Below are 115,343 nucleotides of genomic sequence, written 5' to 3' on the forward strand. Positions count from 1 at the left end.
GCGTCCTCAAAGCGGACACCGGCAGCGCCTTGGAAGATCACGTTGCCACTGGCAACGTGCTGAGCAACGACGTCGATGTGGACAACGTGTTGAGCGTTGCGACCTTCAGCGTCAACGGCACCAGTTACAACGCCGGCCAGACCGCCGTGATCGCGGGTGTGGGCAGCATCACTATCGGCGCTGATGGCGCCTACGCCTTCACACCGGTCAAAGACTTCAACGGTGACGTGCCGCAAATCGGTTACACCACCAACACCGGTTCCAGCAGCACCCTGGATGTGAAGATCGACGCGGTTGATGACGCCAGCGTCCTCAAAGCGGACACCGGCAGCGCCCTGGAAGATAACGTTGCCACTGGTAATGTGTTGAGCAACGACGTCGATGTGGACAACACACTGACTGTTGCTACGTTCAATGTCGGTGGAACCACTTACAACGCCGGCCAGACCGCGACCATCGTAGGCGTTGGCTCAATCACCATCGGTGCCGACGGCGCCTATGCCTTCACCCCCGTCAAAGACTTCAACGGCGACGTACCGCAAATCGGCTACACCACCAATACGGGTTCCAGCAGCACGCTGGACGTGAAGATCGACGCTGTCGATGACGCGAGCGTCCTCAAAGCCGACACCGGCAGTGCGCTGGAAGATAACGTTGCTACTGGCAATGTGTTGAGCAATGACGTCGACGTCGACAACACTCTGACTGTTGCCACGTTCAATGTCGGCGGCACCACGTATACCGCAGGTCAAACTGCGATCATCGCGGGCGTTGGTTCTATTACCATCGGCGCCGACGGCGCGTACGCCTTCACGCCAGTCAAAGACTTCAATGGTGACGTGCCACAGATCGGTTACACCACTAACACCGGTTCTAGCAGCACCCTGGATGTGAAGATCGACGCGGTTGATGACGCGAGCGTCCTCAAGGCAGATACCGGCAGTGCCTTGGAAGATAACGTTGCCACCGGCAACGTGCTTTCGAATGACGTCGACGTCGACAACGTACTGACTGTCGCCACGTTCAACGTCGGTGGCACCAGTTACGCCGCCGGCCAGACGGCCGTTATTGCGGGCGTTGGCTCAATCACCATCGGCGCAGACGGTGCCTACGCCTTCACACCGGTCAAAGACTTCAACGGTGATGTACCGCAAATCGGCTACACCACCAACACCGGCTCCAGCAGCACGCTGAACGTGAATATCGTGGCGGTCAACGACGCACCCACCGCCACCAATGGCAACATCGCCAGCAACGAAGACACCCCGGTCGAACTGACCTGGGCGACCTTCGGCGTTAAGGATGTGGATTCGGCCAGCCCAGGGGTGGTGTTCACCAGCCTGCCTGCCGGTGCCATCGAGTACAAAGTCAACGGCGTGTGGACGCAATTGACCACCGCTGACCTGAAAACCGATACCTCGGCCGGCAAGGCGTTCAGCCAGGCCGACTTCGACAACCACAATGTGCGCTATACCCCGGCGGCCAACGAGTCAGGCGACAACAGCTTTGGCGGCAGCGGTGTGGGCAACAAGCAAAGCGATTACACCGAGCTGAAGTTCCAGGCCACCGACGGCAGCGCTTACAGCGACACTAAAACCATCACCGTGGATATCCACCCGGTGACGGACGTGCCGGTTGTGAGCCTTGGCCAATACAGCGCGGTGCCGACCGGTTTGACCCTGCAGACCTGGACCGGCGGCACGCTGGCCAAGGACCTGGGCAACAGCGGCAACGGCGTTGCGCTGTCCAGCGACCTGATCCGTGTGATCGACGCCAAGACGGCTGCCAGCGCAATCTCCACAGGTGTGGTCAGCAGCGTCAGCAACAGCAATGTGGCGGAGGGCACGGCAACCAAAGTCTCCGGCCTGATTTACCTGGAAGCCGGCAAGAGCTACAGCTTCACCGGCACTGCCGATGACAGCCTGGCGGTAACGGTGGGCGGTCAGGTCGTGTCGACCGAGACCTGGAGCAAGGGCAGCGCGATTACTGCGACGCCTTTCACGCCGACCGAGTCGGGTTACTACACGCTCGACGTCTATCACTACAACCAGAACGGCCCGGGCAATTACGACATCAATGTGTCGATCAACAACGGCCCGTCCATGGCGCTGGGCAGCAGCGGCGTGCAGACCTACACCAGCGTGGACGCCTTGAAAGCCTCCGGCGCAGTGCTGGGCGACAGCCATGTGGTCAATGGTGAAGGCTATTACACCGGCTATGTCTACAACCATGGCCTGGAAGACGGCAGCATCAAGGTCAGCCCGATCACTACCACGTTTGTCGATAACGATGGCTCGGAATCCCACAAGGTAGAAGTCAGCGGCCTGCCGGCAGGCACCGTGATCACCGACGGCACCAACGGCCACAGTTTCACCTCGACCGGCGCGAACACGCTTTACGACGTCAGCACCTGGAACCTGAAAACCCTGACGGTCACCCCGTTCAAGGACTCGACGGCCAGTTTCGACCTGACCGTGAAAGCCACGGCCACCGAGCTGAGTACAGGCGTTGCAGAAGTCACCACCGGCAAAGTGAGCATTGTGGTCACTGCGGTCAACGACGCGCCGGTTGCCATTGCAACCACTGCGACCGGTGCCGAAGACCCAACCAGCGGCATCGCGGTCAAGCTGAGCGCGACCGACGTAGACGGTCTAGCCAACGTGAAATCGTTCTCCGTTGGCACGCCGAGCAACGGCACCTTCTACACCGATGCCGCGATGACCACCAAAGTGACCGGCCCGATTACCGCCAGCAATGGCGAGGCCACCGTCTACTTCAAGCCGGCTACCGACTTCAACGGCACGGTGAACTTCACCTACACCGCCACCGACAGCGGCAACGCTGACGGCAGTAACGTGCTGACCTCGCCAGCCGTCAACGGCACCATCACCGTGACTCCGGTCAACGACGCGCCGGTCGCCATTGCAACCACCGCGACCGGTGCCGAAGACCCAACCAGCGGCATCGCGGTCAAGCTGAGCGCTACCGACGTAGACGGTCTAGCCAACGTGAAATCGTTCTCCGTTGGCACGCCAAGCAACGGCACCTTCTACACCGACGCAGCGATGACCACCAAGGTGACCGGCCCGATCACCGCCAGCAATGGCGAGGCCACCGTTTACTTCAAGCCGGCTACCGACTTCAACGGCACGGTGAACTTCACCTACACCGCGACCGACAGCGGCAACGCTGACGGCAGTAACGTGCTGACCTCGCCAGCCGTCAACGGCACCATCACCGTGACCCCGGTCAACGATGCGCCGGTCGCCATTGCTACAACCGCAACCGGTGCCGAAGACCCAACCAGCGGCATCGCCGTCAAGTTGAGTGCTACCGACGTAGACGGCCTGGCGAACGTGAAATCCTTTAGCGTGGGCACGCCAAGCAACGGCACCTTCTACACCGACGCAGCGATGACCACTAAAGTGACCGGCCCGATCACCGCCAGCAATGGCGAGGCCACCGTTTACTTCAAGCCGGCTACCGACTTCAACGGCACGGTGAACTTCACCTACACCGCCACCGACAGCGGCAACGCTGACGGCAGCAATGTGCTGACCTCGCCAGCCGTCAACGGCACCATCACCGTGACCCCGGTCAACGACGCGCCGGTTGCCATTGCAACCACTGCGACCGGTGCCGAAGACCCAACCAGCGGCATCGCCGTCAAGTTGAGTGCTACCGACGTAGACGGCCTGGCGAACGTGAAATCCTTTAGCGTGGGCACGCCAAGCAACGGCACCTTCTACACCGATGCCGCGATGACCACCAAAGTGACCGGCCCGATCACCGCCAGCAATGGCGAGGCCACCGTTTACTTCAAGCCGGCTACCGACTTCAACGGCACGGTGAACTTCACGTATACCGCGACCGACAGCGGTAACGCTGACGGCAGCAACGTGCTGACCTCGCCAGCCGTCAACGGCACCATCACCGTGACTCCGGTCAACGATGCGCCGGTGGCCATTGCAACCACCGCAACCGGTGCCGAAGACCCAACCAGCGGCATCGCGGTCAAGCTCAGCGCGACCGACGTAGACGGCCTGGCGAACGTGAAGTCCTTCAGCGTGGGCACGCCAAGCAGCGGCACCTTCTACACCGACGCCGCGATGACCACCAAGGTGACCGGCCCGATCACCGCCAGCAATGGCGAGGCCACCGTCTACTTCAAGCCGGCTACCGACTTCAACGGCACGGTGAACTTCACCTACACCGCCACCGACAGCGGCAACGCTGACGGCAGCAATGTGCTGACCTCGCCAGCCGTCAACGGCACCATCACCGTGACTCCGGTCAACGATGCGCCGGTCGCCATTGCAACCACCGCGACCGGTGCCGAAGACCCAACCAGCGGCATCGCCGTCAAGTTGAGTGCTACCGACGTAGACGGCCTGGCGAACGTGAAATCCTTTAGCGTGGGCACGCCAAGCAACGGCACGTTCTACACCGACGCGGCCATGACCACCAAGGTGACCGGCCCGATCACCGCCAGCAATGGCGAGGCCACCGTTTACTTCAAGCCGGCTACCGACTTCAACGGCACGGTGAACTTCACCTACACCGCGACCGACAGCGGCAACGCTGACGGCAGTAACGTGCTGACCTCGCCAGCCGTCAACGGCACCATCACCGTGACCCCGGTCAACGATGCGCCGGTCGCCATTGCTACAACCGCAACCGGTGCCGAAGACCCAACCAGCGGCATCGCCGTCAAGTTGAGTGCTACCGACGTAGACGGCCTGGCGAACGTGAAATCCTTTAGCGTGGGCACGCCAAGCAACGGCACCTTCTACACCGACGCAGCGATGACCACTAAAGTGACCGGCCCGATCACCGCCAGCAATGGCGAGGCCACCGTTTACTTCAAGCCGGCTACCGACTTCAACGGCACGGTGAACTTCACCTACACCGCCACCGACAGCGGCAACGCTGACGGCAGCAATGTGCTGACCTCGCCAGCCGTCAACGGCACCATCACCGTGACCCCGGTCAACGACGCGCCGGTTGCCATTGCAACCACTGCGACCGGTGCCGAAGACCCAACCAGCGGCATCGCCGTCAAGTTGAGTGCTACCGACGTAGACGGCCTGGCGAACGTGAAATCCTTTAGCGTGGGCACGCCAAGCAACGGCACCTTCTACACCGATGCCGCGATGACCACCAAAGTGACCGGCCCGATCACCGCCAGCAATGGCGAGGCCACCGTTTACTTCAAGCCGGCTACCGACTTCAACGGCACGGTGAACTTCACCTACACCGCGACCGACAGCGGCAACGCTGACGGCAGTAACGTGCTGACCTCGCCAGCCGTCAACGGCACCATCACCATTACGCCGGTCAACGACGCGCCCACGGCTACCAACGGCAACATCGCCAGCAACGAAGACACCTCGGTCGAACTGACCTGGGCCACCTTTGGCGTCAACGATGTGGACTCCGCCAACCCGAAAGTGGTGTTCACCAGCCTGCCTGCCGGCGCCATCGAGTACAAAGTCAACGGCGTGTGGACGCAACTGACCACCGCTGACCTGAAAACCGATACCTCGGCCGGCAAGGCGTTCAGCCAGGCTGACTTCGACAGCCACAACGTGCGCTACACCCCGGCGGCCAACGAGTCGGGCGATAACAGCTTCGGCGGCACCGGTGTGGGCAACAAGCAAAGCGACTACACCCAGCTGAAGTTCCAGGCCTACGACGGCAGCGCCTACAGCGACACCAAAATCATCACCGTGGATATTCACCCGGTGACGGACGTGCCGGTGGTAGGTGTCAGCCAATACGGCGCGGTGCCAACCGGTTTGACCCTGCAGACCTGGACCGGCGGCACGCTGGCCAAGGACCTGGGCAACAGCGGCAACGGCGTTGCGCTGTCCAGCGACCTGATCCGTGTGATCGACGCCAAGACGGCTGCCAGCGCAATCTCCACAGGTGTGGTCAGCAGCGTCAGCAACAGCAATGTGGCGGAGGGCACGGCAACCAAAGTCTCCGGCCTGATCTACCTGGAAGCCGGCAAGAGCTACAGCTTCACCGGCACTGCCGATGACAGCCTGGCAATCACCGTGGGCGGCAAGCTGGTGGCCAGCGAGACCTGGAGTAAACAGGGCGGCACGATTACCGGCACGGCGTACACGCCGACCGAGTCGGGTTACTACACCCTCGACATCTACCACTACAACCAGGCCGCCGCAGGCAACTACGACATCAATATGTCGATCAACAACGGCCCGTCGATGTCGCTGGGTAACAGCGGCGTGCAGACCTACACCGGCGTGGACGCCTTGAAGGCCGCAGGTGCGGTGCTGGGCGACAGCCATGTGGTCAATGGCGAAGGCTACTACACCGGCTACGTCTACAACCGTGGGCTGGAAGACACCACTATCAAGGTCGCGCCGATCACCACCACGTTCGTCGACAACGACGGCTCGGAATCCCACAAGGTGGAAATCAGCGGCTTGCCGGCCGGCACCGTGATCACCGACGGCACCAGCGGTCACAGCTTCACCTCGACTGGCGCTACCGCGTTCTACGATGTGAGCACCTGGAACCTGAAAACCCTGACGGTCAACCCATTCAAGGACTCGACGGCCAGCTTCGACCTGACCGTGAAAGCCACGGCCACCGAACTGAGTACCGGCGTTGCGCAAGTCACCACCGGCAAAGTGAGCATCGTGGTCACTGCGGTCAACGACGCCCCGACCCTGGACCTGAGCACGGCCGACGGCGCGGTCGCCACCGGCTTCGCCGCCACCTACAACGAACGCAGCACCAGCGGCGTGGCGATTACCGGCAGCGTGGCCATCGGCGACGTCGACAGCAGCCAGATGCAGAGCGCGAGCATCACCCTCAAAAACGCCAGTGCCGGGGATCAACTGACCTCCAGCCTGGTGACGGTGGGCGGCACCTACAAAGGCATCACCCTGACCAGCGTCGGCACTGACGTCAGCGGCAAGATCATGCTGAACCTGTCGGGCGCGGCGGATGCGGCGACCTACAAGGCGCTGCTGGAATCGTTCCAATATTCCAGCACCAGCAAGTACCCGGCTACCGGCGACCGCACCATCGAGGTCTCGGTGATGGACAACGAAGGCGGCAACAGCCTGAGTTCCAGCATCGCCACCAGCACCATCACGGTAACGCCGCAGGCCTACCTGGTGACTGAAGGCACTGGCGTGGCCGATGTCATCAACTTGAGCAGCTCGTCGGTCAACAACGTGGTGGTCGGCGACAAGGCCGGCGTGGTCACCCAGGGCAGCAACTACAACATTGCCTTCCTGGTCGACACCTCGGGCAGCATCGGCACCAGTGCGATGGACTCGATCAAGAGCCAGCTGAACAGCGTGTTCAATACATTGATTGCCAATGCCGGCAATAAAGACTCGGGCGTGGTGAAAGTGCTGCTGGTCGATTTCGACACGCGTATCGAATCTCAGGTCTCGGTCAATCTGGCCGACAAGGACGCTGCCAAGGCGGCCTTGCAGGCGGTCTTGACCCAGATGACTTCCAACTCCAGCGACATGACCAACTATCAGGATGCGTTCGACGCGGCCACCAACTGGTTCAAGAGCAGCGACGCCACCAGTAACAAGGGCGCGACCAACCTCACGTACTTCATTACCGACGGTTCGCCGAACGTATTTACCGAGGTGCACGGCAACCCTTACCTGGGCACGACCAGCACGTTCTGGGGCTCGAACGTTTACTTCGACAGCGTGGTCAACAGCTCCAACTACGTGTTGGGCCAGGGCAGCGCGGTCTACACCACCATCAACGGCTGGTCGCGGATGATTGTCGACGGCGATGGCAAGGTTTACTCCTACAACGGCTGGGGCCAGGCGATCTATGAAGGCACCGTGGTCGCCAACGCCAAGGGCGGCTTTGACGTGGCGGCGGTCTATCAGGACTCCGACACCGCCCTGGCCAGCGCCAAGGCGGCCTACGCCAACCTGGTCAACGCGGTGGACAGCAAGGTCACGGTCGAGGCCATCGGCCTGGGGTCGAGCATCGATACCACGGTGCTCAAGCAGTTCGACACCGACAAGGTGGTTGCCACCATCGACACGGCGAAGCTGGCCGATGCCATCACCGGCCACACCGCCGATGCGGGCGCCGACAACCTCACCGGCGGTTCGGCCAACGACATTCTGTTCGGCGACTTGATCACCTACAAAGGCCAGGAAGGCAGCGCTGCGCTCAAGTCCTTCGCCGCCGAGAAACTGGCCACCACCGTCGACCACATCGACGACCGCACCTTGCACCAGTACATCACCGAGCACGTGCAGGACATCGGCGCACTGGCCAACGCGTCGAACATCTACGGCACCAAGGATGGCAACGACACGCTGATCGGCAATGCCGGCAACGACATTCTGTTCGGCCAGGGCGGCAACGACAGCCTCTCCGGCGGCGCCGGCAACGACATCCTGGTGGGCGGCAAGGGCGATGATGTGCTCAGCGGCGGTGCGGGTGCCGATACCTTCGTGTGGCTCAAAGGCGACACCAACACCAGCGGCGGCTTCGATCGCATCACCGACTTCAAGCACGGCGAAGGCGACAAGCTGGACCTGTCCGACTTGCTGCAAGGCAATAACGACAACAACCTGTCCAACTACCTGAAGCTGACCACCGATGCGTCGGGCACCTCGACGCTGAGCGTCAGCAGCGCGGGCACGTTCACCGCCTCGGGCGGCGGCACGGCCGATGTCACGATCAAGGTCGACGGCGCCAGCTGGGGCAGTGGCAGCGCCGCGATCAATAACCTGATCGCCGGTGGCGACCTGACCGTCAAGCATCACGACTGATCACCCAGGCGGCACCCATCCATAAGGATTGGCGCCGCCGGGCATCAGCTTCGGGAAAATCTGTGTAATCTCTGTGGGCGCCGTGCGCGATGCCTGCAGGGATTTTTTATTGGGAGAACGCTGATGTTCTACGTGCAACGCGATCAATACAACGCGCTGGTTCGCGTCGAGGCGCAGGCTTTTAGCGAGGCCACCGAGACACTGCCGGCCGACCACCATGAGATCCAGGCGTGGTTTGCCGGTGATGCGGTGGACAACAGCCTCAAGCAGCTCAAGCAAAGTGACCTTGAGATGATTCGAGTGCTGGATGACTTGATTCAGGTGCTGATCACCAAGAACGTGATGAGCATCACCGATCTGCCGCCGGCGGCGCAGGTCAAGTTTCTTGAGCGCACCCAGGCGCGGGCCGCGCTGGGCGGCTTGAGTGAGCTGATCAACGACGATGAAACCGGCTTGATCTGACCCCGGCCACCTCCTTTACGGCGTGGCCGTCAAGGAGGTTCCAGGTGTCAGCGCTTCACTTCCAGGGCGCGGGTTCACCGACCAGTCGGCCTTGCACCCCTTCGATGCCCATCTCGCGGATCACCCGCAACTCACCTTCGGTTTCCACGCGCTCGGCAATCAACGGCAGGTCGATGCTGTGGGCGGCGCGCTGGATGGCTTCGATGAAAAAGCGCTTGTGGCTTTCGTGGTCAATGGCGCGGATGTAGCTGCCGTCGATTTTCAGGTAGGCCAGCCCCAGGTTCGCCAGGTTGCCGATCATGCTGAAGCGCCCGCCGAAACGCTGCAGGCCGAGGCTGAAGCCCAGGTTGCGCATGCGCCGGGTCAGGCGCTCCAGTTCGGTCTGTTCGGGCACTTGCTCCTCGCCGATCTCCAGCGTCAGCTGTGCGCCCAGCGTTGGGTGCTGGGCCAGGCGTTCGAATACCCGCTCCAGGGCTTGAGGGTCCTGCAGGGTCGCGGCCGACAGGTTCAAGGCCGCTGAGACGGGGTGCTGGCTCAGGTGTTTGATCACCAGGTCCAGCATCAGGTGGTCGAGCCGCGCGGTCCAGCCGAAGCGTTCCAGCCAGGGCAGGAAGTGGCCAGCCGCGATGGTCTGGTTCTGGTTGTCGAGCAGGCGCGACAGCACCTTGTAATGCAGCACCTGCCGGGTGTCGCCGCTGCTGACCACCGGCTGGAAAAACAACTGGAAGCGGCCTTGCTTCAGCGCGTCATCGAGCAAGGTGTGCCAGCTGTGCGGGTCATCGCTGACGGTGCCGGTGACCTGATGTTCCAGGCACACCCAGCTCTGGCCGCCGCTGGCTTCGGCCTGGGTCAGCGCCTGGTCGGCCAGCATCAGCAGGTCGGCGGAGGCGTCGCCCGGGTTGTACGGCGCCAGGCCGATGAAGGCCACGGTCGGCATGTCGGTGGCGCCGGTTTCGTGCAGGCTTTGCAGGGTCGCCTCCAGCGCCTGGGCCAACTGCAGGGCTTCGTCGCGCACCAGCCCCGGGGCCAGCACTGCGAATTCGCCGCCACGGCTGCGGGTGATGAGGTTGTGGGTTTCCGGGTACTTGGCGCAGGTGCGCACCAGTTGCTGGCTGACCGCCTGCAGCAACTGGTCGGTACGTTGCCCGCCCAGGCGCTGGTTGAGGCCGCTCAGGTCGTTGACGCGCAGCATCAGCAGGTAGCCGGAGCTGGATTCCTCCAGGTTGCTGACCCGCGATTGCAGCTGCATCTCGAAATAGCGACGGTTGGCAAGGCCAGTGAGGCTGTCCTGGTAGGACTCCACGCGCAGCTTCTCGCTGCGCTCGGTCTGCTCATGGAACAGGGCCTTGAGCTTCTCCACCATCTGGTTCATCGCCTGCACGACGCGGCGCAGCTCCGGGGTGCGCGGCAGGTCGGGCAGGCTCAGGAATTCACGACGGGCAATCGCATGGGACTGCTCGACCATGTAGTCCAGCGGCTTCAACTGCCGGCGCAGCAGCAGGGCGCCGAGCACCGCGCTCACCGCCCCGCACACCAGCAACCAACCGAGGCTGCCCAGGGCGCTCTGCCAGAGTTTGGCCAGGGCAAACATCGGGTGGCTGACCACCTCGACCCGTGCTGCCTGCTGCCAGCCGCGGCTGACGATGGCATCACCGCCGGCCGGTTCCAGGCCGATCATCTTCACGAACCACGCCGGTACGTTGCTGGCATCCGGCTCGGCGGCGCGCTCCACCAGTACCTGGTTATTGCTCAGGTCCACCACGCGGATGCTGGCGTAGTAGCCGCTGTCGAAGATCGAGCTGACCATCAGCTCGGTCATCGCCGGGTCATCGATGTTCGGGGTCAGCGACAGGGCCAGCGCGGTGGCCGCGTCCTGAGCGTGGGAGCGCAGCTGGTTGACGTACTGGGTACGCGAGCTCTCCAGGCTGACCATGAAGCTACCGCTGAACGCGACTATCAGGAACACGCAGATAGCGATCAGCAATTGTTTGAACAGTGACATCGTAGCTCCTGTTAATTGTCCGAACTGGCCGGAAACCCTTCAGCGGTCATTTTTTTCAACACATCCTGCCAGCGTGACAGGCGTTTGGTGTCACCGACTTTCTTGTTGCCCGCCGCGCCGGTCAGCCACAGGCCTTCGCCGTTGAAGGCATACACGGGGAGCAAATCCTGGCGTTGGCTGGCAGGCAGAATCGCGTCCATCAGGCTGTCGAGCACCAGGGGCATGGCCTCGGGGCTCGCATAATACGTCAGCACCATGTGCGCACGGTTCTGACGCAGCGCCTTGACGTAGGTAATGCGCAATTTCTCGGCCGGCACGCCGAGGTGGCGCAGGCTGAAGTACTTGGCGATGGCGTAGTCTTCACAGTCGCCCGCGCCTTTCCACAGCGACTGAATGGGGGTGGCCCAGTAATCGACCTCGTGCCACAGGTCGATGTCTTCCTCGTAGTGCAACTGCCGATTGAAGAAGAGGTTGACCACCTTGAGCTGCTCGGCCTCGCTTACCTGTTTCTGGGTGGACAGCAACTGTTGCCACGCATCGATGCGCTGGCGCCCGGCGCCAAGTGGACCGTACAGCGTTTCGGCGCGTCGGCTGATCTGGCTGAAATCCCAATCGGCCAGCAAATCGCCCAGCAGCCCGCCCGCCAACAGCAGCGTGACGGCGAAACCGTAGAGGACCCGAGGGAGTTTGAAGCGTAACGCCACTGCGATTACCCAGGCATGCAGCATGGAAGGTGCGGCAATGGTGAGGCGATACCCTGCAAAAGACAATGGCACAGTGGAATCACTTTTGATGAATTGCAGAAAGTGTTCGTCATTTAATTGGCTATTTTCCACTCGTCCGAAAGAATGCTGGCAATTTGATCAAAATAATGACACTTGCGCTTCGCTGTCGGAGAATGAGCCATCAAAATGCCTACAAGAAGACCTGCGGTGAAGCCAGTATCTTGCCGACCTTTCACGTCTTTACACGGCGCTGTTAAGGAGTTCCGGCCATGAGCCGCACCGATTATCTATTTGCCCTGTTCGGCAAGAGCGTTTCCCGCGACCCTGAGGGAAGAAACGCTCGGCTGCACTTCTTCGGCACCGTGCCGTTTGACGATGGCACGCGGGTGAACCAGAGAGACGGCTCGCATTACCGTAGTCATCCTCAGGAGCGATTCCAGCCGGGCGAGCAGCAGGTTGCCCGCCCAACGGTGGTGGCGGTGGTGTCGATCAACGGCGGCGTGGGGCGCAGCACCCTGGTCACGGCGTTGAGCAGCGGCCTGCAACGACTCGGCGAGTCGGTGATGGCCCTGGATCTGGACCCACAGAACGCGCTGCGCCACCACTTCGGCGTAGAGGCCGAGCAACCTGGCCTGGGCCGTGCCAGCCTGCTTAATGCACCGTGGACGAGCGTCGTGCAATCCGGGTTTGCCGGGTGCCAGGTCATCCCGTTTGGCGACACCGACAGCCATCAGAAGGAAAGCCTGCAGCGCTGGCTTACGCGTGAGCCCAAGTGGCTGGCGCAGCGCTTGTCGGCACTGGCGCTGGATGAGCGCGGCCTGGTGATCATCGATACCCCGGCAGGCAATAACGTCTATTTGCAGCAGGCATTGAGCGTGGCCGATATCGTGCTGGTGGTCACGCAGCCCAATGCCGCCTGCCTCGGCACACTGGATCAAGTGGATGAATTGCTGGCGCCGTGCCTTGAGCGTGCGCCGCGTTGCCACATTGTGATCAATCAAATGGATGATAAGTCGGCGTTCAGCCTGGAGATGTTCGAGGCTTTCAAGCAACGTCTGGGTGACAGATCCGTTCATGTGATCCACCACGATTCATCCATCAGCGAAGCCTTGGCGTTCGCCTCCGACCCGCTGGATAACATACGCGTGAGCCTGGCTGGCGACGATATCAACGGCCTGTGCCGGCTGTTGATTGCCCGTAAAAAACGTCCATAAGTCGCGGTTTATACGCGTAACGCCAGATGCTTATGCACAATCGTTCGGTGCCACCTGTCACAAAACAGCCATGGTGCGGCTTTGTTCGCGTTACGTTGCAACTGCCTGTTTTGCGTGCGTTTTATTATGTGAACAAAAAATGACCAGCACCGCTTGCGGGCTGTAGGGTAGGTGGCTACAGCCTCTGTAAAGATTTCATCAACAGAGTTATCCACAGGGCGTGCGGGTAAATGCTGCCCCTTAATCGCGCTCGGCCAGCAGCATCAGGTTACGCGGCGTCAGCGAGGGTTCGCAGAAGGTGCCCAGTTCAACGGCGTAGCCTTGTTCCTGCAAAAACAGCGCGCGATCCAGCACCAGCCATACTTCCAATGGCCGGCGAAACAGCCCACGCAGCAACTCGAGGTTTCTGACTTCGGCCAGACGACGCCAGCCGTACGCCTCCAGCGTTTCCCACGGTTGCTCTCCTGTGGATAAACCCTTGAGGCGTGCCAGCTCCTTGCAGTAGTCGGCGTAGGGTTTGTCCAGCCAACTGGCAGGCAACGAGGGAGTGGCGAGGTAGTCGTCGACGCCGCGCAGTTGCCGTTGCAGAGGGTCGAAGCCCAGGCGCCAGGCCATGGAGCGGTCGAGCCGCTGGCGCACGCGCTTGCCGGCGGTCACGGTTTCGGTGAGGGGCAAGCCGAGGTCATCCACCGAAAGGCGCAGTGCCGAGGCACGGCCTGCGCCCGAGAGTGGCTGATAGCGATCGGCATTGATGCGGTTATAGCAGCAGGGCGACAGCGCCAATTGCCTGCAGCCAGCGGCGCTGGCCACTTGCAGCAGACGCACATGCAGGTCACCGCAGGCGTGCAGGGCGACGGGCGTGTGCTCGGGGCCGATTGCCACGTCTGCCATCACGTCCTGCAGACGATGGGTGGCGGGCAGCCGATGGTGATCGCTCAGGGCTTGCCCGGCCGCGATCAGGTTCGGGTCGTATTCGAGGCACGTCAGCGTTTGCCCGGTGTGCAGCAGGCGGCGGCCAAGGTGACCTTTGCCCGCGCACCAGTCCAGCCAATGCCTGGGCGTGTCGGCAAAGTGCAGGGCTGCGCCGAAGGCTTCGATCTGTTGCCATTTGCGGCCCGGTACGTCGACGTTCAGACGAGGTCGGGCAGGTGCCAGGGTGTGGGCTGGTAATTTATCCACAGCGCTCAGTTGCAATGCTTGTCGCGCGAGCTGTGGAAACGGCGCCGGTGCGGGTAAATCGTGGGGTTGGTTGTGGCTGTCTTGCGCCTCGCCCAGGGTGCGTTGGCGCAGCCAGGCGGCGAGTTGCGGGTGCTCGGTTTCCCAAGGCAAATGGCGATGAACAAAGGGCCGTGGTCGCCACAGCCCCTGGTGCTCGATCAGGAACGCATCCAGCGCGTGGAAGCGCGCCTCAACGTCCCTGGCAGGCATCGACGCGTAGCCAGCGTTCCAGCAGTTTGAAGCCGCGTACCAGGATGTAGGCCATCAGCAGGTAGAACAGCCCGGCAGCGAAGAAGATCTCCACCGGCAAATAGGTGCGCGCGATGATGGTACGGGCCATGCCGGTCAGTTCCAGCAGGGTCACCGTGCTGGCCAGGGCGCTGGCCTTGAGCATCAGGATCACTTCGTTGCTGTACGCCGGCAGGCCGATGCGCGAGGCGCGCGGCAGGATGATATAGAACAGCGTCTTCGGCCTGGACATGCCCAGGGCACGCGCCGCTTCGATCTCGCCTGGCGGGATCGCCTGGATCGCGCCGCGCAGGATCTCGGCGATATAGGCAGCGGTGTGCAGGGTCATGGTGGCGGTGGCGCACCAGAACGGATCGCGCAGGTACGGCCACATGAAGCTGTGGCGCACCGAATCGAACTGCGCCAGGCCGTAGTACACCAGAAACAACTGCACCAGCAGCGGCGTGCCACGGAAGAAAAAGATGTAGCCGTAGGGCAGGGCGCGCACGTACCACAGGCGCGATGAGCGGGCGATCCCGAGCGGGATCGCCAGCAGCAGGCCGGCGATGACCGCAATGGCCACCAGCTCCAGGGTGAGGGTGGCGCCCTGTGCCAGTTTGGGCAGCCACTTGATGATCACCGCCCAGTTCAGGCCCAGGTCGAAATGCGCCAGCCAGCTGTAGTCGCCGCTCATTGGGTGCTCCTTGCAAAGCCGCGGGCGGCGCGTTTTTCCAGGAAGTACATGCCGCTCATGGCCAGCACCGTGAGGCCCAGGTACATGAGTGCCGCGACCATGAAGAAGGTGAACGGTTGCTTGGTGACGGTCACGCCGATCTGCGCGTGGCGCATGATTTCTTCAAGGCCGATCACCGATACCAGCGCAGTGTCCTTCATCAGGATCATGAACAGGTTGCCCAGGCCCGGCAGGGCGATGCGCCACATCTGCGGCATGATCAATCGGGTAAAAATCCGCAACCGGGACAGCCCCAACGCCACACCGGCTTCGCGGTGGCCCTTGGGAATGGCGAGTATCGCACCACGGAACACTTCCGTGGCGTAGGCGCCAAAGCACAGGCCCAGGGCGATGACGCCAGCGGCGAACGCGCTGAGTGACAGATCGGGGATACCGAAGGTCTCGCCCAGGCTACGCATCAGGTTGACCGTGCCGAAATAAATCAGCAGCACCCACAGCAGTTCGGGAATCCCGCGAACGAGGGTCGAGTAGGCCCCGCCCAGCCATTGCAACGGCTTGTAGGGGGACGTCTTGCCCAGGGCGCCGGCAAGGCCCAGCAGCAGCCCCAGACACAGGGCGGTGAGCGCCAGTTTGACGGTCATCAGCGCACCGGCGGCAAGCGCGGGGCCGAATCCGTAGAGATCGAAATTCATGGTGTTTTCATATCGTGGCAGGCAATGCAAAAGCCGGCGCGCTCACGGGAGCGCGCCGGGCAGGCCGTTCAGGTCATTCGATGCTGAACGGGAAGTACTTGTCGTTGATTTTCTTGTAGGTGCCGTCGGCCTTGATCTCTGCCAGGGCTTTGTTCAGGCGCTCGCGCAGCGGGTCGCCCTTGCGTACGGCAATACCGATCTTGTCGCTTTCCACCACCGGGTCGCCCTTGAACTCATAGGCCGAACCGTCTTTGCTCTTGAGCCATTCGTATTGCACGTACTTGTCGGCAAGAATGCCGTCCAGACGACCGGACGTCAGGTCGAGATAGGCGTTTTCCTGGGTGTCGTACAGCTTGGCTTCGGTGTCCGGCAGTTTGTCTTCAAGGTAGGTACCGGCCAGCGTTGCGCGCTGTGCACCGATGATCTTGCCCTTGAGGTAGTCGGCATCGGGCTTGAAGTCGGTAGTGGCTTTCGGCGCGATGAACTGCAGCTTGTTGGAGTAGTACGGGTCGGTGAAGTCGACGGCCTGCTTGCGCTCATCGGTGATCGACAGCGAAGACACCAGGAAGTCGAACTTCTTGGCGTTCAGGGCCGGGATGATGCCGTCCCAGTCGGACACATACACTTCGCACTTCTCGACTTTCATCTTGGCGCACAGGGCGTCGCCGATGTCCTTGTCAAAGCCCACCACGTTGCCGCTGGCGTCTTTATTGTTGAACGGCGGGTAGGCCGCTTCGATCCCCATTTTCAAGGTTTCCGCCATGGCCGTGGCGCTGAACGCCATCGAGACGGCCGCGGCCAGAAGGAATTTTTTATAGTTCTGCATGCAGGTTGCTCCGTTAGCGGTTGCTGGACATGAATTGTTTGCAGCGCGCCGAAAGCGGGTTTTCAAACACCTGCTGTGGCGATCCTTGCTCTTCGACCAGGCCCTGGTGCAGAAACACCACTTCGCTGGACACCTGACGGGCAAACCCCATTTCATGGGTGACCAGCAGCATGGTGCGGCCTTCTTCGGCCAGTGCGCGGATCACATTAAGTACTTCCTGGACCATTTCCGGGTCAAGCGCGGAAGTGGGCTCGTCAAACAGAATGACTTTGGGCTGCATCGCCAGGGTGCGCGCGATGGCCGCGCGTTGTTGCTGGCCACCGGACAATTGCGCAGGGTAGGCGTGGCGCTTGTCGGCGATGCCGACCTTGGCCAGCAGGGCTTCGGCCACTTCGATCGCTTCGGCCTTGCTCTGGCCGCGCACGCGGCGTGGCGCCTCAATGATGTTGTCGAGGATGCTCATGTGCGGCCACAGATTAAAGTTTTGAAACACAAAACCGATTTCGCTGCGCAGGCGGTTGATCTGCTTGCCGTCGGCAGCTTGCAACTCGCCGTTTTTTGCGGCCTTGAGCTTGAGCTCTTCGCCGGCCACCAGGATCTGGCCCTGGTGCGGGTTTTCCAGCAGGTTGATGCAGCGCAGGAGTGTGGATTTGCCGGAACCGGAAGAACCCAGGATCGAGATCACGTCGCCGTCGCGGGCGGTCAGCGAGATACCCTTGAGCACCTCCAGCTCGCCATAGCGTTTATGCAGGTTGCGGATTTCAAGCGCGGGCGTGGCCTCGGCCATGGGGGGTCCTCATTGTGTTCGTTGCATGCGGCGCTGCGGGGCCACCTTCTGGCGAGGCGCCAAGCTAGCATAGCGTCTGGATGACAGCCAACAGCGCTGCGGGCGGTTAAACGGTGGTCTGCGGCAGGGTGTCGCATCGGCACAGCGGCGTGTCGCGCCATCAACAACCGAACAACCGTTTGCCCCGGAATATGCGCAGGCTTTGCGTAAAAAGGGCGCGATGGTGCCAGCTTTGGCCAAGTGTTGGAAGGGTAAAACCGGCAAACGGTGCATATCAGCCCTTTAATAGGGCGTCACGCACTTTTTGTGTGTGTTTTTGGTGCGCTCAAACGTCTTGAATATGGGGTGCACGGTAACGCTATAGCGAAATGCCATTGTTCTCAATGACTTGCGATTTATGCGGAAGCGTCCTACAGGCCGCGCCGGCTGTGGATTCGTAACATTTTGGCGCAAATCTTGCGTAAAAAATAAAGAACGCCCCTGTTGGTTTCTTTTCACGAGAAAGCATCCAGGCCGGGCGGACCGTTTTCGCAATTCCTCGCAAAGGTGTGTCAATGAGTAGTACGCAAAGCTCCAATGACCTCGAACAGGGGCTCAAACCGCGTCACGTCACCATGCTGTCAATTGCCGGCGTCATCGGTGCCGGGTTGTTCGTCGGCTCCGGCCACGCGATTGCTGCCGCTGGCCCTGCCGTACTGCTGGCGTATGCCGCGGCGGGCACGCTGGTGGTATTGGTGATGCGCATGCTCGCCGAAATGGCCGTGGCGTCGCCGGACACCGGTTCGTTCTCCACTTACGCCGACCGCGCGATCGGGCACTGGGCCGGCTTTACCATCGGCTGGTTGTACTGGTGGTTCTGGGTGCTGGTGATTCCACTGGAGGCCAACGCGGCGGCGACCATCCTGCATGCGTGGTTCCCCGACGTGGCCATCTGGGCCTTTACCCTGATCATCACCTTGCTGCTGACGGCGACCAACCTGTTCAGCGTGAAGAACTACGGCGAGTTCGAGTTCTGGTTTGCGTTGATCAAGGTTGTGGCGATCGTGGCCTTCGTCATCCTCGGCCTGGCGGCGATTTTCGGCGTGTTGCCCACCAGCCAGGTCAGCGGCGTGTCGCACCTGTTCGATACCCAAGGTTTCATGCCCAACGGCATGGGCGCGGTGCTGGCGGCCATCCTCACCACCATGTTCTCGTTCATGGGAACCGAGATCGTCACCATTGCGGCGGCTGAATCGAAGAATCCCGGCCAGCAAATCACCAAGGCCACCAACTCGGTGATCTGGCGGATCGGTTTGTTCTACCTGTTGTCGATTTTCATCGTGGTGTCGCTGGTGCCGTGGAACGATCCGACCCTGGCGGCGGTAGGTTCCTACCAGACTGTGCTGGAGCGCATGGGCATCCCGAATGCCAAGCTGATCGTCGACCTGGTGGTGCTGGTGGCGGTGACCAGTTGCCTGAATTCGGCGCTGTACACCGCGTCGCGCATGCTGTTCTCCCTGGGCCGTCGCGGTGATGCTCCGGCTGTGGCCAAGCGCACCAACAAGAGCGGCACGCCTTATTGGGCGGTGCTGCTGTCGACCGGGGCTGCGTTCCTGGCGGTATTCGCCAACTACGTGGCACCGGCGGCGGTGTTTGAATTCCTGCTGGCCAGCTCCGGCGCCATTGCGTTGCTGGTGTATCTGGTGATCGCGGTGTCGCAACTGCGCATGCGTCAGAAGCGTGTGGCGGCGGGTGAGAAGCTCGAATTCAAGATGTGGCTGTTCCCTGGCCTCACTTATGCGGTGATGGTGTTTATCGTGGGTACCTTGACCATCATGCTGTTCCAGGAAGCGCACCGGGTCGAGATTATCGCGACTGGCGTGTTGAGCTTGCTGGTGGTGGCTGCGGGGCTCGTTGTTGCGAGCCGGCGCAAGGCTCAGCGGGCGAGTGCTGCCGTGCTTAACTGATGGTTGAGTGGATGTAGTTCAGGTGTGGGAGGGGGCTTGCTCCCGATAGCGGTGTGTCAGCATCAGGTGTGCTGACTGACAGGCTGCTATCGGGAGCGAGCCCCCTCCCACATTTGTTTTGCGTCAGTCCTGGGAATTCACCAGTGACTGTGACGCCGCCACGTAATCGGCCTGGAACTCTGCAGATTCAATCCACGCCAGCGCCGCCGCTTCATCGTCACTGTCCGTGGTCCATTGCCGATACTCGATCAGCGCGGCCAGGATAAAGTCGGTGGCTTCTTCTTCGCCTTCCTGCTCCAGCACCAGCGCCAGCAACGGGTGCGCCAGGAACGCTGCACACATTGCTTGTTGGCTGACTTCGCTGGCAACGCGCATCTCCAGGAACAGTTCGGTCAAATCCACCGACTCAAGGTCGATACGGTCGTCGTCACCGGCAAACGCATCCGGCTTGGCCGCCACGGCGCGCTGGGTGCGGTTTTGCTTGGCTTTGGCCTTGGCCCGATGGGCACGTTTCTGTTGCTTGTTCGGCGAGGCCATCGGTCGGCTTCCTTGGGTTTGGGGGGGGTATTGAAGCGCAGGTTGGGGTAAATCCCAAGGGGTTGTGTGGAAGGGGCGATTCGCGGTGCTGCTATTGCTCCTTGTTTGTGCTGCTAATACGCTCGCGTCTTTGCATCGGCCTAGAGCGTCTTCATGACCCGCGAAACCCTCGAACACAAGCAGATCCCCCTCTACTTCGTCGCGGTCCTTCTTGCTGCCACGCTGGGCCTGTTCGCGCCTTCGCTGGGGCATGGCCTCGTCGCTCTGGTCACGCCCGCTATCGCCGTGCTGATGTATGCGATGTTCCTGCAGATCCCGTTTCTGGAGCTGCGTCAGGGGGTGGGCAGCAAGCGCTTCATGGCGGCGCTGCTGCTGGCCAATTTCATTCTTGTGCCGTTGCTGGTCTGGGCACTGACCCGAGGCCTTGTGGAGCGCCCGGCACTGCTGGTGGGGGCGTTGCTGGTGTTGCTGACGCCGTGCATCGATTATGTGGTGGTGTTCACCCACATCGGCAAGGGCGATTCGCGGTTGATGCTGGCGGCGACGCCGGTGTTGCTGCTGTTGCAGTTGGCGCTGTTGCCGGTGTACCTGGGGTTGATGTTGGGCACGCAGTCTGAGGTGGTGGTTGAGGTCGGGCCGTTTGTCGCGGCGTTTGTGTGGTTGATTGTGGTGCCGCTGCTGCTGGCGGTACTGACGACGTCCCTGGCGCGACGATCTGCTGTCATCAGTGCGTGGAACAGCGCCTGGGCCTGGTTGCCGGTGCCGGCGATGGCGCTGGTGCTGTTTGTGGTGATCGGTTCGCAGATCACCTCGGTGGTGCGCGATCTCAACCTGCTGCTGCCGGTGATTCCGGTTTACCTGGGTTTTGTGTTGCTGGCGCCATTGCTGGGGATGCTGGCCGCGCGATTGTTCGCGTTGCCGGCGGGGGCGGCGCGTGCGGTGACCTTCAGTGCCGCCACGCGTAACTCGCTGGTGGTGCTGCCGTTGGCACTGGCGCTGCCGGAAGACGTGCGCGGGTTGGCGGCAACGGCGGTGATCCTGCAGACCCTGGTCGAGTTGGTTGCCCAGTTGTTCTACGTGCGCCTGATTCCCGCAGTGGTGTGGCGCAACAATCGGTAAACGCATGAAGTTTCAGGTCTGTTCAGGCGCTATTCAGGGGTGCGTTGTGCACCATGAGCGGCGCCTTACACCTGACAGGTCAACCGATGGATCACCGCAACCGTTTTCGCCTGGAATCCCTGGGCCTGTTTCTGATCGCCCTGTTGTTGTTCATCTTGGGTATCTGGGACCAGCAGCCCCAGGGCTTTGACGGTCGCTGGGCGCTGTTCCTGCAGGAAATGTTTCGCCATGGCGCGAGTCTTTTCCCTACTACCTACGGCCAGCCCTACGCGGACTACCCCGGCACGGCGACGTTCTTCAGCTTTGTGTTTGCCCGAGTCTTCGGTGCGCCCAATCACCTGGCGAATATCTTGCCCACCGCGCTGGCATCCGCCGGGGTGATTGCCGTGATCTACCGGCTGTTGGCCCCTCGCAGCCGGCAATGGGCGCTGCTCACTGTGCTGTTGACCTTGCTCACCACACAACTGCTGGAAAAGTCCCGCTCGGTCTGCCTCGATCAGATGGTCGCGCTGCTCTGCGTGGGCAGCTTCTATCTGCTGCACAGTGGTGAGCGCCTGGGTTCGCGCTGGCGGCAACTGGCGGTGTTTCCGTTGTTCATCCTGGCGTTTGCGATTCGCGGCCCGTTGGGGCTGATCGAGGTCTGCGGCGTGGCATGCGTTTACTGGGCGCTCGGCCGTCCCGGCGAACGGGTCAGGCAGGTGCTGATTCACGGTGTGGTCGGCCTGGTGCTGTTGGCGGCCTGCTGGTGGCTGCTGATGAAGCTGGCGCGGATCAGCGGAGGCGATGCGTTTGCCGACGAGGTATTCAAGATGCAGGTGGGTGGGCGCCTCGATGAAAACGGTGAGCCGTTCTATTTCTACTTCCAGTTGAGTTTGTACCGTTACTTTCCCGTGGTGCCGCTGGCCCTGGCGACCCTGTTTGCGCTGCGCCATCGCTGGGCGCTACGACGGACCGATGAAGACGTGCAAATGGTGGTGCGTCTCGGTGCGTGCGGCTTGATGATTCTGCTCGGCCTGTCGGTGCCGCATTTCAAGCGCGCCTATTACATCCTGCCGATGGTGCCGATGTTTGCCGCTGTCGCCGCCTATGGGCTACTGCATGCGCAGGGCTGGCTCGCTGGCGTGCGCCGATGCTACGAAGGCCTTGTCGCGGCGCTGCCAACGCTGTGCCTGATTGCCGTCCTGGTGTGTCGGCACGCGTGGCAGAAACATGGCTACTGGCCGGACGTATCGTTGCCGCTATTGTTCAGCGTATTGGTGTTGCTGCAGGTGGCGGTGCTGTTCGCCTGGCATCGGGCGGCGCGCCTGGTGTGGCTCAGTCTGATCGCACTGGCGGCGCAATGGCTGCTGCTGGTGGCGGTGGTAGAGCCGTCCAAGGACCTGCAATTCGACACCCGCACGTTTGTCGGTCAGGTCGAATCGCTACGCGCCGTCACCCCTGGACCGTTGGTGTTCGTCGATCTTGGCCAGGACACCTGGGGCGTGCGCTACATGATGAACCTGGATCACGACGAGCGACCGTTGTTCGTAGGGCGCCATGAACTGGAGAAATTGAACGCGCTGCCAAGGCCGTCCTGGGTGATTGTGGAACGCACGCAAACGGTCTTGCTGAAGGGCTCGCCGGTGGAGCATCTGGCTCCGGCGTTCAACGGGCGATTGAATGACAATCCGTTGATGGTGTTTTTGTTGAAGTGAGTGCGACCTTGTCTGGACAAGTCTTCATGCATAAGGCCTGTCCAGCTGCTCAGGGATGAATCCTTCCTCGCGTAGTGACTTGATAACGCCTCTGATCAGGTAGTTGTTGGAGAACCCGATGGTGTAATGCCGTGCACCTGGGTTAACGGGAAGAAGCATGCCCTGATCGACCAGTTTTTTTATCTGGTAGGTTCTTTGTGCGGCGGACAGGCTTGGCAGTACATCGGCAATGTCGCTTGATTTGACGACCTTCAGTTGAACCGCCGTGGTCAGAATTTTTTCCTCAATTGGCGTGATCCATTCTCGCTCTTTTGCCATGGCTATGGTGGGCGCCAGGACGTGCCTGATCAGATAGCCATAATCAGTCAGTCTGCTTACTTTCTCCAGTTCGTCTTTGATCCCCGCGAGAACGTAGATGCACCATGCTTCGAGTCCCTCCTTGGTGCCTGTATCGGCACTGGAGAGCATTGAATAGTACTTTTCCCGATCAATGCAGAACACAGCCGTAGGGTTCAGGACTCGACCGCCCGCGCTGACGTTGAAGCCGTACTTGATTAACAGTGCGTAGGTGAGAAGACGTACGACACGGCCATTGCCGTTCCCGAAGGGATGAATCCAGCCGAATCGGTGGTGGGCCAGGGCGACCTTCATCAGGTCATATTTGGGCGCATCCGGCTTATTCACGAAGGCAATCAGTTCTTGCATATATCCCTGTACCAGCACGGCATCGGGAGGCAAGTGGTCTGATTGGGCTATACGTACTCCAGCTTCACGGTATGCGCCTGGCGTGCGATCACCTTCGCGCGTCAGTCCTTGAACCGTGATCGAATGAAGTTCCCGGATTGCAAACTCGGAGAGGTCTACGCCAGGCTTCACGATGCTTTCAACGTAGTCCATGGCTTTTTCGATATTTGCGATCTCTCGCAATTGATCTGAGTCTTCTGCTTTTCCATCGACTTTACTTTCGATGTAGTCCGCGAGGGTCGTATGGTTGCCCTCAATACGAGCGGAACCGAGGCTCTCCAGCGTGTGAAACAGGTCCTTAAGCTGGAAAAAAACGGCAGGTGGCGTATCGCCCCCCAGTTCCAGGCGGCGCAGATGTTCCAGTTCACTCAGAACGTCAACCAGACCTGAGTCGAATGAAGGGTTCAGAAGCTCAAGATCGTGGTGAAAAAACTCTGCCATGTCGAAAAATATCTCTAATCGATTTTTTATTATCTCAAAAAATGAGCGCTCTGATGCCCGTAAAACGCGGTTTCAGGGCCTCAATAGGGACTACGTTATCTCAAAAACACAATTCAGATAAGTGAAAAGCTTGAGGGGCGCAAGTGGGTTTGGCCAGGTGATCCTTCGTCAGCGGGCCTGTGCCTGAGGGGTGGTATAGGGCCTGCTCAAATCGCAGGCAACAAAAAACCCGCACAAGGCGGGTTTTTTTGTGTTTCGGATGATAGTTGCACCACCTGAAACTAATTAGTGGTGCCCAGAGACGGAATCGAACCGCCGACACGGGGATTTTCAATCCCCTGCTCTACCGACTGAGCTATCTGGGCAACGGGGCGCATTAAACGGGTTTTTCAGGGGGTCGTCAAGCAAGTTTTAGAAAAATATTTAATTATTACCGTCGCTTACGTGCTGACCCCGATTTTTGCTCAATTATTGAGCAGGTGGTACGTAGCCCTCGGCCTGGGCGTATTCCTCGCCGGAAAAGAACTTGTCCATTTCGCCCGCCAGGTATTTGCGGTCTTCGGCGTTCATCATGTTCAGGCGTTTTTCGTTGATCAGCAGGGTCTGGTGTTTAAGCCAGTCGCCCCAGGCTTTGGCGGAGACATTGTCGTAAATGTCCTGGCCCTTGGCGCCCGGGTACGGAGGGCGGTCCAGAGCTGGCAATTCTTCTTTGTACTTGCGGCACATTACGGTGCGGGTCATGACGACACTCCTGCATTCAATACGTCGGCCGCGCGCTTCAGCAGTTTCTTGACCGGGGCGGCAAGGCCCAGGCGCGGCGGGGTGGCGAGGTTATACCAGAGCCAGTCGGCCTCGGCCACGTGATGGGCCGATTCCTCGACCTGTACCAGCCAGGGTTCGATGGCCAGCTGGAAGTGGCTGAAGGTGTGGATCAGCCCCGGCAGTTCCTGATGCTTGCCCAGTTCGAGCGCGTGTTGCTCGGCCAGGTGTTCGAGGTCGGCAAGGTCATCCAGCTCCGGCAGGCTCCACAACCCGCCCCACAGTCCGGTGGAGGGGCGGCGATAAAGCAGAATGGCGCCTTCGGTGTTGGCCAGCATTGGCATCAGTGTGCGTTTCTGCGGGATGGTCTTGCGCGGCTTGGGGATCGGGTAGCGCGTTTCCAGGCCGAGCATGTGGGCCTCGCAGCCTTTTTCCAGCGGGCACAGCAGGCAACTAGGTTTGCTGCGGGTGCAAAGGGTCGCGCCCATGTCCATCATCGCCTGGGTATAGGCGTTGACGCGTTCATGGGGCGTGAAGCGCTCTGCGGTGGCCCATAGCTGCTTGGCCACCTTGGGCTCGCCCGGGTAGCCCTCCTGCGCGGTAAAGCGCGCCAGCACGCGTTTGACGTTGCCATCAAGGATCGGCGCACGCAGGCCCATGCTCAGGCTGGCGATGGCGCCGGCGGTGGACAGGCCGATGCCGGGCAGTTCGGTGAGTTTTTCGACATCCCTGGGAAACTCGCCACCGTACTCGGCCACCACGATCTTCGCGGTCTTTTGCAGGTTGCGCGCCCGGGTGTAGTAGCCCAGGCCGGTCCACAGGTGCAGCACTTCGTCTTCCGGCGCGGCGGCCAGGGCTTCGACCGTCGGCAGCGAGGCCATGAACCGGTCGAAGTAATTGAGCACGGTGCTCACCTGGGTCTGTTGCAGCATGATCTCCGAGACCCACACCCGGTAAGGCGTGATGCCCTGTTGCCAGGGCAGGTCGTGGCGACCATGGCGGTCGTACCAGTCGAGTACGGCCTCTGAAAACTGCTCGTTTCTCATCGTTTGAACAGGCCTTTCAAAGCATCTTTGAGCTGCGGGTTGACCTTGTCGAGCTTCTCTTCCAGTTTCTCGTTGAGGCGATTGCCGGCGGCCTTGATGGCGACCTGGCCGAGGCCGTCCTTGTCCAGGCGGCAGGCCTTGGCACCCAGCTCCAGCGGGCCGCGGCAGCGCAGCGGCACTTCGATGTTCTGGAAGTTGGCACCGACCTGGCACGCCGGGTCCGGCACTTCGCGCTGATCGCCTTCGACAATGATGCCGACGCGGTAGTCCATGCCCAGCACGCGCAGGTCGACGTCACCGTTGCCGTTGACGGTCAGGCCCGGGATGCGCACTTTCAGGTCGGGGTTGCTGGCTACGCCATTGCGGAACGTGAGGTTGCCGCGCAGTTCCTCGAACGGCGTGTCCTTGCCCGGAGGCGTGTTGCTCAGGGTCTTGCGGTTGAGCAGGGCGATGCCGGTGCACACTTGTTGCTCAATATTGGCATTGAGCAGCACGCCGTTGTTGATCACGAAGCTGGCGGTGCCGTTGAGACTGTCGATCAGCGCTTTCTGGCTGTTGCCGCGGCCGCTGAGGTTGCTGTCGAGGGTGACCTGGCCTTTCACCGGCGGGGTTTGCCCCTGGGCTTGCAGGATGCGTTCGACCGGCACTTGCCTGATATGGCTTTGCAACGCGAGCAGCGGAATATCCTGGCGCACGTCGAGCGTGCCGTTGGCCTGGAAGGTGCCGTTGTAGAGACCGCCGCTGAGGGCGTCGAGCTTGAGCTGGCCGTCGATGCCGGAGGCTTTCAGCACGGCGTTCTGGATCGGCAGTTTGCTCAAGGTCAACTGACCAAAGGCAAGGTCGGCATTCACGTCGAGGGTACGCAGGCGGGTGAGCGGCAGCAGCTTGTCGGTGCTCCAGGCGCTTTTGGTCGGCGCGTCGGGCAGCGGCGTGGTGCCACCGGCAGCCATGGCCCCGGCTTCGCTGTTTTGCACTTCGGCCTGGCGGGCGGCGGTGGCGCCCTTGGCGGACTCGGACTTGGCCGGCAAATAGTTGTCGGCGTTGAAGGTGTCGCCCTTGAGCTGCATGCGCAGCGACTGTTTGGCGAAATCTTCCACGGCGATGCGGCCGGTGAAGGTGCTGCCGTCGAGCTTCAGGTTCAGGTCTTCGAGCGCCACGCTGGTGGGCGTGCCCTTCAGACGGCTGACCAGCTCGACCTTGCTCAGGCTGCCGTCGGCCATCGGCGGCAGCGGGTGGCCGACGCTGTCGAGGAATTTGGCGAGGTCGAATTGGGCGATGGACAGGGCGCCGCTGAGCTGCGGGGTCTTGTCCAGGTCGTTGACCTTCAGTTCGCCCAGCGCGCGCAGTTGGTTGGCCGACAGTTTCAGGTTGGTCCATTCGGCGATGTTCGCCGCCTGGTCCACCAGCAACTGGCCCTGGGTGGAGAAGGTCACGGTCTTGCCCTGCAGCGGCTCGCCGGTGGCTTCACCGGAGATCTTCATGTCTTCGAACTGGTAACGCTTGAGGGCGCGCTGGATGCGCAGGTTGCCGTTGAGCTCGGTCTTGATGCGCATCACCGGCTGGTTGCTGCCGAAGAACGCGGTGAGCTTCACCGGAATGCTTGCGCCTTCATGCACGGCGCCGGCGCTCAGCTGGATACTCTCGGCGCTGAACTGCTTGCCGGTCTGCTCATCGTTGTATTCGACGCGCGCGTTGTTGACGGTCAGGCTGTCGATGTCCAGGCGAATCGGCTTGGCCGGTTTCTCCGGCTCGGCCTCGGCCGGTTGTTCCGCCGGAGCAGGGGTGCCGGTGGTGGTCGCCACCGTCACGTTCTTGCCGATATCTTCCCAGTTGCCATGGCCCTGCTTGTCGCGGTTCAGGCGCAGGTTCAGGCCTTCGACCCGCACATCGCTCATCTGCACTTCGCGGCGCAGCAGGGGCAGCACGCGCACCGACAGGCCGAGCATCTGCAGATCGGCGAATGGCTGGGTCGGGGTGGTCAGGGTTGCCACGCTGGCGTCATGCAGTTCAAGACCGAGCCAGGGGAACAGGCTCCAGCCGATATCGCCATTGAGCGTCAGCTCGATGTGGGCCTTGTCGCGGGCAATCTGGCGAATCTCTTCCTTGTAGTCGTTGGGATCGAAGAGGTGGGTCAGGGCAAAGCCGAGAGCCACAATGATCAGCAACAGCCCGAGGAGTACCAGACCCAGGATTTTGCCGAACGCTTTCATGGGCGAGTCCTTGTATGTCGATTTCAAAATTTAGCCGCAGAGTATAACGCCCGACGGCCTGAGTCAGTTCAGCGATCGTTACATTGTATCCAGATCGAGAAGAACAGGAATTTGGCGTCAGAAAAAACGAATTTCCTGAAAAAGTGATATCAGTTTGGTTTTTCTTGTCTCTACAGGTGCTAATCTCTGCGCGTTCGTCCGCCTTCTGCGACCTATCGTCGCGCCAAAATGGAGCTTTACTCGACCACCACGGCCACGCTTTGCGTGCAATGCCGAGGGGGAGAGCGCCTGACGGACACACACTAACAACTGGGGGAAACACCAATGAGCACAAAGCCTGCGTTCCTGTCCAAGGAGCGCATTATCGCCAAACCGGGGTTCAACCGCTGGCTGGTTCCACCGGCCGCCCTGGCCATCCACCTGTGCATCGGCATGGCCTACGGCTTCTCGGTGTTCTGGCTGCCGCTGTCCAAAGCGCTGGGTATTACCGCGCCGGTTGCGTGTGCACCGGACATGAGCTTTATCACGCAGGTCTTTTCGTCCCAGTGTGACTGGCCCATCTCCATGCTGGGCTGGATCTACACCCTGTTTTTCATTTTCCTGGGCTGCTCGGCAGCGATCTGGGGCGGCTGGCTGGAACACGCCGGGCCGCGCAAGGCTGGCGTTGTATCGGCCCTGTGCTGGTGCGGTGGCCTGTTGATTTCGGCGCTGGGTATCTATACCCACCAGATCTGGCTGATGTGGATCGGTTCCGGCGTGATTGGCGGTATCGGTCTGGGCCTGGGCTATATCTCGCCCGTTTCGACCCTGATCAAGTGGTTCCCGGACAAGCGCGGCATGGCCACCGGCATGGCGATCATGGGCTTCGGCGGCGGCGCGATGGTCGGTGCACCTCTGGCCGCAGCGCTGATGGGTCACTTCGCTTCGCCAACCAGCGTGGGCGTGTGGCAGAGCTTCCTGGTGATGGCTGCGATCTACTTCGTGTTCATGATCGGCGGCGCACTGTCCTACCGCGTACCGCCGACCGGCTGGAAGCCTGAGGGCTGGACGGCGCCGGCGAAAAAAGCCAGCAATGCGATGATCACCCACCGTCACGTGCACGTGAACGTGGCCTGGAAAACCCCGCAATTCCGTCTGGTGTGGCTGGTGCTGTGCCTGAACGTTTCCGCCGGTATCGGCATCCTGGGCATGGCTTCGCCGCTGCTGCAGGAAGTGTTCGGCGGCAAGTTGCTGGGCGTGAATGTGCCGTTTGGCCAACTGGATGCCGGGCAACTGGCGTCGATTGCTGCGATTGCGGCGGGCTTTACCGGTCTGTTGAGCCTGTTCAACATCGGCGGCCGGTTCTTCTGGGCGTCGTTCTCTGACTACCTGGGCCGCAAAAACACCTACTTCGTGTTCTTCGCCCTGGGCTTTGCCCTGTACGCGCTGATCCCGAACCTGGGGCACCTGGGCAACGTGGCGCTGTTCGTGGCGGCGTTCTGCGTGATCCTGTCGATGTACGGCGGCGGCTTCGCCACCGTGCCGGCTTACCTGGCCGACCTGTTCGGTACGCAAATGGTCGGTGCGATCCACGGTCGCCTGCTGACCGCCTGGGCTGCGGCCGGCGTGCTGGGCCCGGTGCTGGTGAACTACCTGCGTGAATATCAATTGAGCATTGGCGTTGAACGCGCTGCGGCCTATGACATCACCTTGTACATCCTCGCCGGTCTGTTGGTGCTGGGCTTCATCTGCAACCTGCTGGTGCGCCCGGTGGCCGACAAGTACTTCATGAGCGACGCCGAACTGGCTGCCGAACAGGCGCTGGGCCATGACAAGGGCGCTGATGCGTCCACCGTGCTGGAGTGGAAAGCCTCCCCTGGCAGCAAGCCGCTGGCGATTGCCGCCTGGCTGGTGGTGGGTATTCCGTTGGCGTGGGGTGTGTGGGTAACCCTGCAGAAGACGGCGGTACTGTTCCACTGATAACGCCGCAATAACTTGTGGGAGGGGGCTTGCTCCCGATGGCGATGGGTCAGTTGCCTATGTGCAGGCTGATCCGCCGCTATCGGGAGCAAGCCCCCTGCCACATTGGGGGTGCCGAGTTCGCATCAGCGGGTTCCAGTTGTATGCACATGTCTATCCCCGACACTCCATCAGTCTTATCCCCTCCGATGTTTCTGTTTGCCGCCCGCACCCCTATAATGGCCACCTTTTTCGCCCAATGATTTGCGGAGCTGGTGATGGTCGAACGTATGGCGTCCGTCGAGCGCGACACTCTGGAAACCCAGATCAAAGCCTCGATCAACCTGGATGGCACCGGAAAGGCCCGATTTGATATCGGTGTCCCCTTCCTTGAGCACATGCTGGACCAGATCGCCCGTCACGGGCTGATCGACCTGGATATCGTCAGCAAGGGCGACCTGCACATCGACGACCACCACACGGTGGAAGACGTGGGCATCACCCTCGGCCAGGCCTTTGCCAAGGCCATCGGCGACAAAAAAGGCATCCGTCGCTACGGCCATGCCTATGTGCCGCTGGATGAAGCGCTGTCGCGCGTGGTCATCGACTTCTCCGGTCGCCCGGGCCTGCAGATGCACGTGCCCTACACCCGCGCCACCGTAGGCGGCTTCGACGTCGACCTGTTCCAGGAATTCTTCCAGGGGTTCGTCAACCACGCACTCGTCAGCCTGCACATCGACAACCTGCGCGGCACCAACACCCACCACCAGATCGAAACCGTGTTCAAGGCCTTCGGCCGCGCGCTGCGCATGGCGGTGGAGCTGGACGACCGCATGGCCGGGCAAATGCCGTCGACCAAGGGCGTCCTGTAATGCAGACGGTCGCGGTTATCGACTACGGCATGGGCAACCTGCATTCGGTGGCCAAGGCCCTCGAACACGTGGGTGCCGGCAAGGTGCTGATCACCAGCGATGCCGATGTGATTCGCGAAGCCGACCGCGTGGTGTTCCCCGGTGTGGGCGCGATTCGCGACTGCATGGCCGAGATTCGTCGCCTGGGCTTTGACAGCCTGGTGCGTGAAGTCAGCCAGGACCGTCCTTTCCTCGGTATCTGCGTGGGCATGCAAGCCCTGCTGGATCGCAGTGAAGAGAACAATGGCGTCGACTGCATCGGCCTGTTCCCCGGCGATGTGAAGTTCTTCGGCAAAGACCTGCACGAAGACGGCGCCCACTTGAAAGTCCCGCACATGGGCTGGAACGAAGTGCGCCAGACGCTGGATCACCCGTTGTGGCATGAGGTGCCGGACATGGCGCGCTTTTACTTCGTGCACAGCTACTACATCGCCGCCGGTAAAGCCGGCCAGGTGGCAGGCGGCGGGCATTACGGCGTCGACTTCGCCGCCGCGCTGGCCGAAGGCTCGCGTTTTGCCGTGCAGTTCCACCCGGAAAAAAGCCATACCCATGGCCTGCAATTGCTGCAGAACTTCGCCGCGTGGGATGGCCGCTGGTAATGGCCAGGAAGGCCAAAGCACCGATCTTGACCCTCACGCCCGAGCAGGAGCGTGAGGCCACCGACAAGATCAAGCGCTTCATGCAGGACCGTTTCGAGCTCACGCTGGGCTCGTTCGAAGTGGCCGAGATTCTTGAGCTGTTCACCCTTGAGGTGGCGCCGCACTATTACAACAGGGCGATTTTCGACACGCAGACGCTCCTTAAAGAAAGGTTCGAAAGCCTCGAAAGCGACTTGTGGTCGCTTGAGAAACCCTGATTTCCCAAGCATTGCTGAATATCGAATAAGGTTTGCCAGATGCTGATTATCCCCGCTATCGATCTCAAGGACGGCGCTTGCGTACGTCTGCGCCAGGGCCGCATGGAAGACTCCACCGTGTTCTCCGATGACCCGGTGAGCATGGCCGCCAAGTGGGTGGAAGGGGGCTGCCGTCGCCTGCATCTGGTGGACCTGAACGGCGCCTTCGAAGGCCAGCCGGTCAATGGTGAGGTGGTCACTGCCATCGCCAAACGCTACCCCAACCTGCCGATCCAGATCGGTGGCGGTATCCGTTCGCTGGAAACCATCGAGCACTACGTCAAGGCGGGCGTGAGCTACGTGATCATCGGCACCAAGGCCGTGAAAGACCCGGCCTTCGTCGCCGAGGCCTGCCGCGCGTTCCCCGGTAAGGTGATCGTGGGCCTGGATGCCAAGGACGGTTTCGTCGCCACCGACGGCTGGGCTGAAATCAGCACCGTGCAGGTGATCGATCTGGCCAAGCAGTTCGAAGCCGACGGCGTCTCCGCCATCGTTTATACCGATATCGCCAAGGACGGCATGATGCAGGGCTGCAACGTGCCGTTTACCGCTGCGCTGGCCGCCGCGACGAAAATCCCGGTGATCGCCTCTGGCGGTATCCACAACCTGGGCGACATCAAGTCGCTGCTGGACGCCAAGGCGCCTGGCATCATCGGCGCCATCACCGGCCGTGCGATTTATGAGGGCACCCTGGATGTGTCCGAAGCTCAGGCCCTGTGTGATGGCTATGAGGCCAGCTTCAAGTTGTAAGCTGCAAGCTGCAAGTAAAAGCAGACCCGCTTCTACTTGCAGCTTGCAGCTCAAAGCTTGCAACTCTTATCGGAGATAAGCCCATGGCGCTGGCCAAACGCATCATCCCTTGCCTGGACGTCGACAACGGTCGCGTGGTCAAGGGCGTCAAGTTCGAGAACATCCGGGATGCCGGCGACCCGGTGGAAATCGCCCGTCGCTACGATGAGCAGGGTGCCGACGAGATTACCTTTCTCGACATCACCGCCAGCGTCGACGGCCGCGACACCACGCTGCATACCGTCGAGCGCATGGCCAGCCAGGTGTTCATCCCGCTGACCGTGGGCGGTGGCGTACGCACCGTGCAGGATATTCGCAACCTGCTCAACGCCGGTGCCGACAAGGTCTCGATCAACACCGCCGCAGTGTTCAATCCGGAGTTCGTCGGCGAGGCTGCGCAGCACTTCGGCTCGCAGTGCATTGTGGTCGCCATCGACGCCAAGAAAGTCTCGGGCCCCGGCGAAACCCCGCGCTGGGAGATCTTCACCCACGGCGGGCGCAAGCCGACCGGCCTGGACGCGGTGGAGTGGGCGATGAAGATGGAAGGCCTGGGTGCGGGCGAAATCCTGCTGACCAGCATGGATCAGGACGGCATGAAAAACGGCTTCGACCTGGGCGTGACCCGCGCCATCAGCGACGCGCTCGGCATCCCGGTGATTGCCTCCGGCGGCGTCGGCAACCTGCAGCACCTGGCCGATGGCGTGATCGAAGGCCACGCCAGCGCAGTGCTGGCGGCGAGCATTTTCCACTTCGGCGAATACACCGTTCCCGAGGCCAAGGCCTACATGGCCGCGCGCGGTATCGTGGTGCGCTAAACGCTGCTGGACAGCATGGCAGGCGCGCGGCACTCTCTGCGCTTGCCATGGATTCCGGTAGCCTACATGTTCAAACAACTCCTGCTTGCCACGTCCCTGCTGTTGGCTGGTGCGGCCCACGCCGACGAACCCTCTGACGCCGCGCTGGTGTTGCTGACGGAAAATTTTCCGCCCTACAACATGGCGAAAAACGGCAAGAACTTCGCCAGGGACGAGAACATCGAAGGCATCGCCGCAGATATCGTGCGCGAGACCTTCAAGCGTGCCGGCATTGCCTACAACCTCACCCTGCGGTTCCCCTGGGAGCGCATCTATAAACTCACCCTGGAAAAACCCGGCTACGGCGTTTTCGTGATGGCGCGCCTGCCCGAGCGTGAAGCGTTGTTCAAATGGGTAGGCCCCATCGGCCCGGATGATTGGGTGCTGCTGGCCAAGGCCGACAGCAGGATTGAGCTCAGCAGCCTCGAGCAGGCGCGCCGCTATAAAATCGGTGCCTACAAGGGTGATGCCATTGCCCAGACCCTGGACAGGCAAGGCCTAAAGCCGCTGGTTGTGCTGCGCGATCAGGACAATGCGCAACGACTCATGGACGGCCAGATCGACCTCTGGGCCACCGGCGATCCCGCCGGGCGTTATCTGGCGCGTCAGGTGGGCGTGACGGGGCTCAAGACGGTGCTGCGCTTCAATAGCGCTCAACTCTACCTCGCGTTGAACAAGAACGTGTCGGATGAACTGGTGGCGAAGCTTCAGGCCACGCTGGATCAATTGCGTAAAGACGGCGTGGTCGACGAGATCATGGCGCGCTACCTTTAACCTGCAGTCACCAGCTCCCACGACTGCAGCACGGCAATCAGCGGGACAAACACAGTCAAAAATGTGGGAGGCTCCGCCAAGTCTTCGACTTAGCGCTGTCGCGCAGCAAACTGGGGCCTCTGTGGCGAGCGGGCTTGCCCCGCGTTGGGGTGCGAAGCGCCCCCAATCAAGCAAAACGCGGTGTACCTGATACGGCTCAGCGCCTGGTTTTGGGGCTGCTGCGCAGCCCAACGCAGGACAAGCCTGCTCGCCACAGGAATGTGGCTGACTGAAACTTCAGGTTTTAAAATCAATACGTTATTTTGTGTTTGATAAGAGCTGGCTTGCCTGCGAAGGCGTCGGCCCGGTAAACATGGATGCTGACTGACGCACCGCTTTCGCAGGCCAGGCACACCGCCGCTCACATAGGGGTCTGCTCTTAACTGAATAGCATTAGGGCAATCCTGCTCCCACAGTGGTATGTCGCCATCTTGGCTAACGGTACTGGCCGTTCTTGCCATGGCGGCCCATGGCCTGATTGCTGCGCAGGCTGATCATCGATTTGATATCGATCCATTCGACGCCTTGTGCCTTGAGCCGGGGCAGTTCGCGCTCCAGCACCGCCAGGGTTTGCGGATAAGGGTGGCCGATCATCACCACCGATCCCTGCTTGTGCGCCAGCTTGATCGCGGTTTGCAGTTGGGTGGTGATGGCCGCTTCGGTGCGTTCGTCATCCAGAAACACATCCCGCGAGACACTGGCCAGGCCAATCTTTTGCGCCTCGGCGGCGGCAACGGTCTGCGCGCTGGTGCGGCTGTCGACAAAGAACTTGTGACGACGCTGCAGCTCGCCCATCAGCCAGGCCATCGCCTGCGGCTGGGCGGTCATGCGGCTGCCCATGTGATTGTTGATGCCAGCGGTGAAAGGCACGGCTTCGAAGGCGGCGTCGAGGCGCTTGCCGAGTTCCTCGATGGGCAATTCAGGGTGCCAGGCGAACGGGCCGGTGGCCGGGTCCATGGGCATGTGCAGGATCACGATCTTGCCGGCCTTGTGGGCTTCGCGGGCGAATTCGGCGGCGTGGGGCGTGTCGGGCATGATCGCGGTGGTGACCGGCCCAGGCAGGGCCAGCACACGCCGATCCCGTGGCAGGTTTTGCCCCAGGTCGTCGATGATCAGGGTCAGGTAGGCCTTTTGAGATTCGCCGGCAGGCGTCGCGTGGGCGACACCTGCCAGGCTGCACAGCACGGCGATAATCAGGGCAAGGCGCATATCAACGGTTGCGCGTGATGCTCAGGCCCTTGAGCAGGCTCAACGCCTGGGCCAACTGGTAGTCGTCGTCCTGTGGCATCGGCTTGGCTTTGGCGCCGCTGCCGGTAGGCTGGTCGGCGCCGCCGTTGCCATTGCCCAGGTGACCTTGCAGGTCGGCCTCCTTGTAATACTCGCTGTCGATCTCGTTGGTGATCTTGGCCTTGCGCACCTCAATGTCCGGCACGATGCCCTGGGCCTGGATCGAGCGCCCGTTCGGCGTGTAGTACAGCGCAGTGGTGATTTTCAGGGCGCGCTCGTTGTTCAGCGGCAACACGGTTTGCACCGAGCCCTTGCCGAAGCTGGTGGTGCCCATCAGCACGCCGCGCTTCTGGTCCTGCAGGGCACCGGCGACGATTTCCGAGGCCGAGGCGCTGCCGCCGTTGATCAGCACGGCCAGTGGCACGTTTTCGCTGAGGTCGTTACCGGTGGCCGAGAAACGCAGCTCGGAATTGGCGATGCGGCCCTTGGTGTAGACGATCAGGCCCTTGGTGATGAAGTGGTCGACCACTTCCACCGCCGATTGCAGCACGCCGCCCGGGTTGTTACGCAGGTCGAGCACGATGCCGTTGAGTTTCTTGCCGTTGTCCTTGCGCAGCTTGGCCAGGGCCTTGGCCACTTCGTCGCCGGTCTTGACCTGGAACTGAGTGATGCGGATGTAGCCGTAACCCGACTCCAGCAATTGGCTCTTCACGCTCTTGACCGTGATGGTCGCGCGGGCCAGGGTCACGTCAAACGGGTTGCCGCCGTCGCGCACCAGGGTCAGGGTGATTTTCTGGCCGAGCTTGCCGCGCATCTTGTCGACGGCTTCGGTCATGGTCTGGCCGCGGGTGGGCTGGCCGTTGATCTTGACGATCAAGTCGCCGGCCTGGATGCCGGCCTTGGACGCCGGGGTGTCGTCGATTGGCGAGACCACTTTGATCTGGCCGTCTTCAGCGCCCACCTCAATGCCCAGGCCACCGAACTCACCGCTGGTGCTTTCCTGCAGCTCGGCGAAATCTTCCGGGCCAAGGTACGCAGAGTGCGGGTCGAGGTTGCTGAGCATGCCCTTGATGGCATTTTCCAGCAGGGTCTTGTCGTCTACCGGTTCGACATAGGCTGCCTTGATGCGGTCCATGACCTCGGCAAAGGTGCGCAGCTCGTCCAGCGGCAACGGCGCCTTGGTGGTCGCGGCAGAGGTCGCGGCTGTGGCGGCGGGTGCGGCCGCAGCGGCCTGATCGGCGAAAGCCAGCGGCGCGCCGGTCACCAGGGCGATCGTCAGGGCCAGCGAAGTGAGGCGGGACAAATGCAGCATGTCGAACGAACTCCTAATGTAGGTACGGCCCTATCCTTGGGAACGGCACCATTGTGCAGGGTCGCTCGGGCGGCCCTGCTGACGAATAGCGAAGTACAGCGCCGGGGTGTCCTGGCCACCACTGTTACCCACAGTGGAGATGGATTCACCGGCTTTTACAACATCACCTGCCGACTTGAGTAATGTCTGATTGTGGCCGTAAAGGCTCAAATAGCCATTGCCGTGGTCAAGAATCACCAGCAGGCCAGCGCCGCGCAGCCAATCGGCGAACACCACGCGCCCACCGTGAACGGCGTGGACCTGGCTGCCGGCAGCGGCGCTGATCATCACGCCATCCCACTTGGCGCGGGTGTCATCGCCACGGGTTTCACCAAAGCGTGCCAGTAATCGACCATCAACCGGCCATGGAAGTTTGCCGCGTGCTGAAGCAAAAGGGCCGCCGAACGACTCGCCGGTGCTGGAAACCAGCGGGCCGGGCGCTGCACGCGCCGGTTTACGCGGCGCTGGCGCGTCGGTGGTGGCCGCCTGTTCGGCCTCACGCTGGCGCTTTTTTTCGGCTTCCTGCTGGGCGATCAGCGCTTTTTGCCGCGCCTCTTCAGCCTCGCGAGCCTGGCGGGCCAGGGTTTCCTCGATGGTTTTGAGCACCTTGGCCAGGTCGGCCTGGTCCTGCACGCGGGCCTGCAACTTGGCGTCGCGGGCCTTGACGTCGTCGTTGAGCTTGGCAAGGGCCAGCTGGCGTTCCTTGCGTACCTTGTCGAGCTGGTCACGCTGGGTATCGAGGACGGTTTTCTGGTCGAGCAGCTGCGATTGCTGGTCGGCGATTTCCTGTTCGACATTGGCCAACTGGCGCAGGGTTTCGTTGAACCCTTTCAATTGCTCCAGCCGCGCTTTGCTCAGGTAATCGTAATAGGTCAGGGTGCGTGCGAATTTCTCGGGGTTCTGCTGATTGAGCAGCAGCTTGAGGTATTCCTGGCGGCCGCTCTGGTAAGCGGCGCGGGCCTGGATCGCAATCAGGCGTTGCTGTTCAACGCGTGCACTCTGGAGTTTTTTTTTCTCAGCGTCGAGTCGCTCCAGTTCCGACTCGCTCTTCTTTAGTTCTTTTTGCAGCTCCTGGACTTGCTTCTCCAGCTTGCCCATCTCGGTTTCCGTACCGCGCAGGTCTTTCTGCACCCCGGATTTTTCTTCCTGGAGTTTGCCGAGCAGTTTTTTCAGCTCGGTAATGTCCTGACGCGTAGCGTCCAACTGTTGTTGGGTTTGTGCGCGCTCATCGGCAAACGCCGGTTGGAGCAGGCAGACAAGAGCAAGGGTAATCAAGGCGCGAAGCATAGAGGCGGGCGACACCAGGGAAATGGACGGCCTAGTATGCCCGCCAAGCGCGGCAAAAAAAACGCCCAATTGGGACTCGCGAGCAAGTTATGCGCCGAGTGGCGCGAGTGTGGCGAAAAGATATCGACTAAACACTGGAAGTACAGGTGGGAGGGAGCAAGCCCCCTCCCACACTGTCCTTTGGTGTTTTATAGACTTAAACCAGGATCGAGGTCCCGGTCATCTCTTTGGGCTTCTCCATCCCCATCAGCATCAGCATGGTCGGCGCCACATCTGCCAGTACGCCGCCGTGACGCACCTTGAAATCGCGCTTGCCCACATAGATGAACGGTACCGGCTCGGTGGTGTGGGCGGTGTGGGCTTGACCGGTGGATTCGTCGGACATCTGCTCGCAATTGCCGTGGTCGGCGGTGATCAGGGCTTCGCCGCCGACCTTTTCCAGCGCATCCACAATGCGACCCACGCACAGGTCCAGGCATTCCACGGCCTTGGTCGCCGCTTGCAGGTTGCCGCTGTGGCCGACCATGTCGCCGTTGGCGTAGTTGACCACGATCACGTCATAACGCTGGTGCTCGATGGCATCGACGATTTTGTCGGTCACCTCAGGCGCGCTCATTTCCGGCTGCAGGTCGTAGGTGGCCACTTTTGGCGATGGGATCAGGATGCGTTCTTCGCCCGGGAATGGTTCTTCACGCCCACCGGAGAAAAAGAAAGTTACGTGGGCGTACTTCTCGGTCTCGGCGATGCGCAGCTGGGTCTTGCCATTTTTGGCCAGGTAATCGCCCAGCACGTTGTCCAGGCTGCTCGCGGCAAAGGCGGCGGGGGCCGGGATGCTGGCGGCGTATTGGGTCAGGCCCACGTACTGGACTTTGGGCTGGCGCGCGCGCTCGAACTCCTTGAAGCCATCTTCGACGAACACGCGGCTCAGCTCGCGGGCGCGGTCGGCGCGGAAGTTCATGAATACCACAGCGTCGCCGTCTTCGACCTTCACCGGCTCGCCGATGGTGGTGGCCTTGACGAACTCGTCGCTCTCGCCACGCGCATAGGCCGCTTCAAGACCTTGCTGGGCGGTGGCGGCATTGAATTCGGCCTGGCCGTCGACGATCAGGTTGTAGGCCTGGGCGACGCGGTCCCAGCGGTTGTCGCGGTCCATGGCGAAGTAGCGCCCGACCAGGCTGGCAATGCGGCCCTTGCCCAGGGCGGCGAAGGTGGCGTCCAGCAGTTCGATGGACGATTGCGCGCTTTTTGGCGGAGTGTCGCGGCCATCGAGGAAGGCGTGCAGGTAGATCTTCTCGGCGCCGCGCTTGAAGGCAAGCTCGGCCATGGCGACCAGGTGGTCCTGATGGCTGTGTACGCCGCCGTCGGACAGCAGGCCCATGAAGTGCACGGCCTTGCCGGCGGCCACTGCTTTATCGACCGCTGCGCAGATGGTCGGGTTCTCGAAGAACTCGCCGTCGCGGATCGCTTTGGTGACGCGCGTGAAGTCCTGGTATACCACTCGTCCGGCGCCGAGGTTCATGTGGCCCACTTCCGAGTTGCCCATCTGGCCGTCCGGCAGGCCCACGTCCATGCCCGATCCGGAGATCAGGCCGTTGGGCACGGTGGCGGTCAGGCGGTCCAGCACCGGCTTGCGCGCCGCGTATACCGCGTTGTCGTGGTGGCTTTCACTGTGTCCGAAGCCATCGAGAATTATCAGGACCAAAGGTTTAGGCGTGGTAGTCATAGATCCTCTCGCGGCGGTAATAAAGGAAGGCGTTTGAAAAGTGAGTGGCAGTTTAAAGCGAAGTTCAGACTGAGTCACCGCTTTACAGGGGTTGGCCCCCCCTGACGGCTGTGTATACTTACCGCCATTTTAACGCCCTGGAACCTCCTTGATGGTTGATCACCTGATTGCATTTGCCACTGCCCACTATCTGCTCGTGGGTGCTTTCGTCATCCTGCTGGCGCTGCTGATCGCTCACGAGATGAGCCGTGGTGGCCGCAGCCTGAGCACGTCGGAGCTGACCTCGCTGGTCAACAAGGACGAGGCCGTCGTGGTGGACATTCGCCCGGCCAAGGATTTCGCCGCCGGCCACATCGTCGGTGCCCTGAACATTCCTCAGGACAAGCTGATCGCGCGCCTGCCCGAGCTGGAAAAGCACAAGGCCAAGACCATCATTCTGGTCGATGCCCAGGGCCAGCACGCCGGCACCCACGCTCGCGAAATGCTCAAGCTTGGTTTCACCGCCGCCAAGCTGTCTGGCGGTATCGGCAGCTGGAAGGCCGATAACCTGCCGCTGGTGAAGTGATATGAGCCAGGTTGTCGTGTATTCCAGCGATTGGTGCCCTTACTGCATACGGGCCAAGGCCTTGCTGGAGAAGAAGGGCGTTGCCTTCGAAGAGATCAAGGTCGACGGCAAACCCCAGGTGCGCGCCGAAATGGCCCAGAAGGCGGGGCGCACGTCCGTGCCGCAGATATGGATCGGCGCCAAGCACATCGGTGGTTGCGACGACCTGTTTGCCCTTGAGCGCGGCGGCAAGCTCGATGCGCTGCTCGCCTGACTCCCAACCCTAACAGCCCCCAAGATCAAGGACCTGCGATGACTGACCAACAGAACACCGAAGCAGCAGAAGCCCAAGGCCCACAATTTTCGCTGCAGCGCATCTACGTGCGTGACCTGTCGTTCGAAGCGCCGAAAAGCCCGGCCATCTTCCGTCAGGAATGGACCCCAAGCGTTGCGCTGGACCTGAACACCCGTCAAAAGGCGCTGGAAGGTGACTTCCATGAAGTCGTGCTGACTCTGTCGGTTACCGTCAAGAACGGTGAAGAAGTGGCCTTCATCGCCGAAGTGCAACAGGCCGGTATCTTCCTGATCCAGGGCCTGGACGAAGCGTCCATGAGCCACACCCTGGGCGCGTTCTGCCCGAACATCCTGTTCCCGTATGCCCGTGAGACCCTGGACAGCCTGGTTACCCGTGGCTCGTTCCCGGCGCTGATGCTGGCTCCGGTGAACTTCGATGCGCTGTACGCGCAAGAGCTGCAGCGCATGCAACAGGAAGGCACGTCGACCGTTCAATAAGTCGATGCCGTAAAAATGTGGGAGGGGGCTTGCCTCCGATTGCAGTGGGTCAGCTACAGATAAGCTGGCTGATCCACCGCTATCGGGGGCAAGCCCCCTCCCACATTTGTTATGTGTGTTATTTGAAACCGAGTTGGCGCCAGCCTTCGTACACGGCGACGGCTACGGTGTTGGACAGGTTCAGGCTGCGGCAGCCCTCGCGCATCGGCAGGCGCAGGCGATGACCCTCGGGCAGCGCGTCGAGCACCTCGGCCGGCAGGCCACGGCTTTCCGGGCCGAACAGGAACGCGTCGCCGTCGGCAAAACTGGCATCATGGAAGGGCCGCGAACCCTTGGTGGTGAACGCGAACAGCCGGGGGTGGCCCAGGCTTTCCAGGCAACTGGCAAGGTCGGCATGGCGCTTGAGCGTGGCGTACTCGTGGTAGTCCAGCCCGGCGCGGCGCAGGCGCTTGTCGTCCATGTCGAAGCCCAGAGGCTCGATCAAATGCAGGTGGCAGCCACTGTTGGCGCACAGCCTGATAACGTTGCCGGTATTCGGCGGAATTTCTGGTTGAAAAAGGATGACGTGAAACATGCACGGCTCCGAAGGCAAAGATGCGCTGCATTCTACCCCTGAAGACGATCCGAGGCCGAAGCTATTGCCGCGTGTGATGGGCTCTTTGGCCATTGTCGGCTTGATGGTGGGGTTGATGATTGGTCGCCTGACCATTCCGGACCCGGTGGAGCTGCTGCGGGTGGAGACTGTCGCTGACGGCGTCGTGGTGTGGTTCAACCGCGAACCCAAGCTGCATGGCGAACACATCGACGGCACTGTGGCACTGCTGTTCGGCGCGCAGGGCAAGTCTGCCGGAGGGCAATTGCAGGTCAATGAAAGTCTGGTGAACTGGCGCGTGCGCAAGACCGATGGTGGCCTGCTGCTGAACCTGGTGTCAGCTCGGCCGCTGCGCGGGGAGTGGAAGGGCGAGTCGTTCGACGACCGCTGGCGGTTGGAGGTCCATCTCCAGGAGCAATAAAAGAGGGAGTTCCCGGCCTGCCTGTACCAGGGCTCCCAAAACGGGGTGAAGCCAGAGGCTTCGGTGTTAAAGAGGGGATTCTCGGCCTGCCTGTACCAAGGTCCCCGAAACTGGGTTGTACAAGGGTTATTGCAGGGCGCGTGCCAGAGTTTGCATGGTTTGCTAAAAACGTTTGCCATAAAGCGCAAAGCCCCGGAATACGGGGCTTTGGTGTTTTCAGCTTTAAACTTTTTTTCAATGGGTCTGGTTTTTGGGCGCGGTGTTCATGCCCGATGCCGGTTCATGGTGCATTGAAGCGGTGCACGTTCCGAATGTGTATGCAGATCCAAATGTGGGAGGGAGCAAGCCCCTCCCACATTTGAACGGTGATGGATGCTGACAAGTATCAGGCGTCATCGCCCTCGTCGTCGTCCCCGCCATCCACCTTCATCCCCAGCTCCTTGATCTTGCGCGTCAGGGTATTGCGTCCCCAACCCAGCAACACCGCCGCGTCGCGACGACGCCCGGCCGTATGCTTGAGCGCGGTTTCGATCATGATCCGCTCGAACGCCGGCACCGCACTGTCCAACAGGTTCGACTGGCCGCGTGCCAGCGCCTGGTCGGCCCATTGGCGCAGGGCCTGTTCCCAGTTGGTCACCGGGGCTGAATCCTGCGGCAGGCTCAGCAATTCCGGCGGCAGGTCGCTGATATGCACTTCGCGCCCGGACGCCATCACCGTGATCCAGCGGCAGGTGTTTTCCAGCTGGCGCACGTTGCCCGGCCACGGCAGGTTCTTGAGGTATTCCTCGGTCTCGGTTTTCAGCAACTTCGGCTCAACCGCCAGCTCAAGGGCAGCGCGGCTGAGGAAGTGGCGCGCGAGGGTGGGGATGTCTTCGCGACGGTCCGACATGCGCGGAATATGGATGCGGATCACATTGAGGCGGTGGAACAAGTCCTCACGGAATTTGCCCGCATGCACCAGGGTTTCCAGGTTCTGGTGGGTCGCAGCGATGATGCGCACATCTACCTTGACCGGCGTGTGTCCGCCAACCCGGTAGAACTCGCCGTCCGCCAGTACGCGCAGCAGGCGGGTCTGGGTATCGGCCGGCATGTCGCCGATTTCATCGAGGAACAGCGTACCGCCGTCAGCCTGTTCGAAGCGTCCGCGACGCAAGTTGGCCGCGCCGGTGAACGCGCCCTTCTCGTGGCCGAACAGTTCGGATTCCATCAGGTCCTTGGGGATGGCGGCCATGTTCAATGCAATGAACGGCGACGCTGCCCGAGGGCTGTGACGGTGCAGGGCGTGGGCCACCAGTTCCTTGCCGGTGCCCGACTCGCCGTTGATCAGCACGGTGATGTTGGAATGGCTCAAGCGGCCGATGGCGCGAAACACTTCCTGCATCGCTGGCGCTTCGCCGATGATTTCCGGGGTGCGGGTCAGGGCCGGTGGCGCTTCCTGATTCTGCTGTTCCTGGGCGTGCTGGTTGGCGCGTTTGACCAGCGCCACCGCCTCGTCCACGTCGAACGGCTTGGGCAGGTATTCAAAAGCCCCGCCCTGATAGGAGGCGACAGCGCTGTCCAGGTCCGAATGCGCGGTCATGATGATCACCGGCAGGCGCGGGTGCTGCTCACGAATCCGCGCCAGCAGGTCCAGGCCACTGGCGCCGGGCATGCGGATGTCGGAGATGATCACGTCGGGCTGCTGACGCGCCAGGCGGCTCATGACGCCGTCGGCGCTGTCGAAGCTCTGGGTGGTCATGCCTTCCTGTTGCAGGGCTTTCTCCAGGACCCAGCGGATAGAACGGTCGTCATCGACGATCCAGACAGTTTCACTACGGCTCATGTCGATGGGGCTCCTTGTTCCAGTGGCAGAAAGATCGAGAACGTGGTGTGGCCGGGATGGCTCTCACATTCGATCAGGCCCTGATGCTGGCTGATGATGTTCTGGGTAATGGCCAGGCCCAGTCCGGTACCGTCCGGACGGCCGCTGACCATGGGAAAGAAAATGGTGTCCTGCAGGTCCGCAGGAATGCCCGGGCCGTTGTCGATGATCTCGACCTTGGTGACCAGGCGATGGCGTATGTGGCCAATGGTGAACTGGCGCAACGCGCGGGTGCGCAGGCTGATGCGGCCCAGGCGCAACTCGTTCTGGCTGCTGATGGCCTGCATGGCATTGCGCACGATATTGAGTACCGCCTGGATCATCTGTTCGCGGTCGATCAATACGTCGGGAATGCTCGGGTCGTAGTCGCGCACCAGCGTGATGCAGCCCTGGCTTTCGGCCTCGACCAGTTGGCAGACGCGTTCGAGCACTTCGTGCACGTTGGTCATCGCCAGGGACGGCAGCTTGTTGGAACCGAGCATGCGGTCCACCAGATTGCGCAGGCGGTCGGCCTCTTCAATGATGACGTTGGTGTAGTCCTTGAGATGCTCCTCGGGCAGCTCGCGCGCGAGCAACTGCGCTGCGCCGCGAATACCGCCGAGGGGGTTCTTGATCTCATGGGCCAGGCCGCGCACCAGCATCTTGCTGGTTTCCTGCTTGGACAGCTGGGCTTCTTCCTTGGTGATGCGCAGCAAGCGATCACGCGGGTGCACTTCCAGCAGCAGCAGAGTGGCGCCGTTGCTCAGGATGGGGGTTACGGCGTAGTCGACGGTCAGCGTCTGGCCGGTGAGGGCGGTGAGCATCGCTTCGCGCTTGGTAAACGGGTGTGCCTGCTCGACCGCCTGGCGCAACGAGCTCAGGGCTTCGGCGGACTCGGTGAACAATTCGCTGATGAACTGCCCATGGCTGCGCTGGCCGCTGATGGCCAGGAGCATCTCCGCCGCGGGGTTCATGTACTCAAGGCGCAAGTCGGCATTGAGCAGGATGGTCGCGGTGGTCAGGTTGTCGAGTAACAAACGGTGCAGTGCATCGCTGATGGTCATCAGGACCTCTTTTGGAGCAAGGCGCAGGCTTGAGGCACACGCTGATACAAGGAAAATGCAAAAACCAAACCAAGGCTCCGAAAAGAAGCGCGCAGGCCCTGAAATAGGGGGTTCAGGCGCGAAACTGTGGCGTTCTGCCAGCTTGAGCGGGAAGTTTCGAACCAAAATGGGATCGGCGAATGGGTAGGGTGCAGACTGTCGCACTAATATAGTGCGATTTTGTGAAGGTTGTTCAGGAAGGTGTCAGAGAGGGTCCTGAATGCATACAGGCCAATGTGGGAGGGGCAAGCCCCCTCCCACATTTTTAATCGGGTTACAGGCCTAGCCTTTGTAGATGCACAACTCGGCCGTGGCGCGGATCATCGCCAACTGGCGCAGCGGGTCGTTGAGCGGTTCATGCACGGCTTCGGCCAGCCATTGCGGGCACTGCGGATCCGTGCGCTGAGGGGTGAAATCAGCCAGTTGCTTGAGCAGGCTCTTTTGCAGCTCATCCAATTGCGGGCGGATTTGCTTGACCAGGTCAGGGCGCGGATCGTCGGGCGCCTTGCCCTGGAACTGCCAGTCGGACAAGTGGGTGTACTGCACCAGTTTGTTCGCTTCGATCTGTGCCGAGAAGAACTGCTCGGCGGCGGCAGGGTCGAGCTTGTAGCTCGGTGCCTGGGCGACAACGCTGGCGATCACTTCCTGCTCGCGCTTCCTGTCTTCCACAGGCTTGTGGCTGTCCCACTTGCTCAGGGCCACCTGGTCGGCGATCTCCAGACGCTCGGCGATGCTGTTGAGCAGCGGCTCAAGGGTGGGCGGCGCGGCACTGGCGGTGGCGCTGGCAAACATCAAGGCAAACAAAAAACGTACTTTCAAAGGTGATCTCCTTGTGGGAGGGGGCCTGCTCCCGATGGCGGTGGGTCAGGTTATACAGGTATTGCCTGACACTCTGCCATCGGGGTATGCCCCGTCCCGCATTCTTCATGCTCAGGCAAAAAAAAGACCTCCGAAGGAGGTCTTTTTTCATCACGCCGCCTTAGGCGGCGCTACCGGATCAGCAGCTGTAGTACAGCTCGTATTCCAGTGGGTGTACGAAGGTGCGCACCTTGATTTCTTCAGCGCTCTTGAGCTCGATGTAGGCATCGATGAAGTCGTCGCTGAACACGCCGCCTTTGGTCAGGAACGAACGGCCCTTGTCCAGCTCTTCCAGGGCCTCTTTCAGGCTGCCGCACACTTGCGGGATTTCCTTGGCCTCTTCAGGCGGCAGGTCGTACAGGTTTTTGTCGGCGGCGTCGCCAGGGTGGATCTTGTTCTGGATGCCGTCCAGGCCAGCCATGACCAGCGCAGCGAAGGCCAGGTACGGGTTGGCTGCCGGATCCGGGAAACGTGCTTCGATACGGCGAGCGCGCGGGCTGGACACGTAAGGAATACGGATCGAGGCCGAACGGTTACGGGCCGAGTAGGCCAGCATCACCGGCGCTTCGAAACCTGGGACCAGACGCTTGTAGGAGTTGGTCGACGGGTTGGTGAAGCCGTTCAGGGCCTTGCCGTGCTTGATGATGCCGCCGATGAAGTACAGGGCGGTGTCGGACAGGCCGGCATAGCCTTCGCCAGCGAAGGTGTTCTTGCCATCTTTGGCGATGGACAGGTGAACGTGCATGCCCGAACCGTTATCGCCGTACAGAGGCTTTGGCATGAAGGTCGCGGTACGGCCGTAGGCAACGGCGGTGTTGTGTACGCAGTATTTCAGGGTCTGAACTTCGTCAGCCTTGGCTACCAGGGTGTTGAACTTCACACCGATTTCGTTCTGGCCGGCAGTGGCCACTTCGTGGTGATGCACTTCGATGACCAGGCCCATGTCTTCCATGGCGTTGCACATGGAGGTACGGATTTCGTGGTCGTGGTCGAACGGTGGCACCGGGAAGTAGCCGCCTTTGATGCCTGGACGGTGGCCATGGTTGCCGCCTTCCACGTCCTGGTCGGACATCCAGGAGCCTTGCTCGGAGTAGATTTTGAACATGGAGCCGGAGATGTCGGACTTGAACTTCACTTGGTCGAAGATGAAGAACTCTGGCTCCGGGCCCACGAATACGGTGTCACCGATACCGGTCGACTTCAGGTATTCCTCGGCACGCTTGGCGATCGCACGCGGGTCGCGGTCGTAGCCTTGCATGGTCGAAGGCTCGATCACGTCGCATACCAGGATCAGGGTAGGCTCTTCGGTGAACGGGTCGAGTACGGCAGTGCTGTCGTCCGGCATCAGGATCATGTCGGAAGCTTCGATGCCTTTCCAGCCAGCAATGGAGGAACCGTCGAACATTTTGCCTTCTTCGAAGAAAGCATCATCCAGCGCGTCGCGAGCCGGCATGGTCACGTGGTGCTGAGTGCCTTTTGTGTCCGTGAAGCGCAGATCAATCCATTTAACGTCATGATCTTTGATGAGTTGAACCGACTTCGACATGGTGTCCTCCGGGTGGCTTCGGGCTGGGGTAGTGGAGTTAGCCCTTAGAATGTGGGTGATGCCGGCGCGGATAGTCCGCCATGGCAACCTGCCTCACAAGAGAGCAAATTGCATGCCAGTGCGCCAACATGGGTTTTGTGCTCCAAATGCGACCCTATAAAGGTGCATAACGACAAATGGCAAAAAGATGCGCACTGCAATGTAGCGTTGCCCGATGAAAATGCACGCATTTAGTGCGCGTCAAGTGCAGTGCATATTAACTGGTTAAACCTTGAGCGATTTCCGCTATAATCCGCGCCCCCCTTTTTCAGCAGGCCCGGCACGCGCTGTTTCCATGAAATTAATCGTAAAAGTCTTCCCTGAAATCACCATCAAGAGCCGACCGGTACGGATGCGTTTCATCCGTCAGTTGGCCAAGAACATCCGTGCCGTGCTCCGCGATCTGGACCCGGCTGTGGTGGTCAACGGTGTGTGGGACAACCTCGAGCTGGAAACCCGCCTGACCGACGCCAAAGCCCTGAAGGACATGACCGAGCGCCTGAGCTGCATGCCGGGCATCGCGCATTTCCTGCAGGTGGACGAGTACCCGCTGGGCGACTTCGATGACATCACCGAGAAGTGCAAACTGCACTTTGGCGATGAGCTGGAAGGCAGGATTTTTTCGGTACGCTGCAAGCGCGCCGGCAAGCATCCGTTCAGCTCCATGGATGTGGAGAAATACGTCGGCAGCAAGCTGCGTCGCGAGTGCGGCGCGGCCGGAATCTCCCTCAAAGCGCCGCAAATTGAAGTGCGCATGGAGATTCGCGACCAACGGTTGTTTGTGATCCACAGCCAGCACAACAGCATCGGCGGCTACCCGCTGGGCGCCCTGGAACAGACCCTGGTGCTCATGTCCGGTGGTTTCGACTCCACGGTGGCGGCCTACCAGATCATGCGCCGCGGCCTGATGAGCCACTTCTGCTTCTTTAACCTGGGCGGGCGTGCACACGAATTGGGCGTGATGGAAGTCGCGCACTTTATCTGGAAGAAGTACGGCAGCTCCCAGCGCGTGCTGTTTGTGAGCGTGCCGTTTGAGGAAGTGCTGGGCGAAATTCTCGCTAAAGTCGATAACAGTCATATGGGCGTGGTTTTGAAGCGTATGATGTTGCGCGCTGCGTCCCGCATTGCCGATCAGTTGCAGATCGACGCGCTGGTGACCGGCGAAGCGATCTCCCAGGTGGCCAGCCAGACGCTGCCCAACCTGTCGCTGATCGACTGCGTGACCGAGAAGCTGGTGTTGCGCCCGCTGATCGCCAGCCACAAGCAGGACATCATCGACCTGGCCGAAGAAATCGGCACCGCCGATTTCGCCAAGCATATGCCGGAATACTGCGGGGTCATCTCGGTGAACCCCAAGACCCACGCCAAGCGCAACCGCGTGGAGTATGAAGAACAACAGTTTGATATGGCGGTTCTGGAGCGTGCGCTCGAGAACGCCAAACTGGTCCCGATCGATCGCGTGATCGACGAGTTGGGCCAGGATGTGCAGATCGAAGAAGTCAGCGAAGCCCTGGCCGGTCAGATCGTCGTCGATATCCGTCACCCGGATGCCGCCGAGGATGAGCCGCTGGAAATCGCCGGCATCGACGTACAAACGCTGCCGTTCTATGCATTGAACGCGCGTTTCAAGGAACTGGATAACAGCCGTCAGTACCTGCTGTATTGCGACAAAGGCGTGATGAGTCGCCTGCATGCCCACCATTTGCTCAGTGAGGGGCATGCCAATGTGCGCGTTTATCGACCGAGCTAAGAGCCCGGGGCTGTTTGCCTGTGGCCTGCGTCACCGGCCCCCCGACTCTGCCGTCAAGCTGTAACGGCAAGGCCTGACTCTACTGTTAATCGCTGCCACGACCTGTCAGCACACCGAATCCTCTGATCGAGATACACAAGTGATCGAAAATCTACGTAACATCGCCATCATTGCTCACGTTGACCACGGTAAAACCACCCTGGTAGACAAACTCCTGCGTCAATCCGGCACCCTGGAGCGCAACGAGCTCAACGACGAGCGCGTGATGGACTCCAACGACCAGGAAAAAGAGCGCGGTATTACCATCCTGGCGAAAAACACCGCAATCAACTGGAACGGCTACCACATCAACATCGTGGACACCCCGGGCCACGCCGACTTCGGCGGCGAAGTAGAACGCGTAATGTCGATGGTCGACTCCGTGCTGCTGCTGGTTGACGCTCAAGACGGCCCTATGCCGCAAACCCGTTTCGTGACCAAGAAGGCGTTCGAAGCCGGCCTGCGTCCGATCGTGTGCATCAACAAGGTTGACCGTCCAGGCGCGCGTCCGGACTGGGTTCTGGACCAGATCTTCGACCTGTTCGACAACCTGGGCGCCACCGAAGAACAGCTCGATTTCCAGGTGATCTACGCCTCGGCCCTGAACGGTATTGCTGGTCTTGACCACACCGACATGGCTGAAGACATGACCCCGCTGTACCAGTCGATCGTCGACAACGTACCGCCGCCGAAAGTTGACCGTGAAGGTCCGTTCCAGATGCAAATCTCGGCACTGGACTACAACAGCTTCCTGGGTGTTATCGGCGTTGGCCGTATTGCCCGTGGCAGCGTCAAGCCGAACACCCCGGTTGTGGCTATCGGCGCCGACGGCAAGAAGCGTAATGGTCGTATCCTGAAGCTGATGGGCCACCACGGTCTGCACCGCATCGACGTTGAAGAAGCATTTGCCGGCGACATCGTGTGCGTCAGCGGCATGGACTCGCTGTTCATCTCCGACACCCTGTGCCAGCCGGACACTGTCGAGGCGATGAAGCCTCTGACCGTTGACGAGCCAACCGTTTCGATGACCTTCCAGGTGAACGACTCGCCGTTCTGCGGCAAGGAAGGCAAGTTCGTGACCTCCCGTAACATCAAGGAGCGTCTGGACAAAGAGCTGCTGTACAACGTTGCACTGCGCGTTGAAGAAGGCGACTCGGCTGACAAGTTCAAAGTCTCCGGCCGTGGTGAGCTGCACCTCTCGGTACTGATCGAAACCATGCGTCGCGAAGGCTTCGAAATGGGTGTTGGTCGTCCGGAAGTGATCATCCGTCAGGTTGACGGCGTGAAGCAGGAACCGTTCGAAAACGTCACCATCGACACCCCTGAAGAATCCCAGGGCAAGGTCATGGAAGAGATGGGCCTGCGTAAGGGCGACCTGACCAACATGGTGCCGGATGGCAAGGGCCGTGTACGTCTGGAATACAACATCCCTGCTCGTGGTCTGATCGGTTTCCGTAACCAGTTCCTGACCCTGACCAACGGCGCTGGCATCCTGACCTCGATCTTCGATCGCTACGACACCATGAAGTCCGGCGACATGTCCGGTCGTCAGAACGGTGTTCTGGTATCGGTAGAAACCGGCAAGGCGCTGACCTACTCCCTGGAAACCCTCCAGGCGCGTGGCAAGCTGTTCGTTGAACACGGTCAAGAGATCTACAACGGTCAGATCGTTGGTCTGAACAGCCGTGACAACGACATGGGCGTCAACCCAACCAAAGGCAAGAAGCTCGACAACATGCGTGCTTCGGGCAAAGACGAAACCATCGCTCTGGTCCCACCTGTTCGCTTCACCCTGGAACAGGCCCTGGAATTCATCCAGGACGACGAGCTGTGCGAAGTGACGCCTAAGTCGATCCGCCTGCGTAAAAAGATCCTGGACGAAGGCGAGCGTACCCGCGCTGCCAAGAAATCCAAGAACTGAGTTAACTCAGGCTGAATAAAAACGCCCCCGGTCGAAAGGCCGGGGGCGTTTTTTTATGCCTGCAGTTTTGGTGGTGGCCGTACTGGCCTCATCGGGGGCAAGCCTCTTCCCGCCTTTGAATGTGTTCACAGATCAAAATGTGGGAGGGGCTTGCCCCCGATAGGGCCCTCAACAGCCCCACAAAACCCGAATCAGAACTTATCGAGGGTCTTGAACTTGGTCTCGCGCACCACTTCCTTCGGCTTGTACGCGCAGTACCCCGGCCGCGGGCCGATTTTCGGGTGGTTGCGGCAGGTATCCGGGCGCTTGTCATAAATAGTGCAGAAGCGCGTCTTACGATCCAGGTACAGGCAATCGTTGTTGCTCATGCGCTGCAGGGTAAAGATCTCGGATTTGTTGTTGTAGCGCTCCACGATGCCTTCCTTCTGCAACCGCTTGGCGATGTTCTTCGGCGGGTCACCGCGCTCGAATTCGTCGACGATGCCAATGCGGATCAGGTCCTTGATCTTCACCTCTACCGGCAGCGTGCAGCAGCTGGACACGCAGCCGCCGCACATGTGGGCGGAATATTTCTGCCAGGTTTCCAGACGGTCGAGTTCCGCGGCGGCGATCAGTTGAGGCTTCATCAAGGTTCCAGGGTGGGGCGGTAGCAGGGCGCGCGATCATACCGGGATTGGTGGTTTTTTGAACAATATTTTGCGGGTTTCAGCCAAAAGGCACGCCTGAGCCAAAAGCGGGCACGGCGCCTGCATCAAATTCACCAAACCGTTAATGAGTTAAAAAACTGACGAACCGCAGCCGCTACCGTCTGTCAGACGGTCTAGGCTCTAGCAACTCCTTCTATCTCGCCCGAGGTCGCAATTGATGTCTCAGGAACCACTTGCACGAGAAGCAGAGGTAGCCGCATTTCGCGATGCCGTCTTGACCAAACTCACTTACGCGGTGGGCAAGGACCCGGATCACGCCTTCGACCACGACTGGTTCGAAGCCATTGCCCTGGCCGCCCGCGACCAGATGGTCGACCACTGGATGGACCACACGCGGCGTATCTACCGCAAAGGCCAGAAGCGGGTGTATTACCTCTCGCTGGAATTTCTTATTGGCCGCTTGCTCTACGACAGCTTGAGCAATCTGGGCGTACTGGAGATCGCGCGCGACGCACTGGCTGAGCTGGGCGTCGACCTTGAGCGCATTCGTCTGCTGGAGCCCGATGCGGCGCTCGGCAACGGTGGTCTGGGGCGTCTGGCCGCGTGCTTCATGGAAAGCATGTCCACCCTCGGCATCGCCGGGCATGGTTACGGCATCCGCTACGAGCACGGCTTGTTCCGCCAGGCGATTGTCGATGGCTGGCAACAGGAGCAGACCGAACGCTGGCTGGATTTCGGCAACCCATGGGAATTCGAACGCGCCGAAGTGATTTACCCGATTGGTTTTGGCGGCAGCGTCGAAACCCTGCCGGATGCGTCCGGCAAGATGATCCAGGTGTGGACGCCCGGCGAAACCGTGCGCGCGGTTGCCTACGACACGCCGGTGGTCGGCTGGCGCGGTGCCAGCGTCAATACCCTGCGCCTGTGGCGTGCGCGCGCCGTTGAGGACTTGCACCTGGAGCGCTTCAACGCCGGTGACCACTTGGGCGCCGTCGCCGAAGTGGCCCGCGCCGAAAGTATTTCCCGCGTGCTTTACCCGGCCGACAGCACCGAAGCCGGGCAGGAACTGCGCCTGCGCCAGGAGTACTTCTTCGTCTCCGCTTCGTTGCAGGATCTGCTGCGCCGCCACAAGAACATGCACGGCTCGGTCCTGAGCCTGGGCGAACACGCCGCGATCCAGCTCAACGACACTCACCCGTCCATCGCCGTGGCCGAACTGATGCGTCAACTGGTGGACCTGCACGACATTCCCTGGGAAGCCGCGTGGGACGTGACCGTCGAAACGCTGTCCTACACCAACCACACCCTGCTGCCTGAAGCCCTGGAAACCTGGCCGGTCGGCTTGATGGAGCGCATGTTGCCCCGGCACATGCAGATCATCTACCTGATCAATGCCCAGCACATCGACTCGCTGCGCGCCAAAGGCATCCACGATTTCGACGTGCTGCGCGCCGTTTCGCTGATCGAAGAAGACAACGGCCGCCGCGTGCGCATGGGCAACCTGGCGTTCCTCGGTTCCCACAGCGTCAACGGCGTATCCGGCCTGCACACCCAGTTGATGCGCAGCACCGTGTTCTCCGAACTGCACAAGCTCTACCCGGAACGCATCAACAACAAAACCAACGGCATTACCTTCCGCCGCTGGCTGTACCAGGCCAACCCCAAGCTCACGCAGATGCTGGTGGAAGCGCTGGGGCCGGACATTCTCGACACCATGGAAACCCGCCTGACGGAGCTTGAAACCTTCGCCGAGAAACAGGCCTTCCGCAAAGCCTTCGCCGACCAGCGCCTGCACAGCAAGCGTGCGCTGGCCGAGATCATCCATGAGCGCCTGGGCATTTCGGTCAACCCGGCGGCGATGTTCGACGTACAGGTCAAGCGTATCCACGAGTACAAGCGCCAACTGCTGAACCTGCTGCACACCGTGGCGCTGTACCAGGCGATCCGTGCCGAGCCGGGCACCGACTGGGTGCCGCGGGTGAAGATCTTCGCGGGCAAGGCGGCGGCGAGCTATCACCAGGCCAAGCTGATCATCAAGCTGACCAACGACATCGCGCGCACCGTGAACAACGACCCGACCGTACGTGGTCTGCTCAAGGTGGTGTTCCTGCCCAACTACAACGTGAGCCTGGCAGAAAGCATCATCCCGGCGGCGGACTTGTCGGAGCAGATTTCCACCGCCGGCTTCGAGGCCTCGGGCACCAGCAACATGAAGTTCGGCCTCAACGGTGCGCTCACCATCGGCACCATGGATGGCGCGAATGTGGAGATGCACGAGCAGGTCGGCGCCGAGCACATGTTCATCTTCGGCCTCAGCGCGCAGCAGGTGGAAGCCCGCAAGCACGCCGGTGAATTCAGCGCCGGGCCGGACATTGCTGCATCCCATCGTCTCAACGACGTGCTGCAGGCGATTCGCGGCGGGGTGTTCTCGCCGGATGATCCGGGCCGCTACGTGGGCCTGATCGACGGGCTGATCGACTACGACCGCTTCCTGGTGTGCGCCGACTTCGATTCCTACTGGGACGCCCAGGCACGGGTCGAAGCGCACTGGCACGACTCCAAGGCGTGGTGGCGTTCGGCGGTGCTCAACACCGCGCGCATGGGCTGGTTCAGCTCGGACCGCACCATCCGCGAGTACGCCACCGAAATCTGGAAAGCGCTCGACTAAACGCTGCAATGCACAGTGCGGGAGGGGGCTTGCTCCCTCCCGCATTGGATCTGTTGCCAGACCATGAACTCTATTGCGCTTAAATCCTCTGATGAGAGGATTTAAGCCCCGACTCGCGCTAAACTGCGCGGGTTTTCAGCCCCCCATTGTCCGGAGCCTTACATGTCCCGCGTTACCTTGAGTCGCTATTTGATCGAGCAGACCCGCAGCAATAACACGCCTGCCGATCTGCGCTTCCTTATCGAAGTGGTGGCGCGTGCCTGCAAGGAAATCAGCCACGCCGTGTCCAAAGGCGCATTGGGGGGTGTCCTGGGCAGCATGGGCACTGAAAACGTGCAGGGCGAAGTGCAGAAGAAGCTCGACGTGATCTCCAACGAGATCCTGCTCGAAGCCAACGAATGGGGCGGTCACCTGGCTGGCATGGCGTCCGAGGAAATGGACAATGCCTACCAGATCCCGGGCAAATACCCGAAGGGCGCCTATCTGCTGGTATTCGACCCATTGGACGGCTCGTCCAACATCGACATCAACGCACCGGTCGGCACCATCTTCTCGGTACTGCGTTGCCCCAACGAATACCTGAGCCAGAACGAAGCGCTGAACGAAAAGGCCTTTCTGCAGCCAGGCACCGAGCAGGTGGCTGCCGGCTACGCGATCTACGGCCCGCAGACCATGCTGGTGCTGACCCTGGGCGACGGCGTAAAAGGCTTCACCCTGGACCGCGAAATGGGCAGCTTCGTACTCACCCACGAAGACATCACCATTCCTGCGTCCACCCAGGAGTTTGCGATCAACATGTCCAACCAGCGTCACTGGGAAGAGCCGGTGACCCGCTATGTTGGCGAGCTGATGGCTGGCGAAGAAGGCCCGCTGAAGAAAAACTTCAACATGCGCTGGGTGGCTGCAATGGTGGCCGACGTGCACCGTATCCTCACCCGTGGTGGCTTGTTCATGTACCCACGCGACAGCCGCGAGCCGTCCAAACCGGGCAAGTTGCGCCTGATGTACGAAGCCAACCCGATGTCGTTCCTGGTTGAGCAGGCTGGCGGCGCGTCCACCGACGGTCACCAGCGCATCCTCGACATCCAGCCTGAAGGCCTGCACCAGCGTGTGGCGGTGTTCCTGGGTTCGAAGGAAGAAGTTGAGCGCGTGACGTCGTATCACAAGAAGTAAGCGCGTGCGATAAACAATCCGCCGTGTTGTGAGGCGGATCACCGTTGAAGAAGCCCCGAAACGTTTCAGCGTTTTCGGGGCTTTTTTTGTTTTTGCGCGTCGGGAACCAGACCCCCCTTTTCCCTTCTAAGGTTCTGGCAGATACCCACGCTGCTTCGCCCTTCCAGGAGTTTATCCATGTCGTTACGTCGTCTCGCCTTGCTGACTTTTTGCGTGCTGCTGGCCGCTTGCAGCAAGGTCAATCAAGAGAATTACGCAAAGTTGTCGGCCGGGATGCCCAAGGCTGAGGTGGAGTCGTTGCTGGGCACGCCGACTGACTGTTCCGGCGCACTGGGCATGTCCAGCTGCACCTGGGGCGATAAAAACAGTTTTATCAGCGTTCAATATGCCGGTGACAAGGTTGTGTTGTTTTCCGGGCAAGGCCTGAAGTAAACCGGGGCGCAAGCCTGCGGGAGAAGAAGAATGATGCGTTTTGTTTTGTTCCTTTGCGCCAGCCTGTTTTTGGCAGGCTGCGCCAGCCATTCTGGCGATGATCTGCAACCCAAGACCGCGAGCAACGTCAACCTCAAACGTTACCAGGGCACCTGGTACGAGTTGGCTCGATTGCCGATGTACTTCCAGCGCAACTGCGCGCAGTCGGAAGCCCGCTACAACCTGCTGCCGGATGGCGACATGTCGGTGTTCAATCGCTGCCTGACCACCGAGTGGAAGTGGGAAGAAGCCAAGGGCACCGCCACACCGCAAGTGCCGGGCAAGACCGACAAGCTTTGGGTGGAATTCAATAACTGGTTTACTGCGCTGCTGCCGGGCGTTGCCAAGGGCGACTACTGGGTGTTGTACGTCAGCGATGACTACAAGACCGCCATCGTGGGCAGCCCGAGCCGTCGCTACATGTGGATCCTGTCGCGTACACCAACGGTGAGCGCTGAAACTCGTGAAGACCTGCTCAGCAGGGCGCGGCAACAGGGCTATGACACCACACGCCTGATCTTCCGCACCTCGGACAAGCAGATGGCCAAGACCTCGCAATAACCTCGACAACACCCTGAACCGAATGTGGGAGGAAACTTGCTTCCGATAGCCGTGCATCAGTCGCTATATTCATGACTGACATGCCGCAATCGGGAGCAAGCCCCCTCCCACATTTTTTATCCGAGTAGAGTCCTCAACACCTGCGTGAAGGCCCTCGCGCTTTCCTCTTCGTCGGCATGATGCCCCTCGCGCACCACCCATTTGCCGTTCACCAGCACATCACGCACCTGCCGATCTCCTCCGGCGAACAGCCAGCGATTGAGAATCCCATCTCCGCTCGCCGTGGCCAGGTACGGATCATTACCGTCAAGCACGATCCAGTCCGCCCGCTTGCCCACTTCCAATCGACCCACCGGTTGCCCCAGCGCCTGGGCCCCACCGTCCAGCGCGGCATCAAACAGCGTGCGGCCGACCATCGGCTGATCGGAGCGATACAGACGATTGCGCCGCTGATCCCGCAACCGCTGGCCATATTCCAGCCAGCGCAATTCCTCCACCACGCTCAGCGACACATGGCTGTCGGAGCCGATGCCCATGCGCCCACCCTGGGCGAGAAAATCCACCGCCGGGAAAATCCCGTCACCCAGATTCGCCTCAGTGGTCAGACACAACCCTGCAATCGCACGGCTTCTGGCCATGCGCGCGACTTCGTCCGCATCGGCATGGGTGGCGTGCACCAGGCACCAGCGCTCATCGACCTGAACGTTGTCATACAGCCATTGCAGCGGACGCTTGCCGCTCCAGGCCAGGCAATCGTCAACTTCTTTCTGCTGCTCGGCGATGTGGATATGCACGGGGCACGCCTTGTCGCCGGCTGCCAGCACGTCGTGGATCTGCTGCGGGGTGACCGCGCGCAGCGAGTGGAAACACAGCCCCAGCTGCTGCGCCGGTTGTGCCGCCAGCATCGGTCGCAAGCGGGTCTGCAGGTCCAGGTAACTGTCGGTGCTGTTGATAAACCGCCGCTGGCCCTCGTTCGGCGCCTGGCCACCAAACCCCGAGTGGGTGTAGAGCACCGGCACCAGCGTCAGGCCGATACCGCTGTGGGCGGCCGCCTGGCTGATCTGCCGCGACAGCTCGGCGCGGTCGGCGTAAGGCTGGCCGCTGACATCGTGATGCACGTAATGGAACTCGGCCACCGAGGTGTAGCCGGCCTTGAGCATTTCGATGTACAGCTGGCGCGCGATCACCTGCAACTGGTCCGGGCTGATCTTGCCGACCATGCGGTACATCAGCTCGCGCCAGGTCCAGAAACTGTCATTCGGGTTGCCCGCCACTTCCGCCAGGCCGGCCATGGCGCGCTGGAAGGCATGGGAATGCAGGTTCGGCATGCCGGCCAACAGCGGGCCTCTGAGCCGCTCGGCGCCGTCTGCGTCGGCATTGGCCTCGACCCGAGTCAGCAGTCCGTCGACGCCCACCTCAAGGCGTACATCGTTGGCCCATCCATCAGGCAGCAGCGCGCGTTCGGCAAAGAATGCGGACATGATCAGAAGACTCCGGTCGTGTGTTTATTTGTATATACATATACAGACGTTTGCCTGCTCGGTAAACTCCGGCAATCTATGCTTCTTTTTTCCCTGCAAGGATTCCCTGTGCCGACTCCGCCTGCCAAGTCTTCGCTGGCTGCCCACATGGACGAAAGTCCGGCGCCCTTGTATGCCCGCGTCAAACAGATGATCAGCCAGCAGATTCTCAACGGTAACTGGCCGCCCCATTACCGCGTGCCGTCGGAAAGCGAACTGGTCAGCCAGTTGGGCTTCAGCCGCATGACCATCAACCGCGCCCTGCGCGAACTCACCGCCGAAGGGTTGCTGGTGCGCATGCAGGGCGTGGGCACATTCGTCGCTGAACCCAAGAGCCAGTCGGCACTGTTCGAAGTGCACAACATTGCCGATGAGATTGCCTCGCGCGGCCATCGTCATACCTGCCAGGTCATCCACCTGTGCGAAGAGGCTGCCGGTTCCGAGCGCGCCGTTGCGCTGGAAATGCGTGAAGGCGGGCGGGTGTTCCACTCGCTGATCGTGCACTACGAAAACGATATCCCCGTGCAGATCGAAGACCGCTTCGTCAACGCCGCAGTCGCGCCCGACTACCTGCAGCAGGACTTCACCCAGCAAACCCCCTACGCGTACCTCAACCAGGTGGCGCCGCTCACCGAAGGCGAGCACGTGGTCGAAGCGATTCTCGCTGACGCCGCCGAATGCAAACTGCTGCAGATCGAGCCGAGCGAACCCTGCCTGTTGATTCGCCGGCGCACCTGGTCGGGCCGTCAGCCGGTAACCGCCGCACGCTTGATCCACCCCGGTTCCCGGCACAGCCTCGAAGGGCGTTTCAGCAAATGAGTGAAGTCAGCGTGTGGCGCGCCACCGACTATGTGCGCATGCCCTGGAAAAATGGCGGCGGCAGCACCGAAGAAATCACCCGTGATGCAGGCGAAGGCCTGGAGGGGTTTGGCTGGCGTCTGTCGATTGCCGATATTGCCGAATCGGGCGGTTTCTCCACCTTCGCCGGCTACCAGCGCGTGATCACCGTGATCAAGGGCGCAGGCATGGTGCTGACCGTGGACGGCGAGGAGCAGCGCGGCCTCTTGCCGCTGCAACCTTTCGCCTTCAGTGGCGACAGTCAGGTGTCCTGCCGCCTGATCACCGGGCCGATTCGCGATTTCAACCTGATCTATTCGCCCCAGCGTTACCACGCGCGTTTGCAATGGGTGGACGGCGTGCAGCGCTTTTTCAGCACCGCGCAGACGGTGCTGGTGTTCAGCGTGGCGGATGAAGTGAAGGTGCTGGACCAGAAGTTGGGCCATCACGATTGCCTGCAAGTGGAGGGTAATACCGGCTTGCTGGATATTTCCGTGGCAGGCCGTAGCTGCATTATCGAACTGACCGCGCGCGGTTAAAAAATGTGGGAGGGGGCTCGCTCCCTCCCACATTTCTCGGCGGTGTTTACAAAACGGTGCACCAATTTGTTACCGAATGCCCCAGCGTGATGCAACTCCAGTGTTTCGCCCTCGTTGAAAACACCCACCCAGGAAATTTCACAAAGCCCCCAAAGCCTTAATGCTCAAGGCTCCCGTGTATTCGATAAAAAATTCTCCCTGACCGCCTCATCAAGTTGGCCGCTCGATTGCATATGCTTGTACATACAAGTAAAGGTGTGTGCGTAAGACTCTTCTTCCCCACGCACCTGTTCGCGCATCGATCGCCCAGGAGTCAGCGTTGTGACCAAGCCTACCCAGTTCCGTGATGTCGAAATCCGTGCCGCCCGCGGTAACAAGCTCACCGCTAAAAGCTGGCTGACCGAAGCGCCGCTGCGCATGTTGATGAACAACCTCGACCCGCAAGTGGCCGAGAACCCGAAAGAACTGGTGGTGTACGGCGGCATCGGCCGTGCGGCGCGCAATTGGGAGTGCTACGACCAGATCGTCGAGAGCCTCACCCATCTGAACGACGACGAAACCCTGCTGGTGCAGTCGGGCAAGCCGGTCGGCGTGTTCAAAACCCACAGCAACGCGCCGCGCGTGCTCATCGCCAACTCCAACCTGGTGCCGCACTGGGCCAGTTGGGAACACTTCAACGAACTGGATGCCAAGGGCCTGGCCATGTACGGCCAGATGACCGCTGGCAGCTGGATCTACATCGGCAGCCAGGGCATCGTCCAGGGCACTTACGAAACCTTCGTCGAAGCCGGTCGCCAACATTACGACAGCAACCTCAAGGGCCGCTGGGTGCTCACCGCCGGCCTCGGCGGCATGGGTGGCGCGCAGCCACTCGCGGCCACGCTGGCCGGTGCCTGCTCGCTGAACATCGAATGCCAGCAGGTCAGCATCGATTTCCGTCTGGCCAGCCGCTATGTCGACGAGCAGGCCACCGACCTCGACGACGCCCTGGCCCGTATCGCCAAATACACCCAGGAAGGCAAGGCCATTTCCATCGCCCTGCTGGGTAACGCTGCCGAAATCCTGCCGGAGCTGGTCAAGCGCGGCGTGCGCCCGGACATGGTCACCGACCAGACCAGCGCCCACGACCCGCTCAACGGCTACCTGCCGGCCGGCTGGACCTGGGACGAATACCGCGCCCGCGCCAAAACCGAGCCGGCCGTCGTGATCCAGGCCGCCAAGCAGTCGATGGCCGTGCATGTAAAAGCCATGCTCGAATTCCAGAAACAGGGCATCCCGACGTTCGACTACGGCAACAACATCCGCCAGATGGCCCAGGAAGTCGGCGTGGAAAACGCCTTTGATTTTCCGGGCTTCGTGCCGGCCTATATCCGCCCGCTGTTCTGCCGTGGCATCGGCCCGTTCCGCTGGGCTGCGCTGTCGGGCGACCCGCAGGACATCTACAAGACCGATGCCAAAGTCAAAGCGCTGATCCCGGACGACGCCCACCTGCACAACTGGCTGGACATGGCGCGTGAACGCATCAGCTTCCAGGGCCTGCCGGCGCGTATCTGCTGGGTCGGCCTGGGCCAGCGCGCCAAGCTGGGCCTGGCGTTCAACGAAATGGTACGCAGCGGCGAGCTGTCGGCGCCGGTGGTGATTGGCCGGGACCACCTCGACTCCGGCTCGGTCGCCAGCCCCAACCGCGAAACCGAATCCATGCAGGATGGCTCCGACGCCGTGTCCGACTGGCCGCTGCTCAACGCCTTGCTCAACACCGCGAGCGGCGCGACCTGGGTCTCGCTGCACCACGGCGGTGGCGTGGGCATGGGCTTCTCCCAGCATTCGGGCATGGTCATCGTCTGCGACGGCACCGATGAAGCGGCCGAACGCATCGCGCGGGTATTGCACAACGACCCGGCCACCGGGGTGATGCGGCATGCGGACGCCGGCTACCAGATCGCGATCGACTGTGCCAAAGAGCAGGGCCTGAACCTGCCGATGATCAAATAAAGACCGGCTCGGTTGTTGTGGGAGCCGGGCTTGCCCGCGATGCAGGCGACTCGGTTTGTCAGTAAGACCGAGGTGATGCCATCGCAGGCAAGCCAGCTCCCACAGAAGAGCAATGCGCATGCAGAACAATCCATCAGAGGTTGAACAACAATGGCTGTAAATGACGCTCGTGCAAGCAGCACCCCGCTGATCGAAAAACGTTCGATCGACTACATCCCGGAAGCGGAAAGACACGGTCGTCTCTTGAGCCAGTTCACCCTGTGGCTCGGCGCCAACCTGCAGATCACCGCCATCGTCACTGGGGCCCTGGCCGTGGTGCTGGGCGGTGATGTGTTCTGGTCGTTGATCGGTCTGTTGATCGGCCAACTGATCGGCGGCGGCGTCATGGCCCTGCATGCGGCGCAAGGGCCCAAGCTCGGCCTGCCGCAGATGATCTCCAGCCGTGTGCAGTTCGGGGTGTACGGCGCGGCCATCCCGATTGTGCTGGTGTGCCTGATGTACCTGGGCTTCACCGCCACCGGCACCGTGCTGTCCGGCCAGGCGCTGGGCCAGCTGTTCGGCGTCAGTGACAGCACCGGTATCCTGATGTTCGCCAGTGTCATCGTGCTGGTCACGGTGCTTGGCTATCGGGTGATCCATTTCATCGGCCGCGTCGCCAGCGTCATTGGGGGGGTGGCGTTTGTCTATCTGTTCAGCCGCCTGATGAGCCAGGCCGACGTTGGCGCGCTCCTGCAAATCCGTCACTTCAGCTGGAGCAGTTTCCTGCTGGCGGTGTCGCTCGCGGCCTCCTGGCAGATCGCGTTCGGCCCGTATGTGGCGGACTATTCACGCTACCTGCCGAGCCGTACGTCCTCACTGAAAACCTTCCTCGCCGCCGGTGCCGGTTCGGTGATCGGCGCGCAGGTGGCGATGATCCTCGGTGTGTTCGCCGCCGCGTTGTCCAACGGGCAATTCGCCGGTCACGAAGTGGCCTACATCGTCGGCCTGGGCGGCACGGGGGCTACCGCTGCGTTGCTGTATTTCAGCATCGCGTTCGGCAAGGTCACGATTTCCACCCTGAACTCCTACGGCAGCTTCATGTGCATCGCGACCATCATCAGCGGCTTTCGCGGTCGCCTCGAAGTCACGCGCTGGCAGCGTCTGGGGTTCGTGCTGGTCATCGTCGGCGCGGCAACCCTGATCGCGCTGCTCGGCCAGCACTCGTTCCTCGGTGCGTTCAAGTCGTTCATCCTGTTTCTGCTGGCGTTCTTCACGCCGTGGAGCGCGATCAACCTGGTCGACTATTACTGCATCACCCGCGAGCGCTATGACGTGCCGGCCCTGGCCGATCCGAACGGACGCTACGGACGTTGGAACCTGCTGGGCATCAGCGTCTATGTGTTTGGCGTGCTGGTGCAGTTGCCGTTCATTTCCACCCAGTTCTACACCGGCCCGCTGGTGGCCGCCCTCGGTAACGTGGATATCTCCTGGATCATCGGCCTGGTGCTGCCCGCCGGCCTGTATTACCTGTGCGCAAAAAAATGGCACAGCGCGGTACCTGACCACCTGATCCTGCCGCCAGAGCAGGGCGCTGCGCCAATAAAAACCAGGCCGGTTGCACAGGCCTGATGGGACGTGGACAGGGCAGGACGCCTACTGACTGCCGTAATCCATTTCAAGATTGGGAGCGTCACCACAATGAAAATACATAAGACCCTGCTGGCCACTCTGTTTCTGGCAAGCGCCGGCGCCCAGGCGGCCGGTTGGTGCGAATCCGGCAAGCCGGTGAAGTTCGCAGGCCTCAACTGGGAAAGCGGCATGCTGCTGACCGATATCCTGCAAACCGTGTTGGAAAAAGGCTACGACTGCAAAACCGACAGCCTGCCGGGCAACTCCATCACCATGGAAAACGCCCTGGGCAGTAATGACATTCAGGTGTTCGCCGAAGAGTGGGTGGGCCGCAGCGAAGTCTGGAACAAGGCCGAGAAGGCCGGCAAGGTCGTGGGCGTCGGCGCGCCTATCGTCGGTGCGATCGAGGGCTGGTACGTGCCGCGTTACGTGATCGAAGGCGACGCCAAGCGCAAGCTTGCCGCCAAGGCGCCGGACCTGAAGAACATCGCAGATCTGGCCAAGTACGCCCAGGTGTTCAAGGACCCGGAAGAACCGTCCAAGGGCCGCTTCTACAACTGCCCGGCCGGCTGGACCTGCGAACTGGACAACAGCGAAATGCTGAAAAGCTACGGCCTGGAGAACACCTACACCAACTTCCGCCCGGGCACCGGCCCGGCGCTGGATGCGGCGGTGCTGTCGAGCTACAAGCGTGGCGAGCCGATCCTGTTCTACTACTGGTCGCCGACGCCGCTGATGGGTCAGGTCGACCTGGTCAAGCTGCAGGAAAAACCCGGCGTGGATAAAAGCGTGAGCATCAAGGTCGGCCTGTCCAAGGCATTCCATGAACAGGCGCCGGAACTGGTGGCCGTGCTGGAAAAGGTCAACCTGCCCATCGACCTGCTCAACCAGAACCTGGGCCGTATGGCCAAGGAGCGCATCGAATCGCCGAAACTGGCGAAAATATTCCTCAAGGAACATCCTGAGGTCTGGCACGCCTGGGTCAGCGACGAGGCCGCCAAAAAAATCGACGCGGCCTTGTAGGTCAAGCGCGTCCGGCTACCCTGAAAGGCTGGCCGGGCGCCTGGCCACACCCCATTGGATCGAGAGCACGCTATGTTTCCTGAGAGTTTTACGTTTTCCATCGCCGACTGGGTCAACGAGTGGGTGGACGCATTGGTCACCAACTACGGCGATGTGTTCCGGCACATCTCCGACACCCTGCTGTGGGCCATCGTCAACCTGGAAGGCCTGCTGCGCGCCGCGCCCTGGTGGCTGATGCTGGCGATTGTCGGCGCCATTGCCTGGCACGCCACGCGCAAGGTGGTGACCACCGCCGTGATCGTCGGTTTGCTGTTTCTGGTGGGCGCCGTGGGCCTGTGGGACAAGCTGATGCAAACCCTGGCGCTGATGATGGTCGCCACGGTGATCTCGGTGCTGATCGGCATTCCGCTGGGCATCCTGTCGGCGCGCAGCAATCGCCTGCGGTCGGTGCTGATGCCGCTGCTCGACATCATGCAGACCATGCCCAGCTTCGTGTACCTGATCCCGGTGCTGATGCTGTTCGGCCTGGGCAAGGTGCCGGCGATCTTCGCCACGGTGATCTACGCCGCGCCACCGCTGATTCGCCTCACTGACCTGGGTATTCGCCAGGTTGACGGCGAAGTCATGGAAGCCATCAACGCCTTCGGCGCCAACCGCTGGCAGCAACTGTTCGGCGTGCAATTGCCGCTGGCCCTGCCGAGCATCATGGCCGGCATCAACCAGACCACCATGATGGCGCTGTCGATGGTGGTGATCGCCTCGATGATCGGTGCCCGTGGCCTGGGTGAAGACGTACTGGTCGGCATCCAGACCCTCAACGTTGGCCGTGGCCTTGAAGCCGGCCTTGCGATTGTGATTCTCGCGGTGGTCATCGACCGCATTACCCAGGCCTATGGTCGTCCACGGCATGAGGCGAGCAAATGACGAGCGTCAGCAAAATCGAAGTGCGCAACGTATTCAAGATTTTCGGCAACCGCTCCAGGGAGGCCTTGGCGCTGATCGGCCAGGGCAAGACCAAGGACCAGGTGCTGGCCGAGACCGGCTGCGTGGTCGGGGTCAATGACCTGTCCCTGAGCATCGCCACCGGCGAGATCTTCGTGATCATGGGCCTGTCGGGTTCCGGTAAATCGACCCTGGTGCGCCATTTCAACCGTCTGATCGACCCCACCAGCGGCGCGATCCTGGTGGACGGCGAAGACATTCTGCAGCTGGACATGGAAGCGCTGCGCCAATTGCGTCGCCACAAGATCAGCATGGTGTTCCAGAGCTTCGGCCTGCTGCCGCACAAGAGTGTGCTCGACAACGTCGCCTATGGCCTCAAGGTGCGCGGCGAAAGCAGGCAGGTGTGCGCCGAACGTGCAGCGCACTGGGTCGACACCGTAGGCCTCAAGGGCTACGAAAACAAATACCCGCACCAGCTTTCCGGCGGCATGCGCCAGCGCGTCGGCCTGGCCCGCGCGTTGGCCGCCGACACTGACATCATCCTGATGGACGAAGCCTTCAGCGCCCTCGACCCGCTGATCCGCGCCGAGATGCAGGACCAATTGCTCGAGCTGCAAAAGACCCTGCACAAGACCATCGTGTTCATCACCCACGATCTGGATGAGGCCGTGCGCATCGGCAACCGGATTGCGATCCTCAAGGACGGCAAGCTGATCCAGGTCGGCACGCCGCGCGAGATTCTGCACTCGCCGGCCGATGAGTATGTGGACCGGTTTGTTCAGCGGCGGGCGGCGGTGGTCTGATCAGGGTTTTGTGGTGAGGCGACTGGCCTCATCGGGAGCAAGCCCCCTCTCACATTTGAAATGCGCTTCCCTGTGGGAGGGGGCTTGCTCCCGATAGGGCCGGCAACGCTGCACAAACATTGAAGAAGGTACAAAGATGCCCCAGCCAGCAACAATCCTCATCGCCGACGCTCCCCTGCGCTGGCAGGACGTGGTCGCCGTCGCCCGCCACGGCGCCGTGCTCGAACTGTCGGGCCAGGCCTGGGCGCGCATCGACAATGCCCAGGCCATCGTGCAGCGCATCGTCACCAGCGGCGAGCGCGCCTATGGCGTCAACACCGGGCTGGGGGCGCTGTGCAATGTCTCGCTTGAGGGCGAACAGCTCAGCCAGCTGTCGCGCAACACCCTGCTGAGCCACGCCTGCGGCGTCGGCCCGGCGCTGAGTGACGAGCAGACCCGCGCGATCATCTGCGCCGCCATCATCAACTACAGCCACGGCCATTCCGGCCTGCATCGGCAGGTGGTGCAAGCGCTGCTGGCGTTGCTCAACCACGGCATCACCCCGCAAGTGCCGTCCCAGGGATCGGTGGGTTACCTGACCCATATGGCCCATGTCGGCGTGGCGTTGCTGGGAATTGGCGACGTCAGCTATCGCGGCCGGATCGTCCCGGCGCAGGACGCACTGAAAGCAGAAGATTTGCAGCCCGTGATGCTCGGCGCCAAGGATGGTTTGTGCCTGGTCAACGGCACGCCGTGCATGACCGGCCTGAGCTGCCTGGCCCTGGCCGACGCGCATCACCTGCTGCAATGGGCCGACGTGATCGGCGCCATGAGCTTCGAGGCCCAGCGCGGCCAGCTCGATGCGTTTGACGAAGAGATCCTCGCCCTCAAGCGCCACCCCGGTATGCAGCGCGTCGGCAGCAACCTGCGCGCGCTGCTCGCCGGCAGTGAAGTGATCGCCGGCAGCAGGGGCATCCGCACCCAGGACGCCCTGAGCCTGCGCTCGATCCCGCAGATCCACGGCGCCTCGCGCGATCAGGTGGAGCACGCGACCCGCCAGATCGAAACCGAGCTCAACGGCGCCACCGACAACCCGCTGCTGCTTGGCACGCCGGACCATTACCGCGTGGTGTCCCAGGCCAACCCCCACGGTCAGTCCGTGGCCATGGCCGCCGACCTGCTCGCCATCGCCATGGCCGAAATCGGCGCGGTGGCCGAGCGGCGCCTGGACCGCCTGATCAACCCGCACGTCAGCGGCCTGCCGGCCTTTCTGGTGAGCAATCCCGGGGTGAACTCCGGAATGATGATCGTGCAATACGTCGCCGCGTCGCTGTGCGGCCAGAACCGCCAGCTGGCGCAACCGGCGGTGCTCGACAACTTCGTCACCTCGGGCCTGCAGGAAGACCACCTGAGCATGGGCACCAACGCCGCGCTCAAGCTGCACCAGCTGCTGGCCAACGTGACGCGGATTCTGGCCATCGAATACCTGCTGGCAGCCCAGGCGTTCGAGTTTCTCAAGGACCAGCGCTTCGGCGCAGGCACCGATCGCGCCTGGCGTCTGCTGCGCGAGGTGGTCCCCGCGTATGAGCAGGACCGCTGGCTGGCGCCGGACATTGAAGCCGCCGCCAGGGTGCTCACCGACACTGCATTACCGAATTTGCATTGAAATCAAAAAATAATTCACAAGGAGCATGAACGTGACTGCACTCAACCTGATTCCAGGCCAACTGAGCCTTGCCCAACTGCGCACCGTCTACCAGCAGTCGGTCACCCTCAGCCTGGATGACAGTGCATCGAACCAGATCGAAGCCAGCGTCGCCTGCGTGGAACAGATTCTCGCCGAGAACCGCACCGCCTACGGCATCAACACCGGATTCGGCCTGCTGGCCTCGACCCGCATCGCCAGCGAAGACCTGGAAAACCTGCAGCGCTCGCTGGTGCTGTCCCACGCCGCCGGCGTCGGCGAACCCATCAGCGACGCGCTGGTGCGGCTGGTCATGGTGCTCAAGGTCAACAGCCTGAGCCGCGGGTTTTCCGGGATCCGTCGCCAGGTGATCGACGCGCTGATCGCGCTGATCAACGCCGAGGTCTACCCGCACATTCCGCTCAAGGGTTCGGTGGGTGCCTCCGGCGACCTCGCGCCCCTGGCGCACATGTCCCTGGTGCTGCTGGGCGAGGGCAAGGCGCGCTACAAAGGCGAATGGCTGACGGCCGTGGACGCGCTGAAAATCGCCGGCCTCACGCCGCTGACCCTCGCCGCCAAGGAAGGCCTGGCGCTGCTCAACGGCACCCAGGTGTCCACCGCCTACGCCTTGCGCGGGCTGTTCGAAGGCGAAGACCTGTTTGCCGGCGCGCTTGTCTGCGGTGGCCTCACGGTTGAAGCGGTACTGGGCTCGCGCTCACCGTTCGACGCGCGAATCCACGCTGCGCGCGGCCAGCGTGGGCAGATCGATGCGGCGGCGGCTTACCGATCGCTGCTCGGCGACAGCAGCCAGGTGTCGCAGTCGCACCAGAACTGCGACAAGGTGCAGGACCCTTATTCCCTGCGCTGCCAGCCGCAAGTGATGGGCGCCTGCCTGACCCAGTTGCGCCAGGCGGCCGAGGTGCTGGCGGTCGAAGCCAACGCGGTGTCGGACAACCCGCTGGTGTTCGCCGCCGAAGGTGATGTGATCTCCGGCGGCAACTTCCACGCCGAGCCGGTGGCGATGGCCGCCGACAACATGGCGCTGGCGCTGGCTGAGATCGGCGCGCTGAGCGAGCGGCGCATCTCGCTGATGATGGACAAGCACATGTCGCAATTGCCGCCGTTTCTGGTGGGCAATGGCGGGGTCAACTCAGGCTTTATGATCGCTCAGGTCACAGCCGCCGCGCTGGCCAGCGAGAACAAAGCCCTCGCTCATCCCCACAGTGTCGACAGCCTGCCCACCTCCGCCAACCAGGAAGATCACGTATCGATGGCCCCGGCCGCCGGCAAGCGTCTGTGGGAAATGGCCGAGAACACCCGAGGCATCCTTGCCGTGGAATGGCTGGCAGCCTGCCAGGGCCTGGACCTGCGCGAAGGCCTCAACACCTCGCCGGTACTTGAACAGGCCCGAGGCTTGCTGCGCGATAAAGTGGCGTTCTACGACAAGGACCGCTTCTTCGCTCCGGACATCATCGCCGCCAGCGAACTGCTTGCCGGTCGCTGCCTGAACGAGCTGGTGCCGGCGCAGTTGCTGCCGAGCCTGTAACGAGGAGGTTGGATGAAAACCCTTTGGCAACACTGTCACGTCGCAACCATGGCTGACGGCACCTACTCGATCATCGAGGATGCCGCCCTGGTCACCGCCGATTCGCTGATCGAATGGATCGGCCCGCGCAGCCAGTTGCCGGCGGCGGACTACGCTCAGGTGCATGACCTGCGAGGCGCCTGGGTCACCCCCGGGCTGATTGACTGCCATACCCACACCGTGTTCGGCGGCAACCGCAGCGGCGAATTCGAGCAGCGCCTTCAGGGCGTGAGCTATGCCGAGATCGCCGCTCAGGGCGGCGGCATTGCCAGCACCGTGCGCGCCACGCGTGCCGCCAGCGAAGACGAGCTGTTCGCCAGCGCCCACAAGCGCCTGCGCAGCCTGTTGAGAGACGGCGTGACCACGGTGGAGATCAAGTCCGGCTACGGCCTGGACCTGGCCAACGAACGCAAGATGCTGCGCGTGGCCCGTCGCCTCGGTGACGCGCTGCCGGTGAGCGTGCGCGCCACGTGCCTGGCCGCACACGCACTGCCGCCGGAGTACAAGGACCGTGCCGACGATTACATCGAGCATATCTGCAACGAGATGCTGCCGGCCCTGGCAGCAGAGGGGCTGGTGGATGCGGTCGACGCGTTCTGCGAGTACCTGGCGTTTTCCACCGAGCAGGTGGAGCGCGTGTTCAAGGTTGCCCGGCAGCTTGGCTTACCGGTGAAGCTGCACGCCGAGCAATTGTCGTCGCTGCACGGCTCCAGCCTGGCGGCACGCTACCACGCGCTGTCGGCCGATCATCTGGAGTTCATGACCGAGGAAGACGCCATCGCCATGGCCGCCTCTGGCACTGTCGCGGTATTGCTGCCGGGCGCGTTCTACTTCCTGCGCGAAACCCAGCTGCCGCCGATGGACGCCCTGCGCAAACACGGCGTGAAAATCGCCATCGCCAGCGACCTCAACCCCGGGACCTCGCCGGCACTGTCGGTGCGCCTGATGCTGAATATGGCGTGCACCCTGTTCCGCATGACGCCGGAAGAAGCCCTGGCCGGCGCCACCCGGCATGCGGCCACCGCGCTGGGCATGGGCGACACCCATGGTTCGCTGGAGGTGGGCAAGGTCGCCGATTTTGTCGCCTGGCAGATTGATCGCCCCGCCGACCTGGCCTACTGGCTGGGCGGCGACCTGGACAAACGCGTGGTGCGCCACGGCGTCGACGTCACTGTGTAAGGAGCATTGCTGTGGATAAGGTTCTGAACTTCAAACAAGGCCGCACGCCGCTGCTGATCAGCATGCCCCACGCCGGCCTGCGTCTCACGCCTGCGGTCGAGGCCGGGTTGATCCCCGAGGCACAAAGCCTGCCGGACACCGACTGGCACATCCCCACGCTGTACGACTTTGCCGAGGCGTTGGGAGCCAGCACCCTCTCGGCGGAGTACTCGCGGTTTGTCATCGATCTGAACCGGCCGTCGGACGACAAGCCGCTCTACGCCGGCGCTACCACCGGGCTGTATCCGGCGACATTGTTCGATGGTGTGCCGTTGTTCCTGGAAGGGCAGGTGCCGTCCGACGAGGAGCGCGTGACCTACCTGCAAAAGATCTGGGGCCCTTACCACCGTCAACTGCAGGAAGAGCTCGCGCGGCTGAAGGCCGAGTTCGGCTATGCGTTGCTGTTCGACGCACATTCGATCCGCTCGGTGATCCCGCACCTGTTCGACGGCAAGTTGCCCGACTTCAACCTCGGCACCTTCAACGGCGCCGCCTGCGACCCGGCGTTGGCCGGCCGGCTGGAAGCCGTTTGCGCCGGTCACCCGCAGTACACCCATGTGCTCAACGGACGCTTCAAGGGTGGCCATATCACTCGGCATTACGGTAACCCGGCGCAGGATATCCACGCGGTGCAACTGGAGCTGTGCCAGAGCACCTACATGGAAGAGGTTGAACCGTTCCGCTATCGCCCTGACCTGGCGGAACCGACGCGGGTGGTGCTCAGGCAGTTGCTTGAGCAGATGCTGGCCTGGGGTCAGGCGCGCTATGCATAGACACAACACAGAACGCCTGTGGAAGGGAGAAAGCCCGCTAACGTTGACTTTCAGGTAACCACATCCCTGTGGCGAGCGGGCTTGTCCCGCGTTGGGCTGCGCAGCAGCCCTGAAACCATGCTCTGCGAAGGGTCAGGTACACCGCGTTTTCCTTGATAGGGGGCGCTTCGCACCCCAACGCGGGGCAAGCCCGCTCGCCACAGAGGCTCCAGTTTGCGCCGTGGCAGCGCTAAGTGCCCCACATTGCAGGGTATTCACAGCGTTGCCTGCTCAAGGACATGCTCATTGCACAATTCGGGTTTATAGTGCCAGACGGCAAAATAAAAGACGTCCCCCCAGGGATGAACCCGACCCCCTACGGAGCGCGCAATGCAGACTTGGTACCCGCAGATCAAACCCTACGCCCGGCACGATCTGGCCGTCGATGACACCCATACCTTGTATGTCGATGAAAGTGGCTCCCCCGAAGGCTTGCCTGTGGTGTTCATTCACGGCGGCCCGGGCTCCGGTTGCGATGCGCAGAGCCGCTGCTATTTCGATCCGAACCTGTACCGCATCGTCACCTTCGACCAGCGCGGCTGCGGGCGCTCCACCCCCCGCGCGAGCCTGGAAAACAATACCACCTGGGACCTGGTCGCCGACCTTGAGCGCATCCGCGAGCACCTGGGCATCGACAAATGGGTGCTGTTCGGCGGTTCCTGGGGCTCGACGTTGTCCCTGGCCTACGCCCAGACCCACCCCGAGCGCGTGCATGGGCTGATCGTTCGCGGCATTTTCCTGGCGCGCCCGCAGGACATTCACTGGTTTTACCAGGAAGGCGCCAGCCGCCTGTTCCCCGACTACTGGCAGGACTACCTCGCGCCGATCCCGGCGGACGAGCGCCACGACATGATTGCGGCCTACCACAAGCGCCTCACCGGCAACGACCAGATCGCCCAGATGCACGCGGCCAAGGCCTGGTCCGGCTGGGAAGGGCGCATGCTCGGCCTGTGCCCGAGCCCACAACATGTGGAGCGGTTCTCCGAGCCGCAGCGGGCGCTGTCCATCGCGCGTATCGAATGTCACTACTTCACCAACAATTCCTTCCTGGAACCCAACCAGCTGATTCGCGACATGCACAAGATCGCCCATCTGCCTGGCGTCATCATTCACGGTCGCTACGACATGATCTGCCCGCTGGATAACGCCTGGGAGCTGCATCAGGCCTGGCCCAACAGCGAGCTGCAAGTGATCCGCGAAGCCGGGCATGCGGCCTCCGAGCCCGGCATCACCGATGCTCTGGTGCGCGCGACCGGCGAGATGGCACGGCGCCTGCTTGATCTGCCGCCAGAAGAAGCATGAAAGGGCTGCTGCAACGGGTGCGTGGCGCCCGGGTCGAAGTGGCCGGTGAAGTCGTAGGGGCCATTGACCAGGGTTTGCTGGTGCTGGTGGCGGTCGAGCCTTCAGATACGCCGCAAAGCGCCGACAAATTGCTGCACAAGCTGCTTAACTACAGGGTGTTCAGCGACGACGAGGGCAAGATGAACCTGTCGTTGAAGGACGTTGACGGCGGCTTGCTGCTGGTGTCGCAGTTCACCCTGGCGGCGGATACCAAAAGCGGGTTGCGGCCAAGCTTCACCACCGCGGCACCGCCGGCCCTGGGCGCGGCGCTTTTTGATCACTTGTTGTTACAAGCGCAACAATTGCATGGCAGGGTGGCTTCAGGGCGTTTCGGCGCCGATATGCAGGTGCATTTGGTCAATGATGGCCCTGTGACCTTCCTGTTACAGACGTGAATGTACTAAAAACGACTTCAAGGCCAAAAATCGTGGGGTTTCGCTATAAATACTTTGTTGTCCCTGATGCGTTGTCTCGCGGGCTACTAGATAATCGCGCGCTACGGGGATCAGCGTGGTTTGGTCCAATTTTGACTTAGGTAGAGACTTGTCTGACCACCAGCGGGGAATCATTTTCCCCCATGGGAGTCGGAACAATGCTCGCCAACCTGGCATTTAGATAGCTGGCCGTTGGTTTTTTGATCTGTTTTCGGCGAGGGTTGCTCGTGATTGTTAGTCCCTGTAATGCACCAAAATTGTCTGCCAAACGGTTACGAAACGCACTGGTAACGGGCTCTGCCCTGTTTTGCCTGTTCGGCGCGGGTCAACTGTGGGCATTCAGTCTGGACGATGTGTCGGCCAAGGCTAAAGAGCTGGCTGGGCAGAAATACGAAGCTCCGCGCAGCAATCTGCCGAACGAATTCCGTGAAATGAAATTTGCGGACTACCAGAAAATTCGTTTCCGCAACGAGAAAGCCGAATGGGCCGATCAGAACACCCCGTTCAAGCTGTCCTTCTATCACCAGGGTATGCACTTCGATACACCGGTGAAAATCAACGAAGTGACCGCCGACAGCGTTCAGGAAATCAAATACGACCCGACGCGCTTCGATTTCGGCGACGTCAAGTTTGATCCCAAGGCCACCGAACAACTGGGTTACGCCGGTTTCCGTGTGCTGTACCCGATCAACCAGAACGACAAGCAAGACGAAATCATGACCATGCTCGGCGCGAGCTATTTCCGCGTCGTCGGCAAGGGCCAGACCTACGGCCTGTCCGCGCGTGGCATGGCGATCGATACTGCCCTGCCGTCCGGCGAAGAGTTCCCGCGCTTCACCGAATTCTGGGTCGAACGCCCCAAGCCCGGTGAAAAACAACTGGTCATCTATGCGCTGCTCGACTCGCCACGCGCCACCGGCGCTTACCGCCTGACTCTGCGCCCTGGCAGCGACACCATTGTCGACGTCAAATCGCAGATGTTCCTGCGTGACAAGGTCAGCAAGCTCGGCGTTGCGCCGTTGACCAGCATGTTCCTGTTCGGCGCCAATCAGCCGTCCAAGGTGCTCAACTACCGCCGCGAGCTGCATGATTCCAGCGGCCTGTCGATCCATGCCGGCAACGGCGAGTGGATCTGGCGCCCGCTGAACAATCCAAAACACTTGTCGGTCAGCAACTTCGGCGTCGAGAACCCGCGTGGTTTCGGCCTGCTGCAACGTGGCCGCGACTTCAGCCACTATGAAGACCTCGACGACAACTATGACAAGCGCCCAAGCGCCTGGATCGAGCCTGAAGGCGACTGGGGCAAAGGCACCGTCGACCTGGTAGAGATCCCGACCGCTGACGAGACCAACGACAACATCGTTGCGTTCTGGAGCCCGGCCGAGCTGCCGAAAGTCGGCGAGCCGCTGGACGTTTCCTATCGCCTGCACTGGACCATGGACGAAAAAGCCCTGCACCCGACCGACAGCGCCTGGGTCAAGCAGACCTTGCGTTCGACCGGCGACGTCAAGCAGTCCAACCTGATCCGTCAGCCGGATGGCACCGTGGCCTACCTGGTGGACTTCGAGGGTCCGTCCCTGAAGAACCTGCCGCCCGATGCTCCGGTGCGCAGCCAGGTGAGCGTTGGCGACAACGCCGAACTGGTTGAAAACAGCGTGCGCTACAACGAGCACACCAAAGGCTGGCGTTTGACCCTGCGCATGAAGATCAAGGACGCAGGCAAACCGACCGAAATGCGTGCCGCACTGGTGCAGGATGTTGCCCCGCCTGCCCCCGAGCAGGACACCAGTCACGTGCTCAAGGCTGACAAAGTGCTGGCCAAGCAACACGAAAAACAGGCTAAAAAGGACGCCAAGGAAGCGAAAGACAAGGAAGCCAAGCAGCCGGACGCCGCCCCAGTCACACCAGAGCCGATCAAGACCGAACAAGTCCTGAGCGAGACCTGGAGCTACCAGTTGCCAGCCGATGAGTAATTCTCAAGCCAAGCCAGAGACGTTGTCCGAGTACCTGGCGCACCTGCCGATGACCGCTGAGCAACGGGCCGAACTGGCCGGTTGCTCATCCTTCAGCGAGCTGCACGAACGCCTGTCGTCCGCCACCTTCGACGCACCGGTCGACGCCGCCCAGGCGTCGGTTGGCCGGCGCCTGACGCTCAACAGCGCCGAAGAGCTGCAGGACGCGGAAATGCTCGCGCTCGATGCCAGCGGTCGCGTGTGCCTCAAGGCCACGCCGCCGATCCGGCGCACCAAGGTCGTGCCGGAGCCATGGCGCACCAATATCCTGGTGCGCGGCTGGCGCCGTATCACCGGGCGCTCCAACCCGCCCGCGCCACCCAAGGACGAGCGCGTATTGCCGGCCGCGCGCTGGCGTACCGTGGGTTCGATCCGCCGCTATATCCTGCTGGTACTGATGCTCGGCCAGACCATCGTGGCCGGCTGGTACATGAAAGGCATCATGCCGTACCAGGGCTGGTCGCTGGTCGACTTCGACGAGATCCGCAACCAGACCCTGCTGCAAACCGCCACCCAGGTCCTGCCTTACGCCCTGCAAACCAGCATCCTGATCATGTTCGGGATTCTGTTCTGCTGGGTGTCGGCGGGTTTCTGGACCGCGTTGATGGGCTTCCTCGAATTGCTGACCGGCCACGACAAATACCGGATCTCCGGTAAAAGCGCCGGCGACGAGCCTATTCCGAAAGACGCGCGCACTGCGCTGGTGATGCCGATCTGCAACGAAGACGTGCCGCGTGTATTCGCGGGTTTGCGCGCCACGTTCGAATCGGTGGCCGCCACCGGTGACCTGGATCGCTTCGACTTCTTCGTGCTCAGCGACAGTAACGAAGCCGACATCTGCATCGCCGAACAGCAAGCCTGGCTCGACGTGTGCCGCGAAGCCGGCGGTTTCGGCAAGATTTTCTATCGCCGTCGTCGTCGTCGCGTCAAGCGCAAGAGCGGCAACCTCGACGACTTCTGCCGTCGCTGGGGCGGTGAATACAAGTACATGGTGGTGCTCGACGCCGACAGCGTGATGAGCGGCGAATGCCTGACCAGCCTGGTGCGCCTGATGGAAGCCACGCCGGATGCCGGGATTATCCAGACCGCGCCGCGTGCGTCGGGCATGGACACCCTGTATGCGCGCATGCAGCAGTTCGCTACCCGTGTTTATGGCCCGCTGTTCACCGCCGGCCTGCACTTCTGGCAGTTGGGTGAATCCCACTACTGGGGTCACAACGCGATCATCCGCATGAAGCCGTTTATCGAGCATTGCGCCCTGGCGCCATTGCCGGGCAAAGGCGCGTTCGCCGGTTCCATTCTGTCTCACGACTTCGTTGAAGCCGCGCTGATGCGCCGTGCCGGTTGGGGCGTGTGGATTGCCTACGACCTGCCGGGCAGCTACGAAGAACTGCCGCCTAACCTGCTCGACGAACTCAAGCGTGACCGTCGCTGGTGCCACGGCAACCTGATGAACTTCCGCCTGTTTCTGGTCAAGGGCATGCACCCGGTGCACCGTGCGGTATTCCTCACCGGCGTGATGTCTTACCTGTCGGCGCCGCTGTGGTTCCTGTTCCTGGTGCTGTCCACCGCGTTGCTGGCGGTAAACACGCTGATGGAGCCGCAATACTTCATGGCGCCGCGCCAGTTGTATCCGCTGTGGCCGCAATGGCATCCGGACAAGGCGGTGGCGCTGTTCTCCACCACCATCGTGCTGCTGTTCCTGCCTAAACTGCTGAGCATCATCCTGATCTGGGCCAAGGGCGCGAAAGAGTTCGGTGGCAAGTTCAAGGTGACCCTGTCGATGCTGCTGGAGATGCTGTTCTCCATGCTGCTGGCGCCGGTGCGCATGATCTTCCACACCCGCTTCGTGCTCGCCGCGTTCCTCGGCTGGGCTGCGACCTGGAATTCGCCGCAGCGTGACGACGACTCCACACCCTGGAGCGAAGCGGTCAAGCGCCACGGTCCGCAAACCGTGCTCGGCTTCCTGTGGGCACTGCTGGTGGTGTGGTTGAACCCAAGCTTCCTGTGGTGGCTGGTGCCGATTGTCGGGTCGCTGATGCTGTCGATTCCGGTGTCGGTGATATCCAGCCGGGTCAACCTGGGTCTCAAATCCCGCGACGAGAGCCTGTTCCTCATCCCAGAGGAATACAACCCGCCGCAGGCGCTGCTGTCGACCGAGAAGTACACCCACGAAAACCGCTGGCACGCCCTCAATGACGGGTTCGTGCGTTCGGTGGTCGACCCGCAGCAGAACGCCCTCGCCTGTGCCCTGGCGACCTCGCGGCACCGTGAAGCGGAGCCGATCGAGTACCTGCGCGTCGAGCGTGTGCGCCATGCGTTGAAAGTCGGCCCTGCCGGCCTGACCAACGCCGAGCGTGTGGCCTTGCTCAGCGACCCGGTCGCCCTGGCTCGCCTGCATGAACAGGTATGGAGCGAAGGTCATGCCGAGTGGCTTGACGCCTGGCGTGCCTCGATCAAGGCTGATCCGCACGCGCCTTTGCTGCCACTGCAGCCACAAGTGTCGCGGGCCCAACCGGCCTGATTCAGACGCCCCGAGGGTTCTTCTCGGGGGCGTTTCCAGCGCGGATCCTACAGCGTTTCCGGCTTCTTCCTTTAAGCATTAACCCCTTGTTATTTCGAAACAAAAGACCTTTGTTCGAGACGTATTGCGGCGCCTGTGGCTGGGGTAGCATCGCCCCCCACATTCAATGCGCCACGGGGCACTCATGATCAAAAGGTTTTGTTCGGCACTGCTGATCGGCGCTGTCGCATTGACGCACGCCGGCGTGTCGGCGGCTGGTGCGCTGGACGACGCGGTGCGCCGTGGCGTGCTCAAAGTAGGCACCACGCCCACTTACACCCCTTTCGAAATGAAGGACAGGCAGGGACGCATTGTCGGTTTCGAGATCGACCTGCTGCGCACCATGAGCCGAGCCCTGGGTGTCGAGCTGGAGCTGGTCGTGGTGCCGTATACAGAGTTGGTGCCGGGGCTGATGGCGAAGAAATTCGACCTCATCGGCAGCGGCATGACCGTCACCCAGGAGCGCAACCTCGCGCTCAACTTCAGCGACTCCTTTATCGTGGTGGGCCAGACCGTGTTGCTGCATCCGCGCCTGGCCGGCAAGGTGTCCAGCATCGAAGACCTCGACGAGGCGGGTTATCACATCGCTGTCAATCAGGGCACCACCGGCGAGGCTGCCGCGCGACGTTTTTTGCGCACGCCCCGGTTCAGCAGTTTCGTCACCCCCGAGGAAGGTGTGCGGCAGGTGGTGGAGGGCAAGGCCGATGCGTTCATTCACGATGCGCCCTACAACCTGATTGCCATGGCGCGTCCGGAAAACGCCACGTTGCTGGCCCTGGAGCAGCCCTTCACCTTTGAGCCGCTGGCGTTCGGCCTCAAAAAGGGCGATTACGACAGCGTCAACTGGATCAACCACTTTCTCAATCAGGTGGCCCAGGACGGCACCTACGATCACCTGCACGACAAGTGGTTCAAGGACACTGACTGGATGGCGGACGTCGAGTGAAGGTCATGACGCCGACAAGATTTACCCGTGAAACCTTTGTGACAGGCAGCGAGTGAGTTAGGATCGCACCCCGAAATGGTGCAGCCCTTTTTGCACGCCGACCTTACAAGAATGGTTCAGGGGACTTGATGATGAAAAAGTATCTGTCGATGCTGATGCTCGGCGTCACTGCGCTGGTAACCGCCACGGCGGCCCAGGCCGGCGCCATCGATGATGCGGTCAAGCGCGGCACGCTCAAGGTCGGCATGGACCCGACCTACATGCCGTTCGAGATGACCGACAAGCGCGGTGAAATCATCGGTTTCGAAGTCGATATCCTCAAGGCCATGGCCAAGTCCATGGGCGTCAAGCTGGAGCTGGTGTCCACCGGCTACGACGGTATCATCCCGGCCTTCCTCACCGGCAAGTTCGACATGATCGGCAGCGGCATGACCCTGACCCAGGAGCGCAACCTGCGCCTGAACTTCAGCGAACCCTTCATCGTGGTCGGCCAGACGCTGCTGATTCGCAAGGAGCTGGAAGGCACCATCAAGTCCTACAAAGACCTCAACGACGAGAAGTACCGCCTGACCTCCAAGCTCGGCACCACCGGTGAGATGGTCGCCAAAAAGCTGATCGCCAAAGCCAAGTACCACGGCTACGACAACGAACAGGAAGGCGTGCTGGACGTGGTCAATGGCAAGGCCGACGCGTTCGTCTACGACGCACCGTACAACGTGGTCGCCGAGAAAAAGGTCGGCAACGGCAAGCTGGTGTTCCTTGACGAACCCTTCACCTTTGAACCCCTGGCGTTCGGCCTGAAGAAGGGCGACTACGACAGTCTCAACTACATCAACAATTTTCTGCACCAGATCCGCAACGACGGCACCTACGATCGCATCCATGACAAGTGGTTCAAGAGCGCCGAGTGGCTCAAGGACATGGAATAAGCCTGGCTGAGCACCGCGTCGCGGCCTTCGCGAGCAAGCCCGCTGCCACACTTGGAACGCACTCCAACGGTGGGAGCGGGCTTGCTCGCGAAGACGGCATCACAGGCGAAAAATCTTTCGGAAAGTGAAATGAAACAGAAAAAAGCCCAATGGCCCTGGCACCTGTTGACCGTGGTCGTGCTGGTCGGCCTGGCTGGCGCGTTGTATTACGCCACCTCGCTGATGGCCTACGAGTGGCGCTGGAACCGCGTGCCGCAGTACTTCGCCTATCAGGCCGAAGAAGCCCAGCGCGCTGCCGACATCTCCACCGTTATCGACCTGGTGCGCAAGGGCGACATCGCTGAAGTGACCCTGCGCAATGACGCCGGCGCCGAGCAACGCGTGAGCGTGGCAGACAACAGCCTGCAAGTGGCGCGCGGCGATGATGTGGCCGAAGGCGATGTGATTGGGGTGAACCGCCATTGGGCACTTGGCCCGCTGATGTGGGGCTTGTGGACAACCTTGTGGCTGTCGGTGGTCTCCGGGGTCCTCGGGTTGGCGATTGGCCTGGCGACCGGACTGTGCCGACTGTCCAGCAACCCCACCTTGCGCGACCTGTCGACGCTCTACGTCGAACTGGTGCGTGGCACGCCGCTGCTGGTGCAGATCTTCATCTTCTATTTCTTCATCGGCACGGTGCTCAACCTGTCCCGGGAGTTCGCCGGGATCGCCGCACTGTCGTTGTTCACCGGCGCCTATGTGGCGGAAATCGTGCGGGCCGGCGTGCAGTCCATCACCCGTGGCCAGGACGAGGCCGCGCGTTCCCTCGGCCTGAGTGCCAGCCAGTCGATGCGTCACGTGGTACTGCCGCAGGCCTTCAAGCGCGTACTGCCGCCTCTGGCCGGGCAATTTATCAGCCTGGTGAAAGACACGTCGCTGGTCTCGGTCATCGCCATCACCGAACTGCTCAAAAGCGGCCGTGAGGTGATCACCACCTCGTTTTCGCCGTTTGAAATCCTGTTCTGCGTCGCAGGCCTGTACCTGCTGATCAACCTGCCGCTGTCGAAAATGGCCAGCCGGCTTGAGCGGAGGCTCGCGCAAAGTGATTGAAGTCCGCGATCTGGTAAAAGTCTTTGATACCCGTGGGCAGGTGGTGCGTGCGGTCGATCACGTCACCACCCAGGTGGCCAGGGGCGAGGTGCTGGTAGTGATCGGTCCGTCCGGTTCCGGCAAGTCCACCTTCCTGCGCTGCCTTAACGGCCTGGAAGCCTTCGACTCGGGCTCGGTGAGCATCGACGGCCTGCAACTGGCCGACCCCAAGACCGATGTGAACGCCTACCGCCGCGAGGTCGGTATGGTGTTCCAGCACTTCAACCTGTTCCCCCACATGACCGTGCTGGAAAACCTCTGCCTGGCGCAAAAAGTGGTGCGCAAGCGCGGTAAAAAGGAGCGCGAAGCCAAGGCCCTGGCGCTGTTGGAAAAGGTCGGCATTGCGCAGAAAGCCAATGAGTTTCCCTCACGCCTCTCCGGCGGGCAGCAACAGCGGGTGGCGATTGCCCGCGCCCTGGCCATGGAGCCCAAGGTGATGCTGTTCGACGAGCCCACCTCGGCGCTGGACCCGGAAATGGTCGGCGAAGTGCTGGACGTGATGAAGACCCTGGCCCTGGAAGGCATGACCATGGTCTGCGTCACCCACGAAATGGGTTTTGCCCGTGAAGTGGCGGACCGGGTGCTGTTCTTCGACCACGGCAAGTTGCTCGAAGACGCGGCCCCGGCCGAATTCTTCGCCGCGCCCAGGGACCCGCGTGCCCAGGCGTTTCTGCGTCAGGTCCTGTAGCGGTCAGACCTTGAACTGCTCGACGCACTGCTGCAGGCTCACGCCCAGCCGTGCCAGTTCAACACTCGCCGCTGCCGTCTGTTCGCTGGCGGTGGCGGTCTGCTCCGAGGCGTCGCGCACTTTCAACACGCTGCGATTGATCTCTTCGGCCACCGCGCTCTGCTGTTCGGCCGCTGCCGCAATCTGCGGATTCATGTCCTGGATAACCGCGACGGTGCGGGCAATCTCCGTCAGCGCATCGCCAGCGTTGCGCGCCAGGCCGACGCTGCTGTCGGTGAGGGTGCGGCTGTGGTCCATGATGTCGGCCACTTGTTGCGTGCCACTGTGCAGGCCGCTGATCAGCCCTTCGATTTCCTCGGCGGACTGCTGGGTGCGCTGGGCCAGTGTGCGGACTTCGTCGGCCACCACCGCAAACCCCTGACCGGCTTGGCCGGCGCGTGCCGCTTCAATGGCGGCGTTGAGCGCCAGCAGGTTGGTCTGCTGCGAGACGGACTTGATCACGTCCAGCACGCTGCCGATTTTCTGGCTTTCCCGTTGCAGCGCCAGCATGGCCTGGCTTGAGCGCGCCATTTCATGGGCCAGGTGTTCGATTTGCGCCACGACATCGGTCACCACCTGATCGCCGATTTCGGTCTGTTGATTGGCTGCACTGGCAGCAATTGAAGCCTGTTCGGCATGCCGCGCGACCTCCTGGGCGGTCGCCAGCATCTGGTTCATGGCGGTCGCCACCTGCTCGGTTTCCGCGCGCTGATGGTTCACCCCGGCGCGTGTTTGTTCGGTGACCGTGGACAGCTCCTCGGCCGCGCTGGCGACTTGTCGTGCGTTGTCGCTGATGTTGCCAATCAGCCCGCGTAAATTCGCCGTCATCTGGTTCATGCTGCGTTGCAACTGCCCCAGCTCATCCTTGCGTCGGGTTTGCAGGTCGTCGCTGAGGTCGCCCTGGGCAATGCGGTTGGCCATCGACAGTGCCTTGCGCAACGGCTTGACGATTTGCCCGGCAATCAGCCACGCCGCCAGCGCGCCGAACAGCAAGGCGGCAGCGGTGATGAGCAAGGTATGGGTGCGCGCCTGCTCGGCCTCGCCGTCGCGGCGCTGGGTCTGGTCCTGGCTTAGCAGATCACTTTGCGCGAGCAATTGGTCCAGCAGTTGCTCCAACTGGTTTTGCCGGGCTTCGGTGCTCAGTTGCGTGTCCTTGAGCCGTGTGAGATGGGTGCGGATGCCCAGCACGGTGGTGTTCAACAGGTTTCTGTTGACCGGCAACTTCGCCACGGCGGCCTGAGCCTGTTCCAGGTCGCGTTCGGCATCGCTGACCGATTGCGCGTAGGTCTCCAGTGAGCTGGCGGCCCAGGCCGGGCTTTGCGCACGGTCGTCGGCCTGTTCGATGGCCTGACGCAGGTCTTCCACGGCATCCAGGGCTTTTTGATCGTCCTGATCGGGCAGGTCGCTGGCCAGTTGCGTCAGCACGTCGCCGGTCTGCGCGGAATTTTCCTTGAGCTTCGCGCGGGCGGTCTCGCGCTGCTCAACCAGTGCCGGCACCTCCTTGAGGCGGGTTTTGAAGGTGCCGGAAATACGGGTAATCTCCTGCTGGTACTCGGCCGCCTTGGGCGCCTTGAGTCGGCTGGGAAGCTGCCTCAGCAGGTCATCGACTTTCTGCATGCCGGTGCCCAACTTGTTGAGGCTGTCGGCATCGTTCAGGGTTCGGTAAACAATGCGGTCCGCGCGCAATTCTTCACCGGCCACCGCCAGTTGCGACAGCAGCGTTAGCGTCTGCGAGCGGTAGAGAGACGCCTCCAGGGCTTGCCAGCCCGTCGTGGCAATCACGAGGCTCAGGGCGAGTACCAGGGAAAACCCCAGGATCAGTTTGAAGGTGACACTCAGGTCACCCAGCAGATGAGTCATTCGACGAAGCATGATCGACCTCCAACGGGAACGTAACCGGCGTGGTTAAACGCTAGTCCCATTGATGGTCAGGCGGGCCTGATAAACGCGTAGGAAATTTCAGAGGTGGCCGGCGGCGACCGAGATCCGGTCGCCGCACAGGCAAGTGCGTCAGACCCGGAAGCGGCTGACCAATGCTTGCAGATGGGTGCCCAGGCGTGCCAGTTCGGTGCTCGAAGCGGCGGTTTCTTCGCTGGCCGCAGCGGTCTGCTCCGAGATGTCGCGCACGTTCAGCACGCTGCGGTTGATCTCTTCAGCCACGGCGCTTTGCTGCTCGGCGGCGGTGGCGATCTGCGAGTTCATCGCCTGGATGGTCGACACCGTCAGCGTGATGCTCGACAGCGCAGTGCCGGCGCGACGGGTCAGCTCGACGCTGCTGTCGGTCAGACCACGGCTGTTGTCCATGATGGTTGCCACCTGCTGGGTGCCGCTCTGCAGGCCGACGATCAGCTCGGCGATCTCCTCGGTGGACTTCTGGGTACGCTGCGCCAGGCTGCGCACTTCGTCGGCGACCACGGCAAAACCGCGTCCGGCCTCGCCCGCCCGCGCGGCCTCGATGGCGGCGTTGAGCGCGAGCAGGTTGGTCTGCTGGGCCACGGATTTGATCACGTCGAGCACGCTGCCGATCTTGTCGCTTTCGCGCTGCAGATGGCCCATGGCCTCGGTGGAACTGCCCACCTCGGCGGCCAGGCGTTCGATCTGGGCGATGGCTTGCGCTACCACCTTGTCGCCTTCACGGGCCTGCTGGTCGGCGGCCACAGCGGCTTCCGAAGCCTCTTCGGCGTTGCGCGCCACTTCCTGCACGGTGGCGGCCATTTCGTTCATGGCGGTGGCCACCTGGTCGGTCTCGACCTTCTGGCTGTTGACCCCTGCACTGGTCTGTTCGGTAACCGCCGACAACTGCTCGGCCGCGCTGGCGATCTGGGTCACGCCGTCGCTGATGCCGCCGATCAACTCACGCAGGCCCAGGGTCATGCTTTGCATGGCCCGTTGCAGTTGGCCCAGTTCGTCCTTGCGGCCGGACTCGAGGTTGTGGCTCAAATCGCCCGAGGCCACGCGCTCGGCGACCTGCAGGGTCTGGTTGAGCGGGATGATGATCTGGCGCGTGATCGCCCAGGCGGCGAACAGGCCCACGATCAATGCCAGCGCGGCGGCCAGTAGCAGCAGGTATTTGGCTTGCGCGGCATCGCGGTCGCGCACGGCGGTCTGTGAAACCGTGAGTTTTTCGCTGTGCCCCATCAGGATCTCGCCCTGGGCGTTGATGGTCTTCAGCGCAGCGGCGGCGGCCGTCTGGGAGTCACGGTACTGGCTGACGGCGGCACGGTAGGCCTGCAGCGACACGCCGGCCTGTTGCAGGTTGGTCAGGTACTGCGCCGGCAGTTGGTCTTCGAGTTCGCTGGCTTTCTTGAGCGCGTTGTCGATGGCGTCCAGCGCGGGCTGTTCGGCCTCGACCTTGCCGCTGTAGGTGTAGCCGCGTACCTGAAAGCGTGCCTGCTGAATCAGTTTGCTCAGGCTCACCACGCTGTTGAACTGGCTGACGCTGTCGCCTTGCAGCAGCGCGGCTTCGATCTCGTTGATTTTGGCCACGGCGTTGTCGGCAGTATCGCCCAGCTTGCTGCGCGCGCCTTCACGCTTGAGCCCGGCCTGGACTATGGCGGCGAAGGCCTTTTTGTACTGGCTCAAGGCTTCCTGCTGCTGTTCGACCAGGGCCTTGTCGTCGGGTTGCTCGATCAACTGCGCGGCTTTTTTCAGGCCGTCGTCCAATTGTGCAATCAGGCTGTCGACCGCGCCGGTGCCTTGCTCGCCGCGGCGCATTTCGAAGTCCAGGCGCGCCAGACGCAGGTCTTTGGTCACGCCGTTGAGGCTGGAGATGTAACCCAGCTTGTCACCCCGACCAATCACATCGCCCAAGCTGGTCCAGCCGGTGAAGGTGATCATTAATGTCAGCACCAATACCAGGCCAAAACCCACGGCCAGCTTGGTTTTGACGCTGACATTACCCAGCTTTTCGGCTAACTGACGATACATGTTGCAAACTCCCCTGGAACAAGGCTTGGACTTATTCAGGGGCTATCGGCAGGGGCTCGGGATTCTGTAGCCGTGCATACCCGCTGTCGCAGGGTTTTTTCAGAAAAGGCGGGCGAGCAGGGCGGTGACGGCGGTTTCGACGCGCAGGATGCGCGCGCCCAGTTGCACCGGTTGCAGGCCAGCCTTGGTCAGCAGGTCCACCTCGTAGGGGATCCAACCGCCTTCGGGGCCGATGGCCAGTGTGACGGGCTCGTCGAGGCCGCGTGGGCAGGGCGGGTAGTCGCCGGGGTGGCCGATCAGGCCGAGGGTGCCTTCGGTCATGGCCGGCAGGCGATCCTCGACGAACGGCTTGAAGCGCTTCTCGATGATGATCTGCGGCAGTACCGTGTCGCGGGACTGTTCCAGGCCGAGAATCAGCTGCTCACGTACCGCCTCTGGCTCCAGGAAAGGCGTCTGCCAAAAGCTTTTTTCCACCCGATAGCTGTTGAGCAGCACCACCCTCGGCACACCCATGGCCGCCACGGTTTGCAGCACGCGGCGCAGCATCTTCGGGCGGGGCAGGGCCAGCAGCAGGGTCAGCGGCAGTTTGGCCGGCGGCGGCTGGTCGAAGCTGACGTGCAGCTCTGCCTCGGCGGCTTCCAGGCGCAGCAGTTGCGCGTTGCCCATCAGCCCGCCGATGCGGCCAACGCGCAGGTTGTCGCCAACGGCGGCGCGGTGGACGTCTTGCATGTGCACCAGGCGCCGGTCGCGCAGCACCACGCGGTCGGCCGCGATGAAGTCGGCCTCCTCAAGCAGCAGCAGGTTCACGGCTGGGTCGCTGGCGGCTGGTCGTCGTCAGGCTGGTCTTCGGGGTGTTCGCCCCGCTTGCTGATCAAACCGCTGAACAGGATGCCGATCTCGAACAGCATCCACATTGGTACGGCCAGCAGGGTCTGGGAGAAAATGTCCGGCGGCGTGAGGATCATGCCCACCACAAAGCAACCGATGATCACGTACGGGCGGATCTTCTTCAGGTACTTCACGTCGACCACGCCGATCCACACCAGCAGCACCACGGCCACCGGGATCTCGAAAGCCACGCCGAAGGCGAAGAACAGCGTCATTACAAAGTCGAGGTAGCTGGTGATGTCAGTCATCATTTCCACCCCGGCCGGAGTGGCGGCGGCGAAGAACTTGAAGATCAGCGGGAACACCAGAAAGTACGCAAACGCCATGCCGGTGTAGAACAGCAGGATGCTCGACACCAGCAACGGCACCGCAATGCGCTTCTCGTGCTTGTACAGGCCCGGCGCGATAAAGCCCCAGATCTGATGCAGGATGACCGGGATCGCGAGGAACAGCGAGACCATCATGGTCAGCTTCAACGGCGTGAGGAACGGCGACGACACATCGGTGGCGATCATTGTCGCGCCCACCGGCAGGTACTGGCGCAGAGGCGTGGAGACGAAGGTGTAGATCTGCTGGGTGAAGGCGAACAGCCCGGCAAAGATGATGAAGATCGCCGCCACGCAACGCAGCAGGCGGGTACGCAGCTCGGTGAGGTGCGAGACCAGCGGCATGTGCTGGTCGGTTTCCGGTTTATCAGCGCTCATGGGGCTCGCGGCGGCAATGTAGGGTCATGGGGAGCGGGCGCTGCAACAGGCGCCGGCGCGGGTTCTGTGGGAACGGTCGGCGGCGCGGGCGGGGTTTCAACCACCGGTGCGATGCTGTTGGCCGCAGGCTCCGCCGGTTTGGCGGGCTCCTGCACCGGCGTCAGAATCTTGCGCGCCTCCTGCTCCAGCGACAGGATGTGTTCGTTGTGCAACTGGCGGCGGATTTCATCAGCGCCGATTTCCCGCTCAACTTCCTGTTTGATCGCATTGAAACTGCGTTTCAGGCGACCGATCCACAGGCCCGCCGTGCGTGCTGCACCGGGCAACCGTTCCGGCCCCAGCACCAGCAGGGCAACCAGGCCGACGAGGAGCAGTTCAGAGAAGCTGATACCAAACATTAGTCAGTACTCACAGATCTTTGCGGGTCGGCTCTTCGACTTTCTCAGCCTGCACGTCGAAGGTGCGACGCTCGGTGATCGGCTGGGTGGCCTGCGGGTGCACGGGTTGGGCCGGCGGCACAGGATTGACCACAGGGTCGGCGGGCTTTTCATCGTCGTTCATGGCCTTGCGAAAGCCCTTGATCGACTCGCCGACATCGGTGCCGAGGTTTTTGAGTTTTTTGGTACCGAATACCAACACCACCACCACAAGAATGACGATCCAGTGTTTCCAGTCAAAAATGCCCATGCTGCAAATCCTCCAGTCTTAGTTATTCAAGCGGACGGGCGCGAGGCCTTTTCGGCGTGCCCGGACAAGCCGAAGCGGCGGTCCAGTTCATCCAGCACGGCCTGTGGATGCTGCCCCAATTGGGCGAGCATGACCAGGCTATGGAACCACAGGTCTGCGGTTTCATAGATGACATCGCTGCAATCACCGCTGATCTGCGCATCCTTGGCGGCAATGATCGTCTCGACGGACTCTTCGCCGAGCTTCTCCAGAATCTTGTTCAGGCCTTTGTGGTAGAGGCTGGCAACATAGGAACTGTCGGCGTCCGCGCCTTTGCGCGCTTCCAGCACCTGGGCCACACGGTTGAGGGTATCGCTCATGTTCAGTGTCCTGCCGAGTAGATGGCGTGCGGGTCTTTGAGCACCGGCTCCACCACTTTCCACTCGCCGTTCTCGAACACGCGGTAGAAGCAGCTGTGACGCCCGGTGTGGCAGGCGATGCCGCCGATCTGCTCGACCTTGAGGATCACCACATCGCCGTCGCAGTCCAGGCGCAGCTCGTGCAGGGTTTGCACATGCCCGGACTCTTCGCCCTTGCGCCACAGTTTGCCACGCGAGCGTGACCAGTAAATGGCGCGCTGCTCGGTGGCAGTCAGGCTCAGGGCCTCGCGGTTCATCCAGGCCATCATCAATACGCGCCCGGTCTTGTAGTCCTGGGCAATGGCCGGCACCAGGCCGTCACTGTCCCACTTGATCTCGTCCAGCCAGTCTTTCATGTTCGGCTCCGGCAATTTGCGACAGTGTATAACCGGATTGGCTATCGACGCACGATCAGATAAATACCCACGGCCACCATGACCCCGGCCGGCCAGAAGCCCAGCTCGTTCAACGGCCCGCCGATGGCGAGCATCACGCCCCCCACCAGGTGCGCGGCACCGAGCAGGCGCAGGAACCAGTCGTCCTTGCGCTTGCGCCATGGCGGCTCCGGGTCCTTGGCATGGGGCTGGGACATGCGCTCCAGCAGGTCACGGGTCATGTTGGCCAGATGGGGCAGTTGCTCCATCTGGCTGTACATGTTGCCGATCATGGTTTTCGGACTCATGCGCTCGCGCATCCAGCGTTCCAGGAACGGTTGGGCGGTGTTCCACAGGTCCAGGTCCGGGTACAGCTGGCGGCCCAGGCCTTCGATGTTGAGCAGGGTTTTTTGCAGCAAGACCAACTGCGGCTGCACTTCCATATTGAAGCGCCGCGCGGTCTGGAACAGGCGCATCAGCACCTGACCGAAGGAAATATCTTTTAACGGTTTTTCAAAGATCGGCTCGCACACCGTGCGAATCGCCGCTTCGAATTCGTTGAGCTTGGTTTCCGCCGGCACCCAGCCCGAGTCGATGTGCAACTGCGCCACGCGGCGGTAGTCGCGCTTGAAGAAGGCGAACAGGTTGCGCGCCAGGTAGTCCTGGTCTTCCGGGGTGAGGCTGCCAACGATGCCGCAGTCGATCGCAATGTACTGCGGGCTCCATGGGGTGACGGTGCTGACGAAGATATTGCCGGGGTGCATGTCGGCGTGGAAGAAACTGTCGCGAAATACCTGGGTGAAGAAGATCTCCACGCCGCGCTCGGCGAGCATTTTCATGTCGGTGCGCTGGTCGGCCAGGGCAGCGAGGTCGGTGACCTGCAGGCCGTAGATGCGCTCCATCACCAGCACCTTGGGGCGGCACCAGTCCCAATACACTTGCGGCACATACAGCAACTGCGAGCCTTCGAAATTGCGTCGCAGCTGGCTGGCGTTGGCCGCTTCGCGCAGCAGGTCGAGCTCGTCGTAGATGGTTTTTTCGTAGTCGGCGACCACATCCACCGGGTGCAGCAGGCGCGCATCGGCAGAGAAGCGTTCGGCGGCGCGGGCGAGAACGAACAGCCATGCCAGGTCCTGGCCGATGATCGGCTTGAGGCCCGGGCGAATCACTTTCACCACCACTTCTTCGCCGGTCTTGAGCTGCGCGGCGTGCACTTGCGCGACCGAGGCCGAGGCCAGCGGCTCGACGTCGAAACGCCGGAACACTTCGCTGATCTTCTTGCCCAGCTGGGCTTCGATCAGCGCCATCGACTGCTGTGAGTCGAACGGCGGTACGCGGTCCTGCAACAGCATCAGTTCGTCGGCGATGTCTTCGGGCAGCAGGTCGCGGCGGGTAGAGAGGATCTGCCCGAACTTGATGAAGATCGGTCCCAGGTCCTGCAATGCCAGACGTAGGCGCGCGCCACGGCTCAGCTCGAGCTTTTTGCGCGGCAGCCAGCGCCACGGCAGCACATAGCGCACCGCCAGCAACAACCAAGGCAGCGGCAAGGCGAACAGCAGGTCATCGAGGCGGTAGCGCATGACCACGCGCTGGATACGGAACAAACGGCGGACGGCGAGCAGCTTCATGCGTTATCGCTTGGATCAAGGGAACGGCTCAGGCGCTCGAAGCGGGCCTCAAGGCGTTCCAGGTCGATTTTGGCCTTGTCGAGTTCACGAAAGCGCGCCTGCGCTTCTCGCTCCCCGACCAGGGTGCGCGCTTCTTCGCTCAGGTATTCGGCGAGGTTCTGGTTGAGGCTGGCAAACCCCTGCTGATACCACTGCGCGCGGCTGCGCAGGTGCCCGCTGATCAATGGGGTGGCCACTGGACCAAGCCAGCGCGACAGCTCGTATTCCCAGTCCAGCTCCAGGTCCTGCAACACGGCGGCCAGGTCCATCAGCACCGCGCTTTCGCCTTCCAGGTGCACCTGCGGGCTGTGCAGGATGGCGGTCTTGTTGCGGCTCAGCGCCAGGTGCAACAGGCTGGAGGCCGGCGCGCGCAGGGTGCAATCGGCTTCGGCCGCCCATTGTGTGGCGAGCAGCAGGCCTTCATCGCTGGGCAGGATGAACAGCTGCAGGGCCGGGCGGGTGCAATCGACGGCAATCACCTTGCCGTTCAAGTGCCCCAGCCGCGCCAGGGCGGTACTGTCCAGGCGCAGTACACGGTTGAGGCCGTGTTCGACGCCGGCAAGAAGGCCCGCGAGCAGCATCAGGGTTTGATGCCGCGGTGCAGGGCGACAATGCCTGAGGTCATGTTGTGGTAGGTGACACGGTCGAAACCGGCTTCCACCATCATCGACTTGAGGGTTTCCTGATCGGGGTGCATGCGGATCGATTCGGCCAGGTAGCGATAGCTCTCGGCATCGTTGGTGATCAGCTTGCCCATCAGCGGCATGAAGGCGAACGAGTAGGTGTCGTAGACCTTGGACATCAGCGCGTTGGTCGGCTTGGAGAACTCCAGCACCAGCAGGCGACCGCCGGGCTTGAGCACGCGCAGCATCGAGCGGATCGCGTCTTCCTTGCGGGTCACGTTGCGCAGGCCGAAGGCGATGGTCACGCAGTCGAAATGGTTGTCCGGGAACGGCAGTTTTTCCGCGTCGGCCTGGACGAACTTGATGTTGTCGGCCACGCCCTTGTCCAGCAGACGATCGCGGCCGACCTTGAGCATCGAGCCGTTGATGTCCGCCAGCACCACCTGGCCGGTGGGGCCGACCAGCCTGGAAAACTTGGCCGCCAGATCGCCGGTGCCGCCGGCAATGTCCAGCACGCGGTTGCCGGTGCGTACGCCCGACAACTCGATGGTGAAGCGCTTCCACAGACGGTGCATGCCGCCCGACAGCACGTCGTTCATCAGGTCGTACTTGGCCGCCACGGAGTGGAACACCTCAGCGACCTTTTCCGCTTTCTGGCTTTGCGGGACGTTCTTGAAGCCGAAGTGAGTGGTGGGTTCGGCATCGCTGCCTTTGCGCTGATCAGTCATATCGCTGTCACCAAAAGAGAATGCGGCACATGATAATCCCCAAGGCCTGCTTTGTCTTGGCAAGGCTGCAGGTAAGATAGGTGCTTATCGAGACCTTTTGCCGCATTGAAGGTTTCTCAGCCCCTCTTGAAAGGAGTCATTGGCATGGCCCGTATAACCGTTGAGCGTGAGCATTCCCTGGGTAAGGAAGGGGCGCGGGCGAAGGCCGACACGCTGGCGCAGAAACTCCAGGACAAGTACGGCGTGGCGTCGTTCTGGTCTGGCGATACCTTGAACCTCAAACGCTCGGGGGTTAAGGGCACGGTTCGGGTGGATGAAGACTTGCTGCGTATTGACGTGGAACTGGGACTGTTGATGTCGGCCATGAGCGGCACGCTTAAAACCGAGATCGAAAAGGCACTGGATAAGGCGCTGGCCTGATCGATTGTACTTAGGGTGCCGATTCTAATTTTCCAGCCTACTTTGTGCTCAAGCCCTCAACTCCTGCGGGCCGATTCCCGCCCTGATTGATGTGAGGTGCACCATGGCCAACGTTATGCTGCGAAAAAAAATCGATGTTCAGCCGGCTGTCTTCAGTGACGTTAAACGCTACGCCCGCACGATCTGGCTGGCAGGTCTTGGTGTCTATGCCAAGGTCGGCGGCGAGGGCAGCGAGTACTTCAATGAACTCGTCAAGAGCGGTCAACATGTTGAAAGTAGAAGTAAAAAAGTTGCCGTTGAACAAGTGGCTGCGGCTAACAGTCAGATTGATCAAGTCAAGCGTCATCTCTCAAGCATCAAAGGCCTGGTTGAAGTTCAATTGGATAAAGTTGAACACGCTTTTGACTCGCGTGTTGCAAGTGCCTTGAATCGAATCGGCATTGCGTCTAAACATGATGTTGAGACACTCTCTGCTAAGCTCGAAGCGCTGACGGCATTGCTCGAACGTGTCGCGCGTAAACACTAAGGAGACACCGGAATGGCTGTTAAAAAGACTACTCAGAAAGAAAGCAGCTCGTGGGTCGGGGAAGTTGAAAAATATTCCCGCAAGATCTGGCTTGCTGGTTTAGGCGTGTATTCGAAGGTTAGCAGTGACGGCGGCAAATACTTCGAGACCCTGGTCAAGGACGGCGAAAAAGCCGAGAAGTTGACCAAGACCACAGTGGGTAAAAAAGTCGACGCGGCCAAGGCCAGCGCCGGCTCCGCCAAGTCGAGCATTTCCGACACGTGGAGCAAGTTGGAAGAGACTTTCGACAAGCGCCTTAACAGTGCCATTTCGCGTCTGGGCGTGCCGAGCAAGGCAGAACTCAAGACCCTGCACAGCAAGGTCGATACCTTGACCCGGCAGATTGAAAAACTCACTGGCGCCAAGGCGGCTCCCGTGAAGACAGCGGCGGCCAAGCCTGCTGCCAAGCCGGCGACTGCTAAAACGGCCGCCGCCAAACCTGCTGCGAAAAGCGAGGCCAAGCCTGTCGCCAAGGCCCCGGCCAAGGTGGCTGCCAAGCCTGCTGCAAAAACCGCAGCAGCCAAGCCAGTAGCCAAGCCAGCGGCCAAACCGGTGGCGGCTAAAGCAGCGGCCAAGCCGGCAGCGAAGACCGCTGCGAAGCCCGCGACGAAGGCCGCTGCAAAACCTGCTGCAAAAACCGCTGCTGCAAAACCTGCTGCCGCCAAACCTGCTGCGAAACCTGCCGCCAGGAAACCAGCCGCTGCGAAGAAACCCGCCGCTGCCAAGCCGGCAGCCTCGGCATCAACCGCCTCCGCAGCCAACTCGGTCTCTGCACCGGCGGCAACCTCGACGGCGACGCCGGTCACCCCGACGCCAACCAGTCAGTCCTGATTTTTTTGGGGCACGCAAAAACGCCCGGCCTGCGAAGGTCGGGCGTTTTTTTTGTGTTCGAAACACAGCGCTTGAATTAAGTGCCCGTTAAACCGGGTCTTGCAGGTAACGCATTGCCAGCCGTTCGGTGGCCTGGCGTGCAGGCGGCAACAGGTGCGGCGCCACCAGCATCATGATCTGGTAAACCACCACCTGCACCTCACCGACTCGGCCGAGAACGCGCTGATAGTCCAGTGAAAACAGCAGGGTCAGGGTGATCTGCTCCACCAGTTGCCCCAGCGCCTGGGTATCGCTTACCAGTTGCCCGTCGGCCTTGAGCCGCGCCAGCAACGAAGCGAGGGTGCGCTTGAGGGCAGTGAGCAGGTGGCGGATGCCCTTGGCCAGCTTGGGCAGGCGTCCGGCCAGGTTGGACAGGTCCTGGAACAGAAACCGGTAATGCGCCATGCGCTCGACAATCAGGTGCAGGAACAGCCAGTAATCCTGGGGCTCCAGGTGCGCGTCGGCGGGCGGATCGAGCAGCGGCGCCAGTTCGGCCTGAAAACGCTCGAACAGCCCGAGTACCAGCGGCTCCTTGCCATGGAAGTGGTAGTAGAGGTTGCCGGGGCTGATCCCCATTTCGTTGGCCACCTCCATGGTCGACACGTTGGGTTCGCCCTTGTGGTTGAACAACTGCAGGGCACATTCAAGGATACGGTCGCGGGTCTTCATCCGGTCTTCTTGGTTGATCGTTGAGTAGAGCGCAGGCGCACACAGGTGGCCGGCAGTGCGTGCTTACACAGCAGGTCGCGGGTGAATCACGGCGCGCAGGCGCTCCTCCTGCAGAAATTTCATGATGATCGGCGCCACGGCTTCGGCCCGGGTGATCAGGAACAGATGGCCGTCATCGATGATATGCAACTGCGCATTGGGAATGCGCCAGGCCAGCAGGCGCATGTTGATCAGCGGGATCAGCGGGTCGTCGTCGCCGGCCAGCACCAGGGTCGGCTGGCGGATCTTGTGCAGCCAGTGGATGCTGGTCCAGCCCAGCCCCGCGAACAGCTGCCAGTAATACCCCAGCTTGCCCGCCGAGCGCACTTTGCTCGCGTGCTCGGCAGCCAGTCTGGCATCGCGGCGGAACGAGCCGCCGTAGATCATCGGCGCAATACGCACTACGTGGGACGGCTGGATATAGCGGCGCGGGCTTGCCATCAGCCACAGCACCCTGGGTTTGCCCGGTACCATCACCGCACCCGCCGCCGTGGCCGCCAGGATCAGTTTCTTGCAGCGTTCCGGGTAGTCATGGGCGAACTGCTGCGCCAGCGCGCCGCCCCAGGACACGCCTACTGCGTTGACCTGGCCGTAGTCCAGATAATCGAGCATGCGCGCGGTGAGCCTGGCCAGGCCCGGGAAGCGGTAGGGCCGGTTGGGCGTCGAAGAGCCGCCGACGCCGGGCACATCGAAGGCAATCACTTCCAGGTCCGGGTCCAGGGCCTGCACGAACGGAAACACCAGCTCCAGGTTGGCGCCGATGCCATTGAAGATCAGCAGCGGCGTCATGTGCGGCTTGCCCGGGCGCACCGCCGTGCGCAGGGTCTGGCCGCCCAGGTCGATGGTGCGGAAGATGAACGGTTGCGACATGCTCAAGCCCTGTGAAGTCTTACAGCCGGAGGGAGATCAGTGTGGGAGCGAGCAAGCCCGCTCCCACATTTGGATCTCATTTCAGTCTAAACAACCTGTGTGGCTTAGCGTTCATGCACATAGGTTCCAGGCGCCACTTCGGCTGCGGCGTAGGCTTTATTGCCCAGTTTCGCGGGGGCTTTCTTCAGTTTTCCGGCGCGCTCTGCCTGCCACGCCTGCCAGTGCAGCCACCACGAATCGGTGTGCTTGGTCGCATTCTCCTGCCACTCCAGCGGCTTGCCCGCCAGGCCGTCGCTGGTCTGATAGCGCGCCTTGGGGTTGCCCGGCGGGTTGAGGATGCTCTGGATATGCCCGCTGCTCGACAGCACGAACTCCACCTTGCCGCCAAACAACTGCGCTGACTTGTAGCAGGACTGCCACGGCGTGATGTGGTCGTTGGTGCCGGCCAGGGAGTAGATATCGGCGGTGATCTGCTTGAGATCGATGGGCGTGCCGCACACTTCCAGGGCATTGGCGCGCACCAGAGGGTTGTTCTTGAACAGCTCGATCAGGTCGCCGTGGAATGCAGCCGGCAGGCGCGTGGTGTCGTTGTTCCAGAACAGGATATCGAACACCGGCGGCTCATTGCCCAGCAGGTAGTTGTTGACCCAGTAGTTCCAGATCAGGTCGTTGGGGCGCATCCACGCAAACACCTTGGCCATGTCGCGGCCTTCGAGCACGCCGGCCTGGTAGGAATGGCGCTTGGCCGCTTCCAGGGTCTGTTCGTCGACGAACAGCGCCACCTGGGTATCCAGGGTGGTGTCCAGCACGCTCACCAGCAGGGTCAGCGCGTTGACCTTGTTCTCGCCCAGCGCCGCGTAGTGGCCCAGCAGCGCAGTGCAGGTGATGCCGCCGGAGCAGGCGCCGAGCATGTTGATGTCCTTGCTGCCGGTGATCGCGCTGACCACGTCCACCGCTTCCTTGAGCGCTTCGATGTAGGTGGACAGGCCCCACTCGCGCTGGGCCTTGGTCGGGTTGCGCCAACTGACGATAAAGGTCTGCTGGTTATTGCGCAGGCAGAAGCGCGCGAGGCTTTTTTCCGGGCTCAGGTCGAATACGTAGAATTTATTGATCTGCGGCGGTACCACCAGCAGCGGGCGCTCGTGCACCTGTTCGGTGATCGGCTTGTACTGGATCAGCTCCAGCACGTCATTGCGAAACACCACCGCGCCTTCGGTGGTGCCCAGGGTCTTGCCCACTTCGAAGGCGCCCATGTTGACCTGGCTGGGCATGCCGCCGTTGTGCACCATGTCCTTGGCCAGGTGGGACAGGCCGTCGAGCAGGCTTTTGCCGCCGGTCTCGAAGAAACGTTTGACCGCCGCCGGGTTGGCCACGCTGTTGGTGGGGGCCATGGCTTCGGTCATCAGGTTGATCACGAAGTGACCGCGGCTGATGTCCTGGGGCGACAGGCTGCTGTCGTCGATCCAGTCGTGCAGTTCCTTGCGCCACGCCAGATAGGTTTGAAGATAGCGTTTATAGAGCGGGTTCTGGCTCCAGGCCGGGTCGCTGAAGCGACGGTCGTCGTGCTCCGGCACCAACGCGGATTGGCCGAACATCACGTTCTTCAACTCGAGCCCAAGGTGGGCGGCATGTTTGACGCTGTGCAGCGGTTGCCTGATGGCCTGGGTCAGCACCATCTTCGCCGAGGCGAGTAAGTCCTTTTTGCGTAACGCGATGATCGGGTTCAGCCCCAGGGTGTTTTCCGAGGCCTGGCGTTTCAAGTCATCGTTGTTCTTGTCACTCATCTACGACGCTCCATTGTCCGAAAGACGAGTACCAGTCATGCCCGAGCGTCCAGTTTCGATACACGGCACAAACCAGGTACTGCAACTTGGGTGACCGTTGATACCGCATCGTCAAATGCAGGGAACTTGCCAGTTCCATTGGTTACCCGAGTTTAATTTTTTCCGCAAGCGGGCCAATCATTGACCACGCAACAGAGCATTCAAGCAGATGAAATTAGAAAATGCCCTCTAAAGCGCAGGAAGCCTGAGCTAGAGCATCAGCCGCACGACCGACTCGCTTGGGTCGCGGGTTTTGCCGGCGGCCTTGAGTTCGGCCAGGTAGTCGGCCCACAGGTTTTCCTGACGCACGGCCAGTTGATAGAGATAATCCCAGGTGAACAGTCCGCTGTCATGGCCGTCGTCAAAGGTCAATTTCAGTGCGTACTGGCCGGCCGGTTCCACCTTGATCAACTTAACGTGGAGCTTGCCGAATTGCAGGATCGGTTTGCCGTGGCCCTGGACCTCGGCGGAAGGCGAGTGCACCCGCAGGAGTTCGGCGGGCAGCTGGTAGGTTTCATCCGGCCCATAGGTGAGGCCGAGAGTGTTGGAGGTTTTGTGCAGGTTTACAGCGGTAGGGAATTTAGACATTGGCGATATTCCAAAATGTGGGAGAGGGCTTGCTCCCGATAGCGGTGTGTCCGTCAGCTTATCGGATACTGACACACTGCTATCGGGAGCAAGCCCCCTCCCACACTTAGAGCAGGGCGGTCACAGGATGTAGCGCGACAAATCTTCGTTCTGCGCCAGTTCGCCCAAGTGACTGTTGACGTAATCCGGGTCGATCTTGATCACTTCGCCATTTTGCGCACCGGCCAGGTCGCCGGCACTGAACGAGACTTCCTCCAGCAAACGCTCAAGCAATGTGTGCAGGCGACGGGCTCCGATGTTCTCGGTCTTCTCGTTGACCTGCCAGGCAATTTCGGCCAGGCGCTTGATACCGTCCGGCTGAAACTCGATGCCCAGGCCCTCGGTTTTCAGCAGTTCACGGTACTGCTCGGTGAGCGAAGCGTGCGGTTCGCTGAGGATGCGCTCGAAGTCACTCGGCGTCAGCGCCTTGAGCTCCACGCGAATCGGCAGGCGGCCTTGCAGCTCCGGCACCAGGTCGCTCGGTTTGCTCAGGTGGAACGCGCCGGAGGCGATAAACAGGATATGGTCGGTCTTGACCATGCCCAGCTTGGTGTTCACGGTGCAGCCTTCGATCAGCGGCAGCAGGTCGCGCTGCACGCCTTCGCGGGACACATCGACGCCACCGGAGTTGCCGCGCTTGGCCACCTTGTCGATCTCGTCGATGAACACAATGCCGTTCTGCTCGACCGCTTCCAGGGCCTTGGCCTTGAGTTCTTCCTCATTGACCAGGCGCCCGGCTTCTTCGTCGCGCACCAGTTTGAGCGCGTCCTTGACCTTGAGCTTGCGGCTTTTCTTCTTGCCCTTGCCCATGTTGGCGAACAGGTTCTGCAACTGGCTGGTCATTTCTTCCATGCCAGGCGGTGCGGAGATGTCGACGCCAGAAACTTCGGCGACTTCGATCTCGATTTCCTTGTCGTCCAGTTGCCCTTCACGCAGACGCTTGCGGAACAGCTGACGCGTATTGGAATCGGTCGACTGCGCCGAGTCTTCGTTGAAACCCATGCGTGCCGGAGGCAGCAGGGCGTCAAGGATGCGTTCTTCGGCGGCGTCTGCGGCGCGATGGCTGACCTTGGTCACTTCCTGTTCGCGCAGCATCTTCAGGGCAGCGTCGGCCAGGTCACGGATGATCGACTCGACATCGCGGCCCACATAGCCCACCTCGGTGAACTTGGTCGCTTCGACCTTGATGAACGGTGCGTTGGCCAGCTTGGCCAGGCGCCGGGCGATTTCGGTTTTACCCACGCCGGTAGGCCCGATCATCAGAATGTTTTTGGGCGTTACTTCAGCGCGCAGTTCTTCGGGCAGTTGCATCCGGCGCCAGCGGTTACGCAGGGCGATGGCGACGGCGCGCTTGGCGTCGTCCTGGCCGATGATATGGCGGTTGAGTTCATGGACGATTTCGCGGGGAGTCATGGACATAGTGTTTGGCGGCCTCAAGCGCAAATAAGCCTACGGCTTACTCGGCGAGGTCCTGCTCCTCAATGGTGAAGTTGTGGTTGGTGAACACGCAGATATCGCCGGCGATACCCAGCGCGGTCTCGACGACTTCGCGGGCCGACAGGTCGGTCTTCTTCAGCAGTGCACTGGCTGCCGCCTGGGCGTAGCCACCGCCGGAACCCATGGCGATCAGGCCGTGTTCAGGCTCAACCACATCGCCGTTGCCGGTGATGATCAGGGACGCGTCCTTGTTGGCGACCGCCAGCATGGCTTCGAGGCGGCTGAGGGAGCGGTCGGTGCGCCATTCTTTGGCAAGCTCGACCGCAGCGCGCACGAGGTGGCCCTGGTGTTTTTCCAGCTGACCTTCGAAACGCTCGAAGAGGGTGAAGGCGTCGGCGGTGGCGCCGGCGAAACCGGCAAGCACCTGGCCGTGGTACAGGCGACGCACTTTCTTGGCGTTGCCTTTCATCACGGTATTACCCAGGGAAACCTGGCCATCGCCGCCCATGACGACTTTGCCGTGGCGACGTACTGAAACGATGGTGGTCAAGGGGAGAGTCTCCACGCAGCGGGGCGAAAATGCCCTGATGGAAACTGATATGGGGGTGGTGGTGGGGATTTCAACTATAAGGGCTTTGTGCGGACAAGCGGCAGTGTCGGACTCATTCTGACGATCAATGAAAATCCAATGTGGGAGGGGGCTTGCTCCCGATGGCGGTGCATCAGTCACTGAATGCTTGACTGAAACACTGCCACCGGGAGCAAGCCTCCCACACTTTGATTAGCGTTACGTCTGGATCAGCGGCTCTGGCGTTGTTGTAACAGCAGGTTGCTAAAGCCCGCACCAGCCAGTTGCTTCTGCGCCACGGTCAGTTGCTCACGGTTGCTGAACGGCCCCACCAGCACGCGATACCAGGTCGCTTCCTTCACCGTGCCGGACTCCACCGAAACGGTCTGGCCCAACAGGATGATCTGCGCGCGAACGCGCTCCGCATCCGCCTGTTTCGGGAACGAGCCCGCCTGCAGGAAGAACTTGGTCACCGGTGCTGCCTTGGTTTCGGCAACTGGCGGTGCCGGCGGCGGAGTGATCCCGGCCAGCGCCGCCTGGGCGCGGGCGGTGTCGATTTTTGCAGCTTCCGCCGGGGTCACCGGGGTGGTCGGCACCTGCGGCGTCGGCAGGGTTTTTTCCGGCACGGCATCAGGCGGCACGATCACTTCCGACTCGGGCAGCAGCGTGTAGAAGTCGTATTTCGGCTTCACCGGTGCGGTCGGACTGGGCGCGGTCTTGTTGGCTTCGGCCATCTTGCTGGCCTTCTGCTGTTCCTGCTTGACCCGTTTGACGTCGTCGCCCTGGCCCGGGTCCAGCTTCATCAGGAACACTACAAACGCGCCGACCGTAAGGCCGATCGCCATCCACAGCCAGCCCGGAATCGGCTTCTTTGCCGGGGCCTGATAGCGGCTCGCGCCGCGCTTGGGTGCTGGTTTCTTCTTGGCAGCCAACTTACATACGCTCCAGGGTTTCCAGGCCTAACAGTTCCAGGCCTTGCTTGAGGGTCCGTCCAGCCAGTGCGGCGAGGCGCAGGCGACTGTGCTTCTGGGCGTCGTCGGCGGCGGTAAGGATCGGGCAGTTCTCGTAGAAGCTGGAGAACAACCCGGCCACTTCGTACAGATAGGTGCACAGGATGTGCGGCGTACCTTTTTCGCCGACGCTGTTCAGCACTTCGCCGAACTGCGCCAGTTTGGCCGCCAGTTCGTGTTCCTGGGGGGCCTGAAGATTGATCTGGCCCTGAACTTCGCTGAAATCCTTGCCCAGCTTGCGGAACACGCCGGCCACGCGGGTGTAGGCGTAGAGAAGGTAAGGCGCGGTGTTGCCTTCGAAGTTGAGCATCAGCTCGAAGTTGAAGCTGTAATCGCTGGTGCGGTGCTTAGACAGGTCGGCGTACTTCACCGCGCCAATGCCGACCACGCGGGCGATGTTGCGCAGGTCGGCCTCGGCCAGCTCCGGGTTCTTTTCCTTCACCAGGGTGTAGGCACGTTCCTGGGCTTCGGTCAGCAGGTCGATCAGCTTCACGGTGCCGCCGTCGCGGGTCTTGAACGGGCGGCCATCGGCGCCGTTCATGGTGCCGAAGCCCATGTGCTCCATGTGCATCGGGTGGGTGACGAAACCTGCACGGCGGGCCACTTCGAACACCTGCTGGAAGTGTAGGGCCTGGCGCTGGTCGACGAAGTACAAGGCGCGATCGGCCTTGAGCACGCCGCTGCGATAGCGCACGGCGGCGAGGTCGGTGGTGGCGTAGAGGTAGCCGCCGTCGGCCTTGACGATGATCACCGGCAGCGGCTCGCCGTCGGCGGTCTTGAATTCTTCGAGGAACACGCACTGCGCGCCGTTGCTCTCCACCAGGAGGCCGGCGGCCTTGAGGTCGTTGACCACGTTGATCAGGTCGTCGTTGTAGGCGCTTTCGCCCATTACGTCGGCCATGGTCAGTTTGACGTTGAGCAGCTCGTAGATGTCCTGGCAGTGGGACAGGGAAATTTCACGGAAACGGTTCCACAGTGCCAGGCATTCAGCGTCGCCGGCTTGCAGCTTGACCACCAGGCCACGGGCGCGGTCGGCAAACGCCTCGGACTCGTCGAAGCGTTTTTTGGCCGCGCGGTAGAAGTTCTCGAGGTCGGCCAGCTCGTTGCTGGTGATCGGGTTCTCTTGCAGGTAGGCCATCAGCATGCCGAACTGGGTGCCCCAGTCGCCTACGTGGTTCTGCCGGATCACGGTGTCGCCGAGAAACTCCAGCACCCGCGCCACGCCGTCGCCGATGATGGTCGAGCGCAGGTGCCCGACGTGCATCTCCTTGGCGAGGTTGGGCGCCGACAGGTCGACGACCACGCGCTGGCTGTCGCCCGCTTTGCGTGCACCAATGCGGGCGTCGGCCAGGGCTGCATCCAGGCGCGAGGCCAGGGCCTGGGTGTTCTGGAAGAAGTTGATAAAGCCCGGGCCGGCGATTTCGGCCTTGGTGACGCTGGCGTCGGCGGGCAGCGCGGCGATGATTTTTTCTGCCAGGTCGCGCGGCTTCATGCCGGCCGGCTTGGACAGCATCATCGCGATGTTGCTGGCGAAGTCGCCGTGAGTCTTGTCGCGGGTGTTTTCCACCTGGATCGCCGGCGACAGGCCTTCAGGCAACACACCTTCGTTGACGAGTTGGGTGAGGGCTTGCTGGATCAGCTGGCGAATGGTGTCTTTCATGGTGTTCTCTTTCAACCGCAAGCGGCGGCGCGCGATGCGCAGGTGGAAAAACTGGGCATTATCCGTGGCGAGGGCGAGCTTGCCAACCGTTCAGACCGTATGGCGGACCTGCGGGCCTCATCGCGGGCAAGCCCGTTCCTGTATTTAAAGGTATTCACATTTCAACTGTGGGCGCTGGCTTGGCTGCGATAGCGATCTGGCTATCAATACAAATCCACCGGATCCACATCCAGCGACCAGCGCACCTGCCGGCCGCCGGGCATTTGCTCCAGGGCCAGCAACCAGTTGCTCAACAGCCGGTGCAACGGTGCGCGGGAGGTCGCCTGCAACAGCAATTGGGCGCGATAACGCCCGGCGCGGCGCTCCATGGGGGCGGGCACCGGGCCGAGCAGCTCGATGCCGCTCAGACCCAGCTCTGTCAGCAAACGTTCAGCGGCGCTGCAGGCCTCATCGAGAAAGCTTTCGGCCTGCCCCGGTTTATGGGCTTCGGCGCGCAGCAGGGCGAGGTGGGCAAACGGCGGCAGGCCGGCGGAGCGGCGTTCGCTCAGGGCCTGTTCGGCGAAGGCGAAGTAGCCCTGTTCGGTCAGTTGGATCAGCAGCGGGTGGTCGGCCAGGTGTGTCTGGATAATCACCCGGCCCGGCTCTTCGGCGCGCCCGGCGCGGCCGGCGACCTGCACGATCAACTGCGCCATGCGCTCGCTGGCGCGAAAATCCCCGGAGAACAGGCCACCGTCCGCATCGAGGATCGACACCAGGGTGACCCGTGGGAAGTGATGCCCTTTGGCGAGCATCTGCGTGCCCACCAGAATGCACGGTTGGCCTTTCTGGATGGTAGCAAACAGCTGATTCATGGCGTCTTTGCGCGAGGTGCTGTCGCGGTCTACCCGCAGCACCGGGTAATCCGGAAACAGGATGCCCAGGCGCTCTTCGGCGCGCTCGGTGCCCGCGCCGACGGGGCGCAGGTCGACCTTGCCACACTGCGGGCAGTGGCGCGGTACCCGCTCCACATGGCCGCAATGATGGCAGCGCAGCTCGCCGTGGCGCTGGTGCACGGTCATGCGCGCATCGCAACGCTCACATTCGGACATCCAGCCACAGTCGTGGCACAACAGCGTTGGTGCGAAGCCGCGTCGATTGAGAAACACCAGCACCTGCTGGCCGGCGGCGAGGGTCTGGCCGATGGCCTGTTGCATCGGCCCGGAAATGCCGCTGTCCAGCGGACGGCTTTTTACGTCCAGACGCAGGAAGCGTGGCTGTTTGGCGCCGCCGGCGCGCTCGTTCAGGCGCAGCAGGCCATAGCGGCCGGTGTAGGCGTTGTGCAGGCTCTCCAGGGACGGCGTGGCCGAACCCAGCACAATCGGAATGTCCTCTTGGCGCGCGCGCACCAGCGCGAGGTCGCGGGCGTGATAACGCAGGCCTTCCTGCTGTTTATAGGAGCCGTCGTGCTCCTCGTCGATGATGATCAGCCCGGGGTTTTTCATCGGCGTAAACAGCGCCGAACGGGTGCCGATAATAATGTCGGCCTCGCCGTCCCGCGCCGCCAGCCACGACTCCAGGCGCTCACGGTCGTTGACCGCCGAGTGCACCAGAGCGATGCGCGCGTTGAAGCGCTGCTCGAAGCGCGCCAGGGTCTGCGGGCCCAGGTTGATCTCGGGGATCAGCACCAGCGCCTGTTTGCCGGCCTGCAGGGTCTCGCGGATCAACTGCAAGTAGACTTCGGTCTTGCCGCTGCCGGTGACGCCGGCCAGCAGGAACGCGTGAAAGCTGTCGAAGCCTGCGCGGATCGCTTCATAGGCGGCGCGTTGCTCGGGGTTCAGCGGCAGCTCCGGCTGGGCCAGCCAGTGTTCATGGCGTGGGTCGGGCGCATGTTTGCGGATTTCGACCTGCACCAGCCCTTTGGCGAGCAGCAGGTCGAGGCTGTCCTTGCTCAGCATCAGCTTGCTTAACAGCTGATGCGCCACGCCATGGGGGTGCTGCGCCAGGGTGGCAAGAGCCTCACGCTGGCGCGGGGCGCGGGCGATGCGCGGGTCGTCGAGGCGCGCGCCGGGCACCGTGGACCAAAAGCGTTCCTGGCGCGCTTCGGCCAGTTCGCCCTGGCGCAGCAGCACCGGCAGCGCCCAGCTCAACGTGTCGCCAAGGCTGTGCTGGTAATACTGGGCGGTCCACAGGCACAGCTTGAACAGCGCCGGTGGCAGTGGCGCGGTGGCGTCGATGATCGCCACTGCGGGCTTGAGCTTTTCGGCCGGGACTTCGCTGTGGTCGGCAATTTCCACCAGGATACCGATCATTTCCCGGCGACCGAACGGCACGCGCACGCGCATGCCCGGCTGCAACTGCGCCCGCAGCACACCGGCCGGCGCGCGGTAATCGAACAGGCGGCGCAGGGGTGAGGGCAGGGCTAGGCGCAAAATGGCGTCGGGCACGCGAGAGGTCTCATCTAAAGGCATGCGGTGATGCAGGGGGGCGAGCCTAGCAGACAGGGGGAGGCTTGGGGTAGCCGACAGTTTTCTGATGAAAGGGCAGTTCTGGGTTGTCAGCGCCGCTTGCGCGATTTGAAAGGTCTGTTAGAATCCGCGGCCTAATTACGTGCGGTATTCGACAATAGTGTCGAGTGGCGGCACGCTAGCCCGAGGAAGTGCCATGAAAGCCGATATCCATCCAGCGTACGAAACTATCGAAGTCACCTGCAGCTGCGGCAACAAGTTCGAAACCCGTTCGAACCTGTGCAAGCCACTGGGTACTGACGTATGCAACGAGTGCCACCCGTTCTACACCGGTAAGCAGAAAACTCTGGACACCGGCGGCCGTGTACAGCGCTTCGCAGATCGCTTTGGTGCTTTCGGCAAGAAACCTGCTGCTGCCACTCCGGCAGAGTAAGGTTCAAAAGCCTTATGGGCTTTTGCCAGCTGTTGAAAAAGGCGTCCCTTGTGGGCGCCTTTTTTGTGCCCGGAATTTGGCTGTCCGCCGCCCAGGCCGAGGTGTTCTGTCCGGCGCCGGCCTCCGTGGCCCAGGTGCAGGTCAAGCGCGTGGTGGATGGCGACACGGTGCGCCTTACGGATGGCCGCAGCGTGCGCATGATCGGTCTCAATGCACCGGAAGCCGCCAGGAAAGGTCGCCCTGACGAGCCCTATGCCGTCGCTGCCCGTCAGCGTTTGCAAGCCTTGGTGCGCGCCAGTGGCGGTCGCGTGGGGCTGGTGCCGGGGCGCGAGCGCAAGGACCACTACGGCCGGACCCTGGCCCATCTGTACGGCGCCGATGGCAACAATCTGGAAGCGCAGTTGCTCGCCGAGGGCCTGGGGTTTCAGGTGGGCGTCGGCCCCAATGTCGATCTCATCGCGTGCCAGCAGGCGGCTGAAAACGTCGCGCGCCAGCGTCGCCTGGGGCTGTGGCGCACATCGCCCGTGCGCAGCGTGGCGCAGGTCAGGCGCGCAGGGTTTGCCCTGATCAGCGGCCGGGTGAAAAAGGTCGAACGCAATCGCGGTGGCATCTGGATTCAACTGCCGGGTTCGCTGGTAGTGCGCATTGCGCCGAATGTGGCCGGGAAGTTCGACGCAGCCACGCTCAGTGGTCTGCAAGGCCAGACTGTCGAAGCGCGTGGCTGGGTGCAGGATCGCGCTCGACGTGGCCGTCTTGAAAACGGCCAGGCGCGCTGGCTGCTGCCGTTGAGCGATCCGGCAATGCTCAAGTCGTCTCACTGATAAAAATTGTAGACATTTAAAAGGTGCAATTGTGAACAGTTGCGCCCTTGTATCCCGTGGGCTGCGCCTAAAGTGCTTGATTGCGGGGACTAGAGGCCCGTGACTGCCCAGTCTTGTAGGGAAATTGCTTCGCGCGTATCCTCGGCGGTCCGTCGACCAACAGTAAAAGCGGAATGCCGATATGTCTGATTTGAAAACTGCCGCTCTCGAATATCATGCCCATCCTCGTCCAGGAAAGCTGAGTGTAGAGCTCACCAAAGCCACTGCCACTGCTCGCGACCTGTCGCTGGCCTACAGCCCTGGTGTTGCCGAGCCCGTACGTGAAATCGCCCGCGATCCTGAACTGGCGTACAAGTACACCGGCAAAGGCAACCTGGTTGCAGTGATTTCCGATGGCACCGCGATTCTTGGCCTGGGTAACCTCGGCCCGCTGGCGTCCAAGCCCGTCATGGAAGGCAAGGGCGTGCTGTTCAAGCGCTTTGCCGGCATCGACGTGTTCGACATCGAAGTCGACTCCGAGAGCCCGCAGGCGTTCATCGACACGGTCAAGCGCATTTCCATCACCTTCGGTGGCATCAACCTGGAAGACATCAAGGCACCTGAGTGCTTCGAGATCGAAAAGGCGTTGATCGAACAGTGCGACATTCCGGTATTCCACGATGACCAGCACGGCACTGCGATTGTTACCGCAGCCGGCATGATCAACGCTCTGGAAATCGCCGGCAAAACCCTGGCTGAGGCGAAAATCGTCTGCCTGGGCGCCGGTGCCGCCGCCATTTCCTGCATGAAGCTGATCATCAGCATGGGCGCCAGGCTCGAAAACATCTACATGGTCGACAGCAAGGGCGTGATCCAGTCCGAGCGTACCGACCTGAACCAGTACAAGGCGATGTTTGCCCACCCGTCCTCCAAGCGCACCCTGGCTGACGCGCTCAACGGTGCCGACGTGTTCGTTGGCCTGTCTGGCCCGAACCTGCTGAGCGCTGAAGGCCTCAAGTCCATGGCGCCGAACCCGATCGTGTTTGCCTGCTCCAACCCGGACCCCGAGATCGCGCCTGAGCTGGCCCACGCCACCCGCAGCGACGTGATCATGGCCACCGGTCGTTCGGACTACCCGAACCAGGTCAACAACGTACTGGGCTTCCCGTTCATCTTCCGTGGCGCCCTGGACGTTCGTGCCAAGCGCATCAACGAAGAAATGAAAGTCGCCGCCGCCAATGCCCTGCGCGAACTGGCCAAGCTGCCGGTGCCACAGGACGTCTGCGACGCCTACGGTGGTGCTCCGCTGGCGTTCGGTCGTGAGTACATCATTCCGAAACCGATGGACAAGCGTCTGATCACTTTGATCTCCGACGCCGTGGCCAAGGCCGCCATCGAGACCGGTGTGGCAACCCTGCCGTATCCGAAGCACTACCCGCTGCAAAGCGTGGATGATGTGTTCAACGGCTAAGCCGTTGTAGCGCACCAACAAAAAGCCCCGGCTCGGATGAGTCGGGGCTTTTTTGTGACAATTGGCGATTAACTTGAGGCCTGTGGAGATCCAAGTGTGGGAGGGGGCTTGCTCCCGATAGCGGTGGATCAGTCAATACATCCAGTGACTGTCACGCTGCCATCGGGAGCAAGCCCCTCCCACATTGGATCTGTATCAGGCCGCAGGTCGGGTTAGAACAAGTCGATCGGCGCGGCCTCATCCGCCGGCAGCGGGCTGCCCGGTGCGACGCCGTTACCCAGTTCGTTGACCGACGGCGGCGTGTCTTCGCTCTTGAACAGTTCAAAGTACGCATTCGGCGTGCTCGGGGATGCGGCGCGGCCACTCACCGGGTCGATCCGCAGGCTGAGGATGCCTTCCGGTTCCGGCTGGGTGTGCAAAGGCTTGTCCTTCAGCGCGGCGCCCATGTAGCTCATCCAGATCGGCAGCGCGACGGTGCCGCCGAACTCGCGGCGACCCAGGCTTTCCGGCTGGTCGTAGCCGGTCCACACGGTGGTCACGTAGTCGCCGTTGTAGCCGGAGAACCAGGCGTCCTTGGATTCGTTGGTGGTGCCGGTCTTGCCCGCGATATCCGCGCGGCCCAGGGCCAGCGCGCGGCGGCCGGTGCCTTTCTTGATCACGTCTTCCAGGATGCTGTTGAGGATATAGGTGGTACGGCCATCGACAATGCGCTCGGCCACCGCAGGTGCCTGGGGTTCGGCCGGGTTGCCGGCATTCGTGGCCGGTGCTGCGCCCGGCGTCGGCTCGATGGTGATGCCGCCGTTGCTCGGCGCGGCCAGGCCATCGGTGGCAGCCACGCCATTGACCACGTCACCCGGCACGCGTGGCGGGTTGGCGGTGAACAGCGTATCGCCATTGCGGCTCTCGATCTTGTCGATCAGGTACGGCGCGATCTTGTAACCGCCGTTGGCAAAGGTGCTCCAGCCGGTGGCGATTTCCATCGGCGTGAGGGTCGCGGTGCCCAGGGCCAGGGACAGGTTGGGCGGCAGGTCCGACTTGGCAAAGCCGAAGCGCGTCATGTAATCGATGGTCTTGCCCACGCCCATTGCCTGCAGCAGGCGTATCGACACCAGGTTGCGCGACTTGTACAGCGCCTCGCGGATGCGGATCGGGCCGAGGAAGGTGTTGGTGTCGTTCTTCGGGCGCCAGACTTTGTCCAGGTACTCGTCGACAAACACGATCGGTGCATCGTTGACCAGGCTGGCGGCGGTGTAGCCGTTATCCAGCGCGGCGCTGTAGATGAACGGCTTGAAGCTCGAGCCGGGCTGACGCTTGGCCTGGGTGGCGCGGTTGTAGTTGCTCTGCTCGAAGGCAAAGCCGCCGACCAGCGCGCGAATCGCGCCGTTCTGCGGGTCCAGGGACACCAGGGCGCCCTGTGCGACCGGTACCTGGCTGAATTTGAGGCTGTCGTCCTTCTGGCGTTGCACGCGGATCAAGTCACCCACCTGCGCCACGTCCGACGGCTGCTTGGGCAGCGCGCCCATGCTGTTGGTGTTCAGGAACGGTCGCGCCCACTTCATGCTGTCCCAGGCCACGTGTGCTTCACCGGTGCGGGTCAGCACCTGCACGCCGTCTTTCTTCACCTGGGTGACAATGGCTGGCTCCAGGCCGCTGATCGTGCGCTGCTTGCCAAGCTCGGTGGTCCAGGCACTGAGGGTCTTGCCCGGCAGGCGCGATTCGGGGCCGCGGTAGCCATGGCGCTGGTCGTAGGCGATCAGGCCGGAGTGCACCGCCTCATTGGCGATGTCCTGCAGGTCGCTCGGCACGGTAGTGGTCACGCGGAAGCCTTCGGTGTACGCCTCGCTGCCATACCGGCCGACCATTTCGGCGCGGGCCATTTCGGCGATATACGGCGCGTTCACTTCCGGCGTCGGCACGTGGTAGCTCGCGTTCAGCGGCTCGGCCACCGCGCTTTCGTAGGCGGCCTGGTCGATCTTGCCCAGTTTGTACATGCGCCCCAGGATCCAGTCGCGGCGCTCTTTGCTGCGCGCCGGATTGGCCAGGGGGTTGAAGCGCGAAGGGGCTTTGGGCAGGCCGGCAATCATCGCCATCTGCGCCAGGCTGGCGTCACGAATCGACTTGCCGTAGTACACCTGCGACGCGGCTTCGATGCCGTAGGCGCGGTTGCCCAGGTAGATCTTGTTGACGTACAGCTCGAGGATCTCGTCCTTGGTCAGCTGACGCTCGATCTGCAAGGCCAGCAGGATCTCGGTGGCCTTGCGCGAAAAACTGCGCTCGCTGGTGAGGAAGAAGTTCTTCGCCACCTGCATGGTGATGGTGCTGCCACCGGATTGAATGTGTCCGCTTTTTACCAGCTGTGTGGCGGCGCGCACCAGGCTGCTGGGGTCCACGCCGTAGTGATTGGCGAAATTATCATCTTCTGCCGACAACAGCGCGCTAATGAAATTGGACGGAATGTCGGCGAAACGGATCGGTGTCCGGCGCATTTCGCCGAACTCCGCGATCAGTTTTTCATCGCTGCTGTAGACCCGCAAAGGAATCTGCAACTGGATACTTCTGAGTGCCTCTACGGAGGGCAAACCCGGACTAAGGTAGAGATAGGCCCCGCTGAGGACGAGCAGGAGCCCGCAAACGATGGCGACAATGGAGTACCCGAAAAACTTCAGCAGACGAATCAAGGCTTTTGGATTTCCAGAGAAAAGAATGAGTTAGGCGCCGGGGCATGCATGACAAACGATGGATCGACCCGGGCAGCAGATAAAAGCGGAAAAAAACGCTGGGCATTAAAGCATTTTTCGACTTGGGGCGTCATTCGTGCCGGTTCAACAAGTCGACCGAATGCACGATGCCCGGCGCCAATCAGGCGGTAAGACAGGCAAAGGTTTAGGGAGTTTTATGGGAAAGGGATTTTTCAGGCGAAAAGTCGACACCGTGCTCGGCGTCGACATCAATGACAGCGGGATCAAACTGATTGAACTGAGCCGTTCGGCCAGCGGCTATACCGTCGAAGGCTATGCCACGCAATCGCTGCCGAGCCGGGCGGTGGTCGATGGCAGCCTGCTCGACCTTGAACTGATCGGCCGGGCCCTGCACCAGGTTCTGCCGCGCCTGCGCACCTCGGCCCGGCAGGCGGCGGTGGCGGTGGCGAGCTCCTCGGTTATAACGCGGGTAATCGACCTGCAGGCACGGCTCAGCGAGCAGGAAATGGCCCGGCAGATCCAGTTGGAAGCCGACCAGTACATTCCTTACCCGCTGGACGACGTCGCCATCGACTTTCAAGTGCGCGGCCCTTGTGCCGACAACCCCGAGCGGGTGCAGGTATTACTGGCGGCGTGCCTGAAGGAACAGGTCGAAACCCGCGAGGCAGTTTTGGCCCTGGCGGGGCTGGTGCCGAGGGTGGTGGATGTCGAAGGGTTTGCATTGGAGCGCGCATGCAGTCAGGATTTCGCCAGCTTCACGCCGGGCCGTCGTGTCGATGGCGCACAATGGGCTGCGGATGCCCACGGGATGGGAGTGGCTTGCGGATTGGCCCTGAGGAGTTTCGCTGGATGACACGAATCAATCTTTTGCCCTGGCGCCAGGCGCTGGCGCAGCGTCGGCGCAAGTACTTCCTGGTATTTTTGCTGGCGTTCGCCTGTGTGGCGCTGGCGGCAGTGTGGCTGGCGGATCAGGTCATCGACCAGGCCATCGACCGCCAGGTAACGCGCAACAGCCATGTGGGCAAGGACGTGGCCGCCCAGGATGCACGGATCAAGACCATCGACGACCTGCAGGAGCAGAGCCAGCAACTGGCCGAGCGCATGAAGGTCGTGCAGGACCTGCACCAATCCCGTTCCGCCGGCACGCAGTTGCTGGACCAGTTGGCCCGCGCCGTGCCCGAGGGTGTGCATCTGCACGAGGTGGTTGCCCGGGGCGATAGCGTGAGCATCAGCGGCAGCGCCGAATCCAGCCAGGATATTGCCCAGTTGATGCGCAGCCTGGAGGCTTCCGCGGGTGCCCACGCTACCCGGCTGCAGCATGTGCGGGCGGAAGGCGCGGATGGCCGCAATGAATTTCAACTGATGGTGCGCCAGGGGGCATCCACCGAGGCCCAGCCATGAGCCTGCCCAGGCTCGATCTTTCTGCACTCACTCACCACGCTGCCAAATGGCCCTTGCCCGGCAAGGTTTTGCTTGGCTGCGCGCTGGCCGGGCTGGTGCTGGCGGTGGGCAATAGTGTGGTCCTGGCGCCGTCCCGCGAGCGGCTGCAGGTGCTCCAGACGCAGGAAGTGGCCTTGCAACAGGCGCTCGCGCAAAACACCGATCTTGCCGCAAACCTTGAGCGTCGCAGCGATGAGGCCCAGGCGATGCAGGCGCGGGTTGGCGGGCTGTTCCGGCAATTATCCGCTGAGTCCGATATGCCCGGCCTGCTCGAAGACATCGCCCGGCTGGCCGCCGGTAATGGCCTGCTGGTCGAAGGCGTAAAGGTGTTGGACGAACAGCCTCGGCCGTTTTATATCGAAGCGCCGGTGCAGGTTGGCATGCTTGGCACCTACCATGACCTGGCGACCTTTGTGAGCGGCCTGGGCGGGTTGGCGCGGATTGTCACCGTGCATGATCTTGCGCTTGCGTCTGACGGGGCCTTGCTGCGTCTGGAGCTGTTGGCCAAGACCTACCGCAGTCTGTCGCCCCACGGCGAGCCTGGGCCGGTCGCGCAGTGGGGGCCGCGCTTTGCCTACAGCGCTGCGGCCCTGCGTGACCCGTTCCAGTCCTCGGCTATGCAGGTTGAGCATGCGCCCGGCAAACCTGCGTCCGCGCCGGACCTTTCACGGCCGCGCGGCGTGCTGGAAAGCCTGGCTGTCGACCAGTTCGAAATGGTCGGCACGCTGTCCCGTGGTGTTCAACGTTTCGTCCTGTTGCGCGCGGCCTCCAGCGTGCACCGCCTGGCGGTCGGCGACTACCTGGGGCCGAACCACGGCCGCGTCACGGCCATCCATGACGGCGAAGTCGAGCTGGCCGAGTTGTTTCCCGATGAACAGGGCGCCTGGCTGCAGCGCTCACGAACCCTTGTGTTGAACGTCAACTCATAACGGAATCGAACAATGAAAAGGACTTTCTGGTCCTTCGGTGTGGCGCTATGGATAGCGTTCACGGCACCGATGGCTGCTGCTGTGCCCAATCGTGTAGACCTGATCCAGTTGCCGCCACCCGGTGGCGCAGCGTCGGGCGCCTATACCGGCGACACACTGAACCTCAATTTCCAGAACATCGACCTGCGCGCCGCGTTGCAGCAGATCGCCGACGTGGCGGGTCTCAATCTGGTTGCCAGTGACGAGGTGCAAGGCTCGGTCACCCTGCGCCTGAAGAATGTACCCTGGGACCAGGCGCTGGACCTGGTGCTGCAAAGCAAGGGCCTGGACAAGCGGATGAAAGCCGGCGTGTTGCTGGTGGCGCCCGCCGACGAGCTGGCCGCGCGCGAACTGCTGACCCTGGAGGCGCGAAGGCAGATGGCCGACCTGGCGCCGTTGCGCCGCGAGCTGTTGCAGGTCAACTACGCCAAGGCGGCCGACCTGGCCAAGCTGTTCCAGTCGGTGAACGGCCTCGAAGGCACCCCCGACGAACGCGGCTCGGTGGCGGTGGATGATCGCACCAACAACATCATTGCCTACCAGACCGGTGAACGGCTCGAAGAGCTGCGGCGCATCGTGGCGCAGTTGGACATTCCGGTGCGCCAGGTGATGATCGAGGCGCGGATTGTCGAGGCCAATGTCGACTATGACAAAAGCCTGGGCGTGCGTTGGGGCGGGCGGCTCAGTCGCGGCAACTGGGGCGCCGGCGGTATCCCGAAATCCTTGGCCGAAGGCGCGAAGCCGCCGGAAAGCCCATCCGCCTCACCCTTCGTCGACCTTGGCTCGCTCGCCGGCGCGTCCGGGCTGGGCATCGCCTTCATCACCGATAACTTCCTGCTGGACCTGGAACTGAGCGCCATGGAAAAAACCGGCAATGGCGAAATCGTTTCACAGCCCAAGGTGGTCACCTCCGACAAGGAGACTGCGCGCATTCTCAAGGGCACCGAGATTCCCTATCAGGAGTCCAGTTCCAGCGGTGCCACCTCGGTGTCGTTCAAGGAGGCTTCGCTGTCGCTGGAAGTCACCCCGCAGATCACCCCCGACGACCATGTGATCATGGAAGTGAAAGTCACCAAGGATGAGCCCGACTATTTGAACAAACTCAATGACGTACCGCCGATCAAGAAAAACGAGGTCAACGCCAAGGTGCTGGTTCGGGACGGCGAGACCATCGTCATCGGTGGGGTTTTCTCCAATACCCAGAGCAAAGTGGTAGATAAAGTGCCATTTTTGGGCGATGTGCCGTATCTTGGCCGCCTTTTCCGGCGTGATGTGCTGGCGGAGAAAAAATCCGAGCTGCTGGTATTCCTGACTCCGCGTATCATGAATAACCAGGCGATTGCTGTGAGTCGTTGATTCTGTGCGAAATTTGATTCTTGTAGGGCCGATGGGCGCTGGAAAAAGCACCATCGGCCGTTTGCTGGCCAAAGAGCTGCGCCTGCCGTTCAAAGATTCCGACAAGGAAATTGAATTGCGCACGGGCGCCAATATCCCATGGATCTTCGACAGGGAAGGCGAACTGGGCTTTCGCGACCGCGAGCAGGCGATGATTGCCGAGCTGTGCGATTGCGACGGCGTGGTATTGGCAACCGGTGGTGGCGCGGTGATGCGTGATGAGAATCGTCGAGCACTGCATGCCGGTGGTCGGGTTGTGTATCTGCATGCGTCGGTCGAGCAGCAAGTGGGCCGCACCGCCCGCGACCGTAATCGCCCGTTGTTGCGCACGGCCAACCCGGAAAAAACCCTGCGGGATTTGCTTGCCCTGCGTGATCCGCTTTACCGGGAAATAGCCGATCTGGTGGTGCAAACCGATGAACGGCCGCCGCGGATGGTGGTGGTCGAGATTCTTGAACGCCTGCATCGGCTGCCACCCCGTTAAAGCCTGGCCCGAAATGCGCTATTCTCGGCGGCGCGTCATCACCTTGAGGTGTGGCGTGGAGCCATCAGGCAGCGGACGTTGCCGGTCGTCAATCCATCTCTCACGCGGGGACACATGCAGACACTTAAGGTCGATTTAGGCGAGCGCAGCTACCCGATCCATATTGGTGAAGGCCTGCTGGACCAGCCTGACTTGCTCACGCCGCACATTGCCGGGCGGCAGGTGGCGATCATCTCCAATGAAACGGTCGCGCCGCTGTACCTTGAACGTCTGAGCCGCAGCCTTTCGGCGTACTCGGTAATTTCCGTGGTGCTGCCCGACGGCGAAGCCCACAAGAACTGGGAAACCCTGCAGCTCATCTTTGATGGCCTGTTGTCCGCGCGGCATGACCGCCGCACCACCGTGGTCGCCTTGGGCGGCGGCGTGATAGGCGACATGGCCGGCTTCGCGGCCGCCTGCTACCAGCGCGGCGTGGATTTCATTCAGGTGCCGACCACCTTGCTGTCCCAGGTCGATTCGTCGGTGGGCGGCAAGACGGGCATCAACCACCCGCTGGGCAAGAACATGGTCGGCGCGTTCTACCAGCCGCAGGCCGTACTGATCGACACCACGACGCTCAACACCTTGCCGCCGCGCGAGCTGTCGGCGGGGCTGGCGGAAGTCATCAAATACGGGCTGATCTGCGACGAACCGTTCCTCACCTGGCTGGAGGAGCATGTGGACGCTCTGCGCGCCCTCGATCAAGTGGCGCTCACCGAAGCCATTTCGCGCTCCTGCGCGGCCAAGGCGCTGGTGGTCAATGCCGATGAACGAGAGTCCGGCGTGCGCGCCACCCTCAATCTGGGCCACACATTCGGCCATGCGATCGAAACGCACATGGGCTATGGTGTGTGGTTGCATGGAGAGGCTGTCGCGGCTGGCACCGTAATGGCACTGGAGATGTCCCAGCGCCTGGGCTGGATCAGCGCCCAGGAGCGTGATCGCGGTATCCGTCTGTTGCAGCGTGCCGGTTTGCCGGTGATTCCACCCGCGCAGATGACCGAGGCGGACTTCCTCGAACATATGGCGGTAGATAAGAAAGTGATCGACGGTCGACTTCGACTGGTGCTGCTGCGCCGCATGGGCGAAGCGGTGGTGA

At 61.8% G+C, this 115,343-nt stretch carries 97 protein-coding genes, 1 tRNA gene and 2 pseudogenes (2 of these 100 running past the window's edge); 54 read left to right on the forward strand and 46 right to left on the reverse strand.

The features are described 5' to 3' along the window. Both RHM60_RS18100 and RHM60_RS18105 read left to right on the forward strand, forming a co-directional pair. A protein-coding gene (locus RHM60_RS18100; protein WP_322212404.1) for an Ig-like domain-containing protein crosses the window boundary here: on the forward strand, positions 1-8,798 show its end. The gene continues 10,906 nt to the left of window position 1, outside the view; 8,798 of the gene's 19,704 nt are visible here — the last part of the coding sequence; its start codon lies beyond the left edge, outside the window; its stop codon occupies positions 8,796-8,798. Positions 8,799-8,921: 123 nt separating this feature from the next. Further along, complete coding sequence (locus RHM60_RS18105) at positions 8,922-9,260, forward strand: tryptophan synthase subunit beta (protein ID WP_209987399.1); 339 nt, start codon at positions 8,922-8,924, stop codon at positions 9,258-9,260. A 55-nt stretch (positions 9,261-9,315) separates the two neighbouring features. Here the strand turns inward: RHM60_RS18105 and lapD are convergent, their stop codons facing one another. Continuing rightward, positions 9,316-11,262 (reverse strand): cyclic di-GMP receptor LapD, encoded by a 1,947-nt coding sequence (gene lapD / locus RHM60_RS18110; protein ID WP_209987402.1) that lies wholly within the window; start codon positions 11,260-11,262, stop codon positions 9,316-9,318. 11 nt (positions 11,263-11,273) lie between these two features. Then, a complete protein-coding gene (lapG, locus tag RHM60_RS18115) occupies positions 11,274-11,966 on the reverse strand; it encodes a cysteine protease LapG (protein WP_373460635.1) in 693 nt (230 codons plus the stop codon). A gap of 290 nt (positions 11,967-12,256) precedes the next feature. On the opposite strand from lapG, the gene bcsQ reads away from it, so the two are divergent. Next, positions 12,257-13,201 (forward strand): cellulose biosynthesis protein BcsQ, encoded by a 945-nt coding sequence (bcsQ, locus tag RHM60_RS18120; protein WP_322212405.1) that lies wholly within the window; start codon positions 12,257-12,259, stop codon positions 13,199-13,201. Positions 13,202-13,441: 240 nt separating this feature from the next. Here bcsQ and RHM60_RS18125 read toward each other — a convergent pair whose 3' ends face one another. From RHM60_RS18125 to RHM60_RS18145, 5 genes are all read right to left on the reverse strand, one after another. Then, complete coding sequence (locus RHM60_RS18125; protein ID WP_322212406.1) at positions 13,442-14,629, reverse strand: methyltransferase; 1,188 nt, start codon at positions 14,627-14,629, stop codon at positions 13,442-13,444. Then, positions 14,610-15,299 (reverse strand): ABC transporter permease, encoded by a 690-nt coding sequence (locus tag RHM60_RS18130; protein ID WP_057008627.1) that lies wholly within the window; start codon positions 15,297-15,299, stop codon positions 14,610-14,612. The genes RHM60_RS18125 and RHM60_RS18130 overlap by 20 nt, the downstream gene beginning before the upstream one ends. A 38-nt stretch (positions 15,300-15,337) precedes the next feature. After that, positions 15,338-16,033, reverse strand: coding sequence for an ABC transporter permease (locus RHM60_RS18135; protein ID WP_209987410.1), 696 nt, complete (start codon positions 16,031-16,033; stop codon positions 15,338-15,340). A gap of 73 nt (positions 16,034-16,106) precedes the next feature. Next, the gene (locus RHM60_RS18140) at positions 16,107-16,859 is read right to left on the reverse strand and encodes an ABC transporter substrate-binding protein (protein ID WP_057008583.1); all 753 of its coding nucleotides are present in this window, start codon (positions 16,857-16,859) and stop codon (positions 16,107-16,109) included. A gap of 13 nt (positions 16,860-16,872) precedes the next feature. Continuing rightward, positions 16,873-17,646 carry an ABC transporter ATP-binding protein gene (locus tag RHM60_RS18145; protein ID WP_209987413.1) on the reverse strand — a complete coding sequence of 258 codons (774 nt, stop codon included), beginning with the start codon at positions 17,644-17,646 and terminating at the stop codon, positions 16,873-16,875. A 554-nt stretch (positions 17,647-18,200) separates the two neighbouring features. On the opposite strand from RHM60_RS18145, the gene gabP reads away from it, so the two are divergent. Next, positions 18,201-19,592 (forward strand): GABA permease, encoded by a 1,392-nt coding sequence (gabP, locus tag RHM60_RS18150; protein ID WP_209987417.1) that lies wholly within the window; start codon positions 18,201-18,203, stop codon positions 19,590-19,592. 123 nt (positions 19,593-19,715) lie between these two features. Here gabP and RHM60_RS18155 read toward each other — a convergent pair whose 3' ends face one another. Continuing rightward, positions 19,716-20,129: a hypothetical protein gene (locus RHM60_RS18155; RefSeq protein WP_209987420.1), complete on the reverse strand. Its 414-nt coding sequence runs from the start codon at positions 20,127-20,129 to the stop codon at positions 19,716-19,718. A 153-nt stretch (positions 20,130-20,282) separates the two neighbouring features. Between RHM60_RS18155 and RHM60_RS18160 the strand changes: the two genes are divergently transcribed. Both RHM60_RS18160 and RHM60_RS18165 read left to right on the forward strand, forming a co-directional pair. Beyond that, positions 20,283-21,248 carry an arsenic resistance protein gene (locus tag RHM60_RS18160; RefSeq protein WP_322212407.1) on the forward strand — a complete coding sequence of 322 codons (966 nt, stop codon included), beginning with the start codon at positions 20,283-20,285 and terminating at the stop codon, positions 21,246-21,248. Between the two features lie 86 nt (positions 21,249-21,334). Then, positions 21,335-22,942, forward strand: coding sequence for a hypothetical protein (locus RHM60_RS18165; RefSeq protein WP_322212408.1), 1,608 nt, complete (start codon positions 21,335-21,337; stop codon positions 22,940-22,942). 24 nt (positions 22,943-22,966) lie between these two features. On the opposite strand, the gene RHM60_RS18170 is transcribed toward RHM60_RS18165, so the two are convergent. From RHM60_RS18170 to RHM60_RS18190, 5 genes are all read right to left on the reverse strand, one after another. Continuing rightward, positions 22,967-24,127 (reverse strand): Fic family protein, encoded by a 1,161-nt coding sequence (locus tag RHM60_RS18170; RefSeq protein ID WP_322212409.1) that lies wholly within the window; start codon positions 24,125-24,127, stop codon positions 22,967-22,969. Positions 24,128-24,416: 289 nt separating this feature from the next. Next, positions 24,417-24,492: transfer RNA gene (locus tag RHM60_RS18175), tRNA-Phe, on the reverse strand. A gap of 103 nt (positions 24,493-24,595) precedes the next feature. Next, on the reverse strand, positions 24,596-24,868 hold the full coding sequence (locus RHM60_RS18180) for an oxidative damage protection protein (RefSeq protein WP_057008576.1): 273 nt from the start codon (positions 24,866-24,868) through the stop codon (positions 24,596-24,598). Further along, positions 24,865-25,932, reverse strand: coding sequence for an A/G-specific adenine glycosylase (gene mutY, locus RHM60_RS18185; RefSeq protein WP_209987429.1), 1,068 nt, complete (start codon positions 25,930-25,932; stop codon positions 24,865-24,867). Before mutY ends, RHM60_RS18180 begins: the two co-directional genes overlap by 4 nt. Further along, complete coding sequence (locus RHM60_RS18190; RefSeq protein WP_209987431.1) at positions 25,929-28,142, reverse strand: AsmA family protein; 2,214 nt, start codon at positions 28,140-28,142, stop codon at positions 25,929-25,931. Before RHM60_RS18190 ends, mutY begins: the two co-directional genes overlap by 4 nt. Before the next feature lie 324 nt (positions 28,143-28,466). Between RHM60_RS18190 and RHM60_RS18195 the strand changes: the two genes are divergently transcribed. The 7 genes from RHM60_RS18195 (at position 28,467) to RHM60_RS18225 (ending at position 34,303) form a co-directional block, all read left to right on the forward strand. Further along, a complete protein-coding gene (locus RHM60_RS18195; protein WP_209987433.1) occupies positions 28,467-30,101 on the forward strand; it encodes an OFA family MFS transporter in 1,635 nt (544 codons plus the stop codon). 257 nt (positions 30,102-30,358) lie between these two features. Beyond that, entirely contained in the window at positions 30,359-30,952 is a 594-nt protein-coding gene (gene hisB, locus RHM60_RS18200) for an imidazoleglycerol-phosphate dehydratase HisB (protein ID WP_003237513.1), read from the forward strand. Next, positions 30,952-31,590, forward strand: coding sequence for an imidazole glycerol phosphate synthase subunit HisH (hisH, locus tag RHM60_RS18205; RefSeq protein WP_057008572.1), 639 nt, complete (start codon positions 30,952-30,954; stop codon positions 31,588-31,590). Before hisB ends, hisH begins: the two co-directional genes overlap by 1 nt. Continuing rightward, entirely contained in the window at positions 31,590-31,847 is a 258-nt protein-coding gene (locus RHM60_RS18210; RefSeq protein ID WP_231422697.1) for a DUF2164 domain-containing protein, read from the forward strand. Before hisH ends, RHM60_RS18210 begins: the two co-directional genes overlap by 1 nt. A 39-nt stretch (positions 31,848-31,886) precedes the next feature. Then, positions 31,887-32,636, forward strand: a complete 750-nt coding sequence (gene hisA, locus RHM60_RS18215) for a 1-(5-phosphoribosyl)-5-[(5-phosphoribosylamino)methylideneamino]imidazole-4-carboxamide isomerase (protein ID WP_322212411.1) — start codon at positions 31,887-31,889, stop codon at positions 32,634-32,636. Positions 32,637-32,719: 83 nt separating this feature from the next. Then, positions 32,720-33,490 carry an imidazole glycerol phosphate synthase subunit HisF gene (hisF, locus tag RHM60_RS18220; protein ID WP_003171107.1) on the forward strand — a complete coding sequence of 257 codons (771 nt, stop codon included), beginning with the start codon at positions 32,720-32,722 and terminating at the stop codon, positions 33,488-33,490. A gap of 66 nt (positions 33,491-33,556) precedes the next feature. Then, positions 33,557-34,303, forward strand: coding sequence for a substrate-binding periplasmic protein (locus RHM60_RS18225; RefSeq protein ID WP_231422699.1), 747 nt, complete (start codon positions 33,557-33,559; stop codon positions 34,301-34,303). A 474-nt stretch (positions 34,304-34,777) separates the two neighbouring features. On the opposite strand, the gene RHM60_RS18230 is transcribed toward RHM60_RS18225, so the two are convergent. The 4 genes from RHM60_RS18230 to gpmI all read right to left on the reverse strand — a co-directional run bounded on the left by RHM60_RS18230 (position 34,778) and on the right by gpmI (position 39,930). Continuing rightward, positions 34,778-35,551, reverse strand: coding sequence for a divergent polysaccharide deacetylase family protein (locus RHM60_RS18230; RefSeq protein WP_322212412.1), 774 nt, complete (start codon positions 35,549-35,551; stop codon positions 34,778-34,780). A 1-nt stretch (position 35,552) separates the two neighbouring features. Then, complete coding sequence (locus RHM60_RS18235) at positions 35,553-36,881, reverse strand: S41 family peptidase (protein WP_231422701.1); 1,329 nt, start codon at positions 36,879-36,881, stop codon at positions 35,553-35,555. A 30-nt stretch (positions 36,882-36,911) separates the two neighbouring features. Next, the gene (locus tag RHM60_RS18240; RefSeq protein WP_209987446.1) at positions 36,912-38,207 is read right to left on the reverse strand and encodes a murein hydrolase activator EnvC family protein; all 1,296 of its coding nucleotides are present in this window, start codon (positions 38,205-38,207) and stop codon (positions 36,912-36,914) included. Between the two features lie 196 nt (positions 38,208-38,403). Next, the gene (gpmI, locus tag RHM60_RS18245) at positions 38,404-39,930 is read right to left on the reverse strand and encodes a 2,3-bisphosphoglycerate-independent phosphoglycerate mutase (protein WP_322212414.1); all 1,527 of its coding nucleotides are present in this window, start codon (positions 39,928-39,930) and stop codon (positions 38,404-38,406) included. 151 nt (positions 39,931-40,081) lie between these two features. On the opposite strand from gpmI, the gene RHM60_RS18250 reads away from it, so the two are divergent. The 3 genes from RHM60_RS18250 to secB are packed head-to-tail and all read left to right on the forward strand — an operon-like array spanning position 40,082 to position 41,266. Next, on the forward strand, positions 40,082-40,495 hold the full coding sequence (locus RHM60_RS18250) for a rhodanese-like domain-containing protein (RefSeq protein ID WP_003237494.1): 414 nt from the start codon (positions 40,082-40,084) through the stop codon (positions 40,493-40,495). 1 nt (position 40,496) lies between these two features. After that, entirely contained in the window at positions 40,497-40,748 is a 252-nt protein-coding gene (gene grxC, locus RHM60_RS18255; protein ID WP_322212415.1) for a glutaredoxin 3, read from the forward strand. Between the two features lie 38 nt (positions 40,749-40,786). Beyond that, positions 40,787-41,266, forward strand: a complete 480-nt coding sequence (gene secB / locus RHM60_RS18260; RefSeq protein WP_057008561.1) for a protein-export chaperone SecB — start codon at positions 40,787-40,789, stop codon at positions 41,264-41,266. Positions 41,267-41,384: 118 nt separating this feature from the next. Here the strand turns inward: secB and RHM60_RS18265 are convergent, their stop codons facing one another. Next, positions 41,385-41,840, reverse strand: a complete 456-nt coding sequence (locus RHM60_RS18265; protein ID WP_209987451.1) for a tRNA (cytidine(34)-2'-O)-methyltransferase — start codon at positions 41,838-41,840, stop codon at positions 41,385-41,387. Here RHM60_RS18265 and RHM60_RS18270 point away from each other — a divergent pair. Next, positions 41,839-42,279 (forward strand): hypothetical protein, encoded by a 441-nt coding sequence (locus RHM60_RS18270; protein WP_322212416.1) that lies wholly within the window; start codon positions 41,839-41,841, stop codon positions 42,277-42,279. The genes RHM60_RS18265 and RHM60_RS18270 overlap by 2 nt on opposite strands. A gap of 385 nt (positions 42,280-42,664) precedes the next feature. Here the strand turns inward: RHM60_RS18270 and ntrC are convergent, their stop codons facing one another. From ntrC to glnA, 4 genes are all read right to left on the reverse strand, one after another. Then, a complete protein-coding gene (gene ntrC, locus RHM60_RS18275; protein WP_057008558.1) occupies positions 42,665-44,101 on the reverse strand; it encodes a nitrogen regulation protein NR(I) in 1,437 nt (478 codons plus the stop codon). Continuing rightward, positions 44,098-45,183 carry a nitrogen regulation protein NR(II) gene (gene glnL, locus RHM60_RS18280; RefSeq protein ID WP_003237475.1) on the reverse strand — a complete coding sequence of 362 codons (1,086 nt, stop codon included), beginning with the start codon at positions 45,181-45,183 and terminating at the stop codon, positions 44,098-44,100. Before glnL ends, ntrC begins: the two co-directional genes overlap by 4 nt. 321 nt (positions 45,184-45,504) lie before the next feature. Beyond that, entirely contained in the window at positions 45,505-46,014 is a 510-nt protein-coding gene (locus tag RHM60_RS18285; protein ID WP_416195185.1) for a chorismate mutase, read from the reverse strand. Positions 46,015-46,219: 205 nt separating this feature from the next. After that, entirely contained in the window at positions 46,220-47,626 is a 1,407-nt protein-coding gene (glnA, locus tag RHM60_RS18290; RefSeq protein ID WP_057008556.1) for a type I glutamate--ammonia ligase, read from the reverse strand. Positions 47,627-47,960: 334 nt separating this feature from the next. Between glnA and thiI the strand changes: the two genes are divergently transcribed. Beyond that, the gene (gene thiI, locus RHM60_RS18295; RefSeq protein ID WP_209987462.1) at positions 47,961-49,415 is read left to right on the forward strand and encodes a tRNA uracil 4-sulfurtransferase ThiI; all 1,455 of its coding nucleotides are present in this window, start codon (positions 47,961-47,963) and stop codon (positions 49,413-49,415) included. A gap of 139 nt (positions 49,416-49,554) precedes the next feature. After that, positions 49,555-51,375 carry a translational GTPase TypA gene (gene typA / locus RHM60_RS18300; RefSeq protein WP_057008554.1) on the forward strand — a complete coding sequence of 607 codons (1,821 nt, stop codon included), beginning with the start codon at positions 49,555-49,557 and terminating at the stop codon, positions 51,373-51,375. Between the two features lie 191 nt (positions 51,376-51,566). Here typA and RHM60_RS18305 read toward each other — a convergent pair whose 3' ends face one another. Next, positions 51,567-52,001, reverse strand: coding sequence for a YkgJ family cysteine cluster protein (locus RHM60_RS18305; RefSeq protein WP_024072902.1), 435 nt, complete (start codon positions 51,999-52,001; stop codon positions 51,567-51,569). A gap of 238 nt (positions 52,002-52,239) precedes the next feature. Between RHM60_RS18305 and RHM60_RS18310 the strand changes: the two genes are divergently transcribed. The 4 genes from RHM60_RS18310 to RHM60_RS18325 all read left to right on the forward strand — a co-directional run bounded on the left by RHM60_RS18310 (position 52,240) and on the right by RHM60_RS18325 (position 56,895). After that, positions 52,240-54,690: a glycogen/starch/alpha-glucan phosphorylase gene (locus tag RHM60_RS18310; RefSeq protein ID WP_209987464.1), complete on the forward strand. Its 2,451-nt coding sequence runs from the start codon at positions 52,240-52,242 to the stop codon at positions 54,688-54,690. Between the two features lie 162 nt (positions 54,691-54,852). Beyond that, on the forward strand, positions 54,853-55,863 hold the full coding sequence (locus RHM60_RS18315) for a class 1 fructose-bisphosphatase (protein ID WP_209987467.1): 1,011 nt from the start codon (positions 54,853-54,855) through the stop codon (positions 55,861-55,863). A 177-nt stretch (positions 55,864-56,040) separates the two neighbouring features. Continuing rightward, positions 56,041-56,295 (forward strand): hypothetical protein, encoded by a 255-nt coding sequence (locus RHM60_RS18320; RefSeq protein ID WP_209987470.1) that lies wholly within the window; start codon positions 56,041-56,043, stop codon positions 56,293-56,295. Between the two features lie 30 nt (positions 56,296-56,325). Next, a complete protein-coding gene (locus RHM60_RS18325; RefSeq protein WP_209987474.1) occupies positions 56,326-56,895 on the forward strand; it encodes a lipocalin family protein in 570 nt (189 codons plus the stop codon). A 116-nt stretch (positions 56,896-57,011) separates the two neighbouring features. Here the strand turns inward: RHM60_RS18325 and RHM60_RS18330 are convergent, their stop codons facing one another. Continuing rightward, positions 57,012-58,376 carry a formimidoylglutamate deiminase gene (locus RHM60_RS18330; protein WP_322212417.1) on the reverse strand — a complete coding sequence of 455 codons (1,365 nt, stop codon included), beginning with the start codon at positions 58,374-58,376 and terminating at the stop codon, positions 57,012-57,014. A 147-nt stretch (positions 58,377-58,523) separates the two neighbouring features. Here RHM60_RS18330 and hutC point away from each other — a divergent pair, with 147 nt between their 5' ends. The 19 genes from hutC (at position 58,524) to RHM60_RS18425 (ending at position 81,478) form a co-directional block, all read left to right on the forward strand. Next, a complete protein-coding gene (hutC, locus tag RHM60_RS18335; protein ID WP_323571403.1) occupies positions 58,524-59,234 on the forward strand; it encodes a histidine utilization repressor in 711 nt (236 codons plus the stop codon). Further along, positions 59,231-59,791 (forward strand): HutD family protein, encoded by a 561-nt coding sequence (locus tag RHM60_RS18340; protein ID WP_209987488.1) that lies wholly within the window; start codon positions 59,231-59,233, stop codon positions 59,789-59,791. The genes hutC and RHM60_RS18340 overlap by 4 nt, the downstream gene beginning before the upstream one ends. A gap of 321 nt (positions 59,792-60,112) precedes the next feature. Further along, positions 60,113-61,783: a urocanate hydratase gene (gene hutU / locus RHM60_RS18345; protein ID WP_231422704.1), complete on the forward strand. Its 1,671-nt coding sequence runs from the start codon at positions 60,113-60,115 to the stop codon at positions 61,781-61,783. A gap of 150 nt (positions 61,784-61,933) precedes the next feature. Next, positions 61,934-63,391: a cytosine permease gene (locus RHM60_RS18350; RefSeq protein WP_322212418.1), complete on the forward strand. Its 1,458-nt coding sequence runs from the start codon at positions 61,934-61,936 to the stop codon at positions 63,389-63,391. A gap of 69 nt (positions 63,392-63,460) precedes the next feature. Beyond that, positions 63,461-64,414 carry an ABC transporter substrate-binding protein gene (locus RHM60_RS18355; protein ID WP_209987498.1) on the forward strand — a complete coding sequence of 318 codons (954 nt, stop codon included), beginning with the start codon at positions 63,461-63,463 and terminating at the stop codon, positions 64,412-64,414. A gap of 72 nt (positions 64,415-64,486) precedes the next feature. After that, on the forward strand, positions 64,487-65,338 hold the full coding sequence (locus tag RHM60_RS18360) for an ABC transporter permease (RefSeq protein ID WP_209987501.1): 852 nt from the start codon (positions 64,487-64,489) through the stop codon (positions 65,336-65,338). Beyond that, positions 65,335-66,159: a quaternary amine ABC transporter ATP-binding protein gene (locus RHM60_RS18365; RefSeq protein WP_209987504.1), complete on the forward strand. Its 825-nt coding sequence runs from the start codon at positions 65,335-65,337 to the stop codon at positions 66,157-66,159. The genes RHM60_RS18360 and RHM60_RS18365 overlap by 4 nt, the downstream gene beginning before the upstream one ends. A 136-nt stretch (positions 66,160-66,295) precedes the next feature. Then, the gene (locus RHM60_RS18370; RefSeq protein ID WP_209987508.1) at positions 66,296-67,804 is read left to right on the forward strand and encodes an HAL/PAL/TAL family ammonia-lyase; all 1,509 of its coding nucleotides are present in this window, start codon (positions 66,296-66,298) and stop codon (positions 67,802-67,804) included. Between the two features lie 25 nt (positions 67,805-67,829). Further along, a complete protein-coding gene (gene hutH / locus RHM60_RS18375) occupies positions 67,830-69,368 on the forward strand; it encodes a histidine ammonia-lyase (protein ID WP_322212420.1) in 1,539 nt (512 codons plus the stop codon). Positions 69,369-69,380: 12 nt separating this feature from the next. Beyond that, entirely contained in the window at positions 69,381-70,586 is a 1,206-nt protein-coding gene (gene hutI, locus RHM60_RS18380) for an imidazolonepropionase (protein WP_209987514.1), read from the forward strand. Between the two features lie 11 nt (positions 70,587-70,597). Then, positions 70,598-71,398 carry an N-formylglutamate deformylase gene (hutG, locus tag RHM60_RS18385; protein WP_322212421.1) on the forward strand — a complete coding sequence of 267 codons (801 nt, stop codon included), beginning with the start codon at positions 70,598-70,600 and terminating at the stop codon, positions 71,396-71,398. Between the two features lie 369 nt (positions 71,399-71,767). Then, positions 71,768-72,739 (forward strand): prolyl aminopeptidase, encoded by a 972-nt coding sequence (pip, locus tag RHM60_RS18390; protein WP_003237417.1) that lies wholly within the window; start codon positions 71,768-71,770, stop codon positions 72,737-72,739. After that, complete coding sequence (gene dtd, locus RHM60_RS18395; protein ID WP_209987520.1) at positions 72,736-73,173, forward strand: D-aminoacyl-tRNA deacylase; 438 nt, start codon at positions 72,736-72,738, stop codon at positions 73,171-73,173. The genes pip and dtd overlap by 4 nt, the downstream gene beginning before the upstream one ends. A gap of 266 nt (positions 73,174-73,439) precedes the next feature. Continuing rightward, complete coding sequence (locus tag RHM60_RS18400; RefSeq protein ID WP_209987523.1) at positions 73,440-75,185, forward strand: glucan biosynthesis protein G; 1,746 nt, start codon at positions 73,440-73,442, stop codon at positions 75,183-75,185. Then, entirely contained in the window at positions 75,178-77,748 is a 2,571-nt protein-coding gene (gene mdoH / locus RHM60_RS18405; RefSeq protein WP_209987525.1) for a glucans biosynthesis glucosyltransferase MdoH, read from the forward strand. Before RHM60_RS18400 ends, mdoH begins: the two co-directional genes overlap by 8 nt. A gap of 184 nt (positions 77,749-77,932) precedes the next feature. Further along, on the forward strand, positions 77,933-78,733 hold the full coding sequence (locus RHM60_RS18410) for a transporter substrate-binding domain-containing protein (protein WP_322212422.1): 801 nt from the start codon (positions 77,933-77,935) through the stop codon (positions 78,731-78,733). Between the two features lie 131 nt (positions 78,734-78,864). Beyond that, entirely contained in the window at positions 78,865-79,662 is a 798-nt protein-coding gene (locus RHM60_RS18415) for a transporter substrate-binding domain-containing protein (RefSeq protein WP_322214641.1), read from the forward strand. Positions 79,663-79,791: 129 nt separating this feature from the next. Then, positions 79,792-80,751, forward strand: a complete 960-nt coding sequence (locus RHM60_RS18420) for an amino acid ABC transporter permease (RefSeq protein WP_209987531.1) — start codon at positions 79,792-79,794, stop codon at positions 80,749-80,751. Next, positions 80,744-81,478, forward strand: coding sequence for an amino acid ABC transporter ATP-binding protein (locus tag RHM60_RS18425; RefSeq protein ID WP_209987533.1), 735 nt, complete (start codon positions 80,744-80,746; stop codon positions 81,476-81,478). The genes RHM60_RS18420 and RHM60_RS18425 overlap by 8 nt, the downstream gene beginning before the upstream one ends. A gap of 3 nt (positions 81,479-81,481) precedes the next feature. Here the strand turns inward: RHM60_RS18425 and RHM60_RS18430 are convergent, their stop codons facing one another. The 12 genes and pseudogenes from RHM60_RS18430 to ubiE all read right to left on the reverse strand — a co-directional run bounded on the left by RHM60_RS18430 (position 81,482) and on the right by ubiE (position 91,513). Further along, positions 81,482-83,389, reverse strand: a complete 1,908-nt coding sequence (locus RHM60_RS18430) for a methyl-accepting chemotaxis protein (protein ID WP_322212423.1) — start codon at positions 83,387-83,389, stop codon at positions 81,482-81,484. Between the two features lie 138 nt (positions 83,390-83,527). Continuing rightward, positions 83,528-84,400, reverse strand: a complete 873-nt coding sequence (locus RHM60_RS25715) for a methyl-accepting chemotaxis protein (RefSeq protein ID WP_373460636.1) — start codon at positions 84,398-84,400, stop codon at positions 83,528-83,530. 33 nt (positions 84,401-84,433) lie between these two features. After that, positions 84,434-85,444 (reverse strand): annotated as a pseudogene (locus RHM60_RS25720) (methyl-accepting chemotaxis protein); the annotation flags it as partial. Between the two features lie 99 nt (positions 85,445-85,543). Continuing rightward, the gene (locus tag RHM60_RS18440) at positions 85,544-86,251 is read right to left on the reverse strand and encodes a 16S rRNA (uracil(1498)-N(3))-methyltransferase (RefSeq protein WP_322212425.1); all 708 of its coding nucleotides are present in this window, start codon (positions 86,249-86,251) and stop codon (positions 85,544-85,546) included. Further along, the gene (gene tatC, locus RHM60_RS18445; RefSeq protein ID WP_209987545.1) at positions 86,248-87,036 is read right to left on the reverse strand and encodes a twin-arginine translocase subunit TatC; all 789 of its coding nucleotides are present in this window, start codon (positions 87,034-87,036) and stop codon (positions 86,248-86,250) included. The genes RHM60_RS18440 and tatC overlap by 4 nt, the downstream gene beginning before the upstream one ends. After that, a complete protein-coding gene (gene tatB, locus RHM60_RS18450; protein ID WP_057008529.1) occupies positions 87,033-87,434 on the reverse strand; it encodes a Sec-independent protein translocase protein TatB in 402 nt (133 codons plus the stop codon). Before tatB ends, tatC begins: the two co-directional genes overlap by 4 nt. A 10-nt stretch (positions 87,435-87,444) precedes the next feature. Further along, complete coding sequence (locus tag RHM60_RS18455; RefSeq protein ID WP_003237389.1) at positions 87,445-87,723, reverse strand: twin-arginine translocase TatA/TatE family subunit; 279 nt, start codon at positions 87,721-87,723, stop codon at positions 87,445-87,447. A 26-nt stretch (positions 87,724-87,749) separates the two neighbouring features. Continuing rightward, positions 87,750-88,082 carry a phosphoribosyl-ATP diphosphatase gene (locus RHM60_RS18460; protein WP_209987548.1) on the reverse strand — a complete coding sequence of 111 codons (333 nt, stop codon included), beginning with the start codon at positions 88,080-88,082 and terminating at the stop codon, positions 87,750-87,752. A gap of 2 nt (positions 88,083-88,084) precedes the next feature. After that, entirely contained in the window at positions 88,085-88,477 is a 393-nt protein-coding gene (hisI, locus tag RHM60_RS18465; protein ID WP_231422717.1) for a phosphoribosyl-AMP cyclohydrolase, read from the reverse strand. A 41-nt stretch (positions 88,478-88,518) separates the two neighbouring features. Next, a complete protein-coding gene (ubiB, locus tag RHM60_RS18470; RefSeq protein WP_209987551.1) occupies positions 88,519-90,123 on the reverse strand; it encodes a ubiquinone biosynthesis regulatory protein kinase UbiB in 1,605 nt (534 codons plus the stop codon). Continuing rightward, positions 90,120-90,743 carry a ubiquinone biosynthesis accessory factor UbiJ gene (locus RHM60_RS18475; protein ID WP_231422718.1) on the reverse strand — a complete coding sequence of 208 codons (624 nt, stop codon included), beginning with the start codon at positions 90,741-90,743 and terminating at the stop codon, positions 90,120-90,122. The genes ubiB and RHM60_RS18475 overlap by 4 nt, the downstream gene beginning before the upstream one ends. Continuing rightward, positions 90,743-91,513: a bifunctional demethylmenaquinone methyltransferase/2-methoxy-6-polyprenyl-1,4-benzoquinol methylase UbiE gene (ubiE, locus tag RHM60_RS18480; protein WP_209987558.1), complete on the reverse strand. Its 771-nt coding sequence runs from the start codon at positions 91,511-91,513 to the stop codon at positions 90,743-90,745. The genes RHM60_RS18475 and ubiE overlap by 1 nt, the downstream gene beginning before the upstream one ends. A gap of 144 nt (positions 91,514-91,657) precedes the next feature. Here ubiE and RHM60_RS18485 point away from each other — a divergent pair, with 144 nt between their 5' ends. The 3 genes from RHM60_RS18485 (at position 91,658) to RHM60_RS18495 (ending at position 93,329) form a co-directional block, all read left to right on the forward strand. After that, complete coding sequence (locus tag RHM60_RS18485) at positions 91,658-91,933, forward strand: polyhydroxyalkanoic acid system family protein (protein ID WP_322212426.1); 276 nt, start codon at positions 91,658-91,660, stop codon at positions 91,931-91,933. A gap of 103 nt (positions 91,934-92,036) precedes the next feature. Further along, positions 92,037-92,459 (forward strand): phasin family protein, encoded by a 423-nt coding sequence (locus RHM60_RS18490; protein WP_322212427.1) that lies wholly within the window; start codon positions 92,037-92,039, stop codon positions 92,457-92,459. 12 nt (positions 92,460-92,471) lie between these two features. Next, positions 92,472-93,329 carry a phasin family protein gene (locus RHM60_RS18495; protein WP_322212428.1) on the forward strand — a complete coding sequence of 286 codons (858 nt, stop codon included), beginning with the start codon at positions 92,472-92,474 and terminating at the stop codon, positions 93,327-93,329. Positions 93,330-93,416: 87 nt separating this feature from the next. Here RHM60_RS18495 and RHM60_RS18500 read toward each other — a convergent pair whose 3' ends face one another. From RHM60_RS18500 to RHM60_RS18540, 9 genes are all read right to left on the reverse strand, one after another. Continuing rightward, positions 93,417-94,037, reverse strand: a complete 621-nt coding sequence (locus RHM60_RS18500) for a TetR/AcrR family transcriptional regulator (protein WP_209987568.1) — start codon at positions 94,035-94,037, stop codon at positions 93,417-93,419. Between the two features lie 63 nt (positions 94,038-94,100). After that, on the reverse strand, positions 94,101-94,946 hold the full coding sequence (phaZ, locus tag RHM60_RS18505; RefSeq protein WP_209987571.1) for a poly(3-hydroxyalkanoate) depolymerase: 846 nt from the start codon (positions 94,944-94,946) through the stop codon (positions 94,101-94,103). A 104-nt stretch (positions 94,947-95,050) separates the two neighbouring features. Next, positions 95,051-96,730, reverse strand: a complete 1,680-nt coding sequence (gene phaC / locus RHM60_RS18510) for a class II poly(R)-hydroxyalkanoic acid synthase (RefSeq protein WP_322212429.1) — start codon at positions 96,728-96,730, stop codon at positions 95,051-95,053. Positions 96,731-96,979: 249 nt separating this feature from the next. After that, the gene (locus RHM60_RS18515) at positions 96,980-97,357 is read right to left on the reverse strand and encodes a gamma-butyrobetaine hydroxylase-like domain-containing protein (RefSeq protein WP_057008513.1); all 378 of its coding nucleotides are present in this window, start codon (positions 97,355-97,357) and stop codon (positions 96,980-96,982) included. Between the two features lie 120 nt (positions 97,358-97,477). After that, complete coding sequence (gene hslU / locus RHM60_RS18520) at positions 97,478-98,815, reverse strand: ATP-dependent protease ATPase subunit HslU (RefSeq protein WP_209987579.1); 1,338 nt, start codon at positions 98,813-98,815, stop codon at positions 97,478-97,480. A gap of 37 nt (positions 98,816-98,852) precedes the next feature. Next, positions 98,853-99,383, reverse strand: a complete 531-nt coding sequence (gene hslV, locus RHM60_RS18525; protein WP_003237338.1) for an ATP-dependent protease subunit HslV — start codon at positions 99,381-99,383, stop codon at positions 98,853-98,855. A 248-nt stretch (positions 99,384-99,631) separates the two neighbouring features. Then, complete coding sequence (locus tag RHM60_RS18530) at positions 99,632-100,333, reverse strand: SPOR domain-containing protein (RefSeq protein WP_209987582.1); 702 nt, start codon at positions 100,331-100,333, stop codon at positions 99,632-99,634. Between the two features lies 1 nt (position 100,334). Further along, a complete protein-coding gene (gene argS / locus RHM60_RS18535) occupies positions 100,335-102,071 on the reverse strand; it encodes an arginine--tRNA ligase (RefSeq protein WP_209987585.1) in 1,737 nt (578 codons plus the stop codon). Between the two features lie 203 nt (positions 102,072-102,274). Next, positions 102,275-104,494 (reverse strand): primosomal protein N', encoded by a 2,220-nt coding sequence (locus RHM60_RS18540; RefSeq protein WP_322212430.1) that lies wholly within the window; start codon positions 104,492-104,494, stop codon positions 102,275-102,277. A 217-nt stretch (positions 104,495-104,711) separates the two neighbouring features. Here RHM60_RS18540 and rpmE point away from each other — a divergent pair, with 217 nt between their 5' ends. The 3 genes from rpmE (at position 104,712) to RHM60_RS18555 (ending at position 107,219) form a co-directional block, all read left to right on the forward strand. After that, positions 104,712-104,948 carry a 50S ribosomal protein L31 gene (gene rpmE / locus RHM60_RS18545; protein WP_003237330.1) on the forward strand — a complete coding sequence of 79 codons (237 nt, stop codon included), beginning with the start codon at positions 104,712-104,714 and terminating at the stop codon, positions 104,946-104,948. Between the two features lie 14 nt (positions 104,949-104,962). Beyond that, the gene (locus tag RHM60_RS18550) at positions 104,963-105,769 is read left to right on the forward strand and encodes a thermonuclease family protein (RefSeq protein ID WP_322212431.1); all 807 of its coding nucleotides are present in this window, start codon (positions 104,963-104,965) and stop codon (positions 105,767-105,769) included. Positions 105,770-105,950: 181 nt separating this feature from the next. Next, positions 105,951-107,219 (forward strand): malic enzyme-like NAD(P)-binding protein, encoded by a 1,269-nt coding sequence (locus RHM60_RS18555; RefSeq protein WP_322212432.1) that lies wholly within the window; start codon positions 105,951-105,953, stop codon positions 107,217-107,219. A 212-nt stretch (positions 107,220-107,431) separates the two neighbouring features. Here the strand turns inward: RHM60_RS18555 and RHM60_RS18560 are convergent, their stop codons facing one another. Then, complete coding sequence (locus tag RHM60_RS18560; protein WP_416195186.1) at positions 107,432-109,894, reverse strand: penicillin-binding protein 1A; 2,463 nt, start codon at positions 109,892-109,894, stop codon at positions 107,432-107,434. A gap of 220 nt (positions 109,895-110,114) precedes the next feature. Here RHM60_RS18560 and pilM point away from each other — a divergent pair, with 220 nt between their 5' ends. From pilM to aroB, 6 genes and pseudogenes are all read left to right on the forward strand, one after another. Then, positions 110,115-110,771 carry a type IV pilus assembly protein PilM gene (pilM, locus tag RHM60_RS18565; protein ID WP_322212434.1) on the forward strand — a complete coding sequence of 219 codons (657 nt, stop codon included), beginning with the start codon at positions 110,115-110,117 and terminating at the stop codon, positions 110,769-110,771. Further along, positions 110,768-111,319, forward strand: coding sequence for a PilN domain-containing protein (locus RHM60_RS18570; protein WP_209987600.1), 552 nt, complete (start codon positions 110,768-110,770; stop codon positions 111,317-111,319). Before pilM ends, RHM60_RS18570 begins: the two co-directional genes overlap by 4 nt. Next, on the forward strand, positions 111,316-112,287 hold the full coding sequence (locus tag RHM60_RS18575; protein ID WP_322212435.1) for a pilus assembly protein PilP: 972 nt from the start codon (positions 111,316-111,318) through the stop codon (positions 112,285-112,287). Before RHM60_RS18570 ends, RHM60_RS18575 begins: the two co-directional genes overlap by 4 nt. Before the next feature lie 138 nt (positions 112,288-112,425). After that, positions 112,426-113,682: pseudogene (locus RHM60_RS18580) on the forward strand (type IV pilus secretin PilQ); the annotation flags it as partial. Between the two features lie 4 nt (positions 113,683-113,686). Next, positions 113,687-114,205, forward strand: a complete 519-nt coding sequence (gene aroK / locus RHM60_RS18585; RefSeq protein ID WP_322212436.1) for a shikimate kinase AroK — start codon at positions 113,687-113,689, stop codon at positions 114,203-114,205. A 114-nt stretch (positions 114,206-114,319) separates the two neighbouring features. After that, positions 114,320-115,343 carry the 5' portion of a 3-dehydroquinate synthase gene (gene aroB / locus RHM60_RS18590; protein ID WP_003237313.1) on the forward strand. 77 nt of this gene lie beyond the right edge of the window, so the window shows 1,024 of its 1,101 coding nt (coding positions 1-1,024); the start codon lies at positions 114,320-114,322; its stop codon lies off the right edge, out of view.

This window comes from Pseudomonas sp. MH9.3 (genome assembly GCF_034354675.1).
Taxonomy (GTDB): domain Bacteria; phylum Pseudomonadota; class Gammaproteobacteria; order Pseudomonadales; family Pseudomonadaceae; genus Aquipseudomonas.

Excerpts from the sequence above, each read along its gene's own strand:
- hisH (WP_057008572.1), top strand. The coding sequence starts at position 30,952 with ATGCAGACGGTCGCGGTTATCGACTACGGCATGGGCAACCTGCATTCG.
- RHM60_RS18370 (WP_209987508.1), top strand. The coding sequence starts at position 66,296 with ATGCCCCAGCCAGCAACAATCCTCATCGCCGACGCTCCCCTGCGCTGG.
- RHM60_RS18325 (WP_209987474.1), top strand. The coding sequence starts at position 56,326 with ATGATGCGTTTTGTTTTGTTCCTTTGCGCCAGCCTGTTTTTGGCAGGC.
- RHM60_RS25715 (WP_373460636.1), bottom strand. The coding sequence starts at position 84,400 with ATGCAAAGCATGACCCTGGGCCTGCGTGAGTTGATCGGCGGCATCAGC.
- hutC (WP_323571403.1), top strand. The coding sequence starts at position 58,524 with ATGGACGAAAGTCCGGCGCCCTTGTATGCCCGCGTCAAACAGATGATC.
- RHM60_RS18250 (WP_003237494.1), top strand. The coding sequence starts at position 40,082 with ATGGTTGATCACCTGATTGCATTTGCCACTGCCCACTATCTGCTCGTG.
- hisB (WP_003237513.1), top strand. The coding sequence starts at position 30,359 with ATGGTCGAACGTATGGCGTCCGTCGAGCGCGACACTCTGGAAACCCAG.
- RHM60_RS18230 (WP_322212412.1), bottom strand. The coding sequence starts at position 35,551 with ATGCGCCTTGCCCTGATTATCGCCGTGCTGTGCAGCCTGGCAGGTGTC.
- ubiB (WP_209987551.1), bottom strand. The coding sequence starts at position 90,123 with ATGAAGCTGCTCGCCGTCCGCCGTTTGTTCCGTATCCAGCGCGTGGTC.
- RHM60_RS18575 (WP_322212435.1), top strand. The coding sequence starts at position 111,316 with ATGAGCCTGCCCAGGCTCGATCTTTCTGCACTCACTCACCACGCTGCC.
- pilM (WP_322212434.1), top strand. The coding sequence starts at position 110,115 with ATGGGAAAGGGATTTTTCAGGCGAAAAGTCGACACCGTGCTCGGCGTC.
- secB (WP_057008561.1), top strand. The coding sequence starts at position 40,787 with ATGACTGACCAACAGAACACCGAAGCAGCAGAAGCCCAAGGCCCACAA.
- RHM60_RS18570 (WP_209987600.1), top strand. The coding sequence starts at position 110,768 with ATGACACGAATCAATCTTTTGCCCTGGCGCCAGGCGCTGGCGCAGCGT.
- glnL (WP_003237475.1), bottom strand. The coding sequence starts at position 45,183 with ATGACCATCAGCGATGCACTGCACCGTTTGTTACTCGACAACCTGACC.
- mutY (WP_209987429.1), bottom strand. The coding sequence starts at position 25,932 with ATGAGAAACGAGCAGTTTTCAGAGGCCGTACTCGACTGGTACGACCGC.
- RHM60_RS18360 (WP_209987501.1), top strand. The coding sequence starts at position 64,487 with ATGTTTCCTGAGAGTTTTACGTTTTCCATCGCCGACTGGGTCAACGAG.
- RHM60_RS18340 (WP_209987488.1), top strand. The coding sequence starts at position 59,231 with ATGAGTGAAGTCAGCGTGTGGCGCGCCACCGACTATGTGCGCATGCCC.
- RHM60_RS18350 (WP_322212418.1), top strand. The coding sequence starts at position 61,934 with ATGGCTGTAAATGACGCTCGTGCAAGCAGCACCCCGCTGATCGAAAAA.
- RHM60_RS18270 (WP_322212416.1), top strand. The coding sequence starts at position 41,839 with ATGCACGGCTCCGAAGGCAAAGATGCGCTGCATTCTACCCCTGAAGAC.
- hslU (WP_209987579.1), bottom strand. The coding sequence starts at position 98,815 with ATGTCCATGACTCCCCGCGAAATCGTCCATGAACTCAACCGCCATATC.
- RHM60_RS18265 (WP_209987451.1), bottom strand. The coding sequence starts at position 41,840 with ATGTTTCACGTCATCCTTTTTCAACCAGAAATTCCGCCGAATACCGGC.
- argS (WP_209987585.1), bottom strand. The coding sequence starts at position 102,071 with ATGAAAGACACCATTCGCCAGCTGATCCAGCAAGCCCTCACCCAACTC.
- RHM60_RS18210 (WP_231422697.1), top strand. The coding sequence starts at position 31,590 with ATGGCCAGGAAGGCCAAAGCACCGATCTTGACCCTCACGCCCGAGCAG.
- bcsQ (WP_322212405.1), top strand. The coding sequence starts at position 12,257 with ATGAGCCGCACCGATTATCTATTTGCCCTGTTCGGCAAGAGCGTTTCC.
- rpmE (WP_003237330.1), top strand. The coding sequence starts at position 104,712 with ATGAAAGCCGATATCCATCCAGCGTACGAAACTATCGAAGTCACCTGC.
- RHM60_RS18140 (WP_057008583.1), bottom strand. The coding sequence starts at position 16,859 with ATGCAGAACTATAAAAAATTCCTTCTGGCCGCGGCCGTCTCGATGGCG.
- ubiE (WP_209987558.1), bottom strand. The coding sequence starts at position 91,513 with ATGACTGATCAGCGCAAAGGCAGCGATGCCGAACCCACCACTCACTTC.
- mdoH (WP_209987525.1), top strand. The coding sequence starts at position 75,178 with ATGAGTAATTCTCAAGCCAAGCCAGAGACGTTGTCCGAGTACCTGGCG.
- tatB (WP_057008529.1), bottom strand. The coding sequence starts at position 87,434 with ATGTTTGGTATCAGCTTCTCTGAACTGCTCCTCGTCGGCCTGGTTGCC.
- hisF (WP_003171107.1), top strand. The coding sequence starts at position 32,720 with ATGGCGCTGGCCAAACGCATCATCCCTTGCCTGGACGTCGACAACGGT.
- RHM60_RS18165 (WP_322212408.1), top strand. The coding sequence starts at position 21,335 with ATGGATCACCGCAACCGTTTTCGCCTGGAATCCCTGGGCCTGTTTCTG.
- RHM60_RS18320 (WP_209987470.1), top strand. The coding sequence starts at position 56,041 with ATGTCGTTACGTCGTCTCGCCTTGCTGACTTTTTGCGTGCTGCTGGCC.
- RHM60_RS18410 (WP_322212422.1), top strand. The coding sequence starts at position 77,933 with ATGATCAAAAGGTTTTGTTCGGCACTGCTGATCGGCGCTGTCGCATTG.
- RHM60_RS18415 (WP_322214641.1), top strand. The coding sequence starts at position 78,865 with ATGAAAAAGTATCTGTCGATGCTGATGCTCGGCGTCACTGCGCTGGTA.
- RHM60_RS18420 (WP_209987531.1), top strand. The coding sequence starts at position 79,792 with ATGAAACAGAAAAAAGCCCAATGGCCCTGGCACCTGTTGACCGTGGTC.
- RHM60_RS18195 (WP_209987433.1), top strand. The coding sequence starts at position 28,467 with ATGAGCACAAAGCCTGCGTTCCTGTCCAAGGAGCGCATTATCGCCAAA.
- RHM60_RS18515 (WP_057008513.1), bottom strand. The coding sequence starts at position 97,357 with ATGTCTAAATTCCCTACCGCTGTAAACCTGCACAAAACCTCCAACACT.
- RHM60_RS18485 (WP_322212426.1), top strand. The coding sequence starts at position 91,658 with ATGGCCCGTATAACCGTTGAGCGTGAGCATTCCCTGGGTAAGGAAGGG.
- RHM60_RS18310 (WP_209987464.1), top strand. The coding sequence starts at position 52,240 with ATGTCTCAGGAACCACTTGCACGAGAAGCAGAGGTAGCCGCATTTCGC.
- hutI (WP_209987514.1), top strand. The coding sequence starts at position 69,381 with ATGAAAACCCTTTGGCAACACTGTCACGTCGCAACCATGGCTGACGGC.
- RHM60_RS18190 (WP_209987431.1), bottom strand. The coding sequence starts at position 28,142 with ATGAAAGCGTTCGGCAAAATCCTGGGTCTGGTACTCCTCGGGCTGTTG.
- RHM60_RS18460 (WP_209987548.1), bottom strand. The coding sequence starts at position 88,082 with ATGAGCGATACCCTCAACCGTGTGGCCCAGGTGCTGGAAGCGCGCAAA.
- RHM60_RS18145 (WP_209987413.1), bottom strand. The coding sequence starts at position 17,646 with ATGGCCGAGGCCACGCCCGCGCTTGAAATCCGCAACCTGCATAAACGC.
- RHM60_RS18155 (WP_209987420.1), bottom strand. The coding sequence starts at position 20,129 with ATGGCCTCGCCGAACAAGCAACAGAAACGTGCCCATCGGGCCAAGGCC.
- RHM60_RS18170 (WP_322212409.1), bottom strand. The coding sequence starts at position 24,127 with ATGGCAGAGTTTTTTCACCACGATCTTGAGCTTCTGAACCCTTCATTC.
- glnA (WP_057008556.1), bottom strand. The coding sequence starts at position 47,626 with ATGTCGAAGTCGGTTCAACTCATCAAAGATCATGACGTTAAATGGATT.
- hisI (WP_231422717.1), bottom strand. The coding sequence starts at position 88,477 with ATGAAAGACTGGCTGGACGAGATCAAGTGGGACAGTGACGGCCTGGTG.
- grxC (WP_322212415.1), top strand. The coding sequence starts at position 40,497 with ATGAGCCAGGTTGTCGTGTATTCCAGCGATTGGTGCCCTTACTGCATA.
- tatC (WP_209987545.1), bottom strand. The coding sequence starts at position 87,036 with ATGAGCGCTGATAAACCGGAAACCGACCAGCACATGCCGCTGGTCTCG.
- gabP (WP_209987417.1), top strand. The coding sequence starts at position 18,201 with ATGAGTAGTACGCAAAGCTCCAATGACCTCGAACAGGGGCTCAAACCG.
- RHM60_RS18430 (WP_322212423.1), bottom strand. The coding sequence starts at position 83,389 with ATGCTTCGTCGAATGACTCATCTGCTGGGTGACCTGAGTGTCACCTTC.
- thiI (WP_209987462.1), top strand. The coding sequence starts at position 47,961 with ATGAAATTAATCGTAAAAGTCTTCCCTGAAATCACCATCAAGAGCCGA.
- dtd (WP_209987520.1), top strand. The coding sequence starts at position 72,736 with ATGAAAGGGCTGCTGCAACGGGTGCGTGGCGCCCGGGTCGAAGTGGCC.
- RHM60_RS18365 (WP_209987504.1), top strand. The coding sequence starts at position 65,335 with ATGACGAGCGTCAGCAAAATCGAAGTGCGCAACGTATTCAAGATTTTC.
- RHM60_RS18240 (WP_209987446.1), bottom strand. The coding sequence starts at position 38,207 with ATGCTTCGCGCCTTGATTACCCTTGCTCTTGTCTGCCTGCTCCAACCG.
- RHM60_RS18330 (WP_322212417.1), bottom strand. The coding sequence starts at position 58,376 with ATGTCCGCATTCTTTGCCGAACGCGCGCTGCTGCCTGATGGATGGGCC.
- RHM60_RS18500 (WP_209987568.1), bottom strand. The coding sequence starts at position 94,037 with ATGAAGACCCGCGACCGTATCCTTGAATGTGCCCTGCAGTTGTTCAAC.
- RHM60_RS18555 (WP_322212432.1), top strand. The coding sequence starts at position 105,951 with ATGTCTGATTTGAAAACTGCCGCTCTCGAATATCATGCCCATCCTCGT.
- RHM60_RS18495 (WP_322212428.1), top strand. The coding sequence starts at position 92,472 with ATGGCTGTTAAAAAGACTACTCAGAAAGAAAGCAGCTCGTGGGTCGGG.
- hisA (WP_322212411.1), top strand. The coding sequence starts at position 31,887 with ATGCTGATTATCCCCGCTATCGATCTCAAGGACGGCGCTTGCGTACGT.
- RHM60_RS18180 (WP_057008576.1), bottom strand. The coding sequence starts at position 24,868 with ATGACCCGCACCGTAATGTGCCGCAAGTACAAAGAAGAATTGCCAGCT.
- RHM60_RS18285 (WP_416195185.1), bottom strand. The coding sequence starts at position 46,014 with ATGTTTGCCAGCGCCACCGCCAGTGCCGCGCCGCCCACCCTTGAGCCG.
- RHM60_RS18305 (WP_024072902.1), bottom strand. The coding sequence starts at position 52,001 with ATGAAGCCTCAACTGATCGCCGCCGCGGAACTCGACCGTCTGGAAACC.
- RHM60_RS18160 (WP_322212407.1), top strand. The coding sequence starts at position 20,283 with ATGACCCGCGAAACCCTCGAACACAAGCAGATCCCCCTCTACTTCGTC.
- RHM60_RS18455 (WP_003237389.1), bottom strand. The coding sequence starts at position 87,723 with ATGGGCATTTTTGACTGGAAACACTGGATCGTCATTCTTGTGGTGGTG.
- RHM60_RS18105 (WP_209987399.1), top strand. The coding sequence starts at position 8,922 with ATGTTCTACGTGCAACGCGATCAATACAACGCGCTGGTTCGCGTCGAG.
- pip (WP_003237417.1), top strand. The coding sequence starts at position 71,768 with ATGCAGACTTGGTACCCGCAGATCAAACCCTACGCCCGGCACGATCTG.
- RHM60_RS18490 (WP_322212427.1), top strand. The coding sequence starts at position 92,037 with ATGGCCAACGTTATGCTGCGAAAAAAAATCGATGTTCAGCCGGCTGTC.
- RHM60_RS18475 (WP_231422718.1), bottom strand. The coding sequence starts at position 90,743 with ATGCTGCTCGCGGGCCTTCTTGCCGGCGTCGAACACGGCCTCAACCGT.
- RHM60_RS18235 (WP_231422701.1), bottom strand. The coding sequence starts at position 36,881 with ATGCTGCATTTGTCCCGCCTCACTTCGCTGGCCCTGACGATCGCCCTG.
- RHM60_RS18125 (WP_322212406.1), bottom strand. The coding sequence starts at position 14,629 with ATGCCTGCCAGGGACGTTGAGGCGCGCTTCCACGCGCTGGATGCGTTC.
- phaZ (WP_209987571.1), bottom strand. The coding sequence starts at position 94,946 with ATGTCGCAACCGTTCATCTTCCGCACCATCGACCTGGGCGGCCAGACC.
- RHM60_RS18355 (WP_209987498.1), top strand. The coding sequence starts at position 63,461 with ATGAAAATACATAAGACCCTGCTGGCCACTCTGTTTCTGGCAAGCGCC.
- phaC (WP_322212429.1), bottom strand. The coding sequence starts at position 96,730 with ATGAGTGACAAGAACAACGATGACTTGAAACGCCAGGCCTCGGAAAAC.
- hutH (WP_322212420.1), top strand. The coding sequence starts at position 67,830 with ATGAACGTGACTGCACTCAACCTGATTCCAGGCCAACTGAGCCTTGCC.
- ntrC (WP_057008558.1), bottom strand. The coding sequence starts at position 44,101 with ATGAGCCGTAGTGAAACTGTCTGGATCGTCGATGACGACCGTTCTATC.
- gpmI (WP_322212414.1), bottom strand. The coding sequence starts at position 39,930 with ATGACTACCACGCCTAAACCTTTGGTCCTGATAATTCTCGATGGCTTC.
- RHM60_RS18225 (WP_231422699.1), top strand. The coding sequence starts at position 33,557 with ATGTTCAAACAACTCCTGCTTGCCACGTCCCTGCTGTTGGCTGGTGCG.
- lapD (WP_209987402.1), bottom strand. The coding sequence starts at position 11,262 with ATGTCACTGTTCAAACAATTGCTGATCGCTATCTGCGTGTTCCTGATA.
- RHM60_RS18315 (WP_209987467.1), top strand. The coding sequence starts at position 54,853 with ATGTCCCGCGTTACCTTGAGTCGCTATTTGATCGAGCAGACCCGCAGC.
- RHM60_RS18550 (WP_322212431.1), top strand. The coding sequence starts at position 104,963 with ATGGGCTTTTGCCAGCTGTTGAAAAAGGCGTCCCTTGTGGGCGCCTTT.
- RHM60_RS18135 (WP_209987410.1), bottom strand. The coding sequence starts at position 16,033 with ATGAATTTCGATCTCTACGGATTCGGCCCCGCGCTTGCCGCCGGTGCG.